Here is a 115,343-nt window from a genome sequence, read left to right on the forward strand (position 1 = left end):
TGTTGATTCTGAAGAGCGCGGCGGCGAACCGGCACCAAACGGATATGCGAATGCAGCTATTGACGATAACGCAGCAACTTACTGGCATACTGCCTGGTCAACTGGAAATGCGCCGTATCCGCACTCGATTGTAATCGGAGTAAAGCCTTGCGCTGGTGAAGATGTGAAGTGTGAGCTGAACGGTCTTGAATTCACACACCGGCAGGGTGCAGATAACGGGCGCGCTCGCGGATATGAGATTTATGTTTCGACGGACGGAACAACTTGGAGTGAACAGCCGGTTGCTGCCGGCGAATTTACTGCTGCACTTACACCGCAGTTTATTCCGTTCGCGCAGCCGGTGCAGGCGAAGTACGTGCAGCTTCGTGAGACGAGTCCGCTAAGCGCTGGAAAAGCTTGGGGCGGTGCAGCCGAAATTCGGATTGGCGGCAAAGTTTTGCGTGCAGCACAGAAAACAATTTCCGAGATTGCTGCTCCGAGTGCAAGCGATGCAAGCACCTGCCCGGATCGGCCTAACATCACTATTCCAAATACGGAAGGCGTAGTCTATTACCTTGGTGATAAGGCTGTAAGCGCTGGCTTGTTTAGCTATGACTGGGGCGGAGAAGCTACGGTTACAGCGAAAGCTGCCGACGGGTACGAAATCGCTGATGGCGTAAACACAAAGCGGAGCTTTAAGGCAGGAGAATATCCGCAGGATTGTGCAGATAATCCAGGTTCGGATACGCCAGGTTCGGATACACCGGGTTCGGATACACCAGGTTCTGATACGCCGGGTTCGGATAATCCGGGCGGAGTTCCGTCCACGCCGGAATCAGATAAACCTGGTGCAGGTGAAAATCCTGGGAAGCTGGTTCCGCCGGCTCCGGAACTGGACAAACCTGAAATGGAAAGCAAAGCTGACGGAAAGAACATCGGCAAAGAAAGTGCAAATCTTGCAAAGACCGGTGCCGGTGTTGGTGAATTAACAGCGATGGCAGTGATGATTTTGGGTATTGGCGGAGTGCTTGCTGCCCGTCGCCGCCGCGACATATAAAGCTGCGGAATGCGCAAATAAGGTATTATCCGCAAAAGATATATTGTGAAATCTTGTGAGGCTGATACCTTGGAAAACTGAATCAGGGGATACTCCCGAGCGTGCGGTACTGGAATTTAAATTCCGGCAGCGCCTCGGGGGTATCTTTTACCGGCAGTTAGATAATGAAAATGAGTTCTTTCCGGCAGCTTTGCAGCGCAGACCAGGTTTTTATCATCTGACTTACGCAACTTTTCCGGGTTTCTTGTTTCGGGAGCATACATTTGTAATATTCAATGTATTTTGGATTAATATTTTCGGGCAGTAAAATTACGCCAAACAGGAGCGCATATTTAAATTCCGAATCCGTAAATTTCATAAAAGCTGCATTAACTTAACAAAATTAATAAAGCAGCAAAAGCTTTGTATTCGCACTAATTCCAGCACTAACCGAAAATCTCGGCAGAATCTGAATCCGGATTTTTATGCACACAATCCGAGTTTAGATATAATCAGATGTGTTCGCCCATTTCATGGCGTTTATTTGTAATTTTTCTTTTCAACACAAGGTGGTGTTATACGAAGCATGCAGTATAAATCGATGTATGCAAAAAATGGTTGCATTTCCTCCGGTTTATCCGCTTTGCCGTTGTACAAAGCGATTGCGCTGAGTCTGGCTGCGGTACTGGTAACTTTCGGACTCGGAGTTTTCCCTGGTTTTACCGATTCGGCTTTTGCTGATTCTGCTCCCGATGGTGTCCGGCAAGACTCCTGGACGCAGCTTGCGGCAAATAATATTGCTCCGAAAGCTGCAGTAACTGCTTCCGGGACTGAATCAGGTACCGCCAAAACTCCAGATCGTGCTGTTGACGGAATAATTCCGCAGAGTGCAGAAGTTGCTGCAGCACCGAAAAATCATAATGCTGCAGATGCGTCTCGGTGGTCTGCCGACACCACAAATAAACCCGAAGATAAGAACTGGATTCAGCTTGATTTCGGTGGTAAAGCCACTGTAAAAGAAATTCAGATTTACTGGGGGAATACTTATGGGAAACCTTACTATATTGCCGGAAGTCTCGACGGGAAAAACTGGAGTCGATTGGGCGGGGCAGAAAAAACGTTTGTCGGAGTTAAATCCGGGAAGCAAACGCTCACTTTGACGCAAGCAGAATCTTCGGCAGGGCTGCGCTATATTAAACTCGTAACAGAAGGAAAATCCCAGAAATGGGCACTATCTATTTGGGAAATTGCTGTTTATGGAGAAATTGAATCAGCTTTGGATCCAGAAGCTGATACAGTATTCGCGTCTTTAATCCCGTATCCGGTGAAAGTCGTGCAAGATTCTGAACCAAATGCGGGAAAATTTGTGATTTCCGCAGATACAAAAATCAAAGCTTCCGGATCGGCTTTGGATCCCGCAAATTTTCTTGCGCAGACTCTCAGCAAATCCACGGGGAATGATTATTTTGTCGGCACAGAGTCTGGTGCGACCACAATCGAATACCTGACTGATCCGAACTTGCGCGTTGCCGGCGTGGAAGCTGACCAGATGGACGAGGCATACACGATTTCGATTACGAAAGAAAAAGTGACGATTACTGCCCGGAATGCTGCAGGTGCGCTTTGGGGAACTCAGACTTTGCTGCAGCTTTTTGGCCCATGGACACGCTATACTCAGGCTGCGGTAAATGCTTTGCGCCCGATTCCAGCTGCAGCTATTGAAGACGGTCCGCGCTTCTCGTATCGCGGCATTGGTTTAGATCCGGCAAGATCCTTTATTCCGGTTGCGGAGCTGAAAAGCATTATTGCGCAGATGTCAATTTACAAGATGAATCTGCTCCATCTGCATTTGACCGATGACCCGGGATGGCGGCTGGAAATTCCAAATGACGGAAAACATGCAGATGATCCAATGAACTACTCTTTGCTCGCAGAAAAAGCCGGAAAAACTGCGTTCCGTTCAGGAGAATCGAAGTTTGCTCCAGAGGCTGGCCGCAGCGGTTTTTATACGCTTGCTGACTACGCAGAAATAGTTAAAACCGCAAATAGCTTCGGGATTACCGTCGTTCCGGAAATGGACGGCCCGGGCCATATGGAAGCTGCACTTTACTCAATTCCTGAGCTTAATTCGGAATTCTCATATCCGCATCCGTGTAAAGAACTGCAGAGTACACGTGCTGAAGATGTGGCTCGGTATAAGCAAATTGATGGTGAATGTACAGAATTAACAGCACCAATCCCAAGCTACAAGAACAATATTTACACTAGCTTGGATCCGATGAATCCAAACACATACAAGTTCACTGCACAGGTTTTAAAAGTGATGGCAGAGCAATCAAATAGCCCATATTTGCACATTGGCGGCGATGAGTCTGCGGCTACTGCACGTGATCATTACACCAAGTACCTGCATACGGTACTTTCACAAGTAAAAGCGCTTGGAAAGAGGCCGATTATTTGGAATGACGCATTGAATACGATGACTGCGGCGAATATCGACAGCGATACCGTAGTGCAGTATTGGAACGGAGAAACCGCACAGACTCGGGCATTTGCAGAAAAGGGCGGAAAAATAATCGTTTCCGCAGCGGCGCAAATGTATTATCCGCAGACGGAAGACACTGCACTTGCCGGACCGAATTGGGCATGCGGTGCCGATAAAGAATGTAATTTGCGGGAAGCATACCAATGGGATCCGGCAGCACTGCTTGGTGTACCTGATTCTGCCATTCTTGGTGTGGAAGGTGTTTCTTGGTCTGAGCATTTGCGGACACTGCATGATTTGCAGTCTGCAATTGGTAACCGAATGATTGCGCATGCGGAAGTTGGCTGGACAAAGCAAAAGAATAAGGATTGGAACCGTTTCCGGAAAGCAATGATTTCTGCTGGGGCAGCTTCAAATATGCAAGACTTCAGCTTCTATTTGAGCGATCAGGTTGCGTGGGAAATTCAGGCTGCCGTCGCGAAAGGAAAATATCGAAACGATGCAGGTGTGAATTCATTCAGCAGCTCTCAAGGAAAAGCGCTTCTTGCTTATGCTTCTGCTCCGGGAGAGAGCACAGCTTCCCTTCGCGGAGAAATAACAGCGACGGATGCTGAGGGCAAAATTTTCAACATTCCGGTCAGCTATGAACTTGCGGTGCAATATCATCAAAGCGACGGCGGCCGCACCACTGGGCGGCAGATGAATAGTCTTTTCCAGGTATTCGGTGATTTCACAGATATCCCGACAGGAAATTATTCCGGAAAATTGGCACTCTCAAGCCGGAATCTTGGCTCCTTCACGCTGAATCTTGGAAGTTTTGCTGTCAGTTCGCAGGATAAAGTACCTGCGGAAGATCCCGCAAAGCCCGATGTGCCGGCCGCACCAGCGAATCCGGAGCAGCCTGCAGGAGCCGCAGAACCAGCAGTGCCGGCAGATCATGCAGATTCTGCTGCCGCGAAAGAAACTGCCGAGGCAGAATCGGCAGCGTCGGAAGCATCGGCAGAGTCGGCAGCAAAAACAGAACATTCTGCAGATTCTGCGCAAAATTCACCGCAGGATAGTTTCGGAAAATCGCAATTAGCAAAAACAGGTGCTGCTGCTGCAGAACTTGTTGCAGTTATGATTGCGCTTTTCGGGATGGGAATTTTCAGCAGCGCAGTTCTGCTTCTTTCGCGGCGCAATGGAAAAGCAAAAACAGAATAATACATAGAGTGTTTCAGCTGCTTGCACCAAATATGAAACACTGGCTGTTTACGGGAGAAAAAGCGGCTGAAGCACAAATGCAGAAAGCTCTTCAGATGAAAGAAGAATCAGTCATTTGAAGAGCTTTCTTGCGGTATCAGCACTTTAACTGCTTTCGCTGCTGCTGATTGCGGAAATTGATGTGCAAAAAGCAGCTGCAGAAAACATCGGTAATATCGCCAGTGTTTTCGCACAGGCATTAGCTTAGACGCTGGTTGGCAATCCGTGTTCCGTCGGATAAAGATTCGAGTTTCGCCCATGCGATTTGCCGGTGAACCCGCCCGCCTAAACCGCAATCGGTTGAAGCAATCAGCTGTTCAGCGCCGACAATATTTGCGAAACGCTCAAGGCGTTCAGCCACCAGCTCAGGATGCTCCACAATATTTGTGGAATGAGAAACAAGCCCCGGTACAAGAGTGCGTCCATTGAGTTCTTTCTCCTGCCACAGTTTCCATTCGTGCGCGTGGCGCGGAGAGGAAGCTTCGAAAGAAAAACTGGCAGCTTTTACTTGCAGACATTGATCGACAATATGTTCGAAAGCAATATCTGTAGTATGCGGGCCGTGCCATGATCCCCAGCAAATATGCAGCCGCACTAATTCCGGATCAATTCCGGTAAGTGCCTGGTTAATTGCGTCAATCCGCAGCTGCAGCCAAGCTTGGAAATCTGCTACGCTCGGCTCGGGATTAATCTGATCCCATGCCTCAGCTAAATCCGGAGCGTCAATTTGTACAATTAGTCCTGCGTCAGTAATTGTCCGATATTCCACCGCTAATGCGTCTGCCATATCGGAAAGCAATGTTTTCTCATCCTGATAGTATTCATTTGGGAGCCGAGCTGCTGATCCGGGAGAAATCGCCGCAATGAACCCCTGTTCTGCTCCGGCTTTATCCATAGCTTCGCGGAGCAGACGTACGTCGCGAGCTGCCAGTGCTGCTCCGGTGTAAGTGATTTTGCCGGTGATTTTCGGGTTCGCAACCTTATTCCGGCCAGTAAAGATTCCGGAACTCGGATCTTCATACGCTTCGTTGAAACGGGCCCGGTCGCGGCGGTCGGGAAAAGAAGTAAGCCGGATATTTCCTGGAGTTGAACGGACACGTTCCGGGTTTGCCCAGCGATCTACGTCGGTCATTGTTAATCCGCCCAAACGGTAGAAAGAGTAATTCCACCAAGCTCCGTAATCTACAGCGCCGGAAGTGGCGTGACCGTATTCGCCGTCGTTTACGATGTCGATACCGAGAGCAACCTGCTTGCGCACCACATCTTCAACCGACTGTGCAAGGATTGAATCTAATTCTTCAACCGCTATTTCTCCAGCTGCGACACGGCTGTTTGCTGCGAGCAGTGTATTTGGGCGGGGCAGCGAGCCGACGTGAGAAACCTTAATCGGGGTATTCATAACTCCTCCAAGAAAAGATAAAATGAGGACGGAAATAATCCTCCCGATTTATCGCTGTAGATTTTTCTGTCACGCGGAATGCTTTTTACAAAAAGCAGCGATATCGAGAGTAGCATTGATTTTAACTCCTAGTGCATACCTGCAGTTTTATGTCTCACAGACTAAGATTTTTTGAATTTTTCCGGTGACGAGTTGCAGATTTTGCGGGTTTGTGCAGCAATATTTACTTTGCGGTGTTTATTTTGCAGTGTTTGCTTTGCGGAATCAGTAAACTATTGGTTGTTTGATTGCGCGGTTGCGAGATGAAACTGCGCGGTTGCGAGAAGAACTTTCACACCAGCTGCTAACTGTGTGGCTACTCTCATGGCTGGTTAATGTGAGAGAATCACTACTTTTGTTTTAGGATTGTGGAGTATCCGTCTGTGTGCGGTGTGCTTTTCAGGCAATAAGTCCGTACACAAAGCCGAAAGAAACTGTGAGCGCTTCGGCGCTCCGCAAAAACTTATGATTGGGAGATTTCTCAGTGAATAATTCAGTTGAGTACCTCAGCGATACACGTGTAAAACTTGATGTTGCTGTACCTGTTTCCGAGTTTGCTCCAGCCTATGAAAAGGCTGCGAAATCGCTTGCGAAGCAAGTTAATATCCCGGGCTTCCGCAAAGGGAAAGCTCCGCGCCGTGTGCTTGAAGCAAATATTGGCAAAGGCTACATTATTGAGCAGGCAATTAACGACAATCTCGATTCTTACTACCAGCAGGCAGTGGCAGAAGCTGGTGTGAAGCCGATGTCCCGCCCGGAAGTTGAAATTAATGAAGTGCCGGAAATGAAAGGGAACAAAGACGCAACTGCTTTGAAGTTTACCGTTGAGGTAGATGTGGCTCCAGAGATTTCCTCCCGAATCCTGCAGGAATCACTATCGAAGTTCCGTCTGCCGAAGTTTCTGATGAAGATGTTGCAGCAGCATTAACTGATCTTCGCGAACGTTTTGCGACCCTCACGGATGTTGAACGTGAGTCGCAGCAGGGAGACTATGTTAATATCGATCTTGTTGCCAAGATTGGTGATGAAGAAGTTGACGATATGGCTGGTGTTTCATACAAGATTGGCGACGGCAATATGCTCGAAGGCCAAGATGAAGCACTTACTGGGGTAAAAGCTGGCGACACAGTTGAATTCTCTGCAAAACTTGCCGGCGGTGCGCATGAGGGTGAAGAAGCAGATGTGAAGATCACAGTTCATTCTGTGAAAGAGTCAGTGCTTCCGGAAGCAGATGATGAATTCGCGCAGCTCGCATCCGAATTTGACACCATCGATGAACTAAAAGCAGATTTGCGTGAAACAGCTGCAAAGTCGAAAGCAAGTGAGCAGCTGATGGGGGCAGAACAACAGCTGGTTGAAGAGCTGGTAAAACGCGCAGACTTCCCTCTGCCGGAATCTGTAGTGGCAGAAGAAGTGAAACGCCACCTTGAACAGGAAGGCAAGACTGAAGATCAGGAACATGCAGCCGAGGTTCAGAAAGAAGTTGCAGAACAGTTAAAGCTGCAGCTCTTGCTTGATGCCTATGCTGAAGGATACAGTGTGGATGTGGCGCAGGAAGAACTTTTGAACTTCCTCGTTTCACAGGCACAAATGTATGGCATGGACCCAAATCAGTTTATTCAAGCTGCCGCACAATCGAACCAGATTAGTGCTTTTGCTGGAGAACTCGCACGCAACAAGGGCGTAGTTGCTTCGCTGCGCCGCGCAAATATTGTTGATAGCGACGGCAATAAAGTTGATGTGACCGCAGTTCTTGGTGCGGCTCCCGAAGGAGAAACCACTCCGGAATTCGATAAGAAGATTGAACGCAAAATTGTGAAGAAAGCTGAAAAGCCGGAAAATAGTTCTGCGGAAAAAGCAGAAACGGCAGAAGCTGCTGCACAGACAGAAACTGCAGATGAGCAAAAATCAGCCGTGACTGCTCCCGCAAAGTCGGCATTGAAAGCTGACTGGATTGCTTACCGTGTGGCAACTGGTGAGCTGAGTGAAGCTGAGGCAAAGAAGCTCACAAAAGATCAGCTCATTGAATATCAGGGCTAATTCGGTATCGGCGTAAGCTGAGAAAATATTAACGACGGCTGACTTGTTCGGAACTAATTCCGCGAAGTCAGCCGTCGTTTATTTTTCAAAAACAACTTAGTCGTCCGCATCCGGCTGCGGTGATTTCCGGCGGAAGCGCTTGTGTTTATGCTGGTCATAGGCTTAAAGTAGCGACGGCTCTTCCGTCGTTACTCAGAACTGCGCATTTTGCCGTCAGTTGCGTTGAAAAATACAGATTATGCCGTCAGTTGCGTGGACTCGCGTGCATTTTGCCGCCAGTTATGTAATCTTACGGGCATTTTGTCATCAGTTACGTAATCTTACGGGCATTTTGCCGCCAGTTGCGTTAGTTGGGTCTGGTGTGGCTGGTTCCAAGCGGTGTTTTTGCATAGCGGTCAGGCTTGATCTATGCAAAAACGCCGCTTTCCATCCGAACAGACACCGGCTTCATCGCGTTAATACGAAGAAAAATGTGCAGAGCCGATTTAGATGAACTTTACCGCCAGTTACGTTAGCCGATATACCCGCAGCACAAACAAAATATGAAGAGCCGGCTAATGGGAGCTAAGCTGCACAGCAGATCCGCCGCAGTTTAGCCCGCATTAATATGCTGCCGATACTGATAAATCCCTGCGCCATCAGCGAAAGCAGCTAAAGCCGAGGCGAAAAATCTCGATAAAACCGCTATGGTAATTAAAGTATTTTGAGAAGAAAACTTAAGAACCCTTAAAATTAAGAACTTTTAAGGTTAGGAACCCTATTAGGAACCCTTAAGGATTTAGAAGAGGAGATAGGCGTGAGCCATGAACCACAGCTTGCAGCAGATGCCCTCACGGGCTTGGCTTAGGCGATTCGATTTATAACCGGCTGTTAAAAGAACGCATTATTTGGCTTGGAAGCGAAGTGCGTGATGAAAATGCGAACATGATTTGTGCCCAGCTGCTGCTGCTTGCCGCCGAAGACCCGGAGAAAGACATCTACCTCTACATCAACTCTCCGGGCGGGTCTGTAACTGCCGGTATGGCAATTTATGACACGATGAGTTATATCAAGCCGGATGTGGCAACCGTCGGTATGGGATTAGCAGCTTCAATGGGGCAGTTCCTGCTCTCTGCAGGTGCAAAAGGGAAACGCTATATTACGCCGCACACCAGAGTATTGATGCATCAACCGCTTGGCGGAGCAGGCGGGCGTGCTTCAGAAATCCGCATCAATGCCGATCTGATTCTGCAAATGAAACAAGAGCTCTCCGAACTGAATGCTGCGCATACCGGCAAATCAGTGGAACAAATTCTTGCAGATTCCGACCGTGACCACTGGTTTACTGCACAAGAAGCAGTTGAATACGGTTTCGCAGACCATATCATTACAAATTCATCATCAGTAGTCGGCGGCGGCGGAGTAGACCGTACCGTGCACGACGCGCAGTAAGGGGAGGGAAGAAAGAAATGTTTGAAAACTCGAATCTGAATCATCTCCCGCAAATTAGCGGGGCAGCGAATCTCAGTAGTCTCACGGGAATGCTTCCAGGCGGCACTGCTCCAAAAATGCCGTCGAACCGGTACATTCTCCCTGACTACGAAGAACGTACCCCTATGGTTATCGCCGGCAGAACCCGTATGCAAAACTTTTTGAAGACCGGATTGTTTTCCTGGGAGTGCAGGTAGACGATGCATCGGCAGACGATGTGATGGCGCAGCTGCTGGTACTCGAATCACTTGATCCGGAGTCGCCAATCACAATGTATATTAACTCTCCAGGCGGATCTTTCACCGCATTGACGGCAATCTACGACACGATGCAATATATTAAACCGCAGATTCAGACAGTCTGCCTCGGGCAGGCTGCTTCCGCTGCCGCCGTATTGCTTGCTGCCGGTTCTCCGGGGCGCCGGCTCGCACTGCCGAATGCGCGAATTCTGATTCATCAGCCGGCAATGGAAGGAGTGCAAGGGCAGGCTTCCGATATTGCGATTATTGCCGATGAAATCGATCGAATGAATCAATGGCTGATCGACACCATTGCAAAACACTCGAACACCTCGGCTGAGCAGGTCGAAAAAGATATTGCGCGTGATAAAATTCTCACTGCACAACAAGCAAAGGAATACGGCTTAGTGGATCAAGTCCTTGTCTCACGAAAGACATCGCCGCAAGGGTAAGATTCGCTGTGAATATCGCGGTTGGAAAACTGTTCGGCAAACTTTCAAATCGTGAAAACTGAAAACTCCGCTTTGGCACGTCTGCAAATTAATAAGTTCATCCAAGTGAATTGTTACTTTGCGGGCGTGCCAAGTAGCACTAAAGCAAAAGATACGGTGGAATAAAGTAAAACGTTTTCAAACACAGCTCTTGCCGCGGACACCACGCAAATCTAGATAGTTTTGCGGATGGCCGCAGCGTTAAAACTTTCAATCATTTTGGAAAGGCGCGATAAATATGGCTCCGACTGCAGATGCCGCAGATATTCTAAAATGCTCTTTTTGCCAAAAGAGTCAACGTCAGGTGCGGAAACTAATCACCGGCGCTGGTGTTTATATCTGCAACGAATGTGTTGAATTGTGTAACGAAATCATTGAAGAAGAGCTGAATCATGAAACACAGGGAAAACGTGAAGAGCAAAAACTGCCGACCCCGTACGAAATATATGATTTTCTGAATGAGTTTGTAATTGGGCAGCATACTGCAAAACGTACGCTTGCCGTCGCCGTATACAATCATTACAAACGCTTGCGGGCACAAGAACAGCTGAAACCGACAAAAAACAAACTAAATAAAAACGCGGACAAAGAACTGGTTGAAATTGGAAAATCTAACATTTTACTGATGGGACCAACCGGTACCGGAAAAACCTATCTCGCGCAGTCATTAGCAAAATGCTGAATGTGCCTTTCGCAATCGTTGACGCGACAGCACTTACGGAAGCAGGATATGTTGGTGAAGATGTCGAAAATATTTTACTGAAACTGATTCAAGCTGCTGATAATGATATTCCAAGCGCCCAAAGAGGCATTATTTACATTGATGAAATCGATAAAATTTCCCGCAAATCTGAAAATCCGTCAATTACACGCGACGTTTCCGGTGAAGGAGTGCAGCAGGCACTGCTGAAGATTATTGAAGGAACCGTCGCTTCTGTACCTCCTACCGGCGGGCGAAAGCATCCGCAGCAAGAATATCTTGAGATTGATACCGCTAATATTCTTTTTATCGTGGCAGGTGCTTTTGCCGGGATGGAAGATATTGTGGCAAACCGTGTGGGGAAAGGCGGTATTGGTTTTGGCGCGGAACTGCACGAACCAGGAAAAGTAGAGAATATATTTTCCGAAGTCACTCCGGAAGATTTGCACAAGTTTGGGTTAATTCCAGAACTTGTGGGTCGTTTGCCAATTATCACTTCAGTGCAGGGCTTAACCGAAGATAATCTTGTGGAAATTCTAACTAAACCGCGCAATGCATTAGTGAAGCAGTATCAGCGAATGTTTGAACTCGACGGAGTTGCACTGGAAATTACTGCCGGAGCACTTCGAAAGATTGCCGGCGAGGCAATCTCCCGCGGTACAGGAGCACGCGGTTTACGCTCAATTCTTGAGAATCTTTTGCGTGAACTAATGTTCGAAATACCTTCGCGCAAAGATATTGAGAAAGTAATTATCACTGAAGAATTCGTGACCGGTGCAGGCGAACCGACGTTAGTTATTGGCGCTTCCCGTCGGATAGTTGAAAAGAAGACATCATGAGTAAAAATGAAGCAAAAGAATCAGGCAGAGTTCCGCAGCAAACGTCTGCACAGGAAAATCTCCCCAGCGAGCTGGTTATTCCCAGTGAGCTGATTGCATACCGGCAGACGATTGACAATCTTGATGCTGCACTTGTGCATATCCTCGCTGAGCGTTTTCGCTGCACTAAGCTGGTAGGGGAGCTGAAAGCACGGGTAAAGCTCCCGCCTTCAGATTTGTGCCGCGAAGAAGAACAAATTGCCAGATTGCGTACTTTAGCTGAAGAATCTGGGTTGGATCCAGTATTTGCGGAAAAATTCTTAAAGTTCATTGTGGCAGAGGTGATTCGCCATCACGCAGATATTGCGGCGAAAGTACAGCAAGAAAACTGAATGTACTGTATGCCGCAGATATAACGCTGCATAATTCTGACAAAACCAAAGCTGCATAATTCTAATAAAACTGCAGAAACAAAATAGGTTTTATGCAAATTGTTATCAGGATATAACAGAGCGGCGGACTCAGTGCGCCGCAGCACGAATCCGCCGCTCTCACAGGGCTAAATACTGTAATCAGTTATTTTCAAGATAGATGTCCGCAATTTCATTTGCGAAATCTTTCAGCACTAGATTGCGTCTTACTTTCAACGACGGTGTAAGATACCCATTTTCGACGGTAAAATCACCGGGAAGAATCTTGAATTTCCGAATCGATTCAGCACGGGAAACAGACTCGTTTGTTCGTTTTACTGCACGGTCAATAGCAGCGATTACCTGCGGATCGCTCACAGCCTGGTTCGCGGTCATCGGTTCAAGCTGGTGGTTTGCAAGCCACTGCGGAAGAGAATCAGCGTCTAACGTAATCAGTGCAGAAATAAAACGTTTCTGATCGCCGACTACAACCACCTGCGAAATGATTGGGTGTCCGCGCAAAGCGTCTTCAAGCGGAGCTGGAGCCACATTTTTCCCGCCGGCAGTCACAATCAATTCTTTTTTCGGCCGGTGATAAATACGAAATCGTCTTCGTCTACCCGTCCGATGTCTCCGGTGCGGAACCAGCCGTCGGCAGTAAAAACTTTTGCAGTTTCTTCCGGATTATTGTGGTAGCGCTTGAATACGTGATCTCCCTTTACCAGAATTTCGCCGTCTTCGGCTGCTTTTACATAACATCCCGGATATGCCGGACCGACGGATCCAATCCGCATCACATCCGGCTGGTTCACGGTCGTCGGTGCAGATGTTTCGGTCAGACCATACCCTTCATAAACCGGTATTCCAACACCGCGGAAGAAGTGACCGAGCCGCTGCCCAAGCGGTGCACCGCCGGAAATTGCACCTTTCAGATTTCCGCCAGTGATTTCGCGCAGCTTTGCATAGATTAAAGCGTCACCGATTTTATGCTCTGCTTTCAACTTTGCCGAAGGACCTTCAGGTGTGTCTAATGCTTCAGAGTACCGGATTGCAGTTTTTGCAAAACGGCGGAACATCGCCAGTTTCATCCCGCGTCCTGCTTTTGCATCTGCAGCATTATAGATTTTCTCAAATACGCGCGGCACTGCAAGCACGAGAGTTGGTTTAAAAGTTTGCATATCGGATACGAGATTGCGGATATTCGGCGAGAAGCCGACGATATTTCCGCCATAGCTGACAACCAGGAAAATGAATCGGGCGAATACATGCGCCATTGGAAGGAAAAGCAGCGTCCGTGTGTTTTTCCCGGTGAGAATTTTCATTAGATTCTCGTTGGTTGCACCGTTCATTACCACATGCAGCACATTACGGTGAGTCAGTTCCACGCCTTTGGGGTTACCGGTTGTACCGGAAGTGTAAATAATCGTCCATAAATCGTCTGCTTTGGTGTTATCGATTAGTTCATCGAGTATTTTCTCATCTACAGTATCCCCAAGTGCGGAAAGCTTCCCTTGTGCGTCATCAGAAATTGTCCAAATCTGGTTGAATACAGGAATCTTTTTCGAAATCGGTTCAAGTATTGCACGCATCATTGGATCTTCAACGACGGCTGCCACTACACCGGCATCAGAAATAATCCATTCTGCCTGTTCTGCAGAAGAAGTTTCGTAAATTGGGATTGCATGTGCTCCGGCGAACTGTATCGCGAGGTCAAAGAGCGCCCACTCGTAGGAAGTGTGCGCCATGATTGCAACGTTGTCGCCTGGTTTAATTCCAGAAGCAATCAGACCGCAAGCTACACGACGAATTTCATGGGCAAATTCTTTGAATGTCACATTGACCCACTGCCCGGTGGATTCAGATTTCCGTGCTACTGCAACTTTCAGCGGCGTATCATCTGCCATCCGCCGGAAGAGCGCTGGTACTGACATCGATGCTGTGATTTCGATTCGCCCAGGGACGAAAGAAACTCCTGGTTCTTCAATTAAATCGCTCATCTACTTCTTCTTCTATAGTTGGGTCTTTTTCACCTGCAAAGCAGTTCTGCAGGATGAGGCAGCGGCAGCCGCTGACTTTTTCATTTTATACTTTTTACACTTGCGGAATCTGATTTTTCTGATTTTATAAGTAAAGGTACGGCTATTTTCGAATCTTAATCCGAAAACGCAGCCGTACCTAAACCTAAACTAAAATTCACTTGTTTTATACATTTAATAACAGGTGTGTCGTAACATGGACTTCAGAATCCGCTGCGGATTGAGATACCTGCGCCGCGGGATTAATCGCAAATTCGCCGGTAATTTTCGCTGCGGCAATCAAATCTGTGCGTGCAGCTTCAATTGCTTCGACCATATCTGCGGGTGCAGCAAGCGTAACATGCGCATATGGAGTGCGCTGCGAAACTTTTGCTTCAGTTTTCACTTTGCGTAATGCGCGAAGTGCTTCACCGGAAGCCGCTAATACGCTTGAATCAGAATCGGCTGCGAATGCTGCGGCGAACTCTTCCGGCTTCGGCCATTCGGAATGGTGGATACTGCCGGTACGGTACCAGCTCCAGACTTCTTCCGTCGCATAGGGAGGAATGGAGCAAAGAGACGCACGAATACATCGATGCAAATGTTCAGCGCAGCGCGTGCGGAAGCAATTTCGGCATTCTTGCCGGCTGCTGCGAGCACGCCTTCACGATCGTTTGCGCGGTCTTTCACCAGTTCGAGGTAGTCGTCGCAGAAAGTCCAGAAACAGGTTTCGGTAACTTCCAATGCGCGGGTGTGATCGTACTTTTCGAACGCTGCAGTTGCTTGGGCGATTACTTTTGCCAGTTCTGCAAGCATTGAACGGTCAATTTCTGCAGTGACGGCTGCAGGATTAAGAGTTACCGGCGTATTTTCGCCGTTCGCTCCGAGTGCGAACTTTGAAGCGTTGAGTATTTTCATTGCGAGACGGCGGCCGATTTTCATCTGTGTTTCGTCGAATTTGGCATCGGTACCAAGACGCGCGGAAGCTGCCCAGTAGCGTACTGCATCAGATCCATGTGTTTTGAGCAGATGCAGCGGCGTGACAACATTGCCTTTCGATTTACTCATTTTCTTGTGATCCGGATCTAGAATCCATCCCGAAATTGCAGCGTTCTTCCAAGGAATTTCGCCAAACTCGAGATGTGCGCGCACCATTGTGGAAAAGAGCCAAGTACGGATAATATCCTGACCTTGCGGCCGTACATCCATCGGGTAGACCTTGTTGAAAAGATCTTCATCGGTAAGCCAGCCGCCGGCGATTTGCGGTGTGAGGGAAGAAGTCGCCCAAGTGTCCATAATGTCCAGTTCGCCGACGAATCCGCCGGGAACTCCGCGCTGAGATTCATCGAATCCCGGCGGACAATCAGATGACGGATCGATTGGGAGCTGATTAAACGACGGGGTGAGAATATCGTTGTAATCCGGCTCGCCGTTTTCAGAAATCCGGTACCACAGCGGAAGCGGTACGCCGAAGAAACGCTGACGGGAAATTAGCCAGTCGGTATTCAGCCCTTCAACCCAGTTGCTGTAGCGTACCCGCATGAAATCCGGATGAAATGCGAGCTCTTTGCCGCGTGCAAGGAGGTTCTCCCGCAAATCGTTGCCGTTTGCTTCCGTGTATTCGTTACCGCCGTTGCGGATGTACCACTGCCGGGAGGTGACGATTTCGAGCGGTTTATCTCCCTTTTCGAAAAAGTTAGTTTTGCGTTGAGTCGGCTGTTCTTCGCCAATCATTTCGCCAGTTTCTTTCAATTTCTCCACCAGTGCTTTGCGTGCGGAGAATGCGGTTTTTCCAGCCATCTCTGTATACATTGCGATGCCGTCGGCGGAGGTGATCCATTCGGGAGTCTCACGCAGGAGCCGTCCGTCTTTTCCGAGGACTGAGCGCATCGGCAGACCAAGTTCGCGCCACCACTGTACGTCGGTCAGATCGCCGAAAGTACAGCACATTGCGATACCGGCGCCTTTGTCCATCTCTGCTGCTTGGTGGGCGAGCACCGGCAGCTCTACGCCGAATATTGGCGATTTCACCGTCGTGCCGAACAAATGCTGGAAACGTTCGTCATCTGGGTGTGCAATCAACGCTACACAAGCTGGAAGCAGTTCAGGACGAGTTGTTTCGATTACGACATCGTCTCCATCGGCAGTATGGAATGCAAGTGCATGGTAGGCACCCGGATAATCGCGGGCTTCAAGCTCGGCTTGGGCGACGGCAGTTTGGAAAGTTACGTCCCACAGGCCGGGGGTTTGCGCTTGATAGGCTTCGCCGCGTTCAAGGTTTTTCAAAAATGCTGCTTGTGCAATTTTTTGCGCTTTCGCACCGATCGTTTGGTAGTTTTGTTCCCAATCGACGGACAGCCCAAGATACCGCCAGAGGTATTCGAACTGTTTTTCGTCCTCAGCAGTGAGCTTCCAACATAGCTCAATAAAATTGCGCCGCGATATTGGCTGCTGATCTGCGTATTTAATCGACTTGCCGTCGCCGCCGTCATGCGGCGGAATAAAATTCGGGTCATACGGAAGTGCGGGGTCGCAGCGGACACCAAAATAGTTTTGCACGCGGCGTTCAGTAGGCAGACCGTTATCGTCCCAGCCCATTGGGTAGAAAACGTTCATTCCCTGCATGCGCTTATACCGTGCCATCACATCAGTGTGAGTGTAAGAAAATACGTGACCTACGTGCAGTGAACCAGAGACAGTCGGCGGCGGAGTGTCGATTGAATAGACCGCATCACGCTCGGTGGCGCGGTCAAAAGTGTAAGTACCATTTTCATGCCATGCCTTGCCCCACCGGTCTTCAAGACCTTCAAGGGCTGCGCGGTCCGGCACATTTGTGTGATTCAGAAAAGCAGATTCTTTTTTACTCATGTGCTAATTGTTCCACGAGTACCCGTAAAATCGCATTTTTACCTGCGTGAGATGTGTCTGTTTCCGAATTTCTTTCTGATTCGCGCCGCGGTTTTCGGCGGTGAATTTATTGTGTGCGCAGGCTCGTAACCGGGCGTTGAAACTAACCGCCGGTTTTGGATGAACGGTGTGCCGGATGCGGTATTTCGGATCGAATTCAGCTAAATTCAGCTAAATTCTGCGGCAGATGCGCAAATGCAACCAGATGCAACTAATAGTTGCCGAATTGAAAAGCAGTTTCGATAGATTGCAACTGCAATATTTTATAGTCTCAAAAGTGAGAAGAAAGCTGACGGAAAATCTTTAACGGATGTTAAAGGCTTGCTTTAACAAGTTTGAAACGGCTATTAAGCAAAGCGGAGATGAAAGAGCTGCTAATCATGAAAGGAAATGCGATGATTCTCGCTGATAAGATTCTGAACTTACGGAAGAAGAACGGATACTCACAGGAAGATTTGGCACGCAAACTCGGAGTGTCCCGACAATCGATTTCAAAATGGGAAGGTGCCCAGGCAATTCCGGATATTGACCGAATTATCCAGATGAGTCAGATTTTCGGGGTGACTACTGATTATCTGATTAAAGACCATCTCGAAATTGAAGAACATGTAAATGAAGATTTGTTTGACTCTGCATTACGGCGGGTTAGTTTGAGCGAAGCCGCAGAGTTTTTACGATTAAAAGATGCCAGTGCGCCTAAGGTCGCGATTGCGGTGCTGTTATTTATTTTGAGCCCGCTAGTGTTGCTTTTCCTCCTTGGTTTAGTAGGCGCGCAGCGGATTAATCTCGCTGAAGAGGCTGCACTTGCAATTGGCTTGACAGTACTCATATTTACTGTGGTTGTGGGAATAGTTATAGTTTTTCTTGGAACGCAAGATCTCAGTAAATTTGCCTATCTCGAACATGATCAATTTGAAACAGAGTACGGTGTAGAAGGGATGGTTCGCCAGCGTCGAGAGCAGCTGCGCGGGAGACGAATCCGGAACCAGATTAGCGGGGTAGTACTTTTAGTGATTTCACCGTTGTGGGTAATTGTTCCGAGTCTGATCTACCGCACTGATGAATTCGCAATTTTTGCCGGAATTTGCGCCCTGCTGGTAAATGCGGCGATTGGGGTTTTCTTACTGGTCACTGTGGGAGTAATTGAAGGCGCTCATGAACAGCTGCTGCAAGATGGTGATTATACGTATGAAAAGAAGCGTTCAGCTCGGGTGGTCCAGCCGTTTGCCGGTGTTTATTGGATTTTGGTGACGGTCATCTATTTTGTACTGAGTTTTGTGTATCATAGCTGGAATATCAGCTGGCTGGTCTGGCCGATTGCCGGACTGATTTTCGCGGTGATCGTGATTATTCTCGAAGCTATTTTCGGGAGAAAACCTGTGAACTAAAGCGATTTTGCAAAGTCAGGAAGTGCTGCTTTCGCGGAAAATCCAGATATTTGGCGACGGCAGCGGCGGCTGCGGCGGAATGCCATACAGTGAAATATTCCACTGCAGCTGTTTCCCAAATATTTATCCAAAATGAATTTATTTTCACTATAAATTGCATTCGGTGAAAAAAGTTGTAGTCTATTGCCCGTGAATAAAACACCTGCTTCGAGCCAGGGCGAAAAATTCGTCACAAATATTGTTGATGGCAGCGTCAAAGACAATGGCATTGGCAATTTTAAAGATGACTCGCAACAAGGCTCAGTTTCTGGGATGGAATCTTCGCAAGCGAATATGCCTGCCTCCACCAAGCTTTTCCGTAATCTAAATCGTAATTTCAGCGGCGGGCTGACTCTTGCAGCCCTCGGTGTAGTTTTTGGCGATATCGGCACTTCTCCGCTTTATGCGATGAAGGCGGTATTCTCCGAAGGAATTTTAAGCGTTAATCAAACTGCTGTTTACGGTATTCTGTCAATCCTCACGTGGTCTGTGATGATTGTGGTCAGTTTGAAATATTTGACTTTCGTGATGCGTGCAGACAACGAAGGAGAGGGCGGGATTCTCGCGCTCACCGCGCTGATTCGGCACAAAACTTGCGGCCGTTTAGCACAAATCGTGACAATCATCGGCATGATGGGAGCAGCGCTCTTTTTCGGCGATTCGATGATTACTCCGGCGATGTCAGTGATGAGTGCCGTCGAAGGACTTGACTTGGTCTATGCTGATTCGCGTTCGATTGTGGTGCCGATTTCGATTGTGATTTTGTTGGTGCTTTTCAGTATTCAGCGTTTCGGTACCAGCAAGGTCGGGCGGCTTTTCGGGCCGGTAATGCTTGTCTGGTTTGTTCTGCTTGCGTGTTTAGGGATTCCCTATATTTTGAAGTATCCGAGTATTCTTCGGGCGCTCTCGCCGACGTATGCGGTTAGCTATGCTATTGCTCATCCGCTGCTTGCTTTTGCTGCACTCGGCGCCTGCGTGCTCGTGATTACCGGTGCGGAAGCGCTATATGCGGATATGGGGCATTTTGGCCGAAAACCAATTTCAATAGCTTGGGCATGTGTGGTGCTTCCGGCGCTTTTGCTGAATTATTATGGGCAAGGCGCTTTACTTTTGCATAATCCGAAAGCTGTCCAGTCGCCGTTCTATTATCTCGTGCCGAGCTTTCTTTTGATTCCAGTGGTTGTGGTAGCTACACTCGCCACGGTAATTGCTTCGCAAGCGGTGATTTCCGGAGCGTATTCGGTTACGGCGCAGGCGCTGAATCTCGGATTATTGCCGCGAATGCGTGTGCGGCATACCTCGCAGGAATCAAGCGGGCAGATTTATATTCCGGCGATGAATCTGATTTTGCTCTGCGGTGTAATGGTGTTAATTCTGCTTTTCAGGTCTTCTGATAATCTCGCGCATGCGTATGGTCTTGCTGTTACCGCCACAGAGCTGCTCACTACAACACTGTTCTTGATTTGTGCGCGGGTGCTTTGGAAGTGGCCGCTTTATAAGATTATTCCTCTCGGCTTTTTGGTGGCAGGGCTGGAATTAATGTATTTCAGCGCGAATTTGCCCAAAATTCCGACAGGCGGTTGGCTGCCGATTCTGATTGCATCAGTGTTTATCGTGATTATGGCAGATTGGGTTTGGGGGCTTCGCCGCGTCCGAAAAATTCGGCAAGAGCTGGGGATTTCAATGAGTACCCTCGTGGCGAAATTACGTACCGAAAATGTGCGCCGGGTACCGGGGCAGGCGATTCACTTACATCAGAACCGCGGTGTGGTGCCGTTGAGCCTGAAAGAAAATATTCGGTTTAATCGCAGTGCGCACGAGCAAATCGTGCTGCTGCGTGTGAATGTGAAGAATGTGCCGCACGTGCGTCATGCGGAGCGGGTTTCCGTGAAAAAATTGGTTCCGATGCTGATGGCGTATTTGATGTAACGATTGATCTTGGGTTTAATGACAATCCGGATATTCCGCATAATCTGCGGCTTTGTACGCAGGAAGCAGGTACCGGTTTTGTATTTGATGAGGCGCATGCGCGCTACTTTGTATCATTGCTTGAATACCGCTGCGTGGAGCCGTCGTCAATTTTTCACAAGATTGCGACGAAAATTCATGTGATTTTAATCCGTAATGCTTCTTCGCGGGTGGTGACTTTCCGGCTTCCGCGCCGGCATACGGTAATCATTGGCGGCGTGATTTATCTTTGATTTAGCGTGAAATGATGACTGCTATTTTTCCGCAGCCGGCAAATGCGCAGCTGCTTTGGGAAAATAATGTGATGTTGGTTCTCGTCTGATTCTTTAAGATCGAATCCTTTAAGATCTAATTCTTTAATATCGAAAGCGGATATTACCTGCAGCGCACAGAAAACAGCAGCAAAGTGAATCAGATTAGCGGTGTTTGCATGATCGGAAAGCCGCGGCTTACGGGAAGCAGATACCGCTAATCTGTTTTGCAGCAAAAACTTATCCGAGCTGGGAGTCGCGTTCGATTGCTGCGCGTACTGCGGTTACAACGGAATTGCTAAATCCGGCCTGCTCCATTGCAATTAGTCCGGCAATCGTGGTTCCTCCGGGGAAGTTACAGTATCGATGAGTGCTTGCGGGCGAGTATTTGGGAGATTTTCCAGTACAAGCTGTGCTGATCCGGCGACTGCTTGCGCGGCAATCCGGATAGCTTCCGCTTTCGATATTCCAGCTGCAAGCGCTGCCCGCGAAAGTGCGTCGATATAGGTGAATGTCCAGGCAGGGGAACAGCCGGCGATTGCAGTGAATGCAGGAAATCTTTTTCGGGAATTACTGCAATTTCACCGATTGCGGCAAAAATTTTCCGCACTGCTGTGAGCTGTTCAGCGCTTACATACTGATTCGGGCAAAGTGCGGTCATTCCGTTGCGGATAGAACTTGCCACATTCGGCATTGCGCGCACTATTGGCTGCTTCGGTGCGAGTGCTGACCCGAGTTTTTCGAGCGAAATCCCGGCAGCCACAGACACAATCACTGTGCTGTGCTTAGCTGCATTTTCCGCAATCTCTTCCAGTACTTCTGCCGCTAAATATGGTTTTACCCCAAGAATCGCGACGGACCCGCCGCCAATTTCCGAAATTAATGCAGAATTCGATTCAGCTCGTTTTACCCCAAGTTCTTTGCGGAGCGCTGCGGCTGCTGCATCGTTTATCCGCGTGAAGTAAATATTTTCCGGATTTTCTGCTTCCGCCGCGATTACTCCGCGCATAATCGCGCCGCCCATCGATCCTGCGCCAATAAATCCGAGCATTTGTGTGCCTCCTAGATGATTGCCGGTTTTAACTCATATCAAACTCTAGCAAGCCGACTTCGTACAGAGTGGTGATTGTTTGACTTATTGCGGAGTGGTTTCGGATGTCTGCCGTGTGTGCCGTCGTGAAGATTATTTCGGCTAGTTTTAAAGGAGATAATAGATTGCGGCAGCAGAAAATTTTTCCGCACTGATTTATTTGCAGTGATTATTTTCTCTTTGAATATTGTGAAGTTTCCGCGGTCCGGAGGGTATCTCGCCTTGTGAGCTGCGGAAGCTGCCGGCAGAGAGTCAGAGTGCTGCACAGTTTCTGTATCAAGACAATCTGCAGCTGCGGTGGAAGCTATGATAGAGTGGCTCGGGGCTGAAATGTCAATGCGGGCAGCGAATTTCCATTGGTGAAAAGCATGTTGCGAAAAGGCATGCTGATTGCGGAGTCAGTGCGGTTTTTGGATTTAGCTGCCAGTTTTACGCAATTTGCTTTCCCGGCGGCAGCCATTGCGGACACTGCAGATTATAGGTTCAATCTGATTCTGATGCGGCCGGCGGATACGACGGCAGATTGGCTCGCATATGGTTCGTTTTCGTTTGGAACAGCAGCGCTGCGGCGAAAAAGCCATAAAGTGTGATAACTACGGTGCGGAAACTAGATAGATGAAGAATTTAACTGAGATGCAGATAACTGTGGGAGCCAGGAAAAATATCCGACCGGTGCTGATCGGAAAGCAGGCAATATCGTCGCTTCTTGCTTTGGCGCTGCTGCTGAGTATTACGGTTATCGCAATCGTTTCCGGCACCGAGAAAGCAGCTGCTGTTTCGGAAACGCATACTGTTGAGTCGAGTACGCAGCGAATTCCATTAAAGTCGCTTACATTCCCGCTGCAGCTTGGCGATTTTAAGCAAGAAGAACAGCTCACTGCGGAGAAAATCGCGCTGGATCAGAAAACAGGTAAGCCGGTAATTACGTGGACTTACACTGCCAAGTTAAGTATGGCTAAAACGGTGCCTGCGAAGATTGAGCGCTATTTCACCACTTCGCTTGAATCAGGTTTGGGTGAGCCGAAAATTACCGCAGTTACAAAAAATAATAGTTCGCTACCACCCGCAAGCACCGGCACACTGCCCCCCCAATAAGAATCTGCTTTCCGCGGTAAAAGATAGCCGCTCAGGTAAAGACGTACAAAGCGGTACTTACACCTACACCATCACGACACCGGTTTTAGCGCCGCGGGCAAGCTATGTGCTTAACGTGATGAATAATATTACCGGTAAATTCGGAGCTGGTACTGTACTTGCGGTCAATGGGGAAACACAGGTTTTGAAAGAAACAAAAGAACTCACTGTACCCTCGTTCTTGAACTATACGCTCGATACTAATCGGGATTTAGTGCTTAATAATTATGCTGGAAAATCCCCGCAAATTATTACGCCTGCAGGGAATGGCGTAAACGTGGCCGGCGATTATCTGGAACGCAATAAGATCCGCTGGATTTACTCGTTCGTAAACTCTGCTTCCGCGGCGAAAGACCATACGATTGCAATTAACCTCGACGAATCCCAAATCCAAAAAGGCCCAGCGAAGCTTTACTTCTATAAACCAGGTGCAAATGGATATGAACTGGTTTCCGGCAAGACTCAAGACGTGTCTGCTGCCACGGTGCCGATTATTGGGCTTGATCCGGGCTGGCGGGTGCAGCTCGTGTTGGAAACCGATGTCACTGCTGATCTTGCCCGCCATACTTTTAATGGGGCTGTGCTTGCGGCGCTAAAAACTGATCTTACGGTCAAGAAAATCTGGCAGAAAGACGTGGCCGAGGGTGAAAAGAAAGAAACAAACTTTTCTGTGCACGGAAATGCGAAAGCTTGGGATTTGCGGATTCCGGCTAAAGAAAGCACGGCAGTCCTGAGCGCAATAGACGCATACGATGAGAAGTATCAGCGGATTCGCTATGAAGCGGTTGAGCAGCCAATTGCGGGGATGATTCTCTATAATCAGCTGATTGACCGTGAAAACAATACGTTTACGTTCTACAACCGGAAATTCGTGCCGGAAGAAGACGGCCCTGAACCAGCAGCAGGAACGTGTGAATCGTACGGTGTTACTAAGGTAAACGTTACTGATATGAACGAGTTTCTTTGGGGCGACGGCGAGAGCTTTATGTGGTCTGCTTCCCTGAGCGGTGAGTTCCGGATTCCTGCAAATGCCGCTGGCGGTGATTATTTCACGCTGCAACTTCCGCCGGAGCTGCAGCTGGATTCGCCGGTTAGCACCACAAAGCCAATTGCGAATGGCGATATTTACGGCAGCGTAAATGGGCAGCAGAAACTTATCGGCAGAATGTATCACGTCGAAAATAACACGGTGAAATTCCTGCTCTGGGATGAAGCAAAACATTCGGCTGATTACACGGGAACATTTTTCATCGGTAATAAAAACTGGAAACCTGGTGCTGGTGCGCGGGTAAACGGTGTTAGGATTAACGGTTCGCAGAGCTATGGCTGGGGGATTGTTCCGGGAAAAGCTGAGATCCATGATTCAGCTAATCCGCAAGCAAAAATGGTGGTGAAGAACCCTGATTTTTATACTGATTATATCGGTTTGAACGGTGCTGCTTCTGGGTGCAGCCATGAAGTTTCAGGCGATCATACGATGACGTTCCATTATGAAGATGATGACATCTATAAGTTCGGAAAAACTGTAATGAAGTATGTGACAGCCGAAACTGAAGATTCGCTCACTTACCGCATTGTATTTAACGCCGAGCATCTTAACTGGAATTCTCCAGGTTTTTCTGATTTGCTCAGCAATACGATTGCGCTGTATCACGGCAATTCCCCGACCTCGTTAGCGCAAGACTTGAAAGTATATCTCGCTGATTACGGAAATAATGCAGCTCCGCGGTCTAATACTGTTGAATCTTCTAAACTCATTGAACTGTGGCCGAAACGAGATTACGGGAACAATAAGTTAAAGAACTTACAGGTAACAAAGACCGAGTTTAAACCGGTTAATTACAATTCTCGATTTTCTTCGCGCGACGAGAAGAATCCGAATATTCCGATTACTCACGAGCTGAACGTGGAGGTAGCTAACCACACGAATGAAATCATCGTTTTTGATCTTGTTACGCGCAAACTTCAGCCGCATTCAGATGGTTTCTATTATAACGATGCAGAATTGAAAAAAGGGCTGTGGCGCCCGGTGAACTGGTATAAATACATGAACTCTGCTTATCGCCCAACAGTAGGTATGGGTATTGCGAACTTTAATTCGTTCTATGATATTAGTTTGCAAAAAGTGGATGCTTCGGGAAATCCGATTAAAGGCAATCCTGCCGCATTCCGGATGTATAGCGAAGATCAAATGTATAACGTGAAAGCGTTTACCAATGAAAATGGCGTGGTTACTTTTGAAAATGTGATTCCGCAAGGCGCTGTGGTAGACGGGAAAACCTCACCAGGGAAATATGTTTTGCAAGAGGTTGTGCCGCCGCAAGGATACACTGCAGCGAAGCAAATGGAAATAGTTGTGAAAACTAAAGACGAAAACGGCAAGAAAGTACCGTATATCGTCTACGGCGGAAAAGAGTATCCAGCTGCACTTTCGGTAGCTGGCCAAAGCGGGCTTTTCGCGGTGACCGATAAGAAAATTCCATCGCTGGGCGTGCAAAAAGTAGATCGTGTCTCTGGGGCTGCATTGCATGGAGCTGTGCTGAAAGTAAATGAATACAAACTCGCTGGATATAATCAAGGCGGCGAAAATAAGCCTGTGCGCACTTTGCTTCTTGGGTGCGAAGATCCAGCGGGAACGTTAGATACGTGCGTGAATCTGAACGCTGATGAGTTCCGTGTGAGTGATACCAAAGCCGATCACCTCTACGTCTTTGAAGAAGTGAAAGCGCCAGCGGGATACAATTTGCGCAAAGAAAAAATTTATCTTAAAGCGCTTGCAGATAAAAGTACTGGCGAGCATAGCTACGTGCAGGTGCAAGAAAACGATATTCACAGCAAGGGAACTGCGCTGAAACTTGACGGCGACGTGTTTGTCTACAAGCTGGAAAATTCGCGCAGCAACCGGATTGAGTTTACGAAAGTGAACGAATCTGGCAAGGCGCTTACCGACGCGAACGCGATTTTTGCTTTGTATCAGGCAAACGCTGCCGGTACTGCTGCGGGTGAAGCGAAAGAAATTACACTGACGACGGGGCAAAAAGTAACTGCGGCGAAGGTAGATAAATCTGAGCGGAGAATTGATTCTGCAGCGAGCTTTGCATATGATAATCTGCCCGACGGCACCTATTACCTGCTGGAAGAAAAAGCTCCTGCGGGTTATATTCTGCCGGGCTATCCGATTGCTGAATTTGCGGTCGCCGGCGGGGCAGTGCGTTCAGATTCGGCGGATAATAAGCTGACGCTTCCGAACTATCCGCTCGGCAAATTTAAGCTGACGAAAACCGATGATTCAGAAAATCCGGTGAAACTTAAAGACGTGGGTTTCACGCTTTACAGCGATGAAAAGCTGGAGAAAGCGGTGGGCAAAGAAAAGCGCACTGACAGAGACGGCGTGCTCTATTTCGACGGCTTGCAGCCGGGTACCTATTGGCTGAAAGAAACCACTGTTCCCAAAGGTTTCACTGCAGCAAAACCGCTGCAAGCGGTGGTGACGCACGAGGGGAAGACGCTCGTAGCACAAGATCAAATTCCACTTGGCGGCGGAGCGCATGTGCGCGTCACTGGCAACGGTGTTGGGATTAGTTCCGGAACTGGCGCGGAGAAGATTCTCGATGTGAAAGAACAATTTGGCAATCTGCACCAGCAAGATTCAAAGTTCCCGGGCGGGGTTAATAATATTGCAGCGAAAGATCTCACGGTTCAACAGGTTGTTTCTCCTGCCGGCATCCTTGGTAAATACAAGGTAGATGTAACTCTTTCGGGAAATGGTTTAAAAAATCAATCCCCGAAGACCGATGTACTCGTGATGTTGGAACGGCGTAACGGTACATATATGTACGGAGATAAACAATTCTATGCAAGCCAGCTTAAAGAAAATGTGATTCGTCCGCTGAAAGATTCGCTTCCAGCGGGGTCGCGAATCTCAATTTGGACATGGGCTGATAACACCAACTGGGGAGATATTCTTGACGGTTTCCGACCTTTGGAAGATGCGGACGTTTTACTAGCACAACGACAAGATAAATTGGATTCGCATATTGGGACCTGGCCGACTCGGCACTTCGGTAATCCAAACGATCAGAAAAAGAGTTTCCCGGGAATTGTGGAAACTGCGATGGCGAAAGCCGGCCAATCTGGGCAAGGTTCTCGCAAAGTCATTCTCAGTATTGCCGGTCTTGCCATACACAATCCAATAAAAAAGCATCACATTTTTAAACCTGATTGGGACAATAACGAAGAGAAAAACTTCTTGACTAATGAGCGCGGTTTCGAACAAATGCTGCGCAAGTATGAGTTCTACGGCTTTAACGAATCTGGGTACAGGCTATCTATCGATAACGAAACTAACTTCACACCGTTCGGTGACGCATTGGCAACAGCTTGTCTGCGTAACTCTGACATCCCCTGTATCGATGAATCGCATATCGTAATGGTTGAAGATGACATGGAAAAACTTTTCGATAAGCAAGTATCCCGATTTAATCCGGCAACTGGAAAGAACGAGACAGTTACTGCAGCCGGTGCTGTGAACAGCGGTAAATATGGGCAGATGCTCACGGGGCTGGTGCAGAAAATCGGCTCCGGCAGTGCAAACTTTGAAATTGCGCTTGCGGAAAATGTCTTGCTCGATAAAGCGGCAACCGTCGGCGCAGATGGTGCAATTACGTTCACGCAAAACGGGGTGCTTCCAGCCGACGGCGCACACAAGGCGGCAGCGATAAGGTACGATGCAGCTCAGAAACAAATTCTCGGCTCAGGTTTCCGGATTAACCGCGATACGCAAGGTACTCCGAAAATTAGCTTCAGCTACTATGTGAACTCAAACGTAAACACTGCTCAGCTCAATAAATTTGCTCCAATCAACACGGGTGCAGCATTACTGCTCACCGATTCTTTGAGCGATCGAATCCCGATTCCAATTCCGCAGGTAAAAGTGCCCGGAGCTGTCTATAGTCTCTCGCGCGAATGGGCGGCAGGGGTGCCGGAATCGCTCAAAGCACCGTCGCTCATTTCGCTTGTGCGCACAGATGGAACCCTGGTCGAAAGCAAGATTCTCGGCAGCGAAAGCAATAATGCGTTTCAGGAAGTGCCGGTATTCGGCAGCGACGGCAAGATTATCAGCTACAGTGTGCTTGAATCAGGATTAGACAACCGGCTCGAATCACAGATTCAATACAACACAGATGCCAGCTACACCGGTGTGCAAAACGGAAGCGCAAAGATCAACATACTCACCGGAATTCGGATGATTGATTTCCTCGTGCGCAAAGTTTGGGAAAATACTCCCGAAAATCAGCGCAGCGAAGTCACCGTATCGCTGCAGGCAAGTGCGGGCGGGAAGAATATTCCGCTTGCGGATCTTGGCATAAAGACAACCGAAACCAAGCTTAACGCTGGAAATAACTTCACTGCCGTTTTCGCTGATTTGCCGGATATTAACTCAAAAAGCGAGCGGGTATCCTACACAGTATCCGAAACCGCACTCGGGGAGTGGAAGTGAACGCTGCCGACTACCGCACCGAATACGATTTTGGGGATACGCATGCGACCGTCGCGAATGTGAAGACTTCTGAGGTGACGGTAGTAAACGAGCGTCAGGAAAATCTGAAGATTCTTAAACGCAGTGTGAATTCTGCTGGCGAAGTTGATGAAAATGAACCGCTGAATGCGCAGTTCAAACTCGAAAAGCTGCGCGCTGACGGAAAGACTGCAGACCAGAGCTTCGCCGCAGCCGAGGGCTGGACGTACCAAGATAACACGGACGGGATGACGGTAAACGCTGTAGTTGCAGGAAAGTATCGTCTCACCGAACTGAAAGCTCCAGATGGCTATCAGCAGCTTGCACAGCCGATTGAGTTCGAGATTTCGGGCGCGCTGACTACCGAGATAAAACTCAGCGAGTTTGCGAAACTAAGCTACGACGCTGATACACACACCTTGAACTGACGGTGCTCAATGAACACCGCACCGAGATTCCCGGGCAATTCCCGCTTACCGGTGCAGCAGGAATTGCGGGATTCTTGATTCTTGGAATCACAGTTATCTTATTCGCTTTCTGGCTGCTGCAAAGAGTACAAACGGAAAACACGGTGCCGGTTGAGTCTGAAATATAACATCCAAACTGCTGAAAACAAATAAATAAAAACAAATAAATAACTTCTGGTGCTTGTGAAAATTCTTGGCCGGATACGGCAGCGGATAGCGGTGAAACTCACGCAGTTTCCGCAGCAGATCGTCTTGGGTGAAAAGCGATGATTTCGCTAGACTTGATATCGATTAAATAAAATTGAATAAATTCAACTAAATACAAGCCAAGAAAAGCTTTGATCTGGCCATCACCAGGGAGCTCTCGGAAGAACGGCGAACCCGATTTTAATTGCAGGGTACAGGCTTAACGCAATAAATCGGCAAACCTACTAGAACCGAGCGGTTCAGATCCGTCATCATCTGCAATGAGCGGCTTGGTTGAAAGCTTGTCCAAGTGCAGGAAACGCACCGTCGTTAATGAAATTTAATTGATACGGCGGGAAACTTTCCCAGTACGTATGCGGATCGGTTTTGTAAACGATAAACAAGCCGCTGCAAAGCAGGCAAACAAGCAGAAACCAGGCAATCGAGGTGGTACCGCGGTAGACGCATTCAGTAAAAGCTGGAGCAGAAATCGTCCTCGTGTACACAGACGCAAAAGCAGCTGCGCAAAGCAGGAGCATCTGCAAAGCAGTAACGAGGAGAAAAATGAGCGAGCAAACCAAATATCCGCTGCACCGCGACGGTGAAGTAGTATCCAGCCCGAATTTGCCGGAACTTGAAAAAGCCGTACTGGAATATTGGGAAAAAGATCAGACTTTCCAAGCTTCGATTGACCAGCGCAAAGGCGACGAATTTGTATTTTACGACGGCCCGCCATTTGCAAACGGCTTGCCGCACTACGGGCATCTCCTGACCGGATACGTAAAAGATGTGGTCGGGCGGTATCAGACGATGAACGGCAAGCGCGTGGAACGCCGCTTCGGTTGGGATACGCACGGGCTGCCGGCCGAGCTTGAAGCACAGCGTGAACTCGGAATTGAGGACGTTTCCGAAATCATTAAACCCGGCGGAATCGGGATTGAAAAATTCAATGCTGCCTGCCGTTCTTCGGTGATGAAATACGCTAACGAATGGCAAGAATACGTTACCCGCCAGGCGCGTTGGGTAGATTTCGAAAACGATTACAAAACTCTCGACCTGCCGTACATGGAATCAGTAATGTGGGCATTCAAGACTCTCTACGATAAAGGCTTGATTTATAAGGGATACCGTGTGCTCCCATATTGCTGGAACGATCAGACTCCGCTTTCGAACCATGAATTGAAGATGGACGACGACGTATATCAAGACCGCCAGGACAATACCGTTACGGTGGCAATGCGTCTTGAAGAATCAATGCTCGGGAATGTTCCAGCTGACGGGAGCGAACCGGAGCAAACTGCTGCACAAGGCGAAATGGTGCTCATCTGGACCACTACACCGTGGACGCTGCCGTCAAACCTTGCCGTTGCCGTCGGCCCGGATATCGACTATGCGGCAGTAAAAGTTGCGGCAGATTTAGATTCTCCGCTTGCCGGGCAAACAGTGATTCTCGGTGAAGCACGCCTGAACGCATACACAAAGGAACTTGGCGAAGAACCGCAGATATTGCGCCGATTCAAAGGATCGGAACTTGTAGGTAAACGTTATTATCCGATATTCGATTATTTCAATACACCGCAAATGCGTGCAGAAGATGGGGAGATCGGGCCGCACGCTTGGGAAATCATCGGCGGCGATTACGTGACCGTAGACGACGGCACCGGCTTAGTGCATATTGCCCCGGCTTTCGGTGAAGACGATATGCTCGTTGCCCAAGAAGCAGGAATCGGAACCGTCGTGCCGGTAGACGATGCTGGCTGCCTTACAAGCGAAGTCAGCGACTATGCCGGCATGAACATCTTCGACGCAAATAAGCCGATTATCACCGATCTTCGCGACGGCACCGGCCCGCTGTCGCGCGTCGCTCCGGAACAGCGTGCTGTGCTTGTACAGCAAAAGAGCTATGTCCACTCCTATCCGCACTGCTGGCGCTGCCGGAAACCGCTGATGTACAAGGCAGTTTCATCGTGGTTCGTGAAAGTTACTGCATTTCGGGATCGGATGGTTGAGCTGAATCAGCAAATTACGTGGCAGCCGGAGCATATCAAGGACGGTATTTTCGGCAACTGGCTTGCCGGCGCCCGCGACTGGTCGATTTCGCGCAACCGTTTCTGGGGTGCGCCGATTCCAGTGTGGATGAGCGATGATCCGCAATATCCGCGCGTAGACGTCTACGGTTCAATCGAGCAGCTTGAAGCTGATTTCGGGGTGAAGGTAGCAGATTTACATCGTCCATTTATTGACACCCTCACCCGCCCAAATCCAGATGATCCAAGCGGGAAATCGAAGATGGTGCGGGTGCCGGAAGTACTTGATTGCTGGTTTGAATCAGGGTCAATGCCGTACGCGCAGGTGCATTACCCATTCGAAAACCGCGAATGGTTCGAATCGCACTATCCAGGTGATTTTATTGTCGAATATATCGGGCAGACCCGCGGTTGGTTCTACACAATGCACGTGCTCGCTACTGCACTCTTTGACTGTCCGGCATTCACTTCATGTATTTCGCACGGTATTGTGCTTGGCAACGACGGGCGGAAAGCTTCAAAGTCGCTGCGCAATTATCCAGACCCGATGGAAATGTACGATAAGTACGGGGCTGATGCAGTGCGCTGGATGCTGATGAGCTCGCCGGTGCTGCGCGGCGGAAACCTGGTAGTAGCTGAAGAAGGTATCCGCGAAGCGGTACGGCACGTTATCTTGCCGGTTTGGAATACTTACTATTTCTTCAGCTTGTATGCCGGCACGGTAAACGGCGGTGCAGGATATCAGGCGCAGCTGCTTGATTTAGATCATCCGCAAGTGGTGAACCAGCTCGACGTGATGGATCGTTACCTGCTTGCACGGACGAAGAAACTTGCCGACGATGTGCGGGCGGCTTTTAACGCACTCGATATTCCAGCAGTTTCACAAGATATTCGCGGATATCTTGATTTGCTCACAAACTGGTATGTGCGCACCTCGCGTGACCGCTTCTGGAATGAAGATTTATTTGCTTTCGATACGCTCTATACTGCGCTTGAAACACTCACCCGTGTACTTGCCCCGCTCGCTCCGCTTGTTTCAGAAGAAGTCTGGCGCGGGCTGACCGGCGGGCGTTCAGTACATCTGCAAGATTGGCCAGTGCTGCCGGCGCTGGATGGGGCAGATGAACTTGTCTCGGTAATGGACGAAGTCCGGGAAGTGGTATCGCATGCACACGCATTGCGGAAAGCAAATAAACTGCGTGTCCGGCAGCCGCTGAGCAAACTCACCGTCGTAACTGATCTTGACTTAGCTCCATTTGCGGAACTTATTGCTTCGGAAGTTAATGTGAAACAAGTTGAAGTTCTCACTGCTGCTGAATCCGGCCTGAAAGTTCGCAGCGAGCTTACAGTGCTTCCGCGTGAACTTGATCCGAGTATCCGCCGCTACACTTCAGCGCTTTTCAAAGCTGCCAAGAACGGATCCTGGGAAGAAATCGACGGCGGCGTACTGCTGCGCACTGACCCGGAAATCACCTTGAGTCCGGGCCAATATACGCTGACTGCTGCAGTATCTGCGGCTGAAGGTTCAGTAGCCGCTGTTCTTCCGTCTGGTTCATTCGTGGTGCTTGATACTGTGCTCACACCGGAGCTGGAAGCTGAAGGTTTTGCACGCGATGTAATTCGCCAGATTCAAGATCAGCGCAAATCCGACGGGCTGCATGTGGCAGATCGGATTGCGCTCACGCTGCGGGTGCCTGATGCAAAGGTAGCGGCGATTACGGCGAATCTGGAGATGATTCAGACAGAAACTCTCTCGCTGGAAGCCGATATTGCCGGCGGTGCTGCAGAAGTTGAAGTAACGGTGAAAGTGATTACTGAGGCTGCCAATGGCTGAGAAGTTTCATAATCTGAGGCCAGATGATTGGCGCAATCAAAACGAGCCGTTAAATCAGGATGATTCACCTGCTGAAGCTGAATCGCTCGACAAAGAAGCGCTTGCAGCTTTGCTCTCTTCTGGGCTGATTGTCGGACCGGATCCGGCGATTATTGCGGAAGTGAAAGCTGCTCCCGATCCGATAGTTCAGCTCGCTAACGATTCGGCGCTTGAAGCACAGGTGAATCAGATTTATCGGGAGATAATTTCCCGCGCACCCGAGCATCAGGTACAGCCCTCGCTTGAACGTGTTCGTGCCTGCCTTGATTTGCTTGGCAACCCGCAAGATTCTTATCGGGCAATTCATATCACCGGAACGAATGGGAAGACTTCCACTGCGCGGATGATTGAAGCGCTGCTGCGGGAGCGGGGATTGCGTACTGGGCGTTTTACTTCTCCGCATTTAAACTCGGTGCGTGAACGGATTGCGATTGACGGAAAAGCGATTAGCCCGGCTAATTTTATCGACGCCTGGGAAGACGTCCGTCCGGTAATCGAACTGGTTGATGCACGTTCACAAGCAGCAGGAGGGCCGCGGCTTTCTTTCTTCGAAGTGTTTGTAGTAATGGCATACTCGGCATTTTCGATGGCGCCGATAGACGCGGCGGTGGTGGAAGTCGGGATGGGCGGCCGCTGGGATGCGACAAATGTGATTAATGCCGATGTTTCAGTATTAATGCCGATTGCTCTCGATCATCAGCAATGGCTGGGAGACACAGTTGAAGATATTGCGGCAGAAAAACTGGGTATCCTGAAACCGGGAAAAACTTTAGTAACTGCACATCAGCTGCCCAATATTGCTGAAATGATTACCGCTGATGTCCGCGAGAAAAAGGCGCAGCTGCTTGCTGCCGGACGTGATTTTGCACTGCTTTCCCGTGAACGCGCGGTTGGCGGGCAAATGCTGACAGTGCGTACACCGGCAGCCGTTTACGAAGATATTCCGCTGGCAATGTTTGGCGAATATCAGGCGGAAAATGCGGCAGTGGCGCTAAACGCGGTGGAAGCGTTTTTCGGCGGCGGATCTTTGCCGGGTGAAGTGGTTGAACACGCCCTAATGACCGTAAAGTCACCAGGCAGAATGGAGGTTGTGAAAGGATCGCCAGTAATAATTGTGGATGCTGCACACAACCCGGCTGGGGCAAAAGTTAGCGCCCAAACTTTAGAAGAGAACTTCCCGGGGCCGCGTGCGGCAGTTTATGCCGCAATGGCTGATAAAGATATTGAGGGTGTGCTTGCGGAAATTGAGCCGGCTTTCGCTGCGATTGTGGTAACTCAAATGGGAGGAGAGCGGGCTGCTGACGCTGAAGATATTGCGCGGATTGCGTGTGAAGTTTTTGGTGAAGATCGTGTGAGCGTAGAACCGGATTTAGGTAATGCGATTTCGACGGCAGTTGACCTGGCAGAAACCGCAGATCCGGAGGCGATTGCTCCGGCAAGTGTGGTGGTGCTTGGATCAATCCAGCTTGCTGCTGCTGCGCGTGAATTACTTGGAGCATATCGGCCTGATCAAGGTTAAACCGCTGGTAAGCAGGATCTTTTCAGAAGCATGCGCAGAGATAAATCAAGTTAAGTTAACGGCGGTACTGCATTGGCAGTGCCGCCGTTACTATTTACTGATACTATTTTGGGACAGGCATGAAGCATTACCGGAAAAATGGCAGAATAATTGCACAAGGATGAGATTAGCTGCCAAAAAATAAGATGGTTCTAACTGGTCATTGTATGAATTGTGAGGGCATAATTCGCGTTCGAATTTAATCCGCGTATTGACGTGCGGAATACTGAGACGAAAATTTGTGCTCATAAAAATAAGGGCGGAACACTGCGGTTAAAAGTCCGCTGAAAATACCGAAACAAATAACAGCGATTTAGAAAATCGAGTCGAGGAAAGATAGGAGTGAAATGGCACAGATAAGCAGTATCGCAAAGAAGGTTGTGAGCGCCGCCGCCGGTGCCGGTACGCGCCTTGATCCCTGGTTTGATTCATATGCAGACCGTGCTCTTGGAATGAAACAATCTGAGACACGTTCGCTTTTCGCTGTGGCAAATCGCCCGGAAGTAGTTTCGCTCGCCGGCGGGATGCCGAACATTTCCGGACTTCCGCTTGATTTCTTAGCTGAGATGACGGCGCAGCTAATCCGTGAACGCGGCGCGCAAGTGCTGCAATACGGGAGCGGGCAAGGCGAAGAAGAACTGCGCGAAATGATTGTGGAAGTAATGCGTGTGGAGGGAATTCGGGCGCATGTTGATGACATTACTGTGACTACAGGTTCGCAGCAGGCGCTGGATATTATTACACAGATTTTGCTCAATCCAGGTGAGACGATTGTGGCGGAAGCCCCGTCTTATGTCGGGGCACTCGGCGTGTTCCGGGCCTATCAGGCAAATGTGGTGCATGTGCCGCTTGACGCTGATGGTTTAATTCCGCAAGCACTCGAAGAAACACTTACGAAACTGGAAAATGAGGGAAACCGGTAAAATTCCTTTACACGGTGCCGAATTTCCACAATCCTGGAGGTGTATGTCTGAGCCTTGAACGGCGTCCGCAGATTGTAGAGATTTGCAAACGCCATCATGTGCTGATTTTGGAAGATAACCCGTATGGGATGCTTGGATTTAATAACCAGACGATGCAGCCGCTGCAGACATGGAATCCTGATGGCGTGATTTATCTCGGTTCTTTTTCGAAAACTTTTTCCCCTGGATATCGCATTGGCTGGGCACTGGCTCCGCACGCACTCACACAGCGCCTAGTGCTTGCCAACGAAAATGCTACGCTTTGTCCGGCAAAAATGGGGCAGATTTCGATTGCACAATATTTGCGGACCTATGATTGGATGCAGCAGATTCGTGAATACCGCCAGATGTATCGGCAGCGGCGCGACGCGATGAATGCGGCGCTGCAGAAATATTTGCCGATATGTGAATGGAATGTGCCCGAGGGCGGTTTTTATACTTGGGTGAAGCTGCCGCAAGGGCTAGACGCGAAAAGTATGCTTCCGCGGGCTACTACGAATCTCGTCGCATATGTTTCGGGCACTGCTTTTTACGCCGACGGGCAGGGGCATAACCATATGCGGCTCTCTTTCTGCTATCCCACGCCGGAACGAATCACTGAAGGTGTGCGCCGGCTTTCTGGGGTGGTGGAATCTGAACTGGAACTGGTTAAAATGTTCGGCACAGCGCCAGTGCATGATGAAATCGGTGTGGAAGTGCCGGGAATGAATCAGCTTTAAGCTGTGTCGGGATGGTAACTTTCGCTTTCAATGTTTTGGAATTACTGTGAGAGCCGTCGTGATTAAATCGTTGTGATTCTCAGCGGAGAAGTTATCCGGAACCTCACAGGGAAAAATATTTTCGGAAGATAAGGATTTGAGAAGATGGAACGTCCATTAACTGTGGCAGTGATTGCAGGCGGGCTGACCCATGAGCGGGAGATTTCGTTGATTTCTGGGCGGCGCGCGGCCGGAGCATTGGTCGATTGCGGGATTCAAGCAAAAGTGCTCGATTTAGATGCACATTTGCTGGCGCGGTTAACTGCGCTTGAACCGGATGTTTGTTGGCCGCTTGTGCATGGCGCTTCAGGTGAAGATGGCTCTTTGCAGGATTTGCTTGATCTGGCTGGTTATCCGTTTGTGGGTACCGGAGCCGACGGGTGCAGGGTTGCTTATGATAAATCCGTCGCTGCAGCTGCGCTGAGTGAGGCGGGGGTAGCTGTGCCGGATTCGATTGCGATTCCGCAGAGCTTGTTCCGCGAAGTTGGGGTGAATGCAATTCTTGATTTGTTTGAATCACGTTTTGGGTTCCCGCTGGTAGTGAAACCTACTCGTGCCGGATCTTCAATGGGTTTGACGATTGTTGAATCGCGGGCGCAATTGCCGGGGGCGATGGTTGATTGTTTTGCTTATGGTGAGGTTGCGCTGGTGCAGCAGTTTATTGCAGGGCGTGAGTTCGGGGTTGCCGTTGCGGATTTCGGGCAAGGCGCGCAGGCACTTCCGCCTGTGGAGATTCGCGCTGCTGGAATTTATGATTACGATGCCCGCTACAATCCGGGGCGGGTGGAGTATTTTGTTGCCGAAGATTTGGCTGCAGTTGGTGCGGCAGAAGTGGCAAGTTTGGCGCAGGAAGTACATCGTGTGCTGAAGCTGCGGCATTTATCGCGGACGGATGTGATTCTCGACGGCAGCGGTAAGGCCTGGTTTATTGATGTGAATACTGCTCCGGGGATGACCGAAACTTCAATCTTCCCGCTTGCTGCCGGTGCTTATGCACGGACGCATGGGATTGAGCCGGATCAGGTGTATTTGGAGATTTTGAAAGCAGCTGCGCTCGGGGAGTAGCAGATTAGCGGAATCTTCGGTGCGCTCGGAATCTTCGGTGCGCTCGGAACGGAAAGCCGAAAACGTTCTGAGCGCACTTTCGCATTTTACGTCGGTTAATATTTCGAGAATTTTGCTATCTTTTGTTCGAGTTTGGCTTTCTTTCGGTTTAGTGCCCAGAGCGGTTTAATAGATTTTGCTACTATTAAGCCGATTTCTTCCATTGATGGAAGTTTTTGCGCTGCAAGTATCTCGTTAATTTCGGTGTTTTCTTTTCCTTTGTTTGCTGCTACTATTTCCTGGGCTTGCTGAAATCTTGGAGTATTAATTTTAAGCGCGGAAATCTGGTGATTTACCTGTACAAGTTCTGCTGCAAGCTCAGCTTTGCTTTTCTTATTCCAAAACATTAGATTCTGCTTATCCTTTCAATCCAACTCAATTTTATTTGGAGATTCTTTCCGATACTGTTCTGTAAAATAGTGCCCAATAACTCCAATTGCGCAGCAAATTCCGCCAATTTCTTTGGTTTCAATCCTTTGGTTCGGCTCTAGCCAGAATCCGGCTATTAAAAATCCCAGACCGATAATCCCAATCATAAATAGGAAGAATCTAATCACGGAAATAGTTTTCTTTTGGAATCTCATCTCAAAAATCCAATCACTTACTATGCTTGCTGTTTACGCAAAGGAAATGAAACTAAATAACTTTCGTAATTTATTTTTATAATCCATGCTAAATTTCGGATTAATTTCACGAAATTGATTTTTTCAGTATCTTCCTATTGATATTCGTCAATATTAAAACATTGACGAATATCAATATTGTTCACACACAAGTAGTTAGTAGCGCGCAGATATCCGGAAAATATGAACGATAGATTCATTGGTGAATGAAATAAAGATTGAAATGAAAGCGAAAGTTATGATTTTATTCCGAAAAGATTTAGCCAAATTACGCGCTGCTTTTTATTTTGGGGTAAATCTTTTGATTTTCCCTAGCGAAAATATTGATTTATCAGATGTAAATAAAAACTTTGAATAGCAGAAAAGCGTTGCACTGTTCACTACAGGCCGGATAACTGATTTTGTATTCCGGATTATGCCTAATATTAGTTTTTGTTGTAAGAGGTAAGCAATAATTGCTCATATGAAAGAAAAAATCTTCAATGCCCAGAAAACCGTTGGATACAAGATTACTTGTCTGACAGCTTCTGTTGGCATTTTTGCTGCAGAAATAATAGTAAATTACGTTTATAGCAGCTTGAAGTTCAGCACAATTTGGCATGCGCTATTATTTACCTTGCTGCTCATTACGGCAGTGCGGCTTGGGGTAATTGCTGAAATTGCTTATGTATTGTTCTATATCATTATAAGTTTTATCCCGAACATAGAACATCTATCATTTTCTTTAATCGGCATTTGCATAATTTTTATTTTTTGGTACATCCGCAATTGGAAGATAAGCGCGATTACGATGTACTTTTTGGTGCAATGCAGTGTTCTTGCGAATGCTAATGAATTATTTATGCAAGAATTGATTTCATCAATTCTTTTATTAGCGGTACTTTTATCTGTTGCAATTCCCTTAAGCAGTTTTATTTCACGAAATAGAACGATGGAAACAGAGCTGTTGCGTGAAAAAACTAAAGTGCAAGAAATCAGTTCGCTGGTTCGTTCAGAGCTTGCCGGTCAGCTGCACGGTACTGTTGCGAAAGATTTGGCGCGGATAGCGGTAATGGTGCAGAACGCTATGCTTGCGCATCCAGCTTTTGCTGGTGAGTTGGAACCTATTTCGGATTTAGCGCAGCGAGCTTCGAAGCGGATTCGTCCGATGATTATGGATTTGGATTCGACTGCGAAGAAAGAGAATGCTGCTCAGGCAATTGAACGTTCGGCAGCGATGCTTTCCGCGCCGAATAAGTCGATTGCGCGTGCATTAAATCTGAGTGAGGGAAGTGTGCGGATTTACATTTCAGAGCTCCTTTCGATTACCGGGTTTTCAAACCGTGCAGAGCTGGCAGTCGCTGCAGTGCGGGCAGGATATTAAGAAAAATACTTTTCCGCACTAACAGAATCCGGAGAAATATTTGCTCTTGAACCATCTGGAAAAGGCAGATACCTAGATTTTGAAACTCTTCGGTATTATTAAACACATGAGTGAAAAGACATTGATTCTGATTAAACCCGACGGTGTAAAACGCGGTCTTGTCGGTGAAATTTTGCGCCGGATTGAAGCAAAAGGATACGAAATTGCAGAACTAAAAATGCTGCAGGCAACTGATGAACTGCTTGCGGCGCATTATGCAGAACACGTCGAGAAACCGTTCTATCCGGAAATGGCTGAATATATGCAATCTGGTGCAATCGCGGCGGCAATTATTGCAGGTACTCGTGTGATTGAAGGAGTGCGTGCTTTGGCTGGAGCTACAGATCCAACCTCGGCTCTGCCCGGCACGATTCGCGGAGACTTGGCACGGGCATGGGATCAGGGCGCAATTCAAAACTTGATTCACTCCTCAGATTCAGTAGATTCTGCACAGCGTGAGATTGCAATCTGGTTTAAGTAAAATAAGCTTCGGATTAATCGGGATAAAACCGTCGGCGAATATCTTTAAATATTCGGAAAATGAAAAAGAATGTGAGCAGTTCATAAGTGCATTTAAAATCGTTGGTATTGCGTGGATTTAAGTCATTCGCCAGTACCACTGCACTCACTTTCGAACCTGGCATCAACTGTGTGGTTGGGCCAAACGGTTCAGGCAAATCGAATGTGGTAGATGCGCTTTCCTGGGTGATGGGTGAGCAGGGTGCAAAAAATCTGCGCGGCGGGCAAATGGCGGATGTGATCTTCGCTGGTACCGCAAAACGCCCAGCTCTCGGGCGCGCTGAAGTCTCTCTCACAATTGATAATACCGACGGAATGCTCCCAATCGACTATTCAGAAGTGACGATCACCCGCACACTTTTCCGCTCAGGCGGTTCAGAATATGCAATTAACGGAACTGCCTGCCGGCTCCTCGATATTCAAGAGTTGCTTTCTGATACCGGTATGGGGAAAGAAATGCATGTCATCATCGGGCAGGGCAAACTCGACGAAGTACTCACAGCTACTCCCGAAGAACGCCGCTACTTTATCGAAGAAGCTGCCGGAGTGCTGAAACACCGCCGTCGGAAAGAAAAAGCCTTACGCAAACTGGAATCGATGCAAGGCAACTTAACTCGGATCGAAGATTTAGCAGGAGAATTGCGGCGCCAACTTGGGCCGCTTGCGCGCCAGGCAGCTACTGCACGCAGAGCCCAAATAATTCAGCGAGACGTATTCGACGCGCGGGCAAGGCTGCTTGCCGATGATCTGGCGCAAGCGCAGGCACGAATGCAGACGCAAAGCGGAGACGACTATGCGTTTGCCGAACAACGTGCGCAATTGGAGCAGAAGCTGCGCAAAGCGGCAGCAGCAGTGCATACTCTAGAATCCGAAGCGGCAGCCAGCTCGCCGCGGATTGCGGAATTAACCGAATATTGGCAGCGGCTTACATCGCTCGTCGAAAGATACCGCGGGCTAGTGCAGCTCGCCGATGAACGCGAACATTCCCTCCGGCAAACAGCGCCAAATATTCACCGCGGTGAAAGCGCGGAACAAATTCGCGAACGTGCTGCAGCTGCGTTTGCACAGGAAACCGAATATGCCAAAGCACAAGAGACTGCCCAAGATATTCTCGCTGCGTCGGTGGCAGAACGTGAGAAAGCTGAAGCTGCAGAGCGGGATATCGATTCGCGGCTAGCTGCGCTTTCACGCGCTGTTGCCGACCGTCGGGAATTGGCTGCGCGGCTTGGCGGAAAAGTTTCCACTGCCCGTTCACGGGTTGAAGCACTCAGTGCGGAGTCTGAGCGCGTAAGTGCGGCAGCAGAAGCAGCAAAAACGAGCTGCCGGAGCCGCAATGCAGATTTCGAATCTGGAACAGGATATCGTTGCACACACTGACGGAGATGACACGCTCTCAATCGCGCAGGAAGAAGCGGCTCGTGAACTGAGCGAGGTGCAGGCGGTGTTGGAAACTGCGCGGCAAAAAGCAATCGCCGCAGCAACGAGTGCCGCCGAATGGCGGGCAAAAGCGCAAACACTCGAACTTTCTCTTGCACCTGAAGATGCTACTGCGTGGCTGGTTAATGAACATCGGCACGGAGTCAGCGGTCTTGTACGCGATCAATTAAAGATTGCTTCCGGATGGGAAGCAGCTGTTGAAGCGGCTTTGCAAGGTGCAGCAGCAGGTGCTGTAATCAGTTCGGTTGATGCCGGAATCGATGCGCTGCGGGCGGCGCGCGAAACAAACTCGGGACATCTTGAACTGCTGGTAGCCGGCGAGGATGTGCACACAGAAAATGCGGATTCGGCAGCAAAATCTGCGCTGAAAGCACTCAGTGCTGCAAATCTGGAAAAATCCGAAGCAATTCTTGCAGCGGATGCTTTGACTGCGAATACAGCTGCTAATTCCGTTGCGCGGTATCTTCTCAATGCCGTAATTCTTGCCGTTGATTTATCAACTGCACGCAAACTGCTAACTGCCGGCGCTCCGAAAGTGGTGACTCTCGCTGGCGATGTGCTTACGCCGAGCCATATTTCCGGCGGAGAAATCCAAATAAGTGCAGTGCTTGCCCGGCAGGCAATGTATGAAGATGCACGGATTCAAGAACAGCAAGCCGTACAGGAAAAGACGGAAGCCGACAGTGCCGTCGCCGCTGCGGAAGCAAAACTTTCTGCCGCACAAGAAGAATTTGCACAAATCTCAGCACAGCTTTCGGCACGTGATTCGCGGCTTGCAGCGGTAAGCGCACAGCTTGGAGTGCTGCGGCAAAGCTTGAAATCTGCTGAAGATGAGGTTGTGCGCAATCAGGAACGGCAAGAAAAAATTGCGCAAGAACTGGAAAATCGCCAAAGCGAACTCGCTGAACTAACCGCACAGCAAGACGAAATGAACCAGCAACCTGAAGACAACAAATCCCGTCTTGCCGATCTTACTAAAGAACGCGAAGCTGCGCACAAACTTACTATCGCTGCACGCACAGATGAAACGCAGGCGCGGCTGACTTTGCGGACAAAAGAGGAACGGCTGCGTGCCATTTCTGGAAAGAGTGCAGCGCTGGAAAATCAGGCGCAGGCAGTGGAAGCGCGGATTGCGCAAGAGGAGCGGCAGGCAGCACGGCGAGCTGAACTTGCTGCTGCAACTGCGCGAATCAGTCAAACGGCACGGTTGGCGCTTGCCCATGCCCAAGAGCTCCTCACCGCCATTACGGTGCAGCGGCAAGAAGCTGAAAATGAGCGCGCCGTACAAGACACAAACCTGAGTCAGAGCCGCAAAGATTTAGAAAACTTACAGACTGAGCAGCGAACCTTGGATGAACTCGCACATCGGCGGGAACTTGCGCTTGCACAGCTTCGCGCGCATTACGAGCAGCTTTCAGCGAAAGCAATTGACGATTTAGGAATGGAAGCCCAGACGTTAATTGACGAGTATGGTCCGCATTTGATGATTGAAATTGACGGCGGTATTGACGCTGGAGGCAATAATAACAGCAGCACCGCACCGGAATCTGATGGCCGGAAACATAATTCGAAAATCAAAAACGCTGCAAATGTAAATACTGAAGCAAAAAAACAGATCCCTTTTGTCCGTGCTGAACAGGAAAAACGGCTTGCACGTGCCGAGCGTGATTTAGCACGGCTCGGAAAAATTAATCCGCTTGCCTTAGAAGAACATGCAGCTTTGGAGGAACGCCAGAGATTCCTCACCGAGCAGCTGCAAGACCTGCGCCGCTCGCGTGAAGATTTACTGAAAATCGTACGTGATATTGATCAGCGGGTAAATGAAGTTATGAGCAGTGCGTTTGCTGATGTCGCAAGTGAATTCACAAAGACTTTCGCGCGGCTTTTCCCCGGCGGGGAAGGGCAGCTGCGCCTTACAGATCCAGATTCTCCGCTCACCACAGGCATTGATATCGAAGCGCGGCCTCCAGGCAAACGGGTAAAACGGCTCTCGTTGCTTTCGGGAGGTGAACGTTCGCTAACTGCCGTCGCATTCCTTGTCTCAATTTTTAAGGCCCGCCCGTCGCCGTTTTATGTAATGGATGAAGTGGAAGCAGCTCTAGACGATGTGAATCTTTCACGGTTAATCGAAATTTTCAAAGAACTGCAGGATAGTTCGCAGCTGCTGGTGATTACACATCAAAAGCGGACGATGGAAATTGCCGATGCGCTCTACGGTGTAGCAATGAAAGAACAGGGAGTGAGCACGGTAATCTCGCAGCGTTTACAGGAGATTGTTGAATAATTGCACTCGTGAAAACAGCTTGGAAATCCGGCAGAATTTCTGATGGCAAAATGCCGGGTCCAGTGCTGAAAACGGCAATGAACTAAATGTGCGCAAATTCGCGTAGTTTTGCAAGGCGCCGACGGGCGGGAACAGTAATAATTGGAATATGCCGTTCGTTATTATTTCGCTCATTATTGTGCTTGTGCTTTCTGGGGTTGCACTGTATTTTGTGCGCCGAAAAAGTAGCGGGCAGACGGAAGAATTAGTTGAAGAGACGCTTGACGCATGGCGGAATAATGAACTGAAAAACACTGAATTCGAAGTGCAGATATCGCATGGGTCGGTAGCTGATTTGTTCGATACTTTCGAAGAAGATTCCCGTGATAGTTTTCTTGCTATTGATGAAATAAATGCTGCAGTGCAGGAAGTTGCGAATTATGCGCCAAAGTTTCGGCGAAAGCACAGCCGGCTGGCAGCTGCAGAAAATGATACTGCGGATACTGAACCGGATAATATTTCAGAAACGGATGAGCCGGTAAAGTCTGATGAGATATCTGCAGATAAGATATCTGCAGAATCAGCGACGGCTGTGCAGACAGCGATACCTGAAACACCGAAAACGGCAGAAACGGTGAAAATTGATAGTTCGGATACGAACACACATCATACAGATAGCTTAAATGCTTCAGATAACTCACATCAGCCGGTTGGGCCTGATGATACTTCGGTAGTTTCAGAAAGTAATTTTCCTGATTCAGTGCGTGTATCGCAGGAGTTGGAAAACAGTTCGCCAGAGTTAGACAGCAGCTCTTTAGCTGAAACAGATGCTTCCTCTGAGCTGCAAAATAAGACTGGATCAGATTCTGCTGAGTAAAACAAAAAATCTGAGTTAAACTGAAACCAGCGTTATTTGTATTTCGTGCTGGAGCTGCCTGAGATAGATCCTTTCCCCATAGCTGGGCTATGGGGTTTTCTTTCTGTGCTGCCAGCAGATAGACTAAAACTAGTTATGCTCAGTTTTTCTAAGGATTGGCCCGTGGAATTTATTCAAAACAATCTGATGTATATTATCGCCGCGATTCTTGTATTAGCGGTTCTTGGATCCGTTGCTGGGATTATGCGAATTCGCTCAAAAAATCAGCAGCACAAATTACCGCGCGCTGCGCAGCCGCAAAAGCAGCTTCTGGAAAGCTATATCGAAGAAGCTGAAGTTATTGAAGATGTGCCGCTGCCGGAAGCGAAAGCGGAACCGGAATTGAAAAGCGAGTCCGCGGCTGCAGAAAATAAACCGGAGCTTTCAACTGAAAATAAATTTTCTGAAAATTCCGCAGACGTTTCTGAGTTATCGGCGCAATATGAAGTTCCGGAGTCAGTGCCTTCCCGAATGCAGCGTTTGCGGGCGCGCCTGGCAAAAGGCGGAAGTTTAGGAAATCGATTCTTTCGATTCTTTCACGAGCCGAACTTTCTGCCCGTGACTGGGAAGAAATCGAAGAAAAGCTGTTAATGGCAGATGTCGGATTGGATGCTTCAACTGAGCTGCTTGAAAATTTACAGCGGGAAATCAAAGTGAACGGTACTGCTGATGCTGCCGCAGTGAAACGGCTGCTGCGTGCAGAATTGCTGCGTGCGGTACAAATTGATGCTTCCCGTGAACTCAATCTTGATACGCAAACTGCTGAAAACGGCAGTAAACTACCAGCGCCAATTCTGATGGTAGGTGTAAACGGTACCGGGAAAACTACTACTACCGGTAAGCTTGCCCGTCTGCTCGTTGCTGAGGGAAAGCAGGTTGTGCTCGGGGCTGCTGATACGTTCCGTGCGGCGGCAGCTGATCAGCTGCAAACTTGGGGCGAACGTGTAGACGTGCCGGTCGTTCGGGCAGACAAAGACGGTGCTGATCCTGCTTCTGTGGCATTTGAAGCAGTAAAGGTTTCGCGTGAAAACGGAGCTGATGTGGTGATCGTTGATACCGCAGGGCGCTTACAAAATAAGGCCGGATTGATGGACGAGCTTGGCAAAATCAAGCGCGTAATGGAAAAACAGGCGCCAGTGCGTGAAGTGCTGCTTGTGCTTGATGCTACAACCGGGCAAAATGGGATGCAGCAGGCGAAAGTGTTCGCTGAAGTCGCAAATATTACCGGAATTGTGCTGTCGAAGCTTGATGGAACTGCGAAAGGCGGCATCGTGATTTCGGTACAGCGTGAACTCGGAGTACCGGTGAAATTCATCGGGCTCGGCGAGGGCGCAGACGATCTTGCTCCATTCGATCCAGAAAATTTTGTTGATTCTCTGCTTGCCTGATTTACTTTTCCGGCGATGCATGAGTTTACAGATACCAGCGGGAGACAAATCTTGAAATAAATTCACAACCGTGCACCTGAAACTCAGGCAAGCGCCTCTGATAATCCCTCAATTCGTCACAAAATAAGCAATACCAAGGAAAATAGATGTTTAACTCGCTTTCAGATCGTATTACAAACTCACTGCGAAATTTGCGGAAGCAAGGCCGGCTCAGTGAAGCAGATGTCGAAGCAGTCATTTCTGATATTCGGCGCGCACTTCTTGATGCTGATGCAGCGCTCCCTGTGGTGCGTTCCTTCACTGCGGCAGTGCGGGAAAAAGCTGTTGGTGCGCTGGTTTCGAAAGCGCTTAATCCAGCCCAACAGGTTGTAAAGATTGTTAATGAAGAGTTAATTGCAGTACTTGGCGGAGAGACCCGCGAGCTGAATTGGGCGCAGCACGGTCCCACAGTGATTATGCTTGCTGGTCTGCAAGGTGCGGGTAAAACCACGCTTGCTGGAAAGCTGGGCAGATGGCTGCGTACACAAAATAAACAAACTTTGCTGGTAGCTTCCGATTTGCAGCGTCCGAATGCGGTAAATCAATTGCAAGTAGTAGGGGCGCAGGCTGGCGTAGAAGTCTGGGCGCCGCAGCCGGGCAACGGAATCGGTGATCCAGTGGAAGTGGCTCGCAGCGGTGTGGCTTACGCGCGGGAAAATGGGTTTCACGTGGTTGTGGTCGATACCGCTGGCCGGCTCGGTATCGACGAAGAAATGATGCAGCAGGCACGGGATATTCGCGATGCAGTAAATCCAGCTGAAATCTTGTTTGTACTTGATGCAATGGTCGGGCAAGATGCCGTCAATACTTCGATTGCTTTCCGTGACGGTGTTGGCTTTACCGGCGTAGTACTATCGAAGCTGGATGGTGATGCGCGCGGCGGTGCAGCGCTTTCGGTCCGCGGTGTTACCGGGCAGCCGGTACTTTTCGCATCTACTGGTGAAAAACTTGATGCTTTTGAACGTTTCCACGCTGACCGGATGGCTTCCCGAATCCTCGATATGGGTGATCTACTCACACTGATTGAGCAGGCTGAGCGCACATGGGACGCGAATGAAGCCGAAGATCTCGCTGCAAAAATGGCGAAAGGTACATTCACTCTTGATGATTTCCTAGAGCAACTTGAGCAGATGCGCAAGATGGGCTCAATGAAGAAAATCATGGGGATGCTTCCAGGTATGAATCAATACCGGGAAGCACTCGATAATTTTGATGAACGCGAAATTGACCGTCAGGTAGCGATCGTGCGTTCGATGACGAAAGCTGAGCGCACTGATCCTGCGATTCTCGACGGTTCGCGCCGGCGGCGAATCGCAAAAGGTTCGGGTACGAGTGTGCCGGAAGTTAATTCCCTGATGGATCGCTTCCTTGCCGCGAAGAAGATGATGCAGCAGGTTTCGCGCGGCGGGATGCCGAATATTCCAGGAATGCCGAATATTCCCGGGATGCCGGGGATGGGCGGCGGATATACGAAGAAGCAAAAGAAAAAGCGAATAAGCGTATTTCCGGAGGTAAAAAGGGCGTTCTGGAAATCCGGCGAAGCGCCGGCAGCAAGAACTTGCTGCCCAGCGGGAAGCTGCGCAAGGCGGTGCTGTGAAATCGGGAAGTGCTTTCGGCAGATTACCGGCAGGCAGCCCGAGTAGTGCCCAAGATGTTGATTTGGATGCGTTGAAACAGTTCCTGCGCTGAAAAATAGTGCGGAGCGCACTGGATTTTCGAGCAGGATTCAGGGAGCGGGATGCAGCAAACTATTTAGCGCTGGAGACGGGGGTACAGATGACGATTTATCATCTCAGCGGCGAACTTCGCGGTACAGCTCTGCGGGAAGCATGGATTGCGGCAGGTGTGCTGCACCATGAAAACCCGCTTGGGCGCGGCAGCAAAAAATTCAGCGATATCGGCGCTGACGGCACAATTGCTGGCACAGCTGTTAATCTGCCTGAATCCGTCGTCGAAATAAATGGTTTTATCTATCCGGGGCTGCTTGATACACATACGCATATTGGCATGAATCATGGGGCAGCAGCGCCAAGTGATGCGCAGATGCGGCAACGGCTGGAAATTTGCGCAAAACATGGCGTAACTGCAATTCGTGATTCGGGCGGGCAGCGTAATCCGAATGAGGTTGCGTGTATCGGCTTGCCGAAAGTGATTCACTGCGGGCAGCATATTGCACGGCGCAAACGTTATACCAGATATTTAGCGGTAGAAGCGGAACCGGGTGATCTGCTTGCGGAAGTTGAAGTGCAGGCAGCGAAATCGGATGGGTGGATTAAAATTATCGGTGATTGGATTGACCGTGAACAAGGTGATCTCACGCCGCTTTGGGAAGCCGATTTACTGCAAGCAGCTGTGGAGCGTGCCCATGAGTTGGGCGTAAAAGTCACGGTCCATACTTTTGCTGCCGAGACGGTTCCAATGATTTTAGCTGCTGGTGCGGATGGAATCGAGCATGGCACCGGTATGAGTTTTGCGGAAATTGAAATGGCGCGTGAGGCGGGAATCGTCTTAACTCCGACGGTAAATCAAATTTCACGTTTCCCGGAGTTTGCTGCGGCTGGGCACAGATTTCCGGTCTATCAAAAGCGGATGCTTGGGATGAATCTTCAGCGGAGTGAACATCTGCAGATGTTTGTGGATGCGGGAATTGATTTGCTGATGGGGTCGGATACGGCAGAAGATGTGGCAGAGCGCGGGCTGTGGGTGGAATTAGAAACTGCCGTGGCGAATGGGATGCCAGCTGATACGGTGATGGCTGCAGCTTCGTGGCGCGGGCGTGAGCTCTTAGGTTTTGATACGTGGGGTGCAGGTGCCCCAGCTGACTTTGTAGTTTATGAAACTGACCCAGAGCAGGATATCACTGTTGTTTCTCGCCCGAAACACGTATTTATCGACGGGATTGAAATATTTTGAAAAATTTTACATGCATCCTGCAGCCGCGCTAAACGCAACGAAACTCTGAATGCTTCAGATAATCGATTTTTTATTGACTAAAACTAGTAATTGCATTGAAATAACAGCAAATGTTGGATTAAGTTATCAACATTTGTCTATGTTGTGATGCGCATAAAGAGATTGCAGGAGAATGTCAATAAGTCTTAAGTCCTAGGTTTGTGACGCGATAAGCTACGCGCCATTTGGATTGTGTAATGCTGGGGTGTTGCTTACTCCGACGGTGAATCAAATTTCGCGTTTTTCTGAATTTGCGGTAGCTGATGGGAAGTTTCAAGATAACGCCAGCAGATGGCGGTAATGAATGCAAGACGTAATGCGTATGAGATTTATTCAGGAGTGGCATCACATTTGCGCCGGCGGTTTGATTGCATCATTTGCGCGCATCAGCGGAACATACCCGCAGGGGATATCTTCATATGATGCCGGATCGCTGATTGGCTCGATATGGATTGCAACTTCGCAGTTCTCAAGAGCATTTTGGATCGCAGCTTCGATTTGCATCGCCAAATCATGGCCAGCCTTTACCGTCCAATCATCGGGTACCTGCATATCAAGATTTACGTAGCGGGCTCTGCCGGATACGCGGGTTTGCAACCCGTGGAATGTGATTACTCCGTCTTTTTGGAAAGTGTGCAGGATCTCGATAATGGTCGTGTTTTCTGCGGATGGGAGAGTAACATCTAGTAAGCCGGCCAGGGCGGTGCGGATCAGCCCGATCCCAATATAGATAATGTTGAGTGCAACGGCAACAGCGAAAATCGGATCTAAAATCTCCCATCCGGTAAGCCAAATCAGCGCCACACCCAAAAGCACGCCAGCCGTCGTGATCACGTCAGTGAGCAGATGCTTGCCGTCTGCCGTTAATGCTGGTGAAGAATATTTTTGACCGCTGCGAATCAGGTAGATCCCGACGATCAGATTTACTCCTGCGGAAATTGCTGAGATGAGCAGGCCAATGCCGAAATTATTGAGCGTGACAGGATGGAGGATTCGCTCGATTGCAGAAAAGAGGATCAGCGCGGCAGCGCCGAAAATCATTGCGCCCTCGACGGCTGCCGAAAAATATTCGGCTTTTGAACGGCCAAAAGTGAAGGAAGAATCAGCTGGTTTTGCCGCTATTTTTAGCGAAACTAGGGCGACCACGGCAGCGACGAGATTGACCACTGACTCCATTGCGTCAGAAAGTAAGGAAACAGAGCCGACGAGAAGATATGCGCCCAGTTTGGTAGCGATCGTGACGATTGCGGCGGCAATCGAAATCCAGGCGAAACGAGTGAGATCCGCTGATTTTCCGTCTGCGTTGGTTCTGAATGATTTCTGTTGCTTTTGCACAAAGCTATCTTCCCGATTTTTACACCGTTTTGCTAGTATGCTGCAGATTTTGCGAAGAGGTATTACCCACAGTTCGGCAGTGCGAAAAGATAATTTTCGTTATTGCGTCAAGCAAAGTATTCGGCGATTTTTGCGGCGAAAACAGGTGTGAAATCGATTATTATCCAGAATATGAACAAATTTGTGCAAAGGCTGCTCAAATTGCTAGTCTCGACTTAACTCAAAAGGAAAGGAAACACCATGGCGGCATCCATGATCGCGCGTTGGCGTAACTGGTTTAGTTGGCGGTCTGCCTAGCTAAATCGGCTTTTAGTTGCATGATCGCTCAACCAGAGATCATGCAGGCGCGAAAGTTTCCATAAGTAAGCCCTCAGGTCTCTGCCTTGAGGGCTTTTTCATTGCCGCAAAGCCGCAAAAGCTAAAACACATTGAGAGAAAACGTAAATCACATACATGCAAAGAAAGATGTACTCATGAAAAAAATTAGTGCAATCGGTTCGTTTCTTATTGGCGGTTTGCTCGTGCTTGTGCTGGTAATGCCGTCTCTGCAACGCCTGCATCAACTGGAAAGCGGCACGGTTCCAGCCGCGAATACTGCAAGTAAGCAGACTTCGGGATCAAAAGCAGTAGATCTGGTACCGGAGGGATACCAGCCTGTTGGTGCAAAACGCATCACGAACAATGGAAAGACGAAAGAAATCAAAGACGGTAGAGTCCTGAAAATTGGGATGCTGCAGTTGATGGAACACCCTTCGCTTGACGATATTCGTTATGGTCTGATCGATCAGCTGGCAAAGCGCGGATATATCAACGGGATCAACCTGGAGATAGAATATCAGCAAGGTCAGGGGGATCAGAATCTGCTGAAATCTATTTCGGATGATTTTATGGCAGACGGGAAAGATCTGCTCATCGGCATCGCCACTCCAGCTGCCCAAGCATTGATGAATGCGGCGCAAGGAGAAGTGCCCGTCGTATTCGCGGGAGTTTCTGACCCCGTTGGGGCTGGTTTGGCAAATAGCCTTGCCGGCTCAGGCAAGATGGTAGCTGGATCTACCTTTGCTTCCGCAGATAAAGAAACGCTTGAATTGATCCGGCAAATTACTCCTCAGGTCAAGACTATTGGCTTGATTTACAACACTTCTGAGCAAAATGCGGCACATCAGGTGCAGGAAATCAAGGCGCTTGCTCCAGCAGCTGGTTTTACGGTCAAGGAAGCCTCGATTACAAATACAAATGAGCTGAAGCAGGTGGCAGAGCAGCTAGTTTCGCAAGTTGATGCGCTTTTTGTGCCGGAGGATAATACCATCGCGGCTGCAATGGATACGCTTATTCCCGTCACGAATGCGGCAAAAGTGCCCGTGTATACTGTGGTCGATGCGATGGTGAAAGCTGGCGGCTTAGCAACCGTAGGCTTGAATCAATACGTCTGGGGAGCCGATTCAGGAAATGTAGTAGCAGATGTGCTAGATGGTGCAGATGTTCCTTCCTTACCCGTTAACGTCAGCAATACAAATAATACGATCGTAAATACTGATGCCGCCGCGATGCTTGGAATAACCATTCCGGAGAACATCTTGCAAATTGCCATTGATCTGGCTGCTTCGCAGAATGATAAATAGCGGAAAGGAGAAATAGACGATGGATATTATGCTTTCTGCAATTTCTCAGGGCGCGATCTGGACGATCATGGGCATTGGTGTGTATATCACTTTCCGTGTATTGAATGAAGCAGATCTCACGACGGAAGCATCATTTACTTTGGGTGCGGCGATCGGAGCACAATTTCTCTTACTCGGAATGCATCCGCTGCTCGCATTGCTGATCGCATTTTTCACCGGAGCTGCAGCTGGTGCAATTACGGCCTTGCTCATTACGCGGGTGAAAATAAATTCACTGCTTGCGGGCATTATTACAATGACGGGTTTGTATTCCGTGAATCTTGTATTCATGGGAAAGGCCAATATTTCGATCGCCAGTGAATACACCTTAAAGTCCTTAGTTTCTCCTTTGAATCTGCCGCGTAATGTCGATACATTACTGATCGGTGTGGTCCTGATTTTGCTCGTAGTTGGGCTGCTTGGGCTTTTTTCCGGACAGATATGGGGCAAGCGCTTATTGCTACCGGAGATAATCCGGTGATGGCTAATGCGCTTGGGATCCCGTCAAAGGAAATGATGATGCTGGGCTATATGCTCGGAAACGGGCTTATTGCGCTCTCGGGTTATCTCGTGGCCACCGACAATGGATACGCTGATATTTCAATGGGGATTGGATCTATCGTCATTGGTCTGGCGGCAATCATTATTGGTGAGGTGCTTGTGCGGAATGTCAGTTTGCCGATGCGGCTCTTCGCGATTTTTGTCGGTTCAGTGATTTATCGCCTGCTGTTGGCGCTTGTATTAGCGCTCAATATCAATACTGATCATTTCAAGCTGTTTTCAGCAATTATTCTCGGATTGTGTCTTTCCATTCCTGCACTGCAGCAGTATTTGCGGCAAAAGCAGGCGCGGAGAGTGCATGATCATGAGGGTCGCGATTTGATGAAAGGGGAAGTGCAATGAGTGTCCTTTCGCTTCGGAATATTAACAAATATTTCCATCAGCGCACTGCAGATGCTTTTCAAGCCTTAAATAATGTGAGCCTGGAAGTGCCGGAAGGAGATTTTATTACGGTAGTAGGCGGTAACGGTGCCGGAAAGTCTACTTTGCTGAATATTATTTCCGGTGTGATCCTTGCTGATTCCGGAGATGTGTATATTGATGCTGATAATGTGACTGATATGCGTGAAGAAGATCGCGCCGGCCTCATTGGGCGTGTTTTTCAAGATCCGAAAATGGGGACCGCTCCGAGAATGACGGTGGCTGAAAATTTGCTGCTTGCGCAAAAGCGCGGAGAGAATCGCGGACTGCGGATTTCAATGAATGAAGCGAAGCGGAAAGAGCTTGCGGAAATTGTTGCTCCGCTTGGGCTTGGATTAGAAACACGCTTGGATACACCGATTGGCGTGCTCTCTGGAGGGCAGCGGCAGGCAATCGCATTATTGATGGCATCATTGAAATCACCGCGCTTGTTTTTACTTGATGAACATACCGCTGCACTTGATCCGAAAACTGCGAAAGTAGTGCTTGATTTAACCAGGAAAACAATTGCGGAAAAAGATTGACTGCGTTTATGATTACTCACCATTTGAAAGATGCTCTTGAACTAGGAAATCGGATGATCGTGATGAATCATGGCAAAATTGTGTATGATTTCTCGGCAGCGGAAAAAGCGCAGCTGAGTGCCGGGGAGCTCTATGAGATGGTCGGAGAATTAGAAGCGAAAATCTAAGATCAAATGAGGCCAAAAGAGTTCGGTATTTGATGACGAATGCGGTCGGGGGTGTGCGCGGAGCAAATCCCCGACCGCATTCGTTTAATTGCGCAAAGTTATAATGAAACGCTTTCGTATTTTGGATGATGCAATGATTTTGCCGGGCAGAGCAGCGTCAGTCTTTTAATTTCGGCAAAAGATGCCATAGCACTGTATTGATTATCCCAATCCAAATCCCGCCGGCGACGGCCCACCAGAATCCATCTACTACGAGTCCGAGAGATAAATGTGAGGTAATCCATGCCGTCAGCATCAGCATCAGGGCGTTTACTACGATGAAGAATAAGCCTAAGGTCAAAATATAGAATGGCAGCGAAAGTAGTTTCACGATCGGGCGTACCGCCATATTTACAATTGCCAATGCTGCCCCTGCAAGCAGGAAATAAACTAAGCGCTGGATTTCGATGGAAGTATCGGCGAGGAAGGATTCCGGGCGCACTTCGCCTTCAAGGCGGATACCGGAGAGAAATAAGGTAGTTATCCAAAGGGCGGCTGCATTTATTGCGGAAGTAATTAAGAATCGCATGAGTTAAGTCTAAGTGATGGCGGATCGATATTCACTGTGCCAAGCTGGCAGTGAACGATGCGGAAAAGTGAAAATATTTTTCTCATTTCTTCTTCGCGTATCTGAAGCTGGTTTTCATTTTTCGAATCTTTCGCGAAACTATACCGGGAGCAGCATATGAAAAGCGCGTTGACAGTGTGATTCAGCGGCCAGCTAAGAGCTGCATAAGTTCAACGTGAGACGTTCCACCTTTGGAATATCCTGGCAGACTGTTATCTTTTCTTTTAATCTGGCACAATTGGTTGTTGTACTTAAGGTGAAGTTGAGCCCCTCTCAAACTCGACGGAACTTGAAGTTCGGGCAATGCCGAAAATGAAACCCACCGTTTGGAGCAGCGCCCACCGAATAAGAAACAGGAGTGACCACACAAGTGGCAGTCAAAATTCGTTTGAAGCGCATGGGTAAGATTCGTGAAGCTATCTACCGTGTAGTTGTTGTTGATTCCCGCAAGAAGCGCGACGGTCGCGTGATTGAAGAAATTGGTTTCTATAATCCGAACACCAACCCTTCAATTATCGATATCAATTCTGAACGCGCACGCTACTGGATTTCCGTCGGCGCTCAGCCATCTGAACCAGTGCTCGCACAGTTGAAGATTACCGGTGACTGGCAGGCAGCGAAAGGTCTCGAAGGCGAATCTACCCTCAAAGTTTACGAAAAAGCAGATGCACAGCAAGCTCGCGAAGAAGCTGTGAAAGCTGTTCAGGACGATGCTGAAAAGCGCCGTGCTGAAAAAGCAGCAGCCCGCGAAAAGGCAGAGGCGGAAGCAAAGGCAGCAGCAGAAGCTGAAAAAGCTGCAGCTGACGAAGAATCTGGTGAAGCTGAGGAAGCATAATGCTATCGCAAGCACTTGAGCATCTCGTTCGCGGGATTGTTGATAATCCAGACGATGTAGAGGTATCCGCCCGAAATAATCGGCGCGGTGAGCTTCTCGAAGTTCGGGTAAATCCAGAAGATTTAGGACGTGTAATCGGCAGGAACGGGCGCACAGCAAAAGCTTTGCGCTGTGTAATCAACGCCCTTTCTACTCATGGTTCGGTGCGTGTCGATGTAATCGAAACTGATCGATAGCACGTTACTTTGCGAAAGCCCGCACTAAAAGTGCGGGCTTTCGTGTCTTACAAATATTTTCGTAACTTGCATCCTGCATCCCAAAATATAATTTTGAAAACCGCGGATGTAAGCCGTAAAGAATCTAATTCTCATTCTTTTAGATTAAAGGATTTAACTTGCAATTAACCGTCGCAATTATTACTTCCGCACACGGCCTAAAAGGCGAAGTAAAGCTTGATGTGCGCACTGATATTCCGGAACAGCGAATCCGCACCGGGTTATCTTACGAGACGGATCCGGCTGATTTCGGACCTCTCGAAATCAGCAATGTGCGCAGCTATAAAGAATCAGTTTTCGTAAAGTTTACGCACATTACCGACCGTTCAGCAGCGGAATCTTTGCGCGGAGTAAAACTGGTGATTGAATCTGATGAAGCTGAAGCGGAAGAAGACGCATGGTATCCGCATGAGTTAATCGGTCTGGAAGCACTTGATTCAGAAGGGTATGAGCTTGGAATCGTCACAGGGATCCAAACAATGCCGATGCAGGATTTACTTATCGTCACTGAACAAGACGGAAAAATAGTGCAAGTACCGTTCGTAAAAGAAATCGTTACCGAAGTGGATATTGACGATCACTGTGTGGTAATCGATGCGCCTCCGGGGCTATTTTCGGAAGATGAACTCGAAATCGTAATCAGTGAAAGCGACGGCGGAGAAAACTCAGACCGTCTTACAAAAACTAAATCTGTAAATAAAATTACCCCTGGCGCCGCTATTGAAAACGGCAGCGGAAGCAGCCGCATCACAGCTGACCGGATTGATACCTCAGATGGCGGTGCGCAAAACTAATGCGTTTCGACATTCTTACGATTTTCCCCGAATTTTTTCATCGCTTGCGCTCTCTTTAGTAGGCAAAGCGCAAAAACGCGGACTCATTGACGTTAATGTCCACAATCTGCGCGATTGGACTCATGATATCCACAATACTGTTGATGATACGCCTTTCGGCGGCGGAGCCGGCATGGTGATGAAAGCAGATGTTTGGGCTGAAGCGATAGATGCAGTAGCTGTTCTTGGAAAGCTGCAAAACGAAAGCGGCAAACCTGAAAGCATAGCCGCGGAAGAATCCGGAACGGATAGGCAGATTGTTTTGGCAATTCCGTCGCCATCTGGGAAACAACTGAAACAAGCTGACTTACTGCGTCTTGCAAATGCGGAACAAATTATTTTTGCCTGCGGACGTTATGAAGGTATTGACGCTCGTGTTGCGCAATATTACGCGGAACAAGCAGATTTTGCAGTATTTGAATTTTCCCTTGGAGATTATGTGCTGAACGGCGGAGAAGTAGCAGCCGTCGCACTAATTGAAGGAGTGGCGCGGCTGGTTCCGGGAATGATGGGAAATCCGCAATCGCTGGTGGAAGAATCACATGGCGAAGCCGGCCTGCTTGAATATCCGAATTACACGCGCCCAAGCAGTTTCCGCGGAATTGAAGTGCCGCAAATTCTTACCTCCGGTAATCACGGAGCAATTGCCCGCTGGCGAAAAGATCGTGCACTTGAACGGACCGCAGCAAGCCGTCCGGATTTGATTCGGAAACTGAAAGCGGAAAATCTTGACCGGAAAGACCGGATGAAACTTGCAGAATTTGGCTGGTTTTTCCCCAAAGGAGCAATACATCCGGTGCAGATAAAATATCGTCAGGCAGTACTGGAAGATGCGGCGGCAGTAAGCGTATTCGCTACGCAAACCTGGCCTGACGCCTGTCCGGAAGAAATCAGCGCGCAAGCAATTAACGCTTATATTGCAGCGAACATGAACCCGGAATTATTTTCCGAATACCTGTCGGATCCGGAAAAATATCTTGTTTATGCGGCGGAAATAGCAGCGGGGAACAGAGAGATGGGCAGCGGAGAAATCGCCGCATATCTGCTCGTAGAAATTTCCCGCGAACAAGATGGCGTGGTTGGAATAACCGATGGGGCGCCGGCAAATTTCGATTATCACGGAATCCGCCGCGACGGTCCGCTTGTTTATCTTTCCAAAGCCTATGTTGGGCGTAAATGGCGCGGTTCGGGTATTTTTGCAGAGTTTTCGCAATGGGCGTTTGCACAGGCAGCAGCGGAACTTTCCCAGTTTGCCAATCCGTTTATTTGGCTTGGGACAGCGCTGCAGAATAAACAGGCGCAGCGCGCATACAAAAAGATTGGTTTCACCCGCTCAGGAACACGTGAATTCCATGTGGGTGATGAGGTCAACAAAGATGTCACTATGGTGCGTCCATTGAATATGGCAAAATAAATAACTGTCTTGCCGTTATTTGTGTAATACCTGCCGCAGGGGATTGCACTTCTGGCAAGTTTCCAATTGCAGAAAACCGGGCGAAGTTTTGTGTGCTTCATCAGAAAACTCAGCCCCTGAACCCGCTCTGACCTGCGTGCAGGGTGAGAAATGAATGCAGAATAATGCAGACTCTTGATATAATTGCTTCCTCGCAGCTAAAGGAACGCCCGCCGTTCCGTGCAGGTGATACCGTGAAAGTAAACGTAAAGGTTATTGAAGGTAACCGTGAACGTATCCAGGTGTTCCAAGGCGTTGTGATTGCACGCAAAGGCGGCAGCGGTGTAAGTGCTACTTTCACTGTCCGCAAGCACTCATTCGGTACCGGCGTTGAACGAACTTTCCCATTGCATTCTCCGAATGTGGACTCAATCGAGGTAGTTACCCGCGGTGATGTTCGCCGTGCGAAGCTCTACTACCTGCGCGGTCTCCACGGTAAGGCAGCAAAGCTAAAAGAAAAGCGTGACGACAAGTAAGGCAAGTAATTTTTACAGATAACTGATAAATGTGAGCGTTTGGGATTCCAGGCGCTCACATTTTGTATTCTTTGTATGGATTCCGTTCATGGTTTCGGGGAGGGGAGTAAACGGCAAGGGGCGGGTTGGACTTTTACAGTTTCACTTTCTGATGTTTAACTTTTCGGTGTTTAGTTTCTTGGTGTTTAACTTCTTGGTATTTAATTCGGTCTTTTGGATGAATAGATATGCGAACTGGTGATGTGTGCTTATCGGGTTTGTGTAACTGGCGGCGAAATATTCCGCGAGCACACGCAGCTGATGGCAAAGTGCATGTGCGTCTGCGTAAGTGGCGGCAAAGTTTGCATTTTTTAACGTAACTGGCGGCGAAATAGGCGGATTTATGTAACGACGGGAGAGCCGTCGTTACTTTAGCTTCGTGACCTGCGATAACGCAAGCACTTTCGACGGTGAAAAATACAGACCAAGTTCTTGCCGTCACTTACGTAAGAAAACCGACTTCCTGCCGCTAGTTACGTAAAATTTTCTCCTCATTGCGATCAGAGTTTTCCGCGGAAAAATATATCTTTGCCATGCAGAGCGTATTTTCTAGCGGTTTTCTTTGCCCGTACATGAAACAAAATGACGGCAGGCTGCTAACTAGCGCGAAAATCCATAAAATATATGAAAAGTCGGGAAATATGTGCACGGGCGTGTTGCTGGCAAATTAAGGTCTGAAATCAAAATAATCGCAGCTTCCTTCCCGCACCATGACAACGAAAACCCGGAAATAAATGGAGTAACTCCTGATAGTTAGGCAGTTCTGACATCAGGAGCGGCTGTTTGCGTGAAAACTAAAGATTGCTGTTTGAAAGTGCTTCATCATGCGCCAAAAGAGACGGATAAGAGCATAAGTGCAGTTGGATGCGCCTGGCGGGGCGGGATAACCGCACAGCATAATTGCCGTGAGGGTAAAATGATTGATATTGAACAGATTTGCAAGGGTATTGAAATTTACGGAGTAAAATCGAATTGTGATGAAAAGGCAACTTTTGATTATGCCTGTGCATTCGCTGATTCGAAACTTAGTGCGTTAACCTTGTTGAGAGTAGGGTGTAATCGGAGAAATATTAGGATGGGATAGTTATATGGCAGATATTGAAGATGGCATCGAATTTGCAGATGCTCCAGATCAGATGCCGCCGTCTTTTCCGCCTGCAGCTGCAGCAAGTTCACGTAAACATAAACTTCCAGATTCACATCACGATGATTCTGCCGCCGCAGATTTTGATACTGATATTCAAAACCGTAATGCGGCCGAAGATAATCTCAATAAGCTGCAGGAAAATGCTGACTATCCGCAAAAAAGCCGGCTGAAAGCGTTTCTTTCGAATGTTTTCGAATTCGCGGCAGTAGTTGCCGTCGCATTATTGGCAGCAGTTCTGTTAAAGACCTATATTATCCAGCCGTTTGAGATTCCATCCAGTTCAATGGCAAATACGCTCGTGCCGGGAGATCGAATCGTCGTAAATAAACTCGCCGATACAGAGGAGGAACTCAATCGGGGCGATATTGTAGTCTTCGTAGACCCAGGTAATTGGCTTTCCGATGTGAAGCAGCCGCAGCTGAACGGCTTGCAGCAGATACTGGTTCGTGCTGGTGAAGCAGTCGGTTTGCTGCCGCAAAACGCAGGAACACACCTCGTGAAACGGCTAATCGGAAAACCAGGGGACCATATTGTTTGCTGCACGGTTGCCGGAAATTTGACAATTAACGGAACCGAAGTGGAAGAGCCGTATTTGATTAGCGGTGCAATCGCTTCGGAACAGAAATTCGATGTGACGGTACCGGCTGGCCACTTGTGGATGATGGGCGATAATCGTCCCGGATCGAAAGATTCACGCTACCATCAAGCAAGCACGGGATTTGGTTTTGTTCCAATCAAAAATGTGGAAGGAAGAGCCTGGCTGCGGATTTATCCATTTAATCGGTTCGGCCTGCTCAAATCGCAATCCGATGTTTTTTCCAAAGTTAAAACCGCAGAAGCTATTCCAGCCGGCGGGTAAAAATATTGGTGCAGAAGTAAAATAATTTGGGAGTTTTCGTGGTGCGAAAAGATAAAAATACCCGGCTGCGCTTTATCCCGAATCGCGATATCGAACTTGCAGCTCTCAAAGAGCTGCAGCTGAATAAGCCGAACGCAATACTTGCAGGTGTGGATGAAGTTGGAAGAGGTTCGCTCGCGGGGCCGGTAAGTGTTGGGATTGTCTTGATTAATGCCGCAACTGGTGATGATTTTCCGCAGCAGCTCCGTGACTCAAAACAAATTTCTGCTCGCATCCGCGAATCTTTAGCAGCGCCCTGCCGCGAGTGGGGGCTGGCCAGTGCCGTCGGTTCAGCTTCCGCAAATCAAATAAATCAGCACGGAATCATCCAGGGTTTACAGCTCGCAGCTGCTGATGCAATCGCCCAATTAAGCTCACAAGGATACAAAATTGATGGGGTACTCCTCGACGGTTCGCATAATTGGTGGAGTAATCCGGGATTGTTTAATCACGGAACTCAGCTTCCCGAAGTGCCGGTGAAGACGGTAGTGAAAGGCGATGCGCAATGTGCAGTAGTAGCTGCAGCTTCAGTGATTGCAAAGGTCTGCCGAGATCACTATATGGAAGAGATTGCGGAGCAATATCCGCAATATGATTGGGTTCACAATAAAGGGTATTCGAGTGCTAAACATATTGCAGCACTGAGTAAATACGGAGTTAGCGAGTACCATCGAACCTCCTGGAAATTACCGGGAATTAATTCGGGTGTGTGAAAAATAGTACCTAGTATTTACCAGAAGCTAAGGTAGGATTGAAAAAGTTAATTTGGTTGGATTGATTCGATATCTTTGATCTTTAAGGTAATTTACTCCGGTAAATTCGTTTGGATGATTCAACTGCCGTTTATATAATTATCCCAGCAAAAATATAAAGGAAATCATGAGCGATATTGAGAATTATGAAGCTGAGAATGAGCTTGCGCTTTACCGTGAATACCGCGATGTGATTAACCTTTTCCGGTTTGTAGTGGAAACAGAACGTCGATTCTACTTGGCAAATGATGTGGAATTAAAAGTGCGTGCTGCTGATAACGGCGATGTTTTTTTGATGTCACCTTAAATGATGCATGGGTTTGGGATATTTACCGGACATCACGTTTTGTGCGTTCAGTACATATTGTTACTTTCAAGGATGTAAATGTTGAAGAGCTGAATAAACCAGATTTACATCCGGAGCTCGAATTTGAGGTTCGCGGCGAAGAATCTGCATAAACAATATTGCGCTGATACTTTTCGATAGTAGGCTAATACTTTTCGATAGTAAATAGTGAAGCAAACAGTAATCAGTAAAGTATTTGCATCTGCGTATTACTGCTTTCAATTACCGCTTTTGGCTGCTGTTATGGTGATTTGTGTAAATGGTGCCTTAATGGGTAGATAAACGGCAAATAAACGGCAAATAATTTAAGCGGTTGTCCACACCTGTTATTTTTGCAAGGAAAATCCACAACCTTCACTGCTGCACTGAAACACGCTTTCTATATCAGTAACTATCTGTATAGGAGGTTTTATTTTGAAATTATCAGCAAAAGAATTAAAGCAAATCAGTACCTGTTCAAAGCGTGAATTAGGTGCATGGGGCGAAGCAAAAGCAAGCGAATATCTTGAATCTCTTGGATTCCAAGTGCTTGCACGAAATTGGCGATGCCGATTTGGTGAAGTTGATTTAGTGGTATTTGATCCGCAAATACGCGCAGTGATTGCTGTCGAGGTAAAAACCCGGCGGAGTGTGCAGGCGGGAATTCCGGAAGAGGCAATCACGCCGGAAAAACTGCGCCGAATCCGGATGCTGATTGTGGAGTGGATTAGTGTATATCAGGAAAAATGCCGCGGGCTGCATTGGAATGAACTGAAAGTCCAAGCTATTGCGATAGATATTCGCGGGGAACACTGCTTTTTACGTTACTTACGTGAACTGTGAGGAGATACGCAGATGAGTGACGCAATGCAGGTTGGTGTAGCACATTCAATAAACCTAATCGGTTTAGACGGTACTGAAGTATTAATTGAAGCAGCATTACTGCCTGGTTTGCCAAGTTTTACGATTGTTGGGCTTGCAGATACAGCAGTGAACGAAGCACGGGAAAGATTGCGTGCAGGATTTCAAAATATTGGGATAACCTGGCCCAGTAAACGGTTAACAATCAATCTTTCTCCCGCAGACAAAGCGAAAAGCGGATCAGGTTTCGATTTGGGGATTGCTGCCGCAATTCTCGGTGCATTAGGGGCAAAACAATTATCTCCGCATATCGCTGTGTTTGGCGAGATCGGCTTAGACGGGGAAGTAAGGCATGTGAACGGAATTCTCCCGAGCTTGCTTGCTGCGCAAAAGCTTGGTTTTCAGAAAGCGATTGTGCCTGCTGCTAACTATCATGAAGCTGCTTTGATCGCAGGAATTACGATTGAGGCAGTGGGGCATCTCGGGCAATTTGCGCAGATGCTTGGCATAACTGATGCAGCAGCTCCGGAAATGCAGATACCGAATCGGCGTGAAACAGAAACATCGCCGGATCTGGGAGATTTAGCGGATGTATGCGGGCAAGATGAAGCAGTCTGGGCACTTATTATTGCCGCGATTGGGGGACATCATGTGCAGATGGTTGGGCCGCCGGGGGTCGGAAAATCAATGCTGGCGTCGCGGTTTGTCGATATTTTGCCGCCGTTAAATGTACATGAAGCGGTTGAAGTAGCCGCGATTCAATCAGTTTGCGGTGAACCGGTGGCAGGGCTGCCGAAACGGCGCCCTTTAGTGAGTCCGCACCATACTGCTTCCAGTGCTGCCTTGATTGGCGGCGGAAATGGAATCCCGCAGCCTGGTGCAATTACCCGTGCGCACCACGGAGTGCTTTATTGTGATGAGTTTCCGGAATTTGCGAAATCTGTAATCCAAAGCTTGCGTCAACCGCTTGAACAAGGCTGGATTGAGCTGCATCGCGTTCGGGCAAAAGTACTTTATCCAGCTAAATTTCAGCTGATTGCAGCAGCAAATCCGTGCCGTTGCGGATATTTATTCGACAGTCCGGGAAAATGTACCTGTTCAGCGCGTGATCGGATGAATTATCGCAGTGCTCTTGCTGGTCCGATTTCAGATCGGATTGATTTGCAGCTTACTTTACGCAGACCGAAAAAGGTGGATTATGCCGTCGGCGGGAGTATTAACACCGCGCAGGCGCGGGAAAAAGTTTTATTGGCCGCGAGCGGGCGGTAACACGAGCCAAACGGTGCAGTGAAAATAATGGGCGTGACGAAATCCAAAAACAGTGCAGTCTGACTAATGCCCGGCTCCCCGGAACCTGGCTGCGGACAAATACAAAATTAAGCACATCTGTGAAACGTTATCTAGATTCTTTGCTGCAACGCGGAGAAATTTCAATGCGCGGGATTGATCGGATTCTGCGGATTTCGTGGAGTGTCGCTGATTATTTTGGGCGGGACCATCCCAACGATGACGATATTGCAGCAGCAATGAGCCTGCGAAATGATGTGCAAAGCAAACGAGGCGGAAACTAATGCGGGAGAAACAAAACGGAAGAATGAAACACGTGAATTTTACCGAAAGAAAATTTCCAAAACCAACATCCGGAGAAAAACTGGATTATACTGCCGAATCTGAAGCTGCGTTAGTCTGGTCAGCGATTACAGAAGGTGATGATATTGAAGCAAGCCGAATTATTGATCAATACGGATATGCTGCGGCGCTTGAAAAACTAAAATCAGCTGACAGCTCGATAATCTCCGAATCAGCTCAGGAAAGATGGTTTAATCGGCTTGCATACGCCCAATTGGCGCCGCTGGAAAGTTATACTCAGCGCGGTTATTCATTAGTGCTGCGAGATTCAGAAAACTGGCCATCCGGGCTTGCAGATTTAGGCGAGCGCCGGCCGTTATGCTTATGGGTCTATGGGGATCCGGAAGCCTTAGCAAACCCGATGATTGGGATTGTCGGATCACGTGATGCCACTTCCGAGGGGGCACGTTCAGCTCTTGATCTCGCCTATGAATTAGCACAAGAATATGTGATTGTTTCTGGCGGTGCCTACGGAATTGATGCGCAGGCGCACCGCGGAGCACTGCTTGCAGAGCGGCCAACAGTAATCGTTTCCGCAGCTGGAGTGGATCGTGTATATCCGAAACAAAACTTAGAGATTTTTCAGCGCTGTGTGGAAAATGGCGGGGCCGTAGTAAGCGAATCGATTCCCGGTGCTGCTCCGCATCGGCATCGTTTTCTGCTGCGGAATCGAATCATCGCCGCAATCTCGAAAGTTGTGATCGTGGTTGAGGCTGGATTGCGTTCAGGGGCACTGAACACTGCGCGGCACGCACTTGAAATCGGACGGGAAGTCGGAGCTTTCCCCGGATCGGTCTGCGCGCCGCAATGTGCTGGTACAAATCATCTGATTCGTAATGGGGCAACTTTAGTGATGAACACGGATCACGTTCGTGAGCTTGCAGGAGCAATCGGAAGTGCAAATACGATTACGGGAGTAGAATCTGATGGCGGATTCACAATCCCGCTTGACGATGAGTTTGATCCGCTTGCGAATCGGATTTATGACGTGCTCTCAAAAGTGCGTTATGAGCCGGCAGATATTATTGCGCACCGAGTTGGGTGCGATGTAGTTAGTGTGCGAATGAAGTTAAATCGGCTTACACTTGCTGGAAGAATCGTAATAAAAGATGGTAAATGGCGAAAGGCATAACCCGAAATGACGGCAAGGCGTGCTGCAGAAGCGGCAAAATCCCAAAACAGGCGGGAGAAAAGCGGTTTTGCGAAAGCGGAAACTCGAAGTAAAGAAGCGCCGGTACGTAAATTGCCTGAAGCTTCGGCTGCCGTCGTTGACGAAATCATGCATGAGTTTGCGAATGAACTGTTTGTGCGGCGTGGATACTCGATACATACAGTAAAAGCGTATTGCTATGAGTCACGCAGTCTGCTGCAGTTTTTGTTCGCTGCCAACGATGCACAAACTAAAGCGGAAGTTTATCAAATACTGCGAACGCTAGAAATTATTGATATCCGCAGTTGGCTCGCGAGTACTGCGGAAACTGCGCCGGCAAAAGCGACAGTGGCGCGCGCAGTCGCTGCCGTGCGGGCGTTTACGGGTTGGGCGCACCGCGAAAAGCTGCTGGAAAATGATCCTGGGCTGCGCTTAAAAACACCAAAAGCGGCAAGTAAACTTCCGCGGGTGCTCAGTGCGGAGCAGGCAAAGCAGCTGCTGGATTTTGCGAAAGCGAAAGCTGAAAACTCGGCTGAGCCGAAAGATATTCGAAACTGGGCAATTTTCGAAGTGCTCTATGCATGTGCGATTCGAATCTCAGAATGCTGCGGGCTAGATGTGAATGATTTAGGTGCGGGCACACTGCGCGTTATGGGAAAAGGGGAAAGGAGCGGGTAGTGCCGTTTGGGATTCCGCTGCAGCGGGCATTGACTGCGTGGCTGAAAGTGCGGGGGCAGATGGCGAAAGATTCGCGCGCGCTTTTTGTTGGAGAACAAGGAAAGCGGATTGATTCTCGGGTGATTCGTGAAGAACTTCGCAAGGTGTGCTTTGCGGCTGGAGTACCGGAAATTTCTCCGCACGATTTACGCCATTCGGCAGCGACGCATATGCTTTCTGGCGGATCAGATTTGCGTTCGGTACAAGAAGTTCTTGGACATTCTTCGCTAAACACAACGCAGCGTTATACTCATGTTGACTCGCAACGGCTGCAGGCAGTTTTTCAGCAAGCTCATCCGCGTGCGTGAATTGCGGATATAGTTTGGAATAACTATTCCGGACCTGGAAGCCGAATTCTTTAACCAGAGATTATTTTACTGCTCTGATGCTGTTTGCAGATTATGGTGCCGGTGCAAAAGAATTAATCCAGTGTGTCAAACGGGAGAAAAGTGTTTTTTTGAATAAAGAATTTGATACGGGCAGGTGTTAGCAAATACCGCGTGTGTTTCGGCGCAGCCTTTCTAGCTGTTGCCGCGTATTATCAGTGCGGTTCGGTTATTGCTGCATGGATACGGAGATAATAGCTCGGGAATAAAAATTAAAATTGCAGATATTGCCGTGTGTCTTGAGACCCAATTTCATGTATTTACAAAGCCGGTTATGAGAATCTTAATTCTATATATCGGGTTGGCGATTAAGTTGCTGCGCAGGAAGCTGCCGAGACCGGCGGCAACTAAACTTGGAATATTTTTCATCGCGGCAGGGAAATCAGTGCAAACTGCCGTCAACTACGGAACCAGCAGCTTAGATTAGCGGAACTCACAGCTTAGCTCAATAGCCGTACTCGTTTGCGTTCAAGCAAACTCAGCGGGTCGAGATATCCGGCGGCGCCTTTTTCATTCCCCAATGCAGACATCTTTTGCCGTCGCAGTGATTGTCAGTTACCAGTGCGACGAGTTCACCGCGTTTTACTTTTTCACCGACGGTAACAAGCGGGATAACAGGTTCGAAAGTTGAACGTAAATCTCCTTCGTGCCGGATTGAAACAACTCCGCGATTTACCAGCAGTCCGGCATGAATCACTTCTCCATCGGCAGGCGCATAGACTGATCTGCCTTGTGCGGTACTCAAATCAACTCCGCGGTGACCGGCATTCCAATTTTTCGGTCCCATTTGAAAAGACTTGATTACGAGGCAGCGGCTGAGCGGACAGCTAACTTTAAACTGATTCTGCACAGGCTGCGGCTGGAAAATGGAAGCTTGGGCGGATGAAGAAGTGCTGTTGCTTTGAACTGTCTGTGAATTTATCGGCGCTGCAATTAATGCAGTGCCGCCTAGTTTACCGGAGTGCGCAGGCAAGAAAGACGATGCATTATTGAACAGAAGCATCAAGGCGGAAATAATTAAAGCGATTAATGTTTTTGAAATAACCATGAGTACAGTTTGGCTGTAAAATGCAATTTTGTTTCGGTGCAGTGAAGTTGTTGTGGAAAATAGGAACGTGTTTCGCGTACTGTGGACAATTTACATGCCGGTTACACAGATAGTTACATGCCGGCTATGCACATTACGCGCCAGTTATCCGCCAGTTCGCGCTAGTGACATGCCGGCTATATGCCAGTTATGTGCTAGTGAGCGTCGATTTTGTTGAAATGTAGGCAATTCCACGTCGAAATAAGGAGAGCTGGGATAGCAAATAACGGTTCGCGCAAGATAAACTGAAAAGGCTGCTGGAAATCTTTCAGCAGACTTCGCGTGCACTTCGTGAATCGTTTTCACAGTGCGGATTTCGCGGTCAGGAGAGTTGTTTTGCATCCCGCAGACAGCACCTGAGAAATTCGGCTTGTGCACCAGGGTTTTGCGGTAATCCGCCGCAAAACGATAACCGATAGCTGCAGGAAATTCCTGCACGTTTAGAAAGGACTCGCCAATGGCAGTCGTAACTATGCGCCAGCTGCTTGAAGCTGGTGTGCACTTTGGTCACCAGACCCGCCGCTGGAACCCGAAGATGAAGCGGTATATTCTCAACGATCGTAATGGCATTTACATTATTAATTTGCAAAAGACGATTGAAGACATTAACCGCACCTACGATTTCGTGAAAGAAACCGTAGCACACGGCGGAAATATTCTTTTCGTCGGCACCAAACGTCAGGCACAGCAGTCGATTCGTGAACAGGCTGAACGTGTTGGCATGCCCTACATTAACGAACGTTGGCTCGGCGGTATGCTCACTAACTTCCAGACTGTTAATGCGCGAATTCAGCGGATGAAGGAACTTGAGCTAATCGATTTCGACGATGTTGCCGGATCAGGCCGCACCAAGAAAGAACTGTTGATGATGCGTCGTGAGAAGGAAAAGCTTGAGCGCACTCTCGGCGGTATCCGCGATATGCACAAGACCCCTTCTGCAGTATGGATTATCGACACTCCAAAGGAACACCTTGCGGTAGCTGAAGCTAAGAAGCTGAATATTCCAGTGGTGGCAGTACTTGATACCAACTGTGATCCGGACGAAGTAGATTACGCAATTCCAGGTAATGATGACGCAATCCGTTCCATCGAAATTCTCACCCGTGTGGTAGCTGACGCTGTAGCTGAAGGTCTCCTTGCCCGCGGCAAAACAAAGTCCGGCAATACCGAAACAACAGAACCAATGCCGGAGTGGGAGCGTGACCTCCTCGCTGGCGAGGAAGAAAAAGCGGAATCTGCCGAATCTCCAGAATCCCCAGAGTCTGCTGAATCTCCAGAATCTGCCGAATCGGCAGAGTCTGCTGAAGAAGCAAAGTAAGCAAGCCAAATACCATATAGGTTAGGAAAAGATAATGGCAAATTTCTCTCTTTCTGACATCAAGGCACTGCGCGAAAAAACCGGTGCAGGCATGATGGACGTAAAGAACGCCCTTACCGAAGCTGACGGCGACGCTGCAAAGGCTGAAGAGCTGCTCCGCCTGAAGGGTCTGAAGACCGCTGCGAAGCGTGAAGGCCGTACTGCAAGTGCCGGTCTCGTAGTTTCGAAGATTGTTGACGGCAAAGTCGGATACGTTGTGGAAGTCAATTCCGAGACCGATTTCGTAGCAAAGAATGAAAAGTTCATTGCTTTTGCGGAAGAAATTCTCGAAGCTGCAGTTGCGGCAAAAGCAACCACCGTTGAAGAGGTTCTCGCAGCACCGCATGCAGATGGTACTATCGACGATTACGTTAAGAACTTCACCGGTGTTATCGGCGAGAAGCTCGCTGTAGGATCCGTTGCAGTTCTCGAAGGTGAGCATGTAGAGGCATATATGCACCGCACCTCGCCGGATATTCCACCGCAGGTTGCAGTGCTCGTTGCTACTGATGCTGCCGGCGAAGCAATTGCGCACGATGTCGCAGTACATATTGCAGCTATGAATCCGTCTTACCTCACTGTTGACGATGTGCCGGAAGAAGTTGTCGAAAACGAACGCCGTATTGCTACTGAGCTCACCATTCAGGAAGGCAAGCCGGAAAAGGCTGTTCCAATGATTGTGGAAGGCCGCTTGAAGAGTTTCTACAAGCAGATTGTGCTCGTTGAACAAGCATATGCCCGCGATCCAAAGCAGTCTGTTGGGCAGGTGGCGAAAGCTGCTGGTGCAACGCTCACCGGTTTCAAGCGCGTCCGCGTAGGCGAATCCGCTGAAGCTGCTGAGTAATCGCAGTATTTTAAACTTACGCTAGTTCCGTAAACTCGCATAAGTTTTCAGAGTTGGGTGGAAGTCCGGATTTATCGGTCTCCACCCAACTTTTTAATATTTAATTTCAATTGAGGTTCGGGTTGGAGGTTTGGTTGGAGCGGGGCAGGCTTGAGGTGAGGCTTGAGGGCGGTTTCTAGTGGGGGTTTGTGTTGGGGCGGGCTTGCGATGGAGCGGGGCAGCTTGGGTTGGGGCGGGGAACTACAGCTGCTTAACGCCGCACATGAACAGCGCACTCAGAAAGATTTGTCAGGGAGCGAAACCGGTTTGTGAAAGATGCAGGGAAACTTTGGAAGACGGGATTTTGAAGTTAATGGCGTTAGCGGAAAAATTCACATTTTTAATGTAAATACGGTGAGATTTCTGCGGATTCATGTAACTGAAAGCAGAATCTGCTCTGGCTGACGTAACTGATGGCATAATCCGCATTTTAACCTAACTTGCAGCAATGCCCGTAAGTCAGCGTAACTGGCGGCAAATGCCCGCAAGCCAACATAGCTGGCAGGGTACGGTGCTGGCTATTTCCGTCGTTAATTCATGCGGTAAAACCGATTTCTGCTGCTGGTTTGTGCTGCTGATTTCTGCCGTTGGTTTGTGCCGTTGGTTTGTGTACGGAGAATCAAGAAGTGCGTAATCTGAACGAGCGGTTGAATACGGCATCGGCTTTTTGCGTCTGAATTACAACACTCGCCTGTGAGAACCTATTTTTCTTCGGATAAAATTATTATTGCCGAGCCAGCGTCGAGTTGGCTGCATGATTCATTTAGGAAGATTATTTTATGACGCAATTTCGTGAAAGATTCGGACGGCCGCCAAAGCCGGATGCGCCGCCGCGAAAACCGCTTACTTCATGGCGGGATTTTCCGATGCAGCTGCTTCGTTTTGCCTGGATTCAAATTAAATGCTGTCTTTTTCCGGTACTGATTTTTCTGGGGCTCGCGGCTTCACAGATAATTTGGCGTAGATTTGATTTACCATTTGCCAGGTATGACGCATTGCTTATTTATGCGGTGATAGTACAAATCGTATTTGTTGTTTTTAAGTTAGAAACATGGCGTGAGCTTGGCGTTATTTGTATTTTTCACATCGTGGGCTTGTGTCTGGAGATTTTCAAAATAAATATCGGATCGTGGGGGTATCCGAATCCGGGGATTGTAACACTTGCTGGTGTGCCAATTTTTTCCGGCTTTATGTATGCTTCAGTGGGTTCATATATTTGCCAGTCATTTCGCCGCTTCGATTTGCGGATTACTGGCTTTCGTTGGATTCCGGTATCGTTTTTAGCAATTGCAGCATATGCAAATTTTTTCACGCATCACTTTATTCCTGATTTACGCTGGTTTATTGCGTTCGGATTTGTGATTGCGCTTTGGGGGTCGCATATTTACTTTACGGTCGGTAAAGTCCGTTACGGTATGCCGCTTACTTTTGCTTTTGTGTTGATTGGTTTCTTTCTTTGGGTTGCGGAAAATATGGCGACTTTTTTGGCGCATGGGTCTATCCGAACCAAAGTGCTGGCTGGGAAATGGTGCATTTAGGAAAGTTTGGTTCGTGGGCGCTGCTTATTTCGCTTAGCTTTGTGTTGGCGGCAAGTGTAAAAGCGCATGAAGGAAAATTGTATGGGGTATATGGAGAAAATAAGCCGAGTGTAGAGATGTGATGTTCTTTTAATCTAACGCCTTGCTCCGGCTTCCGTTATCCTCATAGTGGAGCCGTGCGACGGCAGCCTAGAAATCGCTTTCGAAAGGATTCGCACGTACGCATATACCGTAGTTATTTGCGGCGCCAAGTGCTCCGGCACCGGCCAACCCGCGTTCGTGGGATTGAAAAGGAGGTTATAGCCCCGCACCTATGAGAGCTTTATTTTCAGTGGTGCGCTTCTTGAAAAGATGAGTGAAACCCATGATTATTTCTTTCAATGAGCAAAATGGGAACAGATGAAAATCGGTTCCCGCTAAATCTCCTCACATAACTCGATATTTTCTCTTGAGGAATGCGCAGTGCTGTCTAGTTAGCACCAGTAAATATTTGCCGGCACTAATTAAATTTTGCTAACTGCTTTTATCCTGCGACGTTGACTATTTAGCTTTCATGTAGGAAATAAACTTGCTGCCGTGTTCTTGCCGACCTTATCAACACTTGGAATGTTGTTCTGAGCTGATTCAATATTGATTTCTTTTACCGAAACATTGCTGGCCTTCAACCGCTCGATATTCTCTTGCACGCGCAGAATCTCCTCAGTTTGATTGGAAGACCTGCAAGTTGTAACTCAACGTCGCCTAAGCTGCGTAGAGTATTGCATCTTTTGATTTCCGAGAATTAAACACGTCTACCTCCGTGCTGTGAACAGGTTGTGTACAAATATAAATCAAGAACACAGCTAATTGGCATCTACTAGTTACGGCTGGTTCCGATAAAACTGAAACGGAATGAGGCATAAAGCAATGATGGCTAGCAGAGATGAGATATTACGCATTGAAAGTATTGCTAAGCCAGATGAGCTAGCAACCAGTAATAATAAAAGCAATGATGCCGTAACAGAAAAATAAATCTTACGCTGGACTATCAAAAAACATAAATCACTGCTAAGACAATGAACACAATCCATGTCACTGCTACGTATTTCATGAATAGTGAGGCTGCAAAGCCTGACCATAAGAAAACCGCTAGTGTGGCTGTAAGAGCGAGTATTCTCCTCGCCCTCACAGCTAGTGGTCTAGTAACAGTGCTCATCCTGCAGAATCACTCTTGAGTAATGCAGCGGCTGCGGCGCTGGCTCCAATCATTTTCAGTGCTTTTGCAATTACAGCCTTATGCTTCAAAATAACCGAAACTAGTTTTGCCTGACTTGCTCCTGGAATACAGCCAACAAGAACTCCGGCTAGTGACCATGCTGCAGACGAAGCCGAAGACTACGTGGTGTTAAAAATCGCGCCGCCAACACCCGCTGCACAGCCAATGGCAGCAACAATCACGAGAGGTGCTATTCTTTCTTGCGGTTGAGTAATCCCCAGACCTAAAGCGATCTCTTCATCTTTAATATCTTCTGGAAGCGATTCAAGAAAAGACAACTCGGCTTCAATGTTATCGATAGAATACCCGTCGGGTGCCTGAAAACTCTGAACTGTAACATTCTGCGAACACGGAAAAACAAGTTCTTTAGTCTCAGCTGCTTGAGCAATACCTGCTGTTGAGCCAGCCATGCCTGCAGCATATTTGAATCTAAATCTTCCATTACGGCTTCATCTGCGCACATGCAGTCATAACGGGCTGTGCGCTGCTGATTTTCGATAAAACGATCTATTTCGTAAAGCGAAAGTTTATGGTCGCCATCTCCCCCTTGCTAAAACGAGCCGCCAGAACTAAAGCTTTTATCGGTGCTTTGCTGTGCACACCTGTGAAAGCCAGTTCTCAAGGTCAGTCCAGACTTCCTGACGGTCTATTTCGTTAAATATCTCGTGACGGTCATGCGGATAAACATGGGAGGTGACTTGCGAGCAGCCAGCAGCACGGTAACAGCTTGCTGTATGTTTCACTGCTTTCTCACCGCCCACAGGATCATTGCCGCCTGAGGCAATATAGAGTGGAAGATCAGCTTCCAGGCAGTATGCTTGCGGATCGTTTGCGGCGCGGAGCAGAGAAAGAAGCACTGCAAAGAAAGCATTGCTTGGCACATATCCGCACAGCGGGTCTGCAATATAGGAATCAACATTGGCGGAGGAGCGTGAAAGCCAATCAAAATTCGTGCGCCCTGAAAACGGCTTATTGTATGATCCGAATGCAAGCTGGTTAAGCAGTCTCCTTTTTCTTGCGGCTTGGCAGCGCTCAGCACCTTGGCGGCAAGAAGCCCTGCTGACCCTGCCATCCTCGGCCATAATCCCGTACCAATAATGGCACCTGCATCTATCTTGCCGGCATAATGGGCGAGATAGCTGCGCACGATAAATGAACCCATCGAGTGTCCGAGAAGAATATGCGGCACATGCGGGAAGCGCTTGGAAGTATATCTTCGTACAGTTTCTTGATCTTTCACGAGATCTTCCCAGCGCACGCCGTCGCCAAAATATCCCAAAGGAGCAGTTTTGTTTGCGCTTAAGCCATGTCCGCGATGATCTGCTCCGACGACTGCATAACCGTGGTTGGTCAGATACTTGGCAAGATCTGTATACCTGCCCAAGTGTTCAGCCATTCCATGCACAATCTGTACAACGCCGCGAACCGATGACCGCTGAGATGTTCCGGTACGTCCGCTGCATGATTCCTGCCGAGAAGTTTTCTCGTCCATAACATTCGGAGCTGAGGAATCATCAGAGACGCCATCTGTACAGCAACCTTTGCCGTGCCTGATAGCAGACCGTTGAGTCTCGCTGGGCATCCGCTCGCAGTAGTGCAGCTCGGGGGTCCACTCATAGTAGTGCAGCTCGGCAGGATGGGAACCGCCTGTGAAAATCTGAGCATAATGCGTATCCATCGAAAACCTTCCCTCTTATTTCCAGATACTAGATATTTTTCCGGATTAGTATTCTGTTGGATACTAGTTTTTCCGGATACTAGGTATTCTGTTGGACACTAGTATTCTGCCAGAAGAAGCCGTCAATATATTCAATATGAAAATTTTCAGCGCCTGACGCAGACGCGATGAAGCTGGTGTTTGTTTGGGTGGAAAGTGTTTTTGCATAGATCAAGCCTGACCGCTGTGTAAAAACACTGCTTGGAACCAGCCAAATTGGTGCCAGCTAAAAAGAACCAAACTAAATTGGACTCGGTTAAAACAGCTTTCCGCATTTTTTATTTGCACCGCAGGACTGCATCCGTCGGCACTGAGATGGGCATGAACCTACGTAACTGACGGCAAAATGTCCGCGAGCTAACGTAACTGGCGGGGGATTTGTCTGAGGTCACGTAAGTGGTGGCGAAATGGGTGGTTTTGTGTAACGACGGGAGTGCCGTCGTTATTGCGAGCCTGTGACCTGCGGTAACGCAAGTACTTTCGACGGTAACAATCTCAGCCGAAATTCTTGCCGCCAGTTGCGTAAAGTTTTCTACTTTTGCCATCAGTTGCGTAACGCAAATGAGTTCCCGCCATCAGTTACGCAGTCGCAGCTCCTTCATTAATGCGCTCACAGCCGAAACAAATAAAAATGCTATAAATACCACTATTGCTGTACCTACTTCTACGAATGGGAAACGGGCAAAACCTGCTCCAACTTGACTATCAACAGACGCCTTGACTGGATAGAAAATCAGCAAAAAGAATAAGAACAGTAAGAGCAGACCGAATGTTAAAGAAACAAGCCTCTCGTGAATATATTTGCGCAGTATTGAATAGTTGGAAAATCCGATACGTTTAAGAGTTTGAATTTCCGACCTTCGAGTTTCGATATCTTGATAGGTGCCAAAAATAACTGAAAGACTTGCGTAAAGATAGATGAATCCCAAAATGAAGAGGTTGCTGAATGTTTGACTGGCTGCCATTTTATCTCGCATATATTGCGAAAATTGGTCAGCATCTAGTACATCTCCAGAGCCGATTGCATTTGCAAAATTCTTTAGCGTAGCTTGTTCTCCGATTGCGTATTATAATACCGGACGGGCGCCGCCTAAGTTGAAATCTGCTATGTCGGCAACAACTCCTGTACCAAGCATTGGAGGAAGTTCCAGTCCGGTTTTAACAGTAAGAAATCGTTTCGAACCATCGGAGAATATTACGCGAATCCTTGAACCTGCCGGGTAGGAACGCAGCATTGATTTATCAACGCCCACTCCATCTCCAGTAATTACGGATAAATCTTGTGTATCCGGCAGCAGCCTAGCGAACGATTGTGAGGCGACGTTTGCGAAAGTGAACCCTAGTCTCCGACCATTTTCGTCAGCATACCCGCTATACGTGGATATTGCTGCTAGCATGCCGGTGTCTTTTATCCTCTGATCGGGTAGCTTTATAGACTGGTCTGGGATAAAGGCAAATTGACCGCCAATTCTCTCCTCGTTAATCATTGCTTCAGCCGCAAAGATAGCGTTAGCACTTATAAAATAACAGCCAACTAGCCCGATTGTTAGTACAGCAGGAAAAAGCCGTTTTGTCTCTGGACGAGAGTATCGGAGAAATCGTTGATATACGAGACCGGATAGTCCAAAGCCGGTTCGCAGACCAATATACTCGAAGATACGCGAGAAAAATGCATTATTGATGGAGCAATAATAAGGAGCGGAGCAACCATTATCATCGAGATAAACATGACGAATATTGTTGTTTGACCTGTTGCGGAAGTCGTAAAAATAAAGGTTACGTAACAGACAATGAATGAAACTGCAGTGACGGCAAGCCGAACCCGAATTTTTTCAAAGAAGGCTTTGCAAAGGCACGTCCTTGGTCAATTGGGTTGATTCTCGCCAATCGACGGTATTCAAGGCTAGTTGCAAGAAAGCCCGTAAAAACAGCAGATAGTGCTGATTGGGGAAGAGCTGATTGGGAAAGATTTGCGCGGAACTGCGTCTTTTGGTTTCCAGTTGCGGTACTTAGTTAGGCTGGTAAATCCGATATCGGATTGAGAAATCTTTTATGTCAAAGTTAATGAATTTTGCTGCATGAGTTTTAATGTTTTAATGCAGCTCTGATTGGGCGACGGCTGGATAGTTTGCAGTTTTGCAGCTCACAGCGTTGCGGTTCGGTGCCTTGCGGAGCTGAACGCATTGAACCGGAGAAATTTTCATAAACTTTCAAGATACTGAATAGTTTCAAATATGTTGGATTTCTGTTAAATCTTTGGGATTTAATTGAATTTTTCGGCATATTAATAGTAGGATGCTCTCGAAAATAGTTTGTTTTTAAACAATTTTTTGAAAGAGGATTCAAGATGAAAACAAGATGGCATCGGGCGGCATCAGCCGCTGCAGTTGGTGTCTTTGCCTTTACGCTTTCTCTTGCGGGGGCTTCGCCGCTGAGGTAGATGACTTAAAGATTAACCCGCAAACTAAAGGGTCAATCACAGTCACCAAACTTGATAAACCGGCTAAAGCCAGTGAAGCGACGGGTGCACAGCTGCAAGATGACGCTTTAGGCGGCCGCAAAAAGCTTGGAAAAGCTAAATTTAAGCTTTGCAAAGTTAAGAATACTAATTTAACTACCAATGAAGGTATTATCGCAGCATCGAAGCTGGATCCGGCAACAGTACAAGTTGATGAGCAGAGCTGCAAAGAGCAGCAAACAGCAGATGTAACCGGGCAAACTAAGTTCGATAAACTTGACGTAGCCGTATACCGTCTCACTGAGACGCAGCCGCCGGCAGGCCATGTGGCTGCTAAACCGAGTCTCGTATTTATCCCAATGACCAATCCGGCTAATCACAATACCTGGATGTATGACGTGTTTGTTTATCCGAAAAATGCGGAAGTCCATGCTGATAAAAAAGTGACGGATGCGGATAAGCACATGGGAGATAAAATCAGTTACGATGTGACTACTGATATTCCGGTTCTCAGTGCTTCAGGAGATTTAAAGGGAATCCGAATCGACGATTTGCTTGATTCTCGGCTTTCAACCACCGCACAAGACATTAAGCTTTATATTAAAAAACAAGTAGCGAAGAGATGCTTGCAGCGAACACTGATTATAAACTTGGGTTGTATGAAAACCAAGGCAATCAGCTTAACCAGCAAAAGATTGTTGCTGTACTTACCGAAACAGGATTGGGAAAAGCTCAGAAAGCTATGGGCAGTAAGATTCTCTTGCGTTTCGAAGCTAAAGTGAATGGTTCAGGTGTGATTCCAAATCAGGCGCAAACCTACACCAATGGCGGTTCTGGTGAGCCATTTACAGAGCCAAACACTCCTCCGGGTACACCGCCACCTCCGCCGCCGTCAATCCCGCCAATTGATACTCCAAAGGTTTATAGTGCGTGGGGAAAGATTAAAGTAATCAAACATGATGAAGCAAGTAAGCAGACTCTCCTTGGCGGAGCAAAATTCAAGTTATACAAGTGCACGGATGCAACTTTCGAGAATCTCCAAGATGGTCCGATTACTGTGAATAACAAGAGTGAATGGGAGACCAGTGGTACTGGTGAATTCACGATCGACGGGATTCATGTAACAAACTTTGCTAATAATGCAGATGTTCGACAACCGCCAAGCTATTGCCTCGTCGAAACACAGGCGCCGCAAGGGTATGAATTACTCGCACAGCCAATCAAATTTGATCTCACGATTGGTGGGAAAGATCAACTAAATGGTCCGCAGCTAGCCGATGCTGTGCAAACCCTAAATCTGACCAAGGAAGTCCCGAACGTAAAGTTCACGCCAAAACTGCCGCTTACCGGCGGAATGGGTGTGTTGGTGTTCGGTTTGAGCGGTGCAGCGATTATCGGCTTTGGAACATTCTTTATGCGCCGGCGTGCAGCAGAAAAAGAATGATTTCCGCAATAAGCAATAAGCGATAAAGCAATAGATCGATAAGCAATAAAGCGATAAAAAGTTGCCGGCGCAAAGAAAATTCATCGCGCCGGCAACCTCCGCTTTCAGTTAGAGGAGTTGCGCAGATATGGGTGCAGTAATCACGAAGGAATCTGAATTGAGTCCGCGTGAAAAACGGCAGACTAATTCAATGCTTGCGCCAAGTATCATCCTTATTATTGGCGCGCTAGTGCTGCTCTACCCAGTAAGCGCCACCCTCTGGAATAACTATAAATACGAACAGGTTGCAGAAAAGTACTCGAGTCTGCTGAAAACGGCAGACCCGCAAACGCTGAAAGAGCAGCTCATATCAGCACGCAAATATAATGCTGCGCGAAATACCGGGCCAATATTGGATCCGTGGCTCTCACGGATTTCACAAGACAATAAAGAATACCAGAAATACTTAGCCGAACTGGATACATTCGAAATCATGGCACGGCTGCGGATTCCGGCAATAAACGCGGATTTACCAATCTATCACGGCACTGCACCGGAAACATTGGAAAAAGGAGCCGGACATCTTTTCGGATCTGATCTTCCGGTCGGCGGTGCAGGAACCCACACGATTCTTACCGCACATACTGGTCTGCCGAATGCGACTCTTTTTGATCGGCTTGTTGATTTGAAAAACGGAGATGTTTTCACTATCGACGTTTCAGGCGAAACTTTATCCTACAAAGTAAATAATATTCGGATCGTATTGCCGGCGGAAGCTGAAGGATTAGCGCCGGCAGCAGATACAGATCTTGCCACGTTGATTACCTGCACCCCGTATGGGATTAATTCTCATCGGTTATTGGTGACTGGGGAACGAGTTCAGCTGACGCAAAATGAACTTGCCGTCGTTGAAGAAAGTTTTGGAATGCCAATCTGGATGATTGTGTTTATTGCTGCGGCAATCTTCGCAATTCTCATTACTATTTTGGGAATCGTGCGGACAAAAAGACCCGAAACGTAATCAGCAGCCGCGAAAGAGAGAATTATCGTGATTGAACTACAGCATCCGCGCAGATACCGCTGCGGCTTCTTCCTCGTGCTATTAGCCTTACTAATACCGGCGCCCATCGCGAGCGCGCAGACGGTTACAGGTGATGTAGAAAATCTCGATACCGCGCAAATTCAGGCAGATAAACCGGTGCGGCTAACTATTACCGTTCCGCAAGTAAACCCGTTTGACGAAGCTTCTGCACATCCAAATTCACGGCCGGTAAGCGGGCGGAATTATCGGGCGGTGTTAATTGATGGATTTGATTTAACCACACAAGCAGGATGGCAGGCAGCAAAACATGCGAATCTTGCCGCAATTCAGCGCTTGCCGGAAAAATTTTCCCAAAATGCAGTTACCGATACGCAGGGGCGCGCAGTATTTCCGGAGCTGAAAATCGGGCTTTATCTGATTGCAGAGGTCGGGTATGAAAGCGAGTCCGCATTTTTGGTTACAGTTCCCACAGGTAACGACGGCGTATGGAATTATGATGTGGAGATATTTGCAAAACAAAACGGATCAGAACCTCCGCCGGCAATCCCGCCAACTCCGGAAATCCCGCAAACACCCGCATACCTTTCCGTTACCGGAGCACAAATCGGATCCGCCGCTATAACGGCAGGAGTGTTAATTGCTGCCGGCATGGGAATGCTGGTAACGCGCAGAAGAAAGGACGATGTACGATGAAAAAGTTTTTTGGCAGCGTGCAGCGCGCTTGTTTATTCTGTATTTCGTTCTTAATGATTATGACGGTATCTCCAGCAGTGCCTGCGTTGGAAATCCCGATTAGCCCAACTGCTGCAGCATTAGCGCCAGTAAAATTCACTGCCGATTATCAGCCTGTGCTTAATCAGAATGGTTCCTTGAAAGAGTTTAAGTGGACGATTACCTTAACTTCCGATGGGAAGAAATTTAGCGAACTCCAGCCGACCTTTACGGCAGCAGCTTTACCCGGTGCCGGTATCGGCAAACCTGTATCTACGGCGCAAAGCGTGCCGTCAGCATTGAATACATACGGTTTCACGTTAAAACCCACAAATGCTCTTAACACGATTCGCTATCAGTTCACTACTCCGGTGACTGCAGTGCAAAGCACATACGCGCTTGATCTGTTTCTGCAGCTTGGTAACTATCGTGCGCAAAACGGGCAGAATGCCGTGCCGGATACTCTGGCGCAGCGGGTAATTGTAAAACCAAAACGTGATGATCAAAGTGCTTTCCCCGAATTTGATCCGAATCAGCCGATCCTTACACCAGTAGTGGAAACAGATCGGACAATTACCGGAAAATATCTCAACGAAAACGAGATTGAGTGGACGATCGTCGAAATAAATCAAGATCTTGACCGTCTTGATCAAAATACTGGGCGGGTAGTGGAAGCCAATCAGACTCTTCCAAGGGTATTACCGCAGGTTGATACTTCCCAGACGATTTCGGCTGACGAAGTGAAGCGATATAGCTTAAATCGGGTCGGGACGAATGGGGTAAATACTAATAGTGCTGGTACGCATACGCTTGTGAACGACGGTACAAAGATGCCGCCCGGGAGTCTTTCGATTAGAACAGTGCGGACGAAGATCACAGATTCCACCGTGCATCATGCGCTGGGGTCTGCCAGCCTAGAATCCTTGAAAGGCGATATCGTATTGTATCGTTTTTGGGGAGCTGTGCCCGAGAAAACCCGAGCCGGGATGAATGTTTCTTTAACGGATCCTGCCAATGCCGGCAAGACTTATAAAACTTCGATCGCGGCAGAAGCTGAATCAGCAGTATTGAAGAATGTTGATCGGTTTCAGCAAAGTAATGGTAATTTTCAGCGGATTGAATATCGCGTGAGCGGTGAAGCGCCTGCGGGAACCCGTGTAACTAATTATACTTATGACGGTTTAGCGTCTACTGCCTGGTTATCTTTAACGAAAGACACGCCAATCGTGCCGTCAGCTCCAGGTAAATACGGGATTACAGCGGTGCAGCCAATTCACTTTGATTACTTTGAAAAGGAGAATGACAAAGGCACTGTGGCTGGTTTTGATTCCAAACTTGACTTGACCTGGAAAATACCGGCACGGATGGAAGTTGGCGAACAGTTCCGCTTCACTGTTCCCGCAGACATTGCAATTAATTATTCTCCGTCGACGACGGTGCCATTCTCGTTTATTTATGATACGAAATATCCAAATAACGAATCGAAAGCTCTTATGCAAGTGTATTTGGTGAATCCAAAGCAACTAATTTTTGCCGCAACCGAAAATGCTTATAGTGAAACCGATATAACGGGTACGTTTACTATTGGTGAAAAAATGCCAGTTAAAGGCTGCAATGGTGCAAGTTCGGGTGTGGTACAGGTAAATAAGCTAAACGACAATGGTAAACCGCAATTTAAACCGGATTGTAATACGCCTGACCTTTGGGGCGGGATTACCCCAAACCCAACGCAACTTGTCAATGGTGATTCGCATTATGTTGGAAAACAAGTCGTCTATAAAAATGAGTGGCTTGGCGACGGGACAAAGGCGCCGATAGCAAATAATATGCATAATCTTGTTGAGATTGATTGGAATATGGATCCGTATCGAGCAAGTTATGCAATTTTGAATAAAGATATTTACAAAGAGGATAATACGGACCGTTCGATTACCTGGGATATTATCGTCAATGCCGGCGGTAAAGGCGAATTCAAGCGCGAACTATGGCTGCGTGATTCCTTTTTAAGAACTCTGGCGGAAACGGATACGAGACGGCAAATATTAGGTATTTTACTGGTGATGATTGGTCAAAATCAGTGGAAGTTTATGCTGCTCAAGGATACTCGAATGGTTCATATAATCCTGATACTTTGATTCAAATTTATCCGCAAGATCCACGTGGGTTAAAGGATAAATACATTGTTGATGTTCGTAATGAAGGATTTGGCGGAAATCAAAACGATGGTCTCATTGTCCATATGAAGCAGTGGTACAACAGCAGGCATGAATGGCTTCCGCAAGGGACACCGCCTGGATACCATTCACTGGTAGTGCGCGTAAAAACGAAAAAGATCCAATACCCAGTACCAGATTCTGGTTACTACCATAATTCAACACGTTTTGAGAAACACGACTGGCTGCATGGACGAGTAGATGTGACCTCAACCGAGGGCGGAAAACGCGGATTCCTATATGTTGCGCATTTCCCGGTTTCTGCGTCTGGAAGCGGTGCAGTGACTCCGACAGCGCTAACTAACGTCACGATTAAAAAGGTTGACCTGCAAAATAACTTGATCAAGAGTGCAGATAAGCAGATGCCTGCAGAATTCAAAGTTTATGCAGAAGAAAAGGGCAAGAAAGGAAAGCTGCTAAAAGAAGCATATTTGGTTGACGGTACGCTGTCACTTTCGTCTTTGCCGTATCCAACTACGCTGTATCTGGAAGAAGTAAAGCCGCCAACCGGCTATTTCCAAGGGAAAAACGTCAACTATAAACTCGTAATTGACGCCAGCGGGAAAACAAGCTTCTTCGCAGCAGGGCCAGGAGGAGCATGGACTCAAATCGGTACGCAGGAAGCAGCTGAACAGCACGAGTTCGCGGTGAAAAACATACCTTATCCGTCGTTGCGGATCACAAAACTCGATGAAACAAGTAAAGAGAAATTAGCTGGTGCCGTATTTGAACTGAAAGGACCGAATCAGGAAATCCGTCGGATTGGAATGCAAAACTCCCAATCGATGTTCCTTTTGCGAATCTCAAACCCGGAAATTATACGTTAACTGAAGTAAAAGCCCCGAACGGTTATGAACAGCAAAAGGGACTCAGATGGACTTTCAAAGTGAAAGAAAATCAAAACGGAGAATTAGTAGTAGCTGATTTTGCCGGTGCAGGCGTGCAGCAAATACCGAGTGAAGCTTGTAAGGGTGAACCGGGGCGTGCATTACACTGTGTAGATCTCACCAATAAACGTTCACCTGAACTGCGCTTAAAGAAAATTGATGCAGACAACCCTGATATTGCTCTTGCCGGTGTATCTTTCACTTTGCTGAAGAAAGATATAAGCGGAGATTATCTGCCTTATCTGCAAGGAGATAATAAGATATTCATTACCCGTCAAGACGGTACTTTGAATTTTCCGTTCCTGGCTGAAGGCGAATACCGGCTTACTGAAACAAAACCGATACCCGGCTATGCAAATCTTACAAAACCGATTGATTTCCGGGTTGCAAAAAATGCGCAGATTGAAGTTACCACCGCGAATCAAAACTATAACAACGGCATATTAACAATCAAGAATCAAAAACAATCCGTGCCATTAGAATTTAATTTCCAAAAAATAATGAGCAGCAATACGCAAGGAAACACATGTAATAATACCTTTGGCGTGCCTGTATCGGATGAATGCAAGATTCTGGTTGGAAACCTGAAAATGCAGATTACTGCGAAAAATGGCGGGAAACAAGTTGCGCAAACATGGGATCTTGCTAATGATTGGAAAGAAAAAGCTCTCGGCGGGAAGCAAGAATCCGTGCTTGAATTTAAACTTCCTGCCGGGCTTGCAGACGGTGAATATATTTTGCGTGAAATTGAAGCACCAGCAGGATTTTTAGCCACTGAAGAAGAATGGACTTTAAGAATCGACAATACGGCACGAACTGTATCTTGGGTGAAATCTCCGCAAGAAACAGTACTCTTGTTCAAAGATGGTGCTGATGCAAAGAATAGCGTGCCTTTGATTGTAAAAAATCCGCTGATCGAATATCCTGCATTACCGCTTACCGGTTCCTTTGGTGTGGCACCATTTGCTGCGGCTGCCGGATTATTGATGTGCCTTGCACTGATAATGTATCTGCGACGGAATGCAAAATCGGCGCGTTATGCCGGCGGGGATTTGCTTTTAACGTAAGTGGTGGCGGAATCTGCTTGGGCTAACGTAAGTGGTGGCGGGATTCGCTCTGACAACTCTTTACATTTTTCTTTGGGTTGGTGCGATGAAGCTGGTGTTTGTTCGGCTTGGTGGGATAAAAAGCCGGTAGTTGTTTGGCGGAAAGCGGTGTTTTTGCATAGATCAAGCTTGACCGCTGTGCAAAAACACCGCTTGGAACCGGCCAAACTAGACCCAGCTAACGCAACTGATGGCATAATCCTCGCAAGTTCACGTAACTGGTGGCGGAATCTGCTTGGGCTAACGTAAGTGGTGGCGAAATGGGTGGTTTTGTGTACGACGGGAGAGCCGTCGTTCCTTTAAGCCTGTGACCTGCGGTAACGTAAGCACTTTCGGAGGTTAAAATTACAGCCTGAGTTCTTGCCGCCAGTTACGTAATGAAAATGAGTTCCCGCCACCAGTTACGTAAAGTTTTCTTCTTTTTGCCAGCAGTTACGTAACGAACCTGAGTTCCCGCCGTCACTTACGTAACGAATCTGGGTTCTTGCCAGCATTCCGAGGTCATGTAAGCGGCGGAGTGCGGTGCTGGTGATTTCCGTCGTTAATTTACGCGGCGGATAAAGAATTGCGGAAAGTTAACTAAGCCGAATTCTGATTCCCGGCTTTGCGGTTTCGCTTTGGAAGTGTTCGCAAAAGCTGCCAGCATATGTATGCTGCGAGAATGTCGGCAGGTAAGCCAAGCGTCAGTTTCATTATTCCCAGCCATTGTGCGTGTCCGCCGAAATATAGCGGAATCTGCACGCTCAGACGTGCGGCGAAAATAAATGTCCAGACCCATGTGATTTGGTAGTAGCGTACCCGCGTCAATGCCCATTCTTGACCGTGCCGCCAGCGCGTCTTTTCACCCCGGAGATAGCCCAGCATAACTCCCAGCAGCGGCCAGCGCACCAGAATGGAGACAAGTATTATGCTCCCGTAAGTCATATTTTTCAAGATGCTCACAAGAAATACGTTGACTGCCTGCCCGGTTTTCCATGCCACGAACACCGAAGCGGCCATCGTGAGCACACCGCTTAAAGCGGGCTTAACGGACAGCCTTTGAATCGCTCGCGCCGCAGCAAAAGTGCAGCACAGCCCGAATGCGATTAGTGCCGGCACGAGATAATCTCCGGTTGTTATCAGCAGCACTACGAACGTGAGAGTTGGGATAACTGCTTCGAATACGGCTCTCCAGCCGCCGACAACGTTGAGAATATTGAAATCATCCGCATTGAGGGCGTGGAGACCAGATTTTTTCGCAGAAGATTTCTTCATGCCGGCAGCCGGCGGTGCTGCTTTTCGTGAGTGCCGACGGGGAGCGAGACAGTGTATATATCGTCAGTGCCGGGGCCGTCGGTATTTTTTACGGGCGAAACACTATTTGCATCGCTGTTCATGTTCATCCTTTCCGGGAATGCTCACGGATAAGCACTCGGCGCAGCCAATAGTTATTGCGGGTTTGACGTTTAATCGGCAAGTTAATTGGCGGTGTTATCGGCAGATTTATCGGAAATGTCCGCATATTCGTTTCAGTAGGCGAGAATTTCCCGGGCGCGGGTAAGGAGCGGCTCCAGCGCCTTGCGGTCTGTATGGTCGTATCCCTCCGCAATATGGTCAGCTACAGCTGCAGCCCACTCTCCGCGGCCGCGGTATTTCTGGATGCGCTTTGCAAAAATTTTGAGCAAAGTTTTCTCCACGGGATTCAGCCCCTCGTAGCGCACTCCGCCCTCAAGATAGAAATATGAATATTCGCCCTTTGCCATCTCGTTTTTCGTAAACGTGCGGGCAGCAGATTTCCAATCGCGGTCCGGATGCTGCGGGGTGCCGCCATTTGCCCACACGATTACTTTTCCGGTACCGAGCATCTTTGCTTTTTTGAGTAGAGATCGGAACGTCTTGAACCCGCGGATAATATGCATCCGCACACCGGCTCCGTATATCACAAGATCGTATCCTGCAAGGTTAATAGATCCCTGACTCACGGCAGTACGCAATTCCTGCAGTGAGAAGATATCGGCATCTAAGCTCTCCGCAATCCAGCGTGCATATGTGCGTGAAAATCCGGTAATCGTGTTGTAAACGACGATGGCATGTTTTGCAGAATTGTTGGTCGTATTCATGTGTGTCCGTCCCTTGGCGCCGCATAGTATTTTTGCGACACTATTTCTCTAATATGCGTGTATCAAAAGCAAGAATATATCTTAAACCGTGTCAATTGGGAATTTTGGGCAAGTAATTTTAGCGACACTTTTGTTTCTTATTTATTTTTTACTGCAGTTTTCCGCTGATGACGCAGCGGAACATCGGGCTTATTGGCGTTTGGAGACTGATGATTGCTGTGATTCATTGGTGTTTCATGCGGATTTCGCAGGAAGGTTTTCCGGAGTTGCTGCCGCAAGGGGCGGAATGTTTTTGGAGCGGCAGGATTAACCAAACTAAAAGGGACGGAGTATTGGGCGGTGCTAACTGGATTAAAGGGGAACCGGACTCGGGAATAATGCCCGCTGTGACGTATTTTTCCGCTTCTTCCTTGTATGCTTGCGTGAGACGGGGCTAGAGTTTCCATTTCGGCAATGGAGTGCGGAGCAGGTGAATCGAGTATGCCGGTTTTTAGCTTTTAGATGCTGGGGTGCTGGGATGTTGGGGTGCTGGAGTGCGGTGCATGCGGTGTATGCAGTCCATACGGTAAGTATGCCGCGGTTTCGAATATTAAAGCCGGATTCGCTGCCGGGTGTGCGCTTTTCTGACATGCCGATGCGGCTTGCGGTGCGATAGTGAGTTTGTCGCTAGAATCGACGCAAAGTTCAACGCAGAATTTGATGCGGAATTTGATATAAAGTTCGACGTAAAGTTCGACGCAGAGAGGGAAATATAATGCTGTATGGAGCAATGACGCATCCGGAATTGCTGCGTGCTTTGGCAGCTGCGGGGCATGGAGCAAAAATTCTGATTGCCGATGGGAATTATCCGTATTCGGTGGCGGCGCCGCCGCGCTGTGAGCGGATTTCACTCAATTTAGCGCCAGGTATGCTCACGGTGATGGATGTGCTGAACGTACTGAAAAACACCATTCCGATTGAAGCTGCCGCAATCATGGTGCCGGCGCCGGGAGGTCCGCCGCTTGACCCGCAAGTTCATTCTGATTATCGGAATGCGCTGCCGGGAGTCGAGTTTCGTGAGATTGACCGTTTTCGGTTTTATGAGGAAGCAGCTGATGATTACGTGGCTGTGTTGATTGCTACAGGGGATCAGCGCCTGTATGCCAATATCATTCTCACAATCGGTGTGCGCAGCTGACTGTAAAATAACGCCAACGTGTGAGCGCATGACACGCCGCTGGTTCAAACTTCCTGCGAAGATTTATCCATAATTTCAGGTTTTCTTCTTCGCGGGAAGTTTCTTTTCTGCTTTTATCTGTGAAAACAGTACTTTTTCCGTATGGGATGAGGTACGATTAAGAGCGTAAACCGCCGCAGGATTTCAAGATATTTTCCGCAGAGTCTTGTGCGCACGTCTTGTTAGCGCTAACGTTATAGTGTAGAGCTATTGATGTGGCGATGCTGCCACCGAAAGAACGAAGGGGTTCAGATGTCAAATCATCCAGTAATTGCAATCCGTCCGATTATCGACGGCAGACGCCGCGGCGTGCGCGAATCACTTGAAGACAAAACAATGGAGATGGCGCATGCTGCAGCTGCATTAATTACTGCAAATCTGCATTATACCGACGGTAAGCACGTAGAATGCGTAATTGCTGACAGTACAATCGGGCGTGCCGGCGAAGCTGCGAAAGCGCAAGAAAAGTTTAATAAATACAATGTTGCCGGTGAGCTTACCGTTACCCCTTGCTGGGATTACGTCACCGAAGTTATTGATCTCAACCCCGAATCCAACATGCAATCTGGGGAATAAACGGCACGGAGCGGCCGGGCGCCGTCACACTGGCAGCAGCAATGGCAGCCTACGCGCAGTTCGGTATCCCCGCATTTGGGATTTACGGTCACCATGTGCAAGACGCCGATGATTCACAAATCCCGGCAGAAGTCGCGGAAAAGATTCTGCGCTACGCCCGGGCGGTGATAGCCGTCGGCGAACTCAAAGGAAAAACTATCTGCAAATGGGATCGCAGTGCATGGGAATCGCCGGGTCAATGGTAGATCGGCACTTCTTTTGCGAATACCTCGGATTAGGTGTCGAGTCAATCGATATGATTGAAATTGATCGGCGCATTAACTTCGGTATTTACGATCCCGACGAATATAAAAAGCCCGTGCATGGGTGGCGGAAAAGCTTACCGAAGGCGATGATATCGTCAACGTTCCGGAAAATTTCTTGAACGAAAAGACCCGCGAAGAACAGTGGGATTATGTAACGAAGATGGTAATTGTGGCTCGCGATCTGCTTACAGGCAACCCAAAACTTGCGCAGCTCGGTTTTGCGGAAGAAGCGGCCGGACACAACGCAATCGCCGGCGGATTTCAAGGGCAGCGGCAATGGACTGATTACAAGCCGAACGGCGATTTGATGGAAACCCTGCTTAACACGACATTCGATTGGAACGGCGCGCGCGAACCTATCACATTCGCTACCGAAAACGATACTCTCAACGGAGCCGCGATGCTCCTGAACTATCTTCTCACCAACCGAACTCAAATGTTCTCTGACGTGCGCACATACTGGTCTCCTGAAGCAGTCAAACGCGTAACAGGATTCGATCTTTCCGCTCTTAACGTTGATGGGTTCATTGACCTGCGCAACTCTGGAGCGACTACACTTGATGCCGCAGGTGCAATGACCGACGCGGACGGCCGCCCTGTGATGAAGCACTGGTGGGACGTAACCGAAGCGGATATCGATGCTGCTTTGAACGCCGCCACTTTCCATCCCGCCAATAAGCAGTACTTTCACGGCGGCGGATATTCCACGCATTTCTCCACCCGCGGCGGAATGCCGATGACGATGGTGCGCATTAATCTTGCGGCCGGACAAGGGCCGGTAATGCAGATAGCGGAAGGCTGGAGCCTTGAAATCAGTAAAGAAGCAGAAAAGACAATTGCTGACCGCACCGATCCGGCATGGCCAACCACGTTTTTGTGCCGCGGCTGACCGGCGAAGGCGCTTTCACTTCCACATACGATGTGATGGCAAATTGGGGCGCCAACCACGGCGCAATCGGATATGGGCATTTCGGGGCAGATATGCTTACTCTTGCCGCGATGCTGCGGATTCCCGTGAACATGCACAACGTCAGCTCCGCAGATATTTTCCGTCCGCGTGCGTGGTCGCTCTTCGGAACCAGCGATTTGGAAAGTGCTGATTACCGTGCCTGCGCGAGCTACGGACCGTTCTTTAAGTAAAGTTAGCAGATACTATGGCATCATTACATGTCCTCGCCATCGATATGGGAAGTTCCGCAATCCGTGCAATCCTCGGCACATGGGAAAGAAACACCCTTGTACGTCGGGAAATACTGCGGGTCCCGCATCAAGTATCCGGTACTGATTTGTGCTGGAATCTTGACGCGATATCATCAGCTGCGCGCAATGCAGTGATGAAAGCGCTGAAAATTCTTGGCCGGCTCCCCGACGGCGTAGGCGTGTGCGGCTGGGGAGTTGATTTCGTCGGCGTAGACAGTGCAAACTCTCCTGTTACCCCAGCTCGGGCGTATCGCGGCTCTCACGGAGCGCGCGGCAGGGCGGCATTAACAATGAGCGATTGGGAAGCATTTACGCTCTCAGGTGTGTACCCGCAGGATATTAACTCAATATATCAACTCGCGGGTTTACAGCTTGCAGATGCGCGCTGGTTTTCCAACTCGCAGCATATCGAGTTTTTACCGGATTGGACAGCGCGGGATTTAGCGACGGCAAGCTACGGTTCCTTTACCAAAAGACACGAGGTACCTCCGTGGACTTCTCTCGGGGTGGGATCCACGGCAGGATTTATCTCCGCAGATCGAAAGGCAATCGTTGGACCATGGGAAAGCATTGGTCTTAGTCCGGCAATCGTTCCTCCAATAGCGCCGGAGCTGACTATTGCTGCGGAACGCGGCCGGATGGCGATTATCCGCGCCGGATCGCACGATACTGCATGTGCTGCACATTCGCTGGGAAGCGGCTATGCGGGACTGTTTATCTCCTGCGGTTCCTGGGCGGTCGCCGGGGCAATCACACCCAATCCCGTCGTTACGAAAGAAGCATTTGCGGCGGGAGTGACAAACGAAGCTGCTGCCGCGGGGAAGAACCGTGCACAGGTAAATCTCACGGGGATGTGGCTGGTGCAAGAATGCCGCCGCGAATGGGGGCGGCAAGGCTGGAATCCCAGCTATGCTGAGCTTAATGCACTGACATTTGCTGCGGCAGTTCCCGACGGGGTGCTCGATGTGGGCCACCCGGACCTGGTTTCACCCGGTGATATGCCGAAGAAAATTACCCGCCTAGCAGCCCGGCAGCTCGGGGTGAAAGCGGAAACACCCGGTGAGATTTTGGCGCTTGCACACCGCTCAGTTGCGGCAGCAAGCGCCCGCGCGATTCAGAATCTGCGCCGAATTTGCGGTGCAAACGGCGATGTGGCGATTGTGGGCGGCGGGGTAAGAGATCCCTATCTGATTCAGGCAATGAAAGATGAATTGGGTGAAATTATTATTGGGGATCCGGAAGCGTCTGCACTGGGGAATCTCACTGCGCAGCTTATTACGCTCGGAGTTCCGGAGCAAAAGCTTGCTGCATGGCGGCAGGCGCGGGAGCGGAGAGTACAGACGTCGGCGGAAATGGATGCAGGCGTCATCGCCTGACTTTGATGAGCGCTGCCGCGGATGCCGGGACGGTGCCAGTGTAATGCGTGCGCGAGGACGGCAGACAAACAGCAGTACTTTCAAAAAACAAGCTTTTCAGGCAAGCTTTGCAGACGAACTTTGCAAACAAGCTTTGCAAATGAACTTAAGAAACGGGAAAGGGAAGATAAATGGAACTAACAGATTGGAAACTTCGCGAAGAAATCTGCGAAATCGGGAGAAAAGTTTGGCAAACAGGAATGGTTGCCGCAAATGACGGGAACATTTCGTACCGTTGCAGCGACGGTACAGTGCTGTGCACTCCCACCGGAGTATCGAAAGGGGCGTTGACTCCGGAAGCTATTTGCCGTGTAGATATTGCTGGAAAGCCGCTTGAAGAGTTTGCCGGTTTTCAAGTATCAAGCGAAGTAAAGGTCCATCTGCGTCTATATAAAGAGAATGCGGATGTGCGTGCCGTCGTCCACGCGCACCCGCCGTATGGTACAGCTTTTGCTATTGGCGGAAAGCCGATTATCTCGAAGATGCTGCCGGAAAATATTATCGCGATGCCGGAAATTCCAGTTGCTCCGTATGCGACGCCGTCAACATCTGAATTAGCAGATAATATTGCCCCATTTGTACATGATTATTCATGCTGTCTGATGGAAATGCATGGAGCTATTGCATGGGGAACAAGCCTGTTGGCAGCTTTTCAAGCGATGGAACGCCTTGAGTACACGGCAAAACTGACTGCAATTACGGCGCAGCTGGGATTTACCCGCGAGCTTGCTGCGGCCGAAATTCAAAAACTCATTGGAATGCGGGCGCAATACGGGCTTTGATTCCCGCAAATCGCTTCGCGATTGGGACCGGCTTTTACCCGCGCGATATTGTGCGGGCGCAATATCGGTTCAAAGTCTGCTGGTGCGAAGTCTGCTGGTGCGAAGTCTCGGTCCCTCCCGTGCACCTCTCCAAGCGGGAGGGACTGTACCTGATACAGCGAGCTTTCCGGATACAAGCAGAACAGCGTTCCGGCATGAAAGCAAAATAAGATACTTCTAGTGTGCGGAAAACAGGATTCGGGCGGATCGGGAAAATGAAAGTATGGGGAGCCGAACATGGATGTAAACGGCGAAAAATAAACTGATTACGGAGTTTCGGTTTACTATGGTGAGTATGAGAAATAAAGTGACGATGGCTGATGTTGCGAGCCGCGCAGGCGTATCGCTGCAAACTGTCTCGCGTGTCGTGCAGAATAAAGCCAATGTCTCCAAAGCTACACGGGAACGGGTGCAGGCCGTTGTCCGAGAGCTTAATTATGAGCCGGATATTAACGCGCAAATTCTTGCTTCAGGGCGCTCGCGCTCTATTGGTGTGATTACGGTGGGCGATATCTATTTTGGGATGCAGAAACTCTTTACTGCCGTTGAGGCGAGAGCGCGGCGCGCTGGGCGGTACGTTGTTTCTGCTTCTGTGCCGGAAAACGATCCAAGTGAACTCGTCAGCGCCATGAAATATATGCGGGCGCGCGGAGTGTTGGCGAGTGTGGTTTTGGCGCAAAATCCGGCGATCATCCCGGTGCTGGAAAATACTCCCGTCAACCGCGGGGTGTTGGTAATGAGCGGAAAACACCGTTTGAGTGATTATGTTACTATCGGTTTTGATCAAGTCTCTGGTTCCCGGGAGCTGACAGCGCATCTTTTATCCAGCACTGATTCAATCCTCCACATTGCCGGTCCGCTTTCGGCGCAAGACGCGATGGAACGTCTTGCTGCCTATCAGGAAGTGTGCGCTGAAGCTGGGGCTGCGGCACGTTGGGTGAGTGCAAATGGCTGGTCGGCAGAAGCCGGATATAACTTGGGACGCGATCTTAACCCGGTGCCGCAGGCAATTTTTGCCGCATCTGATCGGATTGCAATCGGGCTGATGCGCGCTTTAAGCGAACGCAGGCTGGAAGCTGGGAAAGACTATCTCCTGGGCGGTTTTGACGATATTGCGGAAGCTGCATATTTACGTCCGGCGCTGACTACTGTTCGGCAAGATTTTAGTTTGCTGGCACAGGAAGTAATTGCGAATTTAGAGGAAATTATTGCCGGTAAAGAGCCTTGCGCTGTGCAGGTGCAGACCGCGCTTATTGTGCGGGAATCTGCTCCGCAGCATGCAGTGCTTGCTGCCGGATGAAATTAACGCAGAGATGGTGCGGCAGTGCTGCGGCTGAATGCGCGGGCTTTGCGTCAGGTGCAGCAAAAAGCTGCCGCTGTTATTGCGGAGAATAGTTAGTAGAGCGCTGCCATAAAATCATTTTCCGGTGCGGCGCGATTGTGAAAATACGCAAAAAGCTATTTCTTAAATATTTTTTATTCGCGGCCGCAAGAAAAGAAAGTTACCGCGCTTTCCAGTTTGATAAAAGATGAAATGTGCCGATTATATAAGGTAGATACAGTGTTTTACGCGAATGTGCGGCTGCTTTTCGAAAGCGCGGAACCGTCGGTGAAATATAACAATTTAATAACATTGCGATTTTTTGATAAAAAGTCGAGATTTTAATTTTATAGAGTGTATAATTGTGAGCGCTATCAGAATTTACTTGGGCAATGTTGCGCAGGTAAGTTCGCACTCCTCAGTGCAACGAAGACGAAAGAGGAAAAATGAAAAAAGCTATTGCATTAATTTCGACGATGCTCCTTTCTGCTGCCGCCTTGACAGCTTGCAGCGGAGGAGAAAAGACGGAGTCTGCTTCTGGTGATTTACCGAAACTGACTTTTACTCACGGATACTTCCACGACGAATCCGAATGGGCGCCGGCAGCCGAGATGCGCAAGATATATGATGAGTTTGCGCAGGCTCACAAAGACGAATTCGTCTTTGAAGCAGTTGCTGATTCCAGCGGCGGCGAGGGAATCTACAACTCTGGACTCAACAAGGTGAGTGCCGGAGAATTCTATGATATCGCTGACTTCGGCGGTTACGATATTGTGCCGGTAGCGTCGAGCGCCGGGCTGATTATGGATCTGAAACCTTATCTTGACGAAGACTCCAAGTTTAAGGCTGGAGTTGGGGTTGCTTATGACCAAAATCTGACGAAAGACGGAAAGATTTACTCGGTTCGTGAGCAAATTGAAGGTGTTGGATTCTGGTATAACCAGAAGCTCTTTGAACAGGCGGGAGCTGCAGCTCCGGATCAGTGGAAATCCTGGGCTGATTTTGATACCGCAGTCGAAAAGCTGGTTTCAGCAGGTATTTCACCATTCAGTCTCAATGCCGGCTGGACTAGCAGTATTCTCTCTGCCGGATACCTGCAAAACAGTAAAGAATCCCGCGATTTCTATGCAAAGGGCGGGAATGCGGAAAGCTTCGGCAATGCTTCCTTCAAAGATTTTCTTAACTTTATGCAAAACCGGGTCCTCAGCAAGATTGACGCGGCACACTTTGGATCCGGCGCTGATGAAGACCGGAAATATGTAGAAGATTTCACCTCCGGCGACAGTGCAATGCTTTTCGAAGGCGTGTGGGCATCAAGTGATCTTGCCGGTGCAAAAGCTGGTGCAGAAAATCTGAAACCGGCACTTTTCCCGACGAACGACGGCAAGAAAGCTGGTCTGCTTTCTGGCGGTACCGGCTTTGTGGTATCCGACAAGCTCACTGATGAACAAAAAGAAATCGCTATTAAGTTCATTAAATACATGACCAGTCCGGAGATTGCGGCACGCATTGTAGAAAAAGGTATCGGCATGGCTCCGAGCAGCAGCTTGGACTACAGCACTATTAAAGGTCCCGATGCTGCGTCCAAGCTAATGATTGCAGCCTGCAACCTGCTGCAATCTGCAGACATTAAAGCTCTTGGATTCGGCAATACGTTTGGTGATATGGAAAGCGAAATCCTGAGCAAGTACGCCGGGCTGAAAGACGGCTCATCCGCTCGGACAAAGTAATCGCTGAACTGGATCAAGCCTTAGCGGCAGCTGAGTAAGAAACAAAAGGCTGTGCGGGTTAAGAGGTGCCCGCCGCGGGCACCTCTTATACCACTGAGTACGGGAGAACAGTGTGGAACAGCTGAAACGAAAAATCAACACACAGGCAAGACGGCGGCTTTTTGTTGGAGTGTTCCTTGCGCCGGCAATAGCGCTTTTTGCGCTAATCTACGCCTATCCGCTGGTAACTGTAATTTACACTTCGTTTTGTAAATGGAATTATAAAAACTTCCTGAAGCCGGAATTCCTCGGATTTGATCACTTATTTGACAACTACATCAAACTATTTACGCTAGATGCCAACTTTCAAATAGCTCTGGTCAATTCGATTAAATGGGTGTTGTTGAGCGTGTTGATCCAAGTGCCGTTTTCAATTATTGTGGCGCTGGTGCTTTCAAAGCGGGTGCGCGGATGGAAGTTTGCACGCAATGTGTATATTATTCCGAACATTATTTCCACGGCAGCTATCGGTCTGATTTTCCTGCAGCTTTATAGTCCTGGCCGCGGGGCAATCAGCCAAATCATCCAATTTTTCTTTCCGGATAAAGATATTGCAATATTGACAAACCCTGCCTCCGCATTCTGGGGTGTAACTTTCGCCTTTATCCTCTTTGGCGGAACATATTCACTGCTGATTTTGACGCAGATTGCTTCAATCGATTCGGCAATTTTGGAAGCGGCGAAACTCGATGGGGCTAATGAGCGGCAAATTGACTGCAAGATTATTTTGCCGCTGATTAAACCGATGATCGGCACTGTAACAGTGGTGGCAGCAAACTATGCATTATTGCTGTATAACGAGGTGGCGTTGATTACCGCTGGCGGGCCGGGGAATTCGACATACACCCTCAGCTACTACATTTACAAGACGGCAATCGGATCAGAAAAGCTGAACTTTGCACGCGGCAACACTGCCGGTGTAATTCAGCTCGTGCTCGGGCTTGTGCTTGTTGGAATCATTAACTATCTGTTTATTAAAGATAAAAAGAAGGTAAACAATGGCTAAGCGAAGCGGTGCAGTATCAGACAACAGCGGTGTCCTGCTGACTCTTTTCCGCTACGTTATTGTGGCGATTGTCTTGGTTGTATCAATCTATCCCCTGCTGTGGGTGTTTATTTCCTCTTTCAAGAAAAATCCGGGAGGCCTGGGGCTGCCGGAAGAGTGGGTATTTGACGGCTACATCTCAATTTTCACCAAGCTCAATGTACATACGTACTTCATCAATAGTTTGATTATCACAATTTTCTCCACCATCATCAGCGTGCTGGTGGTAGCGATGGCGGCGTATGCGGTGGCGAGAGTCGATTTCAAAGGGAAAAGTCTCATAATCATGATGTTCTCAATGACGCTCTTTATTCCATCCACGGCAATCTCTTTCCCAATCTATCGTTTACTGAATGATATGAATCTGGCAGATACACGGCTAGGCGTGATTCTGCTTTACTCTGGTCTGGGAATTGCCGTCACTTTCTTCATTCTTTACAGCTACTTCATTTCAATTCCAAAAGAAATAGAAGAAGCAGCGCAGATAGATGGATGCGGATATTTCAGCACATTTTTCAGAGTGATTGTTCCGATGGCGAAGCCTGGTTTGGCAACAGCGGGAATATTGGTGTTTCTGAACAACTGGAATGAGTTTTATTTTGCCTCAATTTTACTCAAATCCGCCGACAAAATGACGATTCCGGCCTTGCTCGGACAGTTCAAAACGGCGTATGCAACAAACTATAACGGGATGTTCTCCGCTATTGTAGTGGCGGTTCTGCCCACCATTATTTTGTTTTTCTTAGTTTCAGATAGCTTCATTAAATCTTTGACCGCTGGAGCCGTCAAAGGATAACCCGCCTAAAAAGCAGCTAGAAAGGGTGTATTATGTCGATAATCGAACAGCGTACGCAGCGCACGCAGTGGTTCTGCCAAGACCGGTTCGGAATGTTCATCCACTGGGGACTTTACGCTATCCCCGGCAGAGGGGAATGGGTGCGCAGCGATGAAGAAATCCGTGCGGCGGACTATCGCGTCTATTTTGACGAATGGAATCCGGTGCGCTGCGATATGCGCCAGTGGGCGCAAGCGGCAAAAAACGCCGGCATGAAATATGCCGTACTTACCGCGAAACACCATGAAGGATTTGCGCTGTGGGATACGCAGTATTCTGATTTTAAGACCACTAACACCGCATGCAAACGTGACTTTGTAAAAGAATATGCGGAAGCATTCCGTGAAGCCGGGCTGAAAGTCGGGATATATTTTTCGCTGCTCGACTGGGAACATCCGGATTTCCCGGCATACTCAGACCGTTTCCATGCAGACCGGAATCATGAAGAATTCAAAGACCGCACGCACGATTGGAATCAGTACCTTGATTTCATGCACGGGCAGGTACGGGAACTGATGAGTAACTATGGAAAGATTGACCTGCTGTGGTTTGATTTTTCCTACGATGAGCATATTGCCGAAAATTGGCGCGGAAAAGAACTGCTGGAAATGGTGCGCAGCCTGCAGCCGGAAATCGTGATTAACGGCAGACTTGAGGGCAGCGGAGAAAGCTACGGATCAATCATGACCGATAATCCCAGCATTTATAGCGGAGATTTTACTTGCCCGGAAATGATTATTCCGCCGCGCGGGCTGGTAACTCCAAGCGGGCAAGACGTGCCCTGGGAAGCCTGTTTCACCCTCGATAACAACTGGGGTTATGCGCCAAATGACCGTCATCATAAGAATGCGGCGCAAATAGTGCGCAAGCTTGTGGAATGCGTGAGCAAACACGGAAACATGATTGTAAACGTCTCTCCGACGGCAAAAGGCGAACTGCCTGAATGGCAATTAGAAGTGCTTGCGCAGGTTGGTAAATGGATGCACCGAAATTCTGAGAGTATCTACGGCTGCGGGCGTGCTGATTTGCCGAAACCGGAATGGGGGCGCTACACGCAAAAAGACGGCGTGGTTTATGCCCATGTGACTGAGGCGGCGATCGGGGCGCTGGCCCTGCCGGGTCTGAAAGGGCGCGTGCAGAAAATCCGCCGTCTTGCAGATGGTTTTGAAATGCGTGTTTTGACTCCGTGGGTGGCAAAAGAATTCCCTGACTGTGAATTCGTGAATTACGGCGTGCCGGATTATTTCTCGTTTACGCCTGCAGACGACGTAGATGAAGTACTCGAAATCACCTTATGTGATTGAGCAGAGGCAGACAAAAAAGGGGATTGCAAATGGAGTGGACTTTTCGTGAAACAGGATTCAATCAGGAGCGGATTGAATTGCTGGGAAGTAAATTCTCAATCGCTAACGGCTATTTCGGCTACCGCGGTACGCTGCAGGAATATACTGCAAACGAGCTAGTGGCATGCACACTCTCAGAAATTTTTGACGATAACGGCAGCGGCTGGCGCGAGCCGGTGAATATGCCGAATGCGCTTTACACAAAAAGCGTCTGTGCGGGAGTGCCGCTTTCGGTGCTGGAAACTCCGCCGGCGCATCACGAGCAGGGCATTGCGATTGATACTGGGCGGCAATTCCGCAGCAGCATCTTTGAACTGGCGGATGGGGTGACGGTGCGGATTGATGCGGAGCAGTTTGCGTCAATTGAAAATCATCATCTGCTGCTGATGCGTTACCGTGTAATCCTTGAAAGTGAACACGCAAACTCCAGTTATCCGTTGGAAATCACTACCGGAATTGACACGGATGTGTGGAATATTAACGGCAATCACTTTGCTGCATGCAATCCGCGCAGTGAAGACGATGCTGCCGGTTTTGTATGTGAAACTATTGAAACCGGTGCAAAAGCGGCTATTGCCCGGAAAATCGCAGTGACTGCCGGTGAAGCCGATATCTGTTCCGACGGGGCGATGTGGTATCTGCGGGCGCAGCTTGCCCCCGGAAAAGCAGTTGAATTTGAAAGCTATGCGGCAATTTGCAAAGAAACTGATTGCCCGGATGTGTGGCAAGCGGCGCTTGCGAATTTACATCTGGCAGCGCAAGCTGGTTTTTCTGCGCTTTTAGATACACAGCTAGCTCGCTGGACTGAGCGGTACAATCAACTGGGAATCGCGATCGAAGGCGATGAAGAAGCACAGCGGGCTGTACTTTATAGCTGCTACCTGCTTTACAGTACGGCTCCGGCTCACACTGACACAGTAGCAATCCCGGCGCGCGGTCTATCAGGGCAGGTCTATAAAGGCGCATACTTTTGGGATACCGAAATGCACATGATTCCGATGTTTGCCTACTGCACTCCGGAAATTGCGCGAAACCTGATGATGTACCGCGTAAAGAATCTGCAAGGTGCTCTGGAGAAAGCAAAAGAGTATGGATATCGCGGCGCTTTCTATCCTTGGGAAAGCCAGGAAAATGGGAAAGACGGCTGTACCCTCTACAACCTCACAGATATTTTTACCGGCAGAAAAATGCGGACCTATTTCCGCGATAAACAGGTACATATCAGCGCAGACGTCGTATATGGAATTTGGAAATACGTGCAGATTACCGGTGATGAGTCAATCTATTTAGCCGGCGGTGCGGAAACAATTTTTGAAGTTGCGCGTTTCTATAATTCTTTCGCTTATTTCAAGATGGATAAAGGGCGCTATGAGCTGCTCGACGTAACTGGCGCCGACGAATATCACGAGCGTGTCAATAATGACGCTTTCACAAACTATATGGTGAAATTTACGGCTAAAACGGCGCTTGAAGTAGCTGCCTGGCTCGAACGCGAACACCCAGAGAAATATGCACAAATTCTGCACGAGCTGGATTACCATGATGAGCTGAAAAATGTGCGTGATATGTACGAGCGGATCTATGTTCCAACGCCGAACGAGCAGGGGATTATTGAACAATTCGATACCTACTTCCAGCAAGAAGATCTCAGCCTGGAGGAACTCTATTCGCGGATTATTAAACCGAACGAATACCTTGGCAGTCCCGTCGGTTTAGCGGTGAATACGCAGATTCTCAAACAGCCGGATGTGGTTTTAGTGATGAGCTTGCTCTCTGACTGGTTCTCCGATGAGGTTAAGCTGCAGAACTGGGAGTATTACGAGCCGCGCACCGAACACGGATCCAGCCTATCTACCTGCATGTATGCACTTTTAGCGGCAAAAATTGGGAAAGTTGACTGGGCGTATAAATTCTTCCTGAAAGCAGCACGGCTGGATTTGGACGGTAACTATAAGCAATATTTAGGATCGCTCTATATCGGCGGTACGCACCCGGCTGCTAATGGCGGTACCTGGATGGCTTTGGTGCTCGGATTCGGCGGGCTGGAAGTTAGCGCAGCGGGCGTGATTCTCGATCCGCATTTGCCGCAAGGGTGGAAGCGTCTTTCATATGCTTTCAATTACGCTTCTTGCCGCGCTAAAGCAGAGATTACTGCCGGCACAATCACAATCCATCTCGCTGCCGATGCGCCCAAGGTGCTGCACGTGCAGGTAAAAGGAAACGACTATGAGTGCGCGCCTGGCGATAGCGTCACTATCAGATATTAAGGATATTAAGTGCACGGAAGAAGAGAGCAGAAGATGAAAAAATATCGCGCAATCTTTTTTGACTGGGACGGCACGGCAGTTATGTCGCGGCGTGCTCCTGCGGACAGAGCCGTGAAAGCAATGGCTCCGCTGCTTGATCAGGGGATTCCGTTAGTGATTGTAAGCGGAACCACGATTGAAAATATTGCCGGAGGTGAAATCGCGAAGTATTTTACTCCTGAACAGCTTAATCATCTTTATTTAGGATTAGCCCGCGGGGCATATAACTACCGCTTCACGGCCGGGGAGCCGGAAATATTTGCCGATATGATGCCGGATACAGATACGCTGCTGAAGATTCACCAGACTTGTTTCGATTTACATCTAATCCTCAAGCGTGACTATAACTTCGACACAGACATCGTTTTTACCAGACCGAATTATTGCAAGATCGATTTAATGGTTGGTTATGACCGCGGCGAGAGCTTGTTTATGCAGGGAAGTGAACTGGATGCGCTGCGCCGCAGCTTACAAGAGCATGGCATCGCAGGCGGGACGCAGGAGCTGATAGACCTTTCGGTGAAGCTGGCTGCTGATTACGGGATTAAAACAGCAACCACATGCGATGCGAAATACCTCGAAGTGGGGTTGTCGTCTAAGACCGATAATACCAATGCTATTTACCGGCACCTGGTGCGCAAGTACGGCATTACCGCAGCGCAGTGCAGTTTTTGGGGCGACGAGTTTGTAGGGCTGGAACCAGGCGTATTTGGTTCGGACAGTTTTATGCGTACCGAGCTGACGGGTGCAGGAGACTTCTTTGACGTTTCTGAAACTGCAGGGGAGCGCCCCGAAGGAGTCATCGTCTTAGGCGGCGGTGTGGAAACATTCCTTGAGTTTTTACGCTGCCAAGCTTAGTAAGGCGATACAAATAAAAAGAAAACTATTATTAGCAAAGGAGCTAGTATGAGAACGAAAATGCGGGGGTGTATTTCCTCGCTGCTGACCGCTGCGCTTGCTCTCGGTTTCGGGATACAGCTGCAGCAGCCTGCCTATGCTGATGAGACGCCGGCAGGATATCGGAATGTTGCATTAAATGCAGCAGTTACGGGAACATCGCCAAACTCAGATACTTCAGCTGAAAGCGTTACAAACGGGAAGACGGATTCCCTTGCCGCGTCGGAATATTTTGAAATTGGTACGGAAGCAGCAAGCAGCGAACATCCGCAGTATGTGCAGGTAAATCTGGCAGCTGCTGCCAACATCGACAAAATTAAGATGTGGCGTTACTACCAGGATCGCCGTCAATATAAGAACACCGTGATACTTGTATCAGAAGATGATAAATTCGACAAGAGCGACGTTGTTTATAATGCCGACGGTGACGATCTGTTTGGATTCGGTAGCGGAAGCGAAAAATACTACGACGAAACAAATGCTGGGCACGAGTTTAAGTTTAACGCGAGAAAAGCACGCTATATTCGCGTTTACAACAATGGCAACTCGAAATATTCCAATGGCGGGCACTACGTCGAAATAGAAGCCTGGGGTACGCTTGAGCAAGAGCCGGCGGAAACGCCGGCTGCGATGCCGCATAGCAGCACAACTTTGGAAATTCCGACTTTTGAAGCGGATGGAAAGCTGCCAAACAGCGCCACACATCCTGATATCTTAAAGTTTGCTGAACCCTGGGCCGGATACGAGTACTGGATGATTCTCACCCCGAATCAGACCGGAAATTCACAGTACGAAAATCCAAGCCTGGCTGCATCGCACGACGGAAAAACATGGAAAGTTCCGGAAGGGATCACAAATCCAATTACCGGGCCGAAAGAAGAACCGAAACCCACCTATAATTGCGATACCGATTTAGTGTATGCGGAAGAAGAGGATGCGCTCTACGTTTACTATGTGTGGACTGACGACGATAAAAAATCCCCGGGAGACCCGGGTTTTACGCCGTCCGAAGTGCGCTTAATTAAGATTACCCACGAGGGAAACAAGCTAAACGTCGGTAAAATCCAGACACTGTTCAAGACCGAATATCATTTTGACCTATTCTCTCCAGCAGTAGTCCGCAATGGCGATAAGTGGCTGATGTATTCGGTAGACACTCAAGACGGCGGATGGAACAATCAAAACAACTTTGTCGAACTGCGTACATCTTCCGACGGTATTCACTGGTCAAATGCAGTTTCGCTGCAGAATACTTTCGACCAGCCCGGATATCAGCCCTGGCATATCGACGTGAAATATATTCCGGAGAAAAGTGAATACTGGGCATTCTATCCGGCATATAAAGATGGAACAGGATCGAATGCGACATCTTTCTTCTTCGCAAAATCGAAAGACGGATTGCATTGGCAGACATATGAAAAACCGGTACTGGAACCGAAAGCGGGCACTTGGTATGACAAGTTCATTTACCGCTCCACATTCCTTTACGATGCCGCGAGCGATAAAATCTCACTATGGTACTCCGCGGGAGAAAAAGATAACCGCTGGGGGATTGCCTACACTGAGAACACCTACACGAATATGGAGAAAGCACTCGGAAACATTGCATTTGCGAAACCGGATGCAGAGATTTCCATGCCTGCAGCGCCGAAACCTGGCGCAGAACCAGAGCAGAGCGAACGGATGAACCTTGCGCTGAATAAGCCTGTGACCGGCGTGGCTGCAAACAATCAGACCGCTCCAAGCAGCGTAACCGACGGTGTGTTTGACTTCGCCGATAAAAATCCGACCCCGAACGATTACTACGAAATCGGTGCAGGAAAAGATCAGACCAAGACAGACCCGTACTATGTGCAGGTAGATCTTGGTGCCGTCGGTACTATCGACGAGGTTGATCTCTGGCGGTATTACAATCCGAGTGATCACCGCACCTATCATGACACGATTATTTTTATATCTGAGGACAAAGGCGGCTTCTTCAAGGCAGAAAACGTGATTTACAATTCCGATGAAAGTAATTTCTTCGGATTAGGCAAGGGAACTGCGAAAGAGTATCAGGAGTCAGTTGCCGGCCTGAAAGTGAAACTGGAGGCTCCGAAGAAAGGACGTTACATTACCGTCGTTAATAATGGACACACCATGTATGACGGTAAAGGCGGGCATTACGTAGAAATTCAGGCGTGGGGGACAGTTCCGAAAGCTGCGGAAGAAGAGCCGAAACCTGTGCCGGCGAAGCGGATTACCGTCGATAATGAACATCCGCTTTTAATCATTCCAGTGTACGTTGAACACTACAGCGCAGCAGAAACCAAAATGGACTGGGAGAACACGCTCGAAGGAATGTGGAATAACGTTCCCGATGATGTGAAGCCCTATGCTTTAATGGAGATTCACTGCGGATCGAAATTCGGTACCGCCAGCGGCTGGCAGGGAAATAAGCCGGAAGAGCTGAAAGACTTTTATGAGCAACAGCTGAAGATTGCTGATGAAAAGAATATTCCAGTGACTATCGTGGTGGGTACCTCCGGTAATCAGCCGCAATGGTCGGCAACAGGTACATTGACCAACGAATGGCTTACCGATGTTGCGCAAAAGCATGATTCGTTAAAAGCCTTTTTGATTACCGAAAATTACTGGACTACCTATATGAATGTGGCTAACCGCGCAGCAGATATTTTGCGGATTGCGCACGAAAACGGCTTGCACCTAATCTGGAGCGAGCATAAAGCCGCAGTGATGGAAGAAATTCTCAGGCTCCCAGCATTCAAAGCAAGCCTGGATAAATACGGCGAGAGCATGATTTTTACCTGGAAGAACACGCCGCGTGAAGATACTGGAAAGACTGCGAGCTATTTCCAAGGGCTCTGGCTCAACAATAATATCGCCGCCTGGGGCGGATTGAGCGATACCTGGGTCTGGTTTGAGAAGAGTTTCTGGAAGCCTTTTGCCGGAGTTAATCAACTAGTTCGCCACATGAATCGCGGTGAAGAATGCCGTGCCGTCGTGAGTGAACCGGAAGCCTTAATCGGTATTCAAATGCTCAGTATCTACAACAACGGCGGTGTAGTATACAACTTCGAACACCCAGCATATGTGTATGCTGCAAAAGATCAGCCAACCCACGTTTTCAACAACGAAGTGCTGGAAGTATTCCGCCATGCGATTAAACATCCGGCACCGGCAAAAGAAGCTCTCCTGGAGAAAACAAAAGCCGTCGTACACGGAGACATCTCCCGAATTCCGCTGCACCATGGGCTAAACATGGACGACGAATCGCTCTTTACCTACAGCACTGGACGCTACGGGCTGATTCCAGCGGTCCCGCAAAATTTCGTGCTGCGCAATCCGGTAAAAGCTAAAGAATTGCCGGTATCGGAAATTACTGATAACAGCGCGCGGATTCAAAAGTTCAACGAACTATACCCCGAAACCTACACCGGTAATGCCTATGCGGAAAAGGTGAACAATACGTGGGTGCTCTACAACAGTATCGTCAACGGAGATGCAGCCAGCAATAAGCCGCAGAATGCAAAAATTGACGCCGGCGGCATTATGGTTGACGTGACAATGCAGCCGCATACATTTACTTATCTGGATAAAATCGACGGCGGTATTGAGGTTTACCTGAATAACTACCGTGCAGACAAGTCGGAAATCTGGGAAAATTACGGACCGGACGTTCAGCCGTGGAACTCCGATACCGACACAAAGATGGACGACTGGCTGGCAAATAAGTATATTCCGAATCCGCAAGATGACGTGATGCGCGATACCGTTTATGTTCTTGAAAATATTACGGAAAAACCGGAAGTGAAAATTGTTTCCGGTTTGAAAAATCAATACAAAGAACCGACAGTTGCTTTCGACGCTGCCGCAAAACGCGCCACCGTCACCATCCCGGCAAACGGATATGTGACATTCCAGATTCTCGCCGATGTCAGCAGCACTGCATGGGAAAAGTTTCTCCATTTAGCGGTGCCGTAACCTATGAACACGGGTGGACAGAAGCCCCTGGAGACGATGTTTACGCAAACACTGCAGGCAGCAAAGCCAAAATCGTCTTTTACGGAACCGGTATTCGGTACATCAGCCAAAAAGACACCAACTTCGGGAAAGGCATTATCTATCTTGACGGTAAGAAAGTGAAAGAATTTAATGCACACGGACCTGCTGAACGTAACGTAACAATATATGAGGCAACAGGTTTAACCGAGACAGTGCACACCTTAACTGTTGAACCGGCTGGTGACGGAACAGTAGACGTTATTGCCTTTGAAGTACAGTACGACAAGAGCAAGAAGATCCCGGTAAGCAGGATTAACGTAAATGCAGAATCGCTGCAGATGAACATCGGGGCAGCAGAAAAGCTCAGCGCTGCAATCGAGCCGTACAATGCTGCCAATAAAAATGTTACATGGTCCAGTGAAGACGAAACCGTCGCAAAAGTCAATGCCGCAGGCGAAGTAAACGCGCTGAAAGCAGGAACAACGAACATCATTGCTGCGCTGGATTCCCAGACAGTGAAAATTCCCGTCACAGTGGAAGAATTAGTTACCGCACCAATGCGGAAGACCGTAAATAACGCGCACCCGCTCTTTATTCACGGCCTATACCGACAAGGAAACCAGAATTTGCCAGGACCGCTGCAAGGCGGAAAAGATATTCAAGGATTCTGGGACAGTCTGGTGAATGGCGATCCGAATGGTTATAAACTTCCAGCCGGAATGTTAGAAAATCAGGCAATCGTAATTCATCCATCCGGAAACGTTAACGGTGACGAACAGACTCGGGCATGGGTTGAGGAACGGATTCAGCAGACGAAAAAGACAAGATCCCATTCCTGGTGATGATTTCAAACTCCGGTACGACTATTCCGCCGTCGAAAGAATGGATTGAATCTCTGTACAAAACATACCCGAATATGATTGGTGTGTTTATGTCGGAAAATCATAATTTCACCGGAAATCTCGCGCAAACCCGCAGCAAATGGATGAGTGAACAGCTGCAGTTGGCGGCAAAATACGGCGGATACGTTGTATATTGCGAAATGAACGACAACGGCGACTTCATGGAGAAAGTACTGCGCGAGCCAATTGCACTCAATAGCCTGAAACAGTACAAAGACAACTTCATCCTGCTTGCGAAAACCACCAGCGCCTGGAGTAAAGTCTCATACAACAGTCATGAAAGTGTGACTGCAGGCGCATGGCTCAGCGATATCGCCGGCAACTGGGGAAGCCTGATTGACACGTGGATGTGGCAGATTGAAGGATACGGTCCGCTGTGGGGTAAAGATACCTTTGACACATTCGGCGGTCCGGAAGAATGCCGCGGACCGGTAACATTCCCGGAGCTATTCTTCGAAATGCGGATGATTCAGCAGGCACAGAACGGTGCGGCAGTATTTTCTTTCGAACACCCAGATTACGCCACATCAGTCGGCACAGATAATGGCAGTAAAAACTATTTCACGCCAAGTTTTACCGAAAGTATTATGCCGGCAATGGAATACATGCGTGACCACAAGATTCCAACCAAAGATGAGGTCCTTGCAAAAACTAAAGCAGCTTACGATGCGCGCGAAGGTTCGCTGAATGATCTCGCTGGAGCCGGAGTTAATCTTTTAAATCCGCTCTACGGAGACACGAACTTTAACGGGAAGAACAATACTACGCTGCTCGCTCACAAAACGGGACGTTATGGGATTATTCCGTCGCTGCTGCCAGGCGTTTCGGAGGAGGTAATTGCTAAATTCCCGAATCTGCTTACAAAAAATAAAGTTCTGAACGAGTTGAAAAACGAGGCTGGAATTAAAACATATTTTGACAAGCTCTATCCGGAAACTTATGAAGGCGACGGATTTGCTTCCAAAGTTGGAAATACCTGGCTGGCATACAACAGCAACTGGATGATTGATTCCCGCAAAGATTCAGAACTGGACAGCACCCAAAGCGTCACATTGAATCTAGAACAGAATGAAGTGCAGGCAAAAATTACTTTCAACCCATATTCCCTGCTCGTCTTAGACGAAAAAGACGGTAAAGTGCGGATACACTTCAACAACTACCTGGCAGACAAGAACCCAATCTGGAAAGGATACGTAAAATACGGGAAGCCGGGCGCTACTAAGCATTGGGATTCCGATAATGACACCGGAATGTACGATTACCTGCTGAATGAATATATTCCAGACAGCAAGACTGCTGATGATCGTTACCGGAAAGCAATCATCGAAATCTCAGGGCTGACGCATGAGCCGACGCTGGAAATGATCAGTGCATTGATTGGCACAGACAACGCGGCACAAACTAAAACACCAACTATCGCATATAAAGACGGCGCGGCAACGATTACTTTGGAGGGGAACGGATGGCAGAATTTTGATCTTTCAATAGTTCCCAGTGCGGATCCGGTTCCGCCGGCGGTTTCAAAAGATAAGCTGCGCACTGCGGTAGATACGGTGAAAGCTGCAATTGCTGCAGCGGAAGATCCAAAGTTAGCGGCGGCGCTTAGCGGGCTGCTGCGTAATCCGGAAGCTGTGCTGCAAAATCCGAATGCGGTGCAGGAAGATGTTGATGCTGCTTGTGCTGCGCTTTTGAAAGCTTTTGCGGAGTTGGGAAGCTCTGAGGCGGAAAGTTCTGGAGGCCGGAATGCTCCTGGGGCGGAAAGTTCTGAGGGCCGGAATGCTCCTGGGAAGTCGGTGCAAGTTGCCGGGAAATCTTTGGCGAAAACCGGTTCTGCAGGACTGCTTGGTGCTCTTTTGGCTGCGCTGATACTGACGGGTGCTGGCGTGAGTGTTGCAGCTGCACGTCAAGGAAGGAAAAATAAAGCAGATTGCTGAAAATAGCAGTCTGCGAGAGATAGACTAACACTATCTGCGGAAGGGACCCCGCCGAATCGGTTATTGAACGCTTGCTATCAGTTAGTTCTCGGTTTTCTGTTTTCAGTTTTCTGTTTTCAGTTTTCTCGGTCCAACTTTTCGAGGCTGGTTCAATAGATTATTTGGCGGGGTTCCTGGTGTTTTCTGTTGGCAGTTGTAATGGTTTTATCGGTTAGTTTGATTATTTCTTTGCATGGTTTGTGCCAGTTAAGTGTTTTCCTTTACCGGTTGTTAAATTCTTCGGCTGCCGCATCAAAATCGGCTTCAGAGTATTGGCTGAGATTGGTTCCTTTGCGAAAGTATCGGCGGAGCAGGCTGGAGAAGTTTGGCAATCGCGCGCGTACACTGCGGCCGGTATGAAGGATTTCCGCGATTGCGGTGTTTCTGGTGTTTGTTGTGTTTCGTGTTTCTGGTGTTTGCGGTGTTTATCGTGTTTTCGCTGTTTGCGGTGTTTGCGGTGCGGATGAAGTACCAAGCAGTTTTAAATCTGCTTATCGCTTTCGCAGTCGGCCAAATTGAAGAAATGCTGCTCAATCAGGGTGTGATTGGGCAGCGCAGACAATCGGAATTAATTGAATATTTTACAATTCGACACATTGGATATGCCGGAGTAGGGTGGAGGTATGACTAGGAAACTTTATACCGGAGAACGAGTTGACATCTCGTTTGACCTCGATATTTGCCAGCACTCCGGAGTTTGCGTTCGCGGACTCCCAGAAGTTTTAATCTAAAAGCACGCCCATGGATTAACGCAGACGCAGATACGTCGATTTCCGGCGCAGAAAGGCTTGTCGATCTCGTTAGTAACTGCCCGTCGAAAGCGCTCATTATTGAACGTGCCAATTTGGAGAAATAAAAATGAGTACAGCATATACGGTTCGTGAAAATACAGACGCGCGTCGTTTCGAAATTTATGACGGTTCTGCGCTGATTGGGCTTGCTGAGTATCTGAAGAGTGCGGAAAAAATTTCGTTTACGCACACCGAAGTTAGCCCTGACTACGAGGGGAAAGGCGTCGGTTCGCAGCTGATTAAAACGGCACTTGATACAGTGCGGGCAGAAGGCGGATATCAGGTGCGGCCCCTCTGCCCATTTGTCAGATCCTATATTGAAAAGCATCCGGAATACAAGGATTTGCTTAGCTAAACCTGGTTTTGAGGTACTGAAAGCAAGCGCAGTATTCGGGTGAGTTTTTATCGTCGCTTAGTTTATTGTCGCTCAGTTTGTCGCGATTTATTTTATCTGGGTTTATTTCGGCTTGATATCTGATGACGGTGAAATGGAATAGATTGAGAACCAGGCTGAAGCTATGCGGGATTCGAATCAGGAATCTTTAGATTTTCGCAGCGAGCATTTCAAGAAGGCGCGAGAAGTCGGGTTTGTTACGTAAATTTAACGACGGATATGCCAATACTGCGTAACTGGTGGCAAAAAGAAGAAAATTTTACGTAAGTGGCGGCGGGAACTTAGGCTGTGATTACTGCCGTCGGAAGTGTTTGTGTTTGTGCTGGTCACAAGCTCATGGTGACGACGGTTCTCCCGTCGTTATGTAAAACCATAAGCATTTTGCCACCAGTTACGTAGGCCCGTAAGCATTTTACCACCAGTTACGTTGAAAAATATGGATTATGCCGCCAGCTACGTGCGATTGCTGGAATTTTGCCATCACTTACGTGGACTCATAAGCATTTTGCCATCAGTTATGTAGCCGGCATTCACGGCATAAACAAAATTTGAAAAGTCGGTTTGTTTGATGTGTTTAAGTGAGTCAGTCAAACCTTTTTGCTGCTTACAGGGTACCGAGGGCGATTAGCTGTTTGTTTCATCAGTTAACATTTTCAGAATCAGTTCTAACGCCTGCTCTGTACCAAGCCCGGCAGTCCGGGCAGCTGCTGCAAATTTCCGGGCAAGTGATTCCGGCGAATTTTCTGATATACTGCGCGTTTCCTGCAAAGAACGCAGATACGTGCCATGACGTCCGCGCGTCTCAATAATTCCCGCACTTTCCAAATCCTTATAGGCACGGGCGACGGTTCCCGGAGCAATCCCTAACTCCAGTGCGAGGTGGCGGACGGACGGGAGACGGTATCCCGTCGGAAAATTTCCGCTTTTTTGGGTCGCAATAATTTGCTGTTTCAGCTGCTCGTACGGCGGAGAAGGAAGGCTTGGATCGATAACAATCATTGCCGTGCCGCTCCTTGATATCTGCAATCAGGCCAAAGCCGGCGCTGCGCGGTATATGCGGCAATTCCGAGCAGCGTAACTGCTGTGATATATGCTCCGAAAAATACCAGGATAATCCGTAATCCAAACTGATCTTCCGGATATAAACCGTAGATCAAGATGAACGGAATAACTGTGCTTGCCGACAGCATATTGAACACGTCTTCGGAAATTAGCTGATCCTCCCACCGTAAATCTGCCTCGGAATTTGCGTAAATCGGCTGAGATGCAATCCGTGCCGCTCCATACCAACATGTACTAAAAATTCCGATCGTAATTGGAAGAACTACGTATGGACGCCACGACGTAAAAGTATATTCAGCGGTGATAAAAAGATAACACCGAATGCTGCAATACTAATCAGCATACTCGGGACTAGTGCCCAAAGCGGAATGTAATCAGTTAAGGACGTCTTGCGTCCGCGGGCATATCTCGGAGCAGAATATGCCGAAATTTTTAACTCGTTGGTACGGTCTGCCATATTCGCTATTCCGCGGCAGGCCAGAATGAGCAGGAAAATATACCCAAAAGTAAACGTGCTGGTTCTGCCGACTGTGAAAGTGAGAGTGCCGCAAAAATACTTGCAAGCACCCCTCTTTTTCATGCGCAATCCGACGGAAATAGCGCTGCTCAAACTCTGGAGTCATCTGCGGTAATGGCAATGCGCCGCGGGGAGCAGTGCGGTCTTTTAATCCTTCCAGACGGCTCTTTCCGCCATCAGCGCCGTAGCCGAAATAAGCGATTATCCCGGCAACCAATCCGATTCCGATAAACACAAGTCGGAGAATGAAGCCCTCCATGGAAAATCCAATCTGTTTGTACTAATACAAATATTGTATTAGTACAATGTTTTCAGATGCAAATTATTTCAGCCGAATCGTAACTGCGGCGGCGTGAAAGCAGGAAAATGCCTGCAAACAGGAAAAATGCCTGCAAGCAGATCTTTCGGCAGATTTAAAGCAAGCGGGATTATTTTCCAGACAAATTATTGCCGGAAAAATCCGGTGCAAATACGCAAGCAAATACGCCAGCAAATACGAAAATAAATACGCAAAAAATACGCCAGCAAATACGAAAATAAATACGCAAAAAAATACGCCAGCAAATATCAAAAAACCGGAAAACAACCGGATGCAGAAAATTCAGTAAACACGCAAAAATCCCCTCCGCACCGCAATTTACAGCCTGGAGGGAATCTTTACTTTCTGCTGCGCTTTCGAAACCGATGTTCAAACAAACCTCGGATACAAACAGACTCTAGGCATCACGCGGGAAAACTGCTCGCGGCATCCGCCCTAGATATCCGCAAGTAATTCGTTCAGCGCCTCTGCCGTCGACGGATGCGTATAAATACGATCCCGAAGCGCGGTGTACGTGATTTTATGATCCATTGCGAGCGTAATCAGATTAATCACTTCCTGCGAATCAATACACAGAAGCGTCGCGCCAAGAATCTGCCCGCTCTTCTTGTCAACCACAACTTCCATAAACCCGCGAGTATCAGCAACCGCTTTCGCCCGCGGCATTGCCGCAAGCGCAGCCACCTCACGATAAGCTACGCCAACTTCCCAACCGTTCGCATCCGCCTGCGCACGGGCCTCATCGGCAGTAAGACCAGCACGGGAAAGCGGCGGAGTGATAAAAGTAGTTGCGGGAACCACGCCGCGATTTTTCAGCGAACGACCGTCGGTGCCCTTACCTGCAAGCAGCTGATCAGCAATAATCCGATGATCGTCAAAAGAAATATAAGTATGCTGAAGTCCGCCTTTTACATCTCCGACAGCCCACACATTTTCGGCACTCGTACGAAGAAACTCATCGGTGACGATTGCGCCATTCGCGACCGCAATCCCAGCCCGTGCAAGCCCAAGCCCGTCGATATTCGGCTTACGGCCAACCGCGATGAGCAATGCGTCAGCTTCACGCGATACGCCATTTGCATGCAGAATCAGCGGAGCGGCTGTATCTGCGGGAGCTTCGACTTCAGTAACTGAAGTTCCATGCAGGAAAATAATGCCGGTATCGCGAAGAATCTTTTCCACAGCCTCCCGAGTTACAGCAGATTCACGGGGAGAAGCAGCTCGTCACGATTATAAACCGTGACCTGCGACCCGAACTGGGCATAAATATTTGCCAGCTCAAGCGTAATATAACCAGCGCCAATAATTGCGAGCCGTTTCGGAAGATCCGCCTTATCAATCAACTCCGTAGAAGTAAAAACACGCGGATCCGCAAGCGGATTCGCAGGCAAACCGGCAATTTCCGGAACGACGGCAGCCGCCCCGGTGCCAACAATAATTTTATCGCCAGTCAATTCAAGCGTTTCATTTCCGGCAGTAAGCCGCAGCTTCCGTTCACCGACAAACTCCGCATGCGCCACCACCACCAGCACACCAGGATTTTCCAACATTGCAAGATTTGCGGCATTCATCTTCTCGCGAAGCGTCCGTTTACGCGCAATTGCTTTCGCATAAAAATCTGTGCTGCTAAATGCGCCGCCGCGCCCGCGCACGGCATCGTGAAGCAAAGTTTTCGTGGGGACGCAGCCAATATTTATGCACGTGCCGCCAAACATGCCGGAATCCTTCTCAACAAGCACCACTTTCTTTCCAGCTTTTGCAAATTTTGCGGCAAGCGTTTTTCCAGCCTTCCCAAAGCCGACAACAACAATATCGGCATGGGCGGTATCGAGAGCAGCGGGGGAGAACGTCATAAGAATCCTTCAAAAATTAGAGTTTGCGGCCCGTCGCTATGACATGATCCGCTATAACATGACGGGCGCGGTTTACACTGCGCAAAACGATTAACAGTTAAATTTTATTCCAATAGGAAAATCTGATTCCAGCAGGCAGAACCAAAAACCAGCCATTAAAACTGCGGTGCGGAAAATCAATTTCCAAGCACAATATTTTCAAATGCTTCCCGGAAAGCGCATGATTAATTTGGCGCTCAAGCAAAGCTTTCATCCGCGGATGCATTGCGGCAGTATTTCCGCCATTATGCGCAGTAATCAGCGCGGCAACTTCCCAAATCGGGTGCGCTGCAGGAAGCGGTTCGGGATTTGCCACATCAAGCACAATCTTTAAACGCTTCCCCGCAGCTGTTAGCGCGTCCATATCGGCAAGTGAACCGCGCCCGGCATTCAACAACACCGCTCCGTCTTTCATCTTGCTTAAGAAATCGGCATCAATAAAATTATTAGTCTGCTCATTTGCGGGAATCACCACAATCACCGCATCCTGTTCGGAAAGAAACTGATCAACCTGATCAAGAGCATAAACATGACCATACTCTTCATCGCGTTCACGAGAAGCAGCGAAAGTCAGCTCAACCTCAAACGGCTCAAGACGGCGGCGAACTGCCTGCCCCACACCGCCGACACCAATCAGCAAAATCTTCTTATCCGCCAAGCCGGTACTGTAAAAATTATTCCACTTCCGGGAATCCATATCCCGCACAAGCTGCGGAATATCACGGATAACTGCAAGAAGAGCAGTAAGCACAGCTTCAGAAGTTGCCGTCTCGTGCACTGTTGCCGCATTCGCCACCTGCAAACCAGACGGTACATCCGGATGCAAAGCATCGAATCCGATCGAACTAATTTGCAGCAGCTTTGCCCCAGCTGCAGCCGCCTGCGCAACGGCATTCTTCGGACTCCAGTGCCCTGTGACCACAATATCTGCCTGATGCGGCGCTTCACCCGTCAAATCCCAGCGGGTAATACGGACACCAGGAATATTGATATCAAACTGCCAAAACGGGTCAATTAACACATTTAATTCGTTCATGGGTAAAGCATATAACGCATTATTTTGCTGTTGGACACAGTTCACGGGCAGCTTATCGCGGGCAGTTTAAGGGATATAAATTTGCGGAAAACTCTGCAAAATTCACATCCCGAATCATATTTTCTGCGGTAAATAGCCGGTGATTAGCCGGCGATTAATGTTTACTGCGCGTGGCCGGAAAACTATTCTCGACCCAAATTTCGGTTTCGAGTTCGCCTGGTAAATATTTATTTCCCAAAGCTGTAAAACGGCCGTCGGGATTAGCTTCAAAATCCTTGAGCGCCGCAAAAGCCCACTTCCCGAGCAGCAGAATTGCCACAAGATTGATTGCAGTCATAAAAAACATGGAAGTATCGGCGAAAGTCCAGACGAATTTAATTTCAGCCAATCCGCCAACAAAAATCGACACAAGAACCGCTATCTTCAACCCGGTAAGTGCGTGTTTATTTGCGGTCAGATAATCCATATTCACTTCAGCATATGCGTAGTTTCCAATAAGTGTGGAGAAAGCAAAAACAACAATCAGCAGCACCATAATTGGCAGCACCCAGCCGCCAAGCGAATCAGTTGCCGAAGCAGCCGTCAGCGTCGAGCTCTCCACATCTTGACCCGGCGTATAAATACCGGAAGAAAGAATAATAAACGCGGTTGCGCTGCAAACAATAATTGTGTCCACAAACACGCCGAAGCTCTGAATCAGACCCTGCCGCGCCGGATGAATCGTAGTTGCCGTAGAAGCTGCGTTAGGAGCAGAACCCATCCCGGCTTCATTCGAATAAAGACCGCGTTTCACGCCATTCAGGAGCGCAGCAATAATCCCGCCGGCAATCCCGCCGGCTGCTTGCCGGAAACCAAAAGCAGACGCAAAAATCGCGCCAAAAACATCATCAATCTGATCATAATTCACAACAATTACCCCAAATGCAATCGCGATATAAAGCACCGCCATGCTCGGAGCCATCCACTCAGTCACTTTCGCCACAGAACGCATTCCGCCCAAGATTGCAGCCGCAGCAAAAGCCGTAATTATTAGAGAAGTAACCCACAGCGGGATGGAATAATAATGCTCAATCGTGACCGCAATTGTATTTGCCTGCACCATTTCAAAAGCAATTCCGTAAGTGAAAATAAGGGCGGCAGCAAATACAGCGCCCCACTTCCAAGAGCGTAAACCGCGCCAAATATAGAACGCCGGACCGCCGCGGAAAGTTCCGTCGCGCCAGGGCATTTTAAAAATTTGGGCAAGCGTTGCTTCGATAAACGCAGTTGCCATCCCGATGATTGCAACCAGCCACATCCAAAAGACTGATCCTGCGCCGCCCGTCGTTATCGCAACAGCCACACCGGCAATATTTCCGGTTCCGACGCGCGCCGCGAGACCGACTGCGAAAGCTTGGAAAGCTGATATTCCGCCGTCTTGATCTGCGGAACGGCGCGATGCCTT

84 protein-coding genes and 18 pseudogenes (2 of these 102 running past the window's edge) are annotated in these 115,343 nt (G+C 48.5%); 74 read left to right on the forward strand and 28 right to left on the reverse strand.

Annotation, left to right across the window (positions count from 1 at the left end):
• Both RQN30_RS11260 and RQN30_RS11265 read left to right on the forward strand, forming a co-directional pair.
• Positions 1–1,036: the 3' end of an endo-alpha-N-acetylgalactosaminidase family protein gene (locus tag RQN30_RS11260; protein ID WP_353060559.1), read on the forward strand. Its footprint begins 4,205 nt before the window's first position; the window shows 1,036 of its 5,241 coding nt (coding positions 4,206–5,241); its start codon lies beyond the left edge, outside the window; the stop codon is at positions 1,034–1,036.
• Positions 1,037–1,658: 622 nt separating this feature from the next.
• Complete coding sequence (locus RQN30_RS11265; protein ID WP_353060560.1) at positions 1,659–4,703, forward strand: family 20 glycosylhydrolase; 3,045 nt, start codon at positions 1,659–1,661, stop codon at positions 4,701–4,703.
• 238 nt (positions 4,704–4,941) lie between these two features.
• On the opposite strand, the gene RQN30_RS11270 is transcribed toward RQN30_RS11265, so the two are convergent.
• Positions 4,942–6,141 carry a cobalamin-independent methionine synthase II family protein gene (locus RQN30_RS11270; protein WP_353060561.1) on the reverse strand — a complete coding sequence of 400 codons (1,200 nt, stop codon included), beginning with the start codon at positions 6,139–6,141 and terminating at the stop codon, positions 4,942–4,944.
• Positions 6,142–6,664: 523 nt separating this feature from the next.
• Between RQN30_RS11270 and RQN30_RS11275 the strand changes: the two genes are divergently transcribed.
• The 6 genes and pseudogenes from RQN30_RS11275 (at position 6,665) to RQN30_RS11300 (ending at position 12,330) form a co-directional block, all read left to right on the forward strand.
• Entirely contained in the window at positions 6,665–7,108 is a 444-nt protein-coding gene (locus RQN30_RS11275) for a trigger factor family protein (RefSeq protein WP_353060562.1), read from the forward strand.
• Positions 7,057–8,220: a trigger factor gene (gene tig / locus RQN30_RS11280; protein WP_353061848.1), complete on the forward strand. Its 1,164-nt coding sequence runs from the start codon at positions 7,057–7,059 to the stop codon at positions 8,218–8,220. Before RQN30_RS11275 ends, tig begins: the two co-directional genes overlap by 52 nt.
• Positions 8,221–9,075: 855 nt before the next feature.
• Positions 9,076–9,651 (forward strand): ATP-dependent Clp protease proteolytic subunit, encoded by a 576-nt coding sequence (locus tag RQN30_RS11285; protein WP_353061849.1) that lies wholly within the window; start codon positions 9,076–9,078, stop codon positions 9,649–9,651.
• Positions 9,652–9,740: 89 nt separating this feature from the next.
• Positions 9,741–10,381, forward strand: a pseudogene (locus RQN30_RS11290) (ATP-dependent Clp protease proteolytic subunit).
• A gap of 277 nt (positions 10,382–10,658) precedes the next feature.
• Positions 10,659–11,959 (forward strand): annotated as a pseudogene (clpX, locus tag RQN30_RS11295) (ATP-dependent Clp protease ATP-binding subunit ClpX).
• Positions 11,956–12,330 carry a chorismate mutase gene (locus RQN30_RS11300; RefSeq protein ID WP_353060563.1) on the forward strand — a complete coding sequence of 125 codons (375 nt, stop codon included), beginning with the start codon at positions 11,956–11,958 and terminating at the stop codon, positions 12,328–12,330. The pseudogene clpX and the gene RQN30_RS11300 overlap by 4 nt, the downstream one beginning before the upstream one ends.
• A 180-nt stretch (positions 12,331–12,510) precedes the next feature.
• On the opposite strand, the gene RQN30_RS11305 is transcribed toward RQN30_RS11300, so the two are convergent.
• The 3 genes and pseudogenes from RQN30_RS11305 to valS all read right to left on the reverse strand — a co-directional run bounded on the left by RQN30_RS11305 (position 12,511) and on the right by valS (position 17,231).
• The gene (locus RQN30_RS11305) at positions 12,511–12,918 is read right to left on the reverse strand and encodes a hypothetical protein (protein WP_491608732.1); all 408 of its coding nucleotides are present in this window, start codon (positions 12,916–12,918) and stop codon (positions 12,511–12,513) included.
• Positions 12,919–12,920: 2 nt separating this feature from the next.
• Positions 12,921–14,345, reverse strand: a complete 1,425-nt coding sequence (locus tag RQN30_RS11310; protein WP_353060565.1) for an AMP-dependent synthetase/ligase — start codon at positions 14,343–14,345, stop codon at positions 12,921–12,923.
• 205 nt (positions 14,346–14,550) lie between these two features.
• Positions 14,551–17,231 (reverse strand): annotated as a pseudogene (gene valS / locus RQN30_RS11315) (valine--tRNA ligase).
• 401 nt (positions 17,232–17,632) lie between these two features.
• On the opposite strand from valS, the gene RQN30_RS11320 reads away from it, so the two are divergent.
• From RQN30_RS11320 to RQN30_RS11330, 3 genes are all read left to right on the forward strand, one after another.
• Positions 17,633–18,658, forward strand: a complete 1,026-nt coding sequence (locus RQN30_RS11320) for a helix-turn-helix domain-containing protein (protein ID WP_353060566.1) — start codon at positions 17,633–17,635, stop codon at positions 18,656–18,658.
• 189 nt (positions 18,659–18,847) lie between these two features.
• A complete protein-coding gene (locus tag RQN30_RS11325; protein WP_353061850.1) occupies positions 18,848–20,626 on the forward strand; it encodes a potassium transporter Kup in 1,779 nt (592 codons plus the stop codon).
• 32 nt (positions 20,627–20,658) lie between these two features.
• On the forward strand, positions 20,659–20,898 hold the full coding sequence (locus tag RQN30_RS11330; RefSeq protein WP_491608733.1) for a KUP/HAK/KT family potassium transporter: 240 nt from the start codon (positions 20,659–20,661) through the stop codon (positions 20,896–20,898).
• A gap of 258 nt (positions 20,899–21,156) precedes the next feature.
• Here RQN30_RS11330 and RQN30_RS11335 read toward each other — a convergent pair.
• Both RQN30_RS11335 and RQN30_RS11340 read right to left on the reverse strand, forming a co-directional pair.
• A pseudogene (locus RQN30_RS11335) lies at positions 21,157–21,455 on the reverse strand (pyrroline-5-carboxylate reductase family protein).
• A 272-nt stretch (positions 21,456–21,727) separates the two neighbouring features.
• Positions 21,728–21,967: pseudogene (locus tag RQN30_RS11340) on the reverse strand (pyrroline-5-carboxylate reductase family protein); the annotation flags it as partial.
• 407 nt (positions 21,968–22,374) lie between these two features.
• Here RQN30_RS11340 and RQN30_RS11345 point away from each other — a divergent pair.
• From RQN30_RS11345 to RQN30_RS11365, 5 genes are read left to right on the forward strand one after another with little or no spacing between them, the layout of a single operon-like run.
• Positions 22,375–22,596: a hypothetical protein gene (locus RQN30_RS11345; RefSeq protein WP_353060568.1), complete on the forward strand. Its 222-nt coding sequence runs from the start codon at positions 22,375–22,377 to the stop codon at positions 22,594–22,596.
• 25 nt (positions 22,597–22,621) lie between these two features.
• Positions 22,622–23,101, forward strand: coding sequence for a hypothetical protein (locus RQN30_RS11350; protein ID WP_353060569.1), 480 nt, complete (start codon positions 22,622–22,624; stop codon positions 23,099–23,101).
• On the forward strand, positions 23,022–28,640 hold the full coding sequence (locus RQN30_RS11355; protein ID WP_353060570.1) for a SpaA isopeptide-forming pilin-related protein: 5,619 nt from the start codon (positions 23,022–23,024) through the stop codon (positions 28,638–28,640). Before RQN30_RS11350 ends, RQN30_RS11355 begins: the two co-directional genes overlap by 80 nt.
• Complete coding sequence (locus RQN30_RS11360; protein WP_353060571.1) at positions 28,637–29,086, forward strand: SpaA isopeptide-forming pilin-related protein; 450 nt, start codon at positions 28,637–28,639, stop codon at positions 29,084–29,086. The genes RQN30_RS11355 and RQN30_RS11360 overlap by 4 nt, the downstream gene beginning before the upstream one ends.
• A gap of 2 nt (positions 29,087–29,088) precedes the next feature.
• Positions 29,089–29,253, forward strand: a complete 165-nt coding sequence (locus tag RQN30_RS11365; protein ID WP_353060572.1) for an LPXTG cell wall anchor domain-containing protein — start codon at positions 29,089–29,091, stop codon at positions 29,251–29,253.
• A 330-nt stretch (positions 29,254–29,583) separates the two neighbouring features.
• Here the strand turns inward: RQN30_RS11365 and RQN30_RS11370 are convergent, their stop codons facing one another.
• On the reverse strand, positions 29,584–29,856 hold the full coding sequence (locus RQN30_RS11370; protein ID WP_353060573.1) for a hypothetical protein: 273 nt from the start codon (positions 29,854–29,856) through the stop codon (positions 29,584–29,586).
• Between the two features lie 19 nt (positions 29,857–29,875).
• On the opposite strand from RQN30_RS11370, the gene ileS reads away from it, so the two are divergent.
• The 4 genes and pseudogenes from ileS to RQN30_RS11390 all read left to right on the forward strand — a co-directional run bounded on the left by ileS (position 29,876) and on the right by RQN30_RS11390 (position 37,554).
• On the forward strand, positions 29,876–33,172 hold the full coding sequence (gene ileS, locus RQN30_RS11375; protein WP_353060574.1) for an isoleucine--tRNA ligase: 3,297 nt from the start codon (positions 29,876–29,878) through the stop codon (positions 33,170–33,172).
• Complete coding sequence (locus RQN30_RS11380) at positions 33,165–34,730, forward strand: bifunctional folylpolyglutamate synthase/dihydrofolate synthase (RefSeq protein WP_353060575.1); 1,566 nt, start codon at positions 33,165–33,167, stop codon at positions 34,728–34,730. The genes ileS and RQN30_RS11380 overlap by 8 nt, the downstream gene beginning before the upstream one ends.
• Positions 34,731–35,116: 386 nt before the next feature.
• Positions 35,117–36,450, forward strand: a pseudogene (locus RQN30_RS11385) (aminotransferase-like domain-containing protein).
• Between the two features lie 144 nt (positions 36,451–36,594).
• Entirely contained in the window at positions 36,595–37,554 is a 960-nt protein-coding gene (locus tag RQN30_RS11390; protein ID WP_353060576.1) for a D-alanine--D-alanine ligase family protein, read from the forward strand.
• Positions 37,555–37,649: 95 nt separating this feature from the next.
• Here the strand turns inward: RQN30_RS11390 and RQN30_RS11395 are convergent, their stop codons facing one another.
• Both RQN30_RS11395 and RQN30_RS11400 read right to left on the reverse strand, forming a co-directional pair.
• Positions 37,650–37,940, reverse strand: a complete 291-nt coding sequence (locus RQN30_RS11395) for a hypothetical protein (protein WP_353060577.1) — start codon at positions 37,938–37,940, stop codon at positions 37,650–37,652.
• 18 nt (positions 37,941–37,958) lie between these two features.
• Positions 37,959–38,177, reverse strand: a complete 219-nt coding sequence (locus RQN30_RS11400) for a hypothetical protein (RefSeq protein WP_353060578.1) — start codon at positions 38,175–38,177, stop codon at positions 37,959–37,961.
• A 241-nt stretch (positions 38,178–38,418) separates the two neighbouring features.
• Between RQN30_RS11400 and RQN30_RS11405 the strand changes: the two genes are divergently transcribed.
• The 9 genes and pseudogenes from RQN30_RS11405 (at position 38,419) to RQN30_RS11445 (ending at position 49,093) form a co-directional block, all read left to right on the forward strand.
• Positions 38,419–38,574 carry a hypothetical protein gene (locus tag RQN30_RS11405; RefSeq protein WP_353060579.1) on the forward strand — a complete coding sequence of 52 codons (156 nt, stop codon included), beginning with the start codon at positions 38,419–38,421 and terminating at the stop codon, positions 38,572–38,574.
• Between the two features lie 588 nt (positions 38,575–39,162).
• Complete coding sequence (locus RQN30_RS11410; protein WP_353060580.1) at positions 39,163–39,579, forward strand: LuxR C-terminal-related transcriptional regulator; 417 nt, start codon at positions 39,163–39,165, stop codon at positions 39,577–39,579.
• 106 nt (positions 39,580–39,685) lie between these two features.
• Positions 39,686–40,099, forward strand: coding sequence for a nucleoside-diphosphate kinase (ndk, locus tag RQN30_RS11415; RefSeq protein ID WP_353061851.1), 414 nt, complete (start codon positions 39,686–39,688; stop codon positions 40,097–40,099).
• Between the two features lie 107 nt (positions 40,100–40,206).
• On the forward strand, positions 40,207–41,514 hold the full coding sequence (locus RQN30_RS11420; protein WP_353060581.1) for an AAA family ATPase: 1,308 nt from the start codon (positions 40,207–40,209) through the stop codon (positions 41,512–41,514).
• A complete protein-coding gene (locus RQN30_RS11425) occupies positions 41,471–43,858 on the forward strand; it encodes an AAA family ATPase (RefSeq protein ID WP_353060582.1) in 2,388 nt (795 codons plus the stop codon). The genes RQN30_RS11420 and RQN30_RS11425 overlap by 44 nt, the downstream gene beginning before the upstream one ends.
• Positions 43,859–44,006: 148 nt before the next feature.
• On the forward strand, positions 44,007–44,714 hold the full coding sequence (locus tag RQN30_RS11430) for a hypothetical protein (protein ID WP_353060583.1): 708 nt from the start codon (positions 44,007–44,009) through the stop codon (positions 44,712–44,714).
• Between the two features lie 135 nt (positions 44,715–44,849).
• Positions 44,850–46,141 (forward strand): annotated as a pseudogene (gene ftsY / locus RQN30_RS11435) (signal recognition particle-docking protein FtsY).
• A gap of 146 nt (positions 46,142–46,287) precedes the next feature.
• A pseudogene (ffh, locus tag RQN30_RS11440) lies at positions 46,288–47,869 on the forward strand (signal recognition particle protein).
• Between the two features lie 87 nt (positions 47,870–47,956).
• A complete protein-coding gene (locus RQN30_RS11445; protein ID WP_353060584.1) occupies positions 47,957–49,093 on the forward strand; it encodes an amidohydrolase family protein in 1,137 nt (378 codons plus the stop codon).
• A 384-nt stretch (positions 49,094–49,477) separates the two neighbouring features.
• Here the strand turns inward: RQN30_RS11445 and RQN30_RS11450 are convergent, their stop codons facing one another.
• Positions 49,478–50,467 carry a cation diffusion facilitator family transporter gene (locus RQN30_RS11450; RefSeq protein ID WP_353060585.1) on the reverse strand — a complete coding sequence of 330 codons (990 nt, stop codon included), beginning with the start codon at positions 50,465–50,467 and terminating at the stop codon, positions 49,478–49,480.
• A gap of 473 nt (positions 50,468–50,940) precedes the next feature.
• On the opposite strand from RQN30_RS11450, the gene RQN30_RS11455 reads away from it, so the two are divergent.
• The 4 genes and pseudogenes from RQN30_RS11455 to RQN30_RS11470 all read left to right on the forward strand — a co-directional run bounded on the left by RQN30_RS11455 (position 50,941) and on the right by RQN30_RS11470 (position 53,800).
• Entirely contained in the window at positions 50,941–52,089 is a 1,149-nt protein-coding gene (locus tag RQN30_RS11455; RefSeq protein ID WP_353060586.1) for an ABC transporter substrate binding protein, read from the forward strand.
• 67 nt (positions 52,090–52,156) lie between these two features.
• Positions 52,157–53,031, forward strand: a pseudogene (locus RQN30_RS11460) (ABC transporter permease).
• The gene (locus RQN30_RS11465) at positions 53,028–53,633 is read left to right on the forward strand and encodes an ABC transporter ATP-binding protein (RefSeq protein WP_353060587.1); all 606 of its coding nucleotides are present in this window, start codon (positions 53,028–53,030) and stop codon (positions 53,631–53,633) included. The pseudogene RQN30_RS11460 and the gene RQN30_RS11465 overlap by 4 nt, the downstream one beginning before the upstream one ends.
• Positions 53,630–53,800, forward strand: a complete 171-nt coding sequence (locus tag RQN30_RS11470; RefSeq protein WP_353060588.1) for an ATP-binding cassette domain-containing protein — start codon at positions 53,630–53,632, stop codon at positions 53,798–53,800. The genes RQN30_RS11465 and RQN30_RS11470 overlap by 4 nt, the downstream gene beginning before the upstream one ends.
• A 157-nt stretch (positions 53,801–53,957) precedes the next feature.
• Here the strand turns inward: RQN30_RS11470 and RQN30_RS11475 are convergent, their stop codons facing one another.
• Positions 53,958–54,368, reverse strand: coding sequence for a phage holin family protein (locus RQN30_RS11475; RefSeq protein ID WP_353060589.1), 411 nt, complete (start codon positions 54,366–54,368; stop codon positions 53,958–53,960).
• Between the two features lie 409 nt (positions 54,369–54,777).
• Here RQN30_RS11475 and rpsP point away from each other — a divergent pair, with 409 nt between their 5' ends.
• From rpsP to RQN30_RS11545, 14 genes and pseudogenes are all read left to right on the forward strand, one after another.
• Complete coding sequence (gene rpsP / locus RQN30_RS11480) at positions 54,778–55,242, forward strand: 30S ribosomal protein S16 (RefSeq protein ID WP_353060590.1); 465 nt, start codon at positions 54,778–54,780, stop codon at positions 55,240–55,242.
• Complete coding sequence (locus RQN30_RS11485; protein WP_353060591.1) at positions 55,242–55,478, forward strand: RNA-binding protein; 237 nt, start codon at positions 55,242–55,244, stop codon at positions 55,476–55,478. Before rpsP ends, RQN30_RS11485 begins: the two co-directional genes overlap by 1 nt.
• 158 nt (positions 55,479–55,636) lie before the next feature.
• On the forward strand, positions 55,637–56,311 hold the full coding sequence (gene rimM / locus RQN30_RS11490; protein ID WP_353060592.1) for a ribosome maturation factor RimM: 675 nt from the start codon (positions 55,637–55,639) through the stop codon (positions 56,309–56,311).
• Entirely contained in the window at positions 56,292–57,764 is a 1,473-nt protein-coding gene (gene trmD, locus RQN30_RS11495) for a tRNA (guanosine(37)-N1)-methyltransferase TrmD (protein WP_353060593.1), read from the forward strand. Before rimM ends, trmD begins: the two co-directional genes overlap by 20 nt.
• A gap of 164 nt (positions 57,765–57,928) precedes the next feature.
• Positions 57,929–58,279 (forward strand): 50S ribosomal protein L19, encoded by a 351-nt coding sequence (rplS, locus tag RQN30_RS11500; protein WP_353060594.1) that lies wholly within the window; start codon positions 57,929–57,931, stop codon positions 58,277–58,279.
• 826 nt (positions 58,280–59,105) lie between these two features.
• Complete coding sequence (locus RQN30_RS11505) at positions 59,106–59,402, forward strand: hypothetical protein (RefSeq protein ID WP_353060595.1); 297 nt, start codon at positions 59,106–59,108, stop codon at positions 59,400–59,402.
• A gap of 4 nt (positions 59,403–59,406) precedes the next feature.
• Positions 59,407–60,324, forward strand: a complete 918-nt coding sequence (gene lepB, locus RQN30_RS11510; RefSeq protein WP_353060596.1) for a signal peptidase I — start codon at positions 59,407–59,409, stop codon at positions 60,322–60,324.
• 38 nt (positions 60,325–60,362) lie between these two features.
• Positions 60,363–61,076: a ribonuclease HII gene (rnhB, locus tag RQN30_RS11515; RefSeq protein WP_353060597.1), complete on the forward strand. Its 714-nt coding sequence runs from the start codon at positions 60,363–60,365 to the stop codon at positions 61,074–61,076.
• Positions 61,077–61,242: 166 nt separating this feature from the next.
• Positions 61,243–61,574, forward strand: a pseudogene (locus RQN30_RS11520) (DUF2469 domain-containing protein).
• Positions 61,575–61,875: 301 nt separating this feature from the next.
• The gene (locus RQN30_RS11525; protein WP_353060598.1) at positions 61,876–62,283 is read left to right on the forward strand and encodes a YraN family protein; all 408 of its coding nucleotides are present in this window, start codon (positions 61,876–61,878) and stop codon (positions 62,281–62,283) included.
• Between the two features lie 12 nt (positions 62,284–62,295).
• Entirely contained in the window at positions 62,296–63,570 is a 1,275-nt protein-coding gene (locus RQN30_RS11530) for a YifB family Mg chelatase-like AAA ATPase (protein WP_353060599.1), read from the forward strand.
• The gene (locus tag RQN30_RS11535; RefSeq protein ID WP_353061852.1) at positions 63,549–63,872 is read left to right on the forward strand and encodes a magnesium chelatase subunit ChlI family protein; all 324 of its coding nucleotides are present in this window, start codon (positions 63,549–63,551) and stop codon (positions 63,870–63,872) included. Before RQN30_RS11530 ends, RQN30_RS11535 begins: the two co-directional genes overlap by 22 nt.
• A complete protein-coding gene (gene dprA, locus RQN30_RS11540; RefSeq protein WP_353060600.1) occupies positions 63,872–65,062 on the forward strand; it encodes a DNA-processing protein DprA in 1,191 nt (396 codons plus the stop codon). Before RQN30_RS11535 ends, dprA begins: the two co-directional genes overlap by 1 nt.
• 147 nt (positions 65,063–65,209) lie before the next feature.
• A pseudogene (locus RQN30_RS11545) lies at positions 65,210–66,105 on the forward strand (tyrosine recombinase XerC).
• Positions 66,106–66,661: 556 nt separating this feature from the next.
• Here the strand turns inward: RQN30_RS11545 and RQN30_RS11550 are convergent.
• Positions 66,662–67,231 carry a M23 family metallopeptidase gene (locus RQN30_RS11550; protein WP_353060601.1) on the reverse strand — a complete coding sequence of 190 codons (570 nt, stop codon included), beginning with the start codon at positions 67,229–67,231 and terminating at the stop codon, positions 66,662–66,664.
• Positions 67,232–67,727: 496 nt separating this feature from the next.
• Here RQN30_RS11550 and rpsB point away from each other — a divergent pair, with 496 nt between their 5' ends.
• From rpsB to RQN30_RS11570, 4 genes and pseudogenes are all read left to right on the forward strand, one after another.
• On the forward strand, positions 67,728–68,588 hold the full coding sequence (rpsB, locus tag RQN30_RS11555; protein ID WP_353060602.1) for a 30S ribosomal protein S2: 861 nt from the start codon (positions 67,728–67,730) through the stop codon (positions 68,586–68,588).
• A gap of 34 nt (positions 68,589–68,622) precedes the next feature.
• Positions 68,623–69,471, forward strand: coding sequence for a translation elongation factor Ts (gene tsf, locus RQN30_RS11560; RefSeq protein ID WP_353060603.1), 849 nt, complete (start codon positions 68,623–68,625; stop codon positions 69,469–69,471).
• A 905-nt stretch (positions 69,472–70,376) separates the two neighbouring features.
• A pseudogene (locus RQN30_RS11565) lies at positions 70,377–71,029 on the forward strand (DUF817 family protein); the annotation flags it as partial.
• 6 nt (positions 71,030–71,035) lie between these two features.
• Entirely contained in the window at positions 71,036–71,170 is a 135-nt protein-coding gene (locus tag RQN30_RS11570) for a hypothetical protein (protein ID WP_353061863.1), read from the forward strand.
• A 429-nt stretch (positions 71,171–71,599) separates the two neighbouring features.
• Here RQN30_RS11570 and RQN30_RS11575 read toward each other — a convergent pair whose 3' ends face one another.
• The 6 genes and pseudogenes from RQN30_RS11575 to RQN30_RS11600 form a co-directional block, all read right to left on the reverse strand.
• Positions 71,600–71,734 (reverse strand): hypothetical protein, encoded by a 135-nt coding sequence (locus RQN30_RS11575; RefSeq protein ID WP_353060604.1) that lies wholly within the window; start codon positions 71,732–71,734, stop codon positions 71,600–71,602.
• A gap of 688 nt (positions 71,735–72,422) precedes the next feature.
• Positions 72,423–72,713, reverse strand: a complete 291-nt coding sequence (locus RQN30_RS11580; RefSeq protein ID WP_353060605.1) for a hypothetical protein — start codon at positions 72,711–72,713, stop codon at positions 72,423–72,425.
• 168 nt (positions 72,714–72,881) lie between these two features.
• Positions 72,882–73,229 (reverse strand): annotated as a pseudogene (locus tag RQN30_RS11585) (serine aminopeptidase domain-containing protein); the annotation flags it as partial.
• Positions 73,115–73,981, reverse strand: a pseudogene (locus tag RQN30_RS11590) (alpha/beta fold hydrolase); the annotation flags it as partial. The pseudogenes RQN30_RS11585 and RQN30_RS11590, both read right to left, overlap by 115 nt.
• Positions 73,982–74,595: 614 nt before the next feature.
• Positions 74,596–74,985 (reverse strand): FtsX-like permease family protein, encoded by a 390-nt coding sequence (locus RQN30_RS11595; RefSeq protein ID WP_353060606.1) that lies wholly within the window; start codon positions 74,983–74,985, stop codon positions 74,596–74,598.
• A gap of 102 nt (positions 74,986–75,087) precedes the next feature.
• Positions 75,088–75,417 (reverse strand): hypothetical protein, encoded by a 330-nt coding sequence (locus tag RQN30_RS11600; RefSeq protein WP_353060607.1) that lies wholly within the window; start codon positions 75,415–75,417, stop codon positions 75,088–75,090.
• Between the two features lie 961 nt (positions 75,418–76,378).
• Between RQN30_RS11600 and RQN30_RS11605 the strand changes: the two are divergent.
• The 7 genes and pseudogenes from RQN30_RS11605 to RQN30_RS11635 form a co-directional block, all read left to right on the forward strand.
• Positions 76,379–77,062, forward strand: a pseudogene (locus RQN30_RS11605) (SpaH/EbpB family LPXTG-anchored major pilin); the annotation flags it as partial.
• Between the two features lie 38 nt (positions 77,063–77,100).
• On the forward strand, positions 77,101–77,922 hold the full coding sequence (locus RQN30_RS11610) for a SpaH/EbpB family LPXTG-anchored major pilin (protein ID WP_353060608.1): 822 nt from the start codon (positions 77,101–77,103) through the stop codon (positions 77,920–77,922).
• A gap of 127 nt (positions 77,923–78,049) precedes the next feature.
• A complete protein-coding gene (locus tag RQN30_RS11615; RefSeq protein ID WP_353060609.1) occupies positions 78,050–78,922 on the forward strand; it encodes a class C sortase in 873 nt (290 codons plus the stop codon).
• Positions 78,923–78,949: 27 nt separating this feature from the next.
• Complete coding sequence (locus RQN30_RS11620; RefSeq protein WP_353060610.1) at positions 78,950–79,636, forward strand: isopeptide-forming domain-containing protein; 687 nt, start codon at positions 78,950–78,952, stop codon at positions 79,634–79,636.
• Entirely contained in the window at positions 79,633–81,789 is a 2,157-nt protein-coding gene (locus tag RQN30_RS11625; RefSeq protein ID WP_353060611.1) for a hypothetical protein, read from the forward strand. The genes RQN30_RS11620 and RQN30_RS11625 overlap by 4 nt, the downstream gene beginning before the upstream one ends.
• Positions 81,732–82,694 carry an MSCRAMM family protein gene (locus RQN30_RS11630; protein WP_353060612.1) on the forward strand — a complete coding sequence of 321 codons (963 nt, stop codon included), beginning with the start codon at positions 81,732–81,734 and terminating at the stop codon, positions 82,692–82,694. Before RQN30_RS11625 ends, RQN30_RS11630 begins: the two co-directional genes overlap by 58 nt.
• A gap of 59 nt (positions 82,695–82,753) precedes the next feature.
• On the forward strand, positions 82,754–83,821 hold the full coding sequence (locus RQN30_RS11635) for an MSCRAMM family protein (RefSeq protein WP_353060613.1): 1,068 nt from the start codon (positions 82,754–82,756) through the stop codon (positions 83,819–83,821).
• 618 nt (positions 83,822–84,439) lie between these two features.
• On the opposite strand, the gene RQN30_RS11640 is transcribed toward RQN30_RS11635, so the two are convergent.
• The 3 genes from RQN30_RS11640 to RQN30_RS11650 all read right to left on the reverse strand — a co-directional run bounded on the left by RQN30_RS11640 (position 84,440) and on the right by RQN30_RS11650 (position 85,959).
• Positions 84,440–85,114, reverse strand: a complete 675-nt coding sequence (locus RQN30_RS11640; protein WP_353060614.1) for a DUF3159 domain-containing protein — start codon at positions 85,112–85,114, stop codon at positions 84,440–84,442.
• Positions 85,111–85,236: a hypothetical protein gene (locus RQN30_RS11645; RefSeq protein WP_353060615.1), complete on the reverse strand. Its 126-nt coding sequence runs from the start codon at positions 85,234–85,236 to the stop codon at positions 85,111–85,113. Before RQN30_RS11645 ends, RQN30_RS11640 begins: the two co-directional genes overlap by 4 nt.
• A 132-nt stretch (positions 85,237–85,368) precedes the next feature.
• Positions 85,369–85,959 (reverse strand): flavodoxin domain-containing protein, encoded by a 591-nt coding sequence (locus RQN30_RS11650; RefSeq protein ID WP_353060616.1) that lies wholly within the window; start codon positions 85,957–85,959, stop codon positions 85,369–85,371.
• A gap of 754 nt (positions 85,960–86,713) precedes the next feature.
• On the opposite strand from RQN30_RS11650, the gene RQN30_RS11655 reads away from it, so the two are divergent.
• From RQN30_RS11655 to RQN30_RS11735, 16 genes and pseudogenes are all read left to right on the forward strand, one after another.
• Positions 86,714–87,136, forward strand: coding sequence for an RbsD/FucU family protein (locus tag RQN30_RS11655; RefSeq protein ID WP_353060617.1), 423 nt, complete (start codon positions 86,714–86,716; stop codon positions 87,134–87,136).
• Positions 87,137–87,427: 291 nt separating this feature from the next.
• Positions 87,428–89,196: pseudogene (locus tag RQN30_RS11660) on the forward strand (L-fucose isomerase).
• Between the two features lie 14 nt (positions 89,197–89,210).
• Positions 89,211–90,632 carry an FGGY-family carbohydrate kinase gene (locus tag RQN30_RS11665; protein WP_353060618.1) on the forward strand — a complete coding sequence of 474 codons (1,422 nt, stop codon included), beginning with the start codon at positions 89,211–89,213 and terminating at the stop codon, positions 90,630–90,632.
• 170 nt (positions 90,633–90,802) lie between these two features.
• Positions 90,803–91,453 carry a class II aldolase/adducin family protein gene (locus RQN30_RS11670; RefSeq protein ID WP_353060619.1) on the forward strand — a complete coding sequence of 217 codons (651 nt, stop codon included), beginning with the start codon at positions 90,803–90,805 and terminating at the stop codon, positions 91,451–91,453.
• A gap of 325 nt (positions 91,454–91,778) precedes the next feature.
• Entirely contained in the window at positions 91,779–92,792 is a 1,014-nt protein-coding gene (locus RQN30_RS11675; protein ID WP_353060620.1) for a LacI family DNA-binding transcriptional regulator, read from the forward strand.
• Between the two features lie 467 nt (positions 92,793–93,259).
• Entirely contained in the window at positions 93,260–94,543 is a 1,284-nt protein-coding gene (locus tag RQN30_RS11680) for an ABC transporter substrate-binding protein (RefSeq protein ID WP_353060621.1), read from the forward strand.
• A 112-nt stretch (positions 94,544–94,655) separates the two neighbouring features.
• Entirely contained in the window at positions 94,656–95,588 is a 933-nt protein-coding gene (locus RQN30_RS11685; RefSeq protein WP_353060622.1) for a carbohydrate ABC transporter permease, read from the forward strand.
• The gene (locus tag RQN30_RS11690; RefSeq protein ID WP_353060623.1) at positions 95,581–96,423 is read left to right on the forward strand and encodes a carbohydrate ABC transporter permease; all 843 of its coding nucleotides are present in this window, start codon (positions 95,581–95,583) and stop codon (positions 96,421–96,423) included. The genes RQN30_RS11685 and RQN30_RS11690 overlap by 8 nt, the downstream gene beginning before the upstream one ends.
• Before the next feature lie 32 nt (positions 96,424–96,455).
• Positions 96,456–97,766 (forward strand): alpha-L-fucosidase, encoded by a 1,311-nt coding sequence (locus tag RQN30_RS11695; protein WP_353060624.1) that lies wholly within the window; start codon positions 96,456–96,458, stop codon positions 97,764–97,766.
• Positions 97,767–97,795: 29 nt separating this feature from the next.
• A complete protein-coding gene (locus RQN30_RS11700; RefSeq protein WP_353060625.1) occupies positions 97,796–100,072 on the forward strand; it encodes a glycosyl hydrolase family 65 domain-containing protein in 2,277 nt (758 codons plus the stop codon).
• Between the two features lie 33 nt (positions 100,073–100,105).
• Positions 100,106–100,969 (forward strand): HAD family hydrolase, encoded by an 864-nt coding sequence (locus RQN30_RS11705; protein ID WP_353060626.1) that lies wholly within the window; start codon positions 100,106–100,108, stop codon positions 100,967–100,969.
• A gap of 48 nt (positions 100,970–101,017) precedes the next feature.
• On the forward strand, positions 101,018–104,992 hold the full coding sequence (locus RQN30_RS11710) for a glycoside hydrolase family 98 domain-containing protein (protein ID WP_353060627.1): 3,975 nt from the start codon (positions 101,018–101,020) through the stop codon (positions 104,990–104,992).
• Between the two features lie 332 nt (positions 104,993–105,324).
• Positions 105,325–107,846 (forward strand): annotated as a pseudogene (locus tag RQN30_RS11720) (Ig-like domain-containing protein); the annotation flags it as partial.
• A gap of 505 nt (positions 107,847–108,351) precedes the next feature.
• Positions 108,352–108,519, forward strand: a complete 168-nt coding sequence (locus RQN30_RS11725; protein WP_353060629.1) for a hypothetical protein — start codon at positions 108,352–108,354, stop codon at positions 108,517–108,519.
• Positions 108,512–108,744 (forward strand): annotated as a pseudogene (locus RQN30_RS11730) ((4Fe-4S)-binding protein). Before RQN30_RS11725 ends, RQN30_RS11730 begins: the two are co-directional and overlap by 8 nt.
• 2 nt (positions 108,745–108,746) lie before the next feature.
• Positions 108,747–109,034 carry a GNAT family N-acetyltransferase gene (locus RQN30_RS11735; RefSeq protein WP_353060630.1) on the forward strand — a complete coding sequence of 96 codons (288 nt, stop codon included), beginning with the start codon at positions 108,747–108,749 and terminating at the stop codon, positions 109,032–109,034.
• A 663-nt stretch (positions 109,035–109,697) separates the two neighbouring features.
• Here the strand turns inward: RQN30_RS11735 and RQN30_RS11740 are convergent.
• From RQN30_RS11740 to RQN30_RS11770, 7 genes are all read right to left on the reverse strand, one after another.
• Positions 109,698–110,072 (reverse strand): GntR family transcriptional regulator, encoded by a 375-nt coding sequence (locus tag RQN30_RS11740; RefSeq protein ID WP_353060631.1) that lies wholly within the window; start codon positions 110,070–110,072, stop codon positions 109,698–109,700.
• On the reverse strand, positions 110,069–110,263 hold the full coding sequence (locus RQN30_RS11745) for a hypothetical protein (protein WP_353060632.1): 195 nt from the start codon (positions 110,261–110,263) through the stop codon (positions 110,069–110,071). Before RQN30_RS11745 ends, RQN30_RS11740 begins: the two co-directional genes overlap by 4 nt.
• Positions 110,264–110,509: 246 nt before the next feature.
• Positions 110,510–110,911, reverse strand: a complete 402-nt coding sequence (locus RQN30_RS11750) for a hypothetical protein (protein ID WP_353060633.1) — start codon at positions 110,909–110,911, stop codon at positions 110,510–110,512.
• A 495-nt stretch (positions 110,912–111,406) separates the two neighbouring features.
• Positions 111,407–112,153 carry an oxidoreductase dimerization domain-containing protein gene (locus RQN30_RS11755; RefSeq protein ID WP_353060634.1) on the reverse strand — a complete coding sequence of 249 codons (747 nt, stop codon included), beginning with the start codon at positions 112,151–112,153 and terminating at the stop codon, positions 111,407–111,409.
• Positions 112,154–112,164: 11 nt separating this feature from the next.
• A complete protein-coding gene (locus RQN30_RS11760; RefSeq protein WP_353060635.1) occupies positions 112,165–112,824 on the reverse strand; it encodes an FAD-dependent oxidoreductase in 660 nt (219 codons plus the stop codon).
• A 97-nt stretch (positions 112,825–112,921) separates the two neighbouring features.
• A complete protein-coding gene (locus RQN30_RS11765) occupies positions 112,922–113,899 on the reverse strand; it encodes an NAD(P)-dependent oxidoreductase (protein WP_353060636.1) in 978 nt (325 codons plus the stop codon).
• Between the two features lie 154 nt (positions 113,900–114,053).
• Positions 114,054–115,343: the 3' portion of an alanine/glycine:cation symporter family protein gene (locus RQN30_RS11770; protein ID WP_353060637.1), read on the reverse strand. The gene runs 150 nt beyond the window's last position; the window shows 1,290 of its 1,440 coding nt (coding positions 151–1,440); its start codon lies beyond the right edge, outside the window; it ends in the stop codon at positions 114,054–114,056.

The sequence above is a fragment of the Arcanobacterium hippocoleae genome (assembly GCF_040360365.1).
GTDB lineage: Bacteria > Actinomycetota > Actinomycetes > Actinomycetales > Actinomycetaceae > Arcanobacterium_A > Arcanobacterium_A hippocoleae_A.

Coding starts and splice junctions, on each gene's coding strand:
- RQN30_RS11270 (WP_353060561.1), bottom strand. CDS start 6,141: ATGAATACCCCGATTAAGGTTTCTCACGTCGGCTCGCTGCCCCGCCCA.
- RQN30_RS11300 (WP_353060563.1), top strand. CDS start 11,956: ATGAGTAAAAATGAAGCAAAAGAATCAGGCAGAGTTCCGCAGCAAACG.
- RQN30_RS11310 (WP_353060565.1), bottom strand. CDS start 14,345: ATGAGCGATTTAATTGAAGAACCAGGAGTTTCTTTCGTCCCTGGGCGA.
- RQN30_RS11320 (WP_353060566.1), top strand. CDS start 17,633: ATGAAAGAGCTGCTAATCATGAAAGGAAATGCGATGATTCTCGCTGAT.
- RQN30_RS11345 (WP_353060568.1), top strand. CDS start 22,375: ATGTTGCGAAAAGGCATGCTGATTGCGGAGTCAGTGCGGTTTTTGGAT.
- RQN30_RS11350 (WP_353060569.1), top strand. CDS start 22,622: ATGAAGAATTTAACTGAGATGCAGATAACTGTGGGAGCCAGGAAAAAT.
- ileS (WP_353060574.1), top strand. CDS start 29,876: ATGAGCGAGCAAACCAAATATCCGCTGCACCGCGACGGTGAAGTAGTA.
- RQN30_RS11380 (WP_353060575.1), top strand. CDS start 33,165: ATGGCTGAGAAGTTTCATAATCTGAGGCCAGATGATTGGCGCAATCAA.
- RQN30_RS11390 (WP_353060576.1), top strand. CDS start 36,595: ATGGAACGTCCATTAACTGTGGCAGTGATTGCAGGCGGGCTGACCCAT.
- RQN30_RS11395 (WP_353060577.1), bottom strand. CDS start 37,940: ATGTTTTGGAATAAGAAAAGCAAAGCTGAGCTTGCAGCAGAACTTGTA.
- RQN30_RS11400 (WP_353060578.1), bottom strand. CDS start 38,177: ATGAGATTCCAAAAGAAAACTATTTCCGTGATTAGATTCTTCCTATTT.
- ndk (WP_353061851.1), top strand. CDS start 39,686: ATGAGTGAAAAGACATTGATTCTGATTAAACCCGACGGTGTAAAACGC.
- RQN30_RS11425 (WP_353060582.1), top strand. CDS start 41,471: ATGCAGATTTCGAATCTGGAACAGGATATCGTTGCACACACTGACGGA.
- RQN30_RS11430 (WP_353060583.1), top strand. CDS start 44,007: ATGCCGTTCGTTATTATTTCGCTCATTATTGTGCTTGTGCTTTCTGGG.
- RQN30_RS11445 (WP_353060584.1), top strand. CDS start 47,957: ATGACGATTTATCATCTCAGCGGCGAACTTCGCGGTACAGCTCTGCGG.
- RQN30_RS11455 (WP_353060586.1), top strand. CDS start 50,941: ATGAAAAAAATTAGTGCAATCGGTTCGTTTCTTATTGGCGGTTTGCTC.
- RQN30_RS11465 (WP_353060587.1), top strand. CDS start 53,028: ATGAGTGTCCTTTCGCTTCGGAATATTAACAAATATTTCCATCAGCGC.
- RQN30_RS11475 (WP_353060589.1), bottom strand. CDS start 54,368: ATGCGATTCTTAATTACTTCCGCAATAAATGCAGCCGCCCTTTGGATA.
- RQN30_RS11485 (WP_353060591.1), top strand. CDS start 55,242: ATGCTATCGCAAGCACTTGAGCATCTCGTTCGCGGGATTGTTGATAAT.
- trmD (WP_353060593.1), top strand. CDS start 56,292: ATGGCGGTGCGCAAAACTAATGCGTTTCGACATTCTTACGATTTTCCC.
- rplS (WP_353060594.1), top strand. CDS start 57,929: ATGCAGACTCTTGATATAATTGCTTCCTCGCAGCTAAAGGAACGCCCG.
- lepB (WP_353060596.1), top strand. CDS start 59,407: ATGGCAGATATTGAAGATGGCATCGAATTTGCAGATGCTCCAGATCAG.
- RQN30_RS11530 (WP_353060599.1), top strand. CDS start 62,296: ATGAGTGACGCAATGCAGGTTGGTGTAGCACATTCAATAAACCTAATC.
- dprA (WP_353060600.1), top strand. CDS start 63,872: ATGCGGGAGAAACAAAACGGAAGAATGAAACACGTGAATTTTACCGAA.
- RQN30_RS11550 (WP_353060601.1), bottom strand. CDS start 67,231: ATGGTTATTTCAAAAACATTAATCGCTTTAATTATTTCCGCCTTGATG.
- rpsB (WP_353060602.1), top strand. CDS start 67,728: ATGGCAGTCGTAACTATGCGCCAGCTGCTTGAAGCTGGTGTGCACTTT.
- tsf (WP_353060603.1), top strand. CDS start 68,623: ATGGCAAATTTCTCTCTTTCTGACATCAAGGCACTGCGCGAAAAAACC.
- RQN30_RS11570 (WP_353061863.1), top strand. CDS start 71,036: ATGGTGCATTTAGGAAAGTTTGGTTCGTGGGCGCTGCTTATTTCGCTT.
- RQN30_RS11580 (WP_353060605.1), bottom strand. CDS start 72,713: ATGGCTGGCTCAACAGCAGGTATTGCTCAAGCAGCTGAGACTAAAGAA.
- RQN30_RS11595 (WP_353060606.1), bottom strand. CDS start 74,985: ATGGCAGCCAGTCAAACATTCAGCAACCTCTTCATTTTGGGATTCATC.
- RQN30_RS11600 (WP_353060607.1), bottom strand. CDS start 75,417: ATGCTAGCAGCAATATCCACGTATAGCGGGTATGCTGACGAAAATGGT.
- RQN30_RS11610 (WP_353060608.1), top strand. CDS start 77,101: ATGCTTGCAGCGAACACTGATTATAAACTTGGGTTGTATGAAAACCAA.
- RQN30_RS11615 (WP_353060609.1), top strand. CDS start 78,050: ATGGGTGCAGTAATCACGAAGGAATCTGAATTGAGTCCGCGTGAAAAA.
- RQN30_RS11625 (WP_353060611.1), top strand. CDS start 79,633: ATGAAAAAGTTTTTTGGCAGCGTGCAGCGCGCTTGTTTATTCTGTATT.
- RQN30_RS11640 (WP_353060614.1), bottom strand. CDS start 85,114: ATGAAGAAATCTTCTGCGAAAAAATCTGGTCTCCACGCCCTCAATGCG.
- RQN30_RS11645 (WP_353060615.1), bottom strand. CDS start 85,236: ATGAACAGCGATGCAAATAGTGTTTCGCCCGTAAAAAATACCGACGGC.
- RQN30_RS11650 (WP_353060616.1), bottom strand. CDS start 85,959: ATGAATACGACCAACAATTCTGCAAAACATGCCATCGTCGTTTACAAC.
- RQN30_RS11655 (WP_353060617.1), top strand. CDS start 86,714: ATGCTGTATGGAGCAATGACGCATCCGGAATTGCTGCGTGCTTTGGCA.
- RQN30_RS11665 (WP_353060618.1), top strand. CDS start 89,211: ATGGCATCATTACATGTCCTCGCCATCGATATGGGAAGTTCCGCAATC.
- RQN30_RS11670 (WP_353060619.1), top strand. CDS start 90,803: ATGGAACTAACAGATTGGAAACTTCGCGAAGAAATCTGCGAAATCGGG.
- RQN30_RS11675 (WP_353060620.1), top strand. CDS start 91,779: ATGGTGAGTATGAGAAATAAAGTGACGATGGCTGATGTTGCGAGCCGC.
- RQN30_RS11680 (WP_353060621.1), top strand. CDS start 93,260: ATGAAAAAAGCTATTGCATTAATTTCGACGATGCTCCTTTCTGCTGCC.
- RQN30_RS11690 (WP_353060623.1), top strand. CDS start 95,581: ATGGCTAAGCGAAGCGGTGCAGTATCAGACAACAGCGGTGTCCTGCTG.
- RQN30_RS11695 (WP_353060624.1), top strand. CDS start 96,456: ATGTCGATAATCGAACAGCGTACGCAGCGCACGCAGTGGTTCTGCCAA.
- RQN30_RS11700 (WP_353060625.1), top strand. CDS start 97,796: ATGGAGTGGACTTTTCGTGAAACAGGATTCAATCAGGAGCGGATTGAA.
- RQN30_RS11705 (WP_353060626.1), top strand. CDS start 100,106: ATGAAAAAATATCGCGCAATCTTTTTTGACTGGGACGGCACGGCAGTT.
- RQN30_RS11710 (WP_353060627.1), top strand. CDS start 101,018: ATGAGAACGAAAATGCGGGGGTGTATTTCCTCGCTGCTGACCGCTGCG.
- RQN30_RS11725 (WP_353060629.1), top strand. CDS start 108,352: ATGAAGTACCAAGCAGTTTTAAATCTGCTTATCGCTTTCGCAGTCGGC.
- RQN30_RS11735 (WP_353060630.1), top strand. CDS start 108,747: ATGAGTACAGCATATACGGTTCGTGAAAATACAGACGCGCGTCGTTTC.
- RQN30_RS11740 (WP_353060631.1), bottom strand. CDS start 110,072: ATGATTGTTATCGATCCAAGCCTTCCTTCTCCGCCGTACGAGCAGCTG.
- RQN30_RS11745 (WP_353060632.1), bottom strand. CDS start 110,263: ATGCTGTCGGCAAGCACAGTTATTCCGTTCATCTTGATCTACGGTTTA.
- RQN30_RS11750 (WP_353060633.1), bottom strand. CDS start 110,911: ATGGAGGGCTTCATTCTCCGACTTGTGTTTATCGGAATCGGATTGGTT.
- RQN30_RS11760 (WP_353060635.1), bottom strand. CDS start 112,824: ATGACGTTCTCCCCCGCTGCTCTCGATACCGCCCATGCCGATATTGTT.
- RQN30_RS11765 (WP_353060636.1), bottom strand. CDS start 113,899: ATGAACGAATTAAATGTGTTAATTGACCCGTTTTGGCAGTTTGATATC.